Raw genomic sequence first — 86,560 nt, forward strand, 5'->3', positions numbered from 1 at the left:
GATGACCCCGGCCGAGCGCCAGGACCCGACCATCATCAACGGCTCCCGCCGCGCCCGTATCGCCAAGGGTTCCGGCGTCGAGGTCAGCGCGGTCAAGGGCCTGGTCGAGCGGTTCTTCGAGGCCCGCAAGATGATGTCCCGCATGGCGCAGGGCGGCGGCATGCCGGGGATGCCGGGCATCCCGGGCATGGGCGGCGGCCCCGGCCGGCAGAAGAAGCAGGCCAAGCAGGCCAAGGGGAAGCGCAAGAGCGGCAACCCGATGAAGCGGAAGGCCGAGGAGCAGGCCGCGGCCGAGCGCCGCGAGCAGGCGCAGGCGGGCGGCGCGTTCGGTCTCCCGGCGGCGGGGCAGACCCCCAAGGACTTCGAGCTCCCGGAGGAGTTCAAGAAGTTCATGGGCTGATCGGTCCGACATGAGGGGCCCGGGGCGGTGTGAAACCGCCCCGGGCCCCTTTTCATCCCTCCGGACTGCTCGCGGTGCCCGCTTCGTCCCGCTCTTCGATACTGGGACCACTGCCTCCCCGAGGAGGGCCACGTGGCCAACCCCGTACCCCCGCGCGACCGGACCGATCAGCCCTGGCGCTCGGAAGGGGCCCCGCCGCCCCCGTCGCCGAAGAAGAGGATGCCGGGAGGCTGGGGCGGCCTCATCCTCACCGCCCTCGTCGTGTACCTGATCGCCAACCTCGTGCTGTCGTTCTTCAACGAGGGCGACGGGCCGACGATCTCGTACACCGAGTTCGACAAGCAGGTCGCGGCGGGGAACGTCACCAAGATCTACTCCAAGGGCGACGCGATCCAGGGGCAGCTGAAGAACAAGCAGCCCGTCCCCGACGGCGAGGGCGACTACACCAAGTTCCAGACCCAGCGGCCGGCCTTCGCCGACGACGACCTCTGGGCGCAGCTGACCAAACAGAACGTCGTCGTCACCGCCCGGCCCGTCGTCCAGGAGCGCAGCTTCCTCGCCAACCTCCTGATCTCGCTGGCTCCGATGCTGCTGCTCGTCGTGCTGTGGGTGTTCATCGCCCGCCGGATGAGCGCGGGCATGGGCGGCGCGGGCGGCATGCTCGGCCGCAAGCAGCCGCCGAAACCGGTCGAGCTGGAGGGCGGCAAGCGCACCACCTTCGAGGACGTCGCCGGCATCGACGAGGTCGAGGGCGAGCTCAACGACGTCGTCGACTTCCTGAAGAACCCGCAGGCCTACCGCGAGATGGGCGCCAAGATGCCCCGCGGCGTGCTCCTCGCGGGGCCTCCCGGCACCGGCAAGACCCTGCTGGCCAGGGCCGTCGCGGGCGAGGCCGGAGTGCCGTTCTTCTCGGCCTCCGCCTCCGAGTTCATCGAGATGATCGTGGGCGTCGGCGCCTCCCGCGTCCGCGAGCTGTTCGCCGAGGCCCGCAAGGTCGCCCCCGCGATCATCTTCATCGACGAGATCGACACCATCGGCCGGGCCCGGGGCGGCGGCTCCGGGATGGGCGGGCACGACGAGCGCGAGCAGACCCTCAACCAGATCCTCACCGAGATGGACGGCTTCACCGGCTCCGAGGGGGTCATCGTCCTCGCCGCCACCAACCGCGCCGACGTCCTCGACCCGGCCCTCACCCGGCCGGGCCGCTTCGACCGGATCGTCCACGTCAACCCGCCCGACCGGGGAGGCCGCGAGGCCATCCTGAGGATCCACACGCGGGAGATCCCGCTCGCCCAGAACGTCGACCTGGAGCACGTCGCCCGGACCACCCCCGGCATGACCGGCGCCGAGCTCGCCAACCTCGCCAACGAGGCCGCCCTCCTCGCGGTCAAGCGCGACCAGAAGGCCGTCACCCAGTCCGATCTGTCCGACGCCCTGGAGAAGGTCCAGCTCGGCGCCGAACGTCCCCTCGTGATGCCCCTGGAGGAGCGGCGCCGGACCGCGTACCACGAGAGCGGGCACGCCCTGCTCGGCATGCTCCAGCCCGGCGCCGACCCGGTCCGCAAGATCACCATCGTGCCGCGCGGCCGGGCCCTCGGCGTCACCCTGTCGACCCCCGACGCCGACAAGTACGCCTACACCGAGGACTACCTGCGCGGCCGGATCATCGGCGCCCTCGGCGGGATGGCGGCCGAGCAGGTCGTCTTCGGCGTCGTCACCACCGGCGCCGAGAGCGACCTCGAACAGGTCACCAACATCGCCCGGGGCATGGCGGGCCGCTGGGGCATGAGCGAACGCGTCGGCCGCCTCACCGCCATCCCGAGCGACGCCCAGCAGGCCTACGGACTCTCCGCCGCCCCCACCACCCTCGACACCGTCGACGAGGAGATGCGCCGCATCGTCGACGAGTGCTACGAGAGCGCGGTGCGGCAGCTCCGCGAGCACCGCGACCAGCTGGAGGCCCTGGCCGAGGCCCTCCTCGCCAACGAGACCCTGGAGGAGGACGCGGCCTACCGCGCGGCGGGCATCGTGCGCCGGAGGGCGGGGGAGGGGGAGGGGGAGGACTGAGGGAGGGGCCGGATCCCGGATCCCGGATCCCGGATCCCGAATTCCGGAGCCGGCGTCCCGGCTCCGGACCTGACGGACTACGGCACCCTGGTGACCACGTACCGGAAGACGTTCGGCATCCACACCGTCCCGTCCGGGCGGACGTACGGGGCGAGCGCCTCCTCGATCTCCTTCTCCACCTGCGAGGGCTCCGTCGCGCGGACGGCCTCGTCGAAGGCGCCCGTCGACAGCAGCCCGCGCACCGCGCTGGCCCCGTCCGCGTACCCGAAGGGGCAGGCCACCCGGCCCGATCCGACCGGCCGCAGTCCCGCCCCGACCACCAGGGCGCCCAGGTCGGTCCCCGGGGCGGGCCCGCGGTCCGCGAGCCTGGCCGCGACCCGCAGCACCGGCTCCGTGGCGCACCGCTCCGGCGGCCCCCAGTCGGCGAGGACGACGGCGGTGCCCGATTGGGCCGTACGGGTGAGTGCCCGGAGCTCGGGGAGGATCCCGTCCGTCGCGTGGAAGGCCGTGATCACGTCGTACGGCAGGTCCTCCGGGGGCTCCTCCGTGACCGCGACGCCCTCCGGCAGCCGCTCCCGCGCCAGCTCCACGCGCGCGTGGTCCCGGTCCACGCCGGCGACCCGCGCTCCCCGCGCCGCGGCCATCAGGAGGGCCAGGCCGGAGCCGCAGCCCAGGCCGAGCAGCCGGGAACCCGCGCCCACGTCGAGGCGGTCGTACACCGCCTCGTAGAGCGGGACCAGCATCCGTTCCTGGATCTCGGCCCAGTCGCGCGCGGGGTGGTGCGGGACGAGCGTAGGTGTCATGGAAAGCGCCCCAATCCGTACGTGGACGACAGCCCCCCGTAGTCAGGGAACTGCGCATCCCGGGCCGCGTCCAGTGGTCGCGCCGGACCATTCGCCCGGAGGAGGGCGGTGCGCCGCCTTGCGTGTGGACCCGGTAGTGTGCTCGCCACGGTTTCCCGGGCCGATCCCGCCCCTTCGGGGGCGCGCGCACCGCGGCCACGCGCCGGGGCGTATGCGCCACTAAGCACCGGCTTGACGTGCCCTGCGGCACTCCTCCGCAGATCGGGGCACTGGCCCCGCGTCGGGACACATCAAGGGCAACTGACGGGTACGTGCAAAATATTTGGGATGCCCCGGAATGGAACCCGGGGGCACTTCGGCTCGTTGTACGCGACGTGAGCACGACACCACCTGTTCTCGCCGCAGAGCTGGCACAGGCGTGGGCCGACATTCAGCGGCACCACCCCGAGCTGCCCGATCTTGCCGCGCCCGAGTCCCTGATCGGAGAGTCCTCGTCCGCCTGCGGCGCCGAACTCTCCTTCGAAAGACTGCTCCACGAGGCAGTCCACGGCATCGCCGCCGCCCGAGGTGTCCGCGACACCTCCCGCGCCGGCCGCTACCACAACCGCAGATTCCTCGCGATCGCCGAGGAGATGGGCCTCGACCATCCCGAGGAGCCGCACGCCAGCAGCGGCTTCTCCCTGGTCACGCTCAATCCCGAGGCCAGGCGCCGCTACCGGCCCACCATCGAACGGCTCCAGCGCGCCCTCAAGGCGCACACGGTCGCCACGGCCGCCGACACCAAGCGCTCCTTCCGCGGACCGGCCGCCCGGCACGGCTCCTCGGGCGGCGGCGTGCGCGTCAAGGCCGTCTGCGACTGCGGGCGGAACGTGCGCGTGGTGCCGTCGGTGCTCGCCCAGGCCCCGATCGTCTGCGGCGGTTGCGGCAAGCCCTTCCGCATCCCCGAGACAGTGGGCGCCGCCAACTGAGTCGGCGGCGTGTGGCACAATGGCTAGCTGTACTCGACAGTCGCATAGGACCCCTCTCTCCTCCGGCTGACGCGTCCATCGGGCATCCGAGTACCGCAACCCCACGTGGCATCTCAAGTGCCCAACCACGTCAAGACCAGGAGACACCACTCCAGTGGCAGTCAAGATCAAGCTCAAGCGCCTCGGTAAGATCCGCCAGCCGCACTACCGCATCGTCGTCGCCGACTCGCGCACCCGTCGTGACGGTCGCGCGATCGAGGAGATCGGCCTCTACCACCCGACGTACAACCCGTCGCGTATCGAGGTCGACTCCGAGCGTGCGCAGTACTGGCTGTCCGTCGGCGCCCAGCCGACCGAGCCGGTTCTCGCCATCCTGAAGCTCACCGGCGACTGGCAGAAGCACAAGGGTCTGCCGGCCCCCGAGAAGGCTCTGCTCGTCCCCGCCACGAAGGAGGCGAAGCGCGCCTCGTTCGACGAGTTCGCGAAGACCCTCGAGGGCGGCGACGACAAGGGTGAGGCCATCACCCCGAAGGCCAAGAAGGCCGACAAGAAGGCGGACGAGGCCGAGGCCGCGTCCACCGAGTCGACCGAGGCCTGATCATGCTCGAGGAGGCTCTCGAGCACCTCGTGAAGGGCATCGTCGACAACCCCGACGAGGTGCAGGTCGCCTCGCGCAACCTGCGCCGGGGCCGCGTGCTGGAGGTCCGGGTCCACCCCGACGACCTCGGCAAGGTGATCGGCCGCAACGGCCGCACCGCGCGTGCGCTGCGCACCGTCGTGGGTGCCATCGGCGGCCGGGGGATCCGCGTCGACCTCGTCGACGTGGACCAGGTCCGCTGAGCAGGTCGGCAGCATCACCTTAGTTGTGCCGGCACGGGCCGGGGAGGGCTGAAGAGCCCGCCCCGGCCCGTTGTCGTACGTACGAGCTGTGTGACAGGAGAGTGTGGAGCAGTGCAGTTGGTAGTCGCGCGGGTCGGCCGCGCCCACGGCATCAAGGGCGAGGTCACCGTCGAGGTGCGGACGGACGAGCCCGAGCTCAGGCTCGGCCCCGGCGCCGTCCTGCTCACCGACCCGGCCTCCGCCGGGCCGCTGACCATCGAGACCGGGCGCGTCCACAGCGGCCGGCTGTTGCTGCGCTTCGAGGGCGTCCGCGACCGCACCGGCGCCGAGGCCCTGCGCAACATCCTCCTCATCGCCGAGGTCGACCCCACCGAGCTGCCGGAGGAGGAGGACGAGTACTACGACCACCAGCTGATCGACCTGGACGTCGTCCTCGCCGACGGCACCGAGATCGGCCGGATCACCGAGATCTCCCACCTGCCCTCGCAGGACCTCTTCATCGTCGAGCGCCCCGACGGCACCGAGCTGATGATCCCCTTCGTCGGGGAGATCGTCACCGAGATCGACCTGGAGGAGCAGCGGGCCGTGATCGACCCGCCGCCCGGCCTGATCGACGACCGCGCCGAGATCGTCTCCTCCCGGGACGACGGCGACGCCTCCGAGGGCGAGGGCGAGGAGACGGCATGAGGCTCGACGTCGTCACGATCTTCCCCGAGTACCTGGAACCGCTGAACGTCTCCCTCGTCGGCAAGGCACGCGCGCGTGGACAGCTCGACGTCCATGTGCACCACCTGCGCGACTGGACGTACGACCGGCACAACACGGTGGACGACACCCCCTACGGCGGCGGTCCCGGCATGGTCATGAAGACCGAGCCCTGGGGCGACGCGCTCGACCAGACGCTCGCCGACGGCTACGAGGCCGGCGCGCACGGCCCGGTCCTCGTCGTCCCGACCCCCAGCGGCCGCCCCTTCACCCAGGAACTCGCCGTCGAGCTCTCCGAGCGGCCCTGGCTGATCTTCACGCCGGCCCGCTACGAGGGCATCGACCGCCGGGTCATGGACGAGTACGCGACCCGGATGCCGGTCTACGAGGTCTCCATCGGCGACTACGTCCTCGCCGGCGGCGAGGCGGCCGTCCTCGTCGTCACCGAGGCCGTCGCGCGCCTGCTGCCCGGCGTCCTCGGCAACGCCGAGTCCCACCGGGACGACTCCTTCGCCCCCGGCGCCATGGCCAACCTCCTGGAGGGCCCCGTCTACACCAAGCCCCCCGAGTGGCGCGGCCGGGCCATCCCCGACGTCCTCCTCAGCGGGCACCACGGCAAGATCGCCCGCTGGCGGCGCGACGAGGCCTTCCGGCGCACCGCGGCCAACCGGCCCGACCTCATCGAACGCTGCGACCCCGCCGCCTTCGACAAGAAGGACCGCGAGGTCCTCTCGATGATGGGGTGGGCGCCCGAGCCCGGCGGCCGATTTTGGCGCAAGGTCGAGGGCGTGGAAGAATAGGCCGCTGTCGTCCGTCCGGCGCGCGCCCCTGCCACAGGGGGAACGACGCCGCCGGAGACGTACGACGCCCCGAATCATTCGAACGTACCGCTGATGACCTGTGGCATCAGCGAGGAAAGAGACCTCCATGGCCTCCCTGCTCGACCAGGTCAACGCGGGTTCGCTCCGCTCCGACCTCCCCGCCTTCCGTCCCGGCGACACCGTGAACGTCCACGTGCGCGTCATCGAGGGCAACCGCTCCCGCATCCAGCAGTTCAAGGGTGTCGTCATCCGCCGTCAGGGCTCGGGCGTCTCCGAGACCTTCACGGTCCGCAAGGTCTCGTTCTCCGTCGGCGTCGAGCGCACCTTCCCGGTGAACTCCCCGATCTTCGAGAAGATCGAGCTCGTGACCCGCGGTGACGTCCGTCGCGCCAAGCTCTACTACCTGCGCGAGCTGCGCGGCAAGGCTGCCAAGATCAAGGAGAAGCGCGACCGCTGAGCCCCGGCTCCCGGCACGCCCCACGCTTTCGATTCCCCGCACGGACAGGCCGGATAGGCTTTGCCGGCGATGGACACCGAAGCACAGCACACGGAGCGCGATCCCTCTTCCGACACGGAGGAGGGGTCGCGCTCCGCGCGCGTTCCCGACGACTCCGGGCGCGAAGGGCCCGCGGGGCCCGCGGCGGCCGAAGGGCCCCTGGAGTCCGCGGCGGCCGAGGAACCCCTGGAGTCCGCGGCGGCCGAAGAGCGGCGCCCCGGCCCCTCCTGGCGGCGCACCGCCCTCGTGGGCGGCGCCTGCGTGGCCTTCCTGCTGCTCCTGAGCCACTTCGTCATCCAGCCGTTCCTGATCCCCAGCGGCTCCATGGAGCCGACGCTCCAGGTCGGCGACCGGATCCTCGTGAACAAGCTGGCGTACCGTTTCGGCAACGAGCCCGCCCGGGGCGACGTCGTCGTCTTCGACGGCACCGGGTCCTTCGTGGACGAGCAGCCCCGTGACAATCCGGTCACCGGACTCCTGCACGACGGGGCGGCCGCCCTCGGCCTCGCCGAGCCGGACGAGACCGACTTCGTGAAGCGGGTCGTCGGCACCGGCGGCGACCGGGTCGTCTGCTGCGACAAGGACGGCCGGATCACCGTCAACGGCGTCCCCGTCGAGGAGCGGTACGTGATGCTCGGCGACCGCCCCTCCAGCGTGCCCTTCGACATCGTCGTCCCGCCGGGCAGGCTCTGGGTGATGGGCGACCACCGCAGCCAGTCCAGCGACTCCCGCGACCACCTCGGCAGCGCCGGCGGCGGCATGGTCCCCGTCGACAGGGTCGTCGGCCGCGCCGACTGGATCGCCTGGCCCTTCGGCCGCTGGTCCACCGTGCCCGGCACCGACGCCTTCGCCGCCGTACCGGCCCCGCCGGCCGGCGGACACGGAGCGGGGCCCCATGGGTAGCCGGGGCCGTCCGCCCGGCGGGCCCGCCGCCGGGCAGGGCGCGGCCCTGCCCGGACGGGCCGAGCGCCGCAGACTCGCCCGGAAGGTCAAGCGGCGCCGGCAGCGCTCCGCGATCCGGGAGATCCCGGTCCTGATCACGGTGGCCGTGCTCATCGCGCTCGTCCTCAAGACCTTCCTGGTCCAGGCGTTCGTCATCCCCTCCGGCTCCATGGAGCAGACGATCCGGATCGACGACCGGGTCCTCGTCGACAAGCTCACGCCCTGGTTCGGCTCGCACCCGCAGCGCGGCGACGTCGTCGTCTTCAAGGACCCCGGCAACTGGCTCCAGCAGGAGGCCGCGCCGGCCGCCGACGACCCGATCGGCGTCAAGCAGTTCAAGCAGGCCCTGACCTTCATCGGCCTGCTGCCCTCGGCCGACGACCGCGACCTCATCAAACGGGTGGTCGCCGTCGGCGGCGACACCGTCCGCTGCTGCGGCGAGGACGGGCGGATCAGCGTCAACGGCGTGCCGCTCGACGAGCCGTACCTGCATCCCGGGAACCCGCCGTCGAAGATCCCCTTCGAGGTGAAGGTCTCGCAGGGCCGCGTCTTCGTCATGGGCGACCACCGCTCCGACTCGGCCGACTCGCGCTTCCACCTCGACGAGAAGGACCACGGCACCGTCTCCGAGGAGCAGGTCGTCGGGCGTGCGGTGGTGATCGCCTGGCCCTTCGGGCACTGGCGCACACTGGAACAGCGGGAGACGTTCTCCGCCGTGCCGGACGGCGGAGCCGGTGCCGGGACCGCGTCAGGTCCGTCGCATAGTGTGTCCTCGCGCAATCTGAACGGATTGCCCGGGCTCCCGACCCCTGCGGAACTTCTGCTCGTTATGGGAGTGGTGGGCCTGTCCCTGACCCGGGGCCGGCGTTCGCACGGACTGAGGAGTGGATGTGGGGGATTTGGCCGTCGGCGCACGATCCGGACACGATGAGCCGGAGAAGAGGGCCGGCGGGGCCTTCGGCGAGGACACGACGGGTGGCGACGTGAAGGGTGACGAGCAGGCGCGGCCGCCGGGCGACGGGACGCCGGGCGACGGCGACGACGAAGCGGTCCGCGGGCCCGGCAGGCCCCCGAAGAAGCAGCGTTCCTTCTGGAAGGAGCTGCCCCTCCTCGTCGGCGTCGCCCTGGTGCTCGCCCTGCTGATCAAGACCTTCCTGGTGCAGGCGTTCTCGATCCCCTCGGAATCGATGATGAACACCCTCCAGAAGGGCGACCGGGTGCTCGTCGACAAGCTGACCCCCTGGTTCGGCTCCGAGCCCGAGCGCGGCGAGGTCGTCGTCTTCCACGACCCGGGCGGCTGGCTGGAGGGCCAGGAGGCGCCCCGGCCGAACGTGGTGCAGAAGTTCCTCAGCTTCATCGGCCTCATGCCCTCCGCCGAGGAGAAGGACCTCATCAAGCGCGTCATCGCGGTCGGCGGCGACACCGTCTCCTGCAAGGAGGGCGGCAAGGTCGTCCTCAACGGCGTGGCGCTGGACGAGAGCGCGTACCTCGCCCCCGGCGCGGTGCCCTGTCAGGACTCCTTCGGCCCGATCAAGGTCCCCGAGGGCCGGATCTGGGTCATGGGCGACAACCGGCAGAACTCGCTGGACTCCCGCTTCCACCAGCAGCTCCCCGGCGGCGGCACCGTCTCGAACGACGAGGTCGTGGGCCGTGCCGTCGTGATCGCCTGGCCGGTCACCCGCTGGGCCACGCTCCCCGTGCCCGACGTCTTCGACCAGCCCGCGCTCAACAAGGCCATGGCCGCCGTCCCCGCCGGAGCGGCCGGTCTCGCCGGAGCGCTCCCGCTGGTGCTGTGGCGCCGGAAGAAGCAGGCCGCACGGCATACCGCCGAGTAGCGACCCGCGGGTAGGGTGCCGTCCCGGACCGTCGACAGACCCGCGGTCCGCCGACAGACCTGCGGGGTGCGCACATGAGCGGAACCATACGGACCAAGGGCGGCCGCGGCCGCCTCGGCAGCGTGCTGTCGGGGCTGGCCGTGGCCGTCGGCTGTGTGCTCTTCCTCGGCGGGTTCGTCTGGGGGGCCGTGCTCTACCAGCCGTACACCGTCCCCACCGACTCCATGACCCCGACGCTCGACGTCGGGTCCAAGATCCTCGCCCAGCGGATCGACGGCGACGAGGTGCGGCGCGGTGACGTCGTCGTCTTCACGGACCCCCTCTGGGGCTCCTCGCCCATGGTCAAGCGGGTCGCCGCCGTCGGCGGCGACACCGTCGCCTGCTGCGACCGGGACGGGCGGCTCACCGTGAACGGCGAGCCCGTCGACGAGCCGTACCTGCGGCCCGGACCCGGCGGCCGCACGGTCGCCTCGGGCCAGGAGTTCTCCGTGACCGTCCCCCGGGGCAACCTCTTCCTGCTCGGCGACGACCGGCACACCTCGCTCGACTCCCGTACGCACATGGAGGAGGCCGGCCAGGGTTCCGTGCCCCGTTCCACGGTCGTCGGCAGGGTCGACGCCGTCGTCTGGCCCGCGAAGGGGCTCCTGGAGCCGCCCACGGGCTTCGCCGGCCTCCCGGGCGGCATCTCGCGGCCGGGCCCCTTCAAGGCACTCCTCACGGCCGTCGCGACCGGCACCGCCCTGATCCTCGTGGGGGCGGCGTACGGACCGGTGGCGGGCCGCCTGACCCGCCGGTCCGCCGGGCCGCGGCCCGGCGCGCGCGAGAAGGTGGGGGCATGACGGACGCGGAGACCTCGGGGCCGGGGCCCTCGGCGGACCGGGGCCCCGTACCGGAAGCGGACTCCGGACGGCGGCGGGTCGCGCGCGTCGTCCTGCTCGACCCGGACGACCGCATCCTGCTCCTGCACGGCCACGAACCCGACGACCCGGACGACGCCTGGTGGTTCACCCCCGGCGGCGGCGTGGAGGGCGACGAGACCCGGGAGGAGGCGGCGCTGCGCGAACTCGCGGAGGAGACCGGCATCACCGAGGTCGACCTCGGCCCCGTGCTCTGGAAGCGGTACTGCTCCTTCCCCTTCGACGGGCGCCGCTGGGACCAGGACGAGTGGTACTACCTGGCCCGCGTCCGGGGGACGGAGGCCGTACTCCGGCCGCAGGCCCTCACGGAGCTCGAGACCCGGAGCCTCGCGGGGCTGAGATGGTGGACCTCCGCCGAACTGTCGGCGGCCCGTGAGACGGTGTACCCGACCAGACTCGCCGAGTTGCTGCGCACGCTGCTCGACGAGGGACCTCCGGGTGCGCCGGTGGTTCTCGCCCCGGAAATCGTTTAGGGGCGCGTACGACTGGCGCACAATAGGGGGACGCACGGCTGAAGGGGAACATGCCATGAGCGCCGAGGACCTCGAGAAGTACGAGACCGAGATGGAGCTGAAGCTCTACCGGGAGTACCGCGACGTCGTCGGGCTGTTCAAATACGTGATCGAGACCGAGCGACGCTTCTACCTCACCAACGACTACGAGATGCAGGTGCACTCGGTGCAGGGCGAAGTGTTCTTCGAGGTCAGCATGGCCGACGCCTGGGTCTGGGACATGTACAGGCCCGCCAGGTTCGTCAAGCAGGTCCGCGTCCTGACCTTCAAGGACGTGAACATCGAGGAGCTCAACAAGAGCGACCTCGAACTCCCCGGCAGCTGAGGCCGCCCCCCCGCCCCACCCGCAGAAACCACCCTCAGGGGTGACCGGGTTCTCCACAGCCCCCGGCCCGTCCACAGCGCCGCACGCGGTCCACCGGGCTCCGTCACATTCGGTGACGGAGGTGGTACCCCATGAACAGGACCCAAGCCCTCGGACGGTACGGGGAGGAGCTGGCGACCCGCCGGCTCACCGCGACCGGCATGCACGTCCTCGCCCGCAACTGGCGCTGCGGCCGGACCGGCGAGATCGACATCGTCGCCCGCGACGGCGACACCCTCGTCATCTGCGAGGTCAAGACCCGACGCGACGGCCCCTACGAGCACCCGATGGCCGCCGTCACGCCCCGCAAGGCCGAGCGGCTCCGCCGCCTCGCCGCCTGCTGGCTCGACCGCAACGACACCCCGGCCCCCGCCGGCGGCGTCCGCATCGACCTCGTCGGCATCGTCCTGCCGCGCAAGGGCGCCCCCGTCCTCACCCACGCCCAGGGGGTGGCCTGATGGGATTCGCCCGCACCTGCTCCGTCGCCCTCGTCGGCGTCGAGGGCGTCGTCGTCGAGGTCCAGGCCGACCTCGAACCGGGCGTCGCCGCCTTCACCCTCGTCGGCCTCCCCGACAAGAGCCTCAGCGAGAGCCGCGACCGGGTCCGCGCCGCCGTGGTCAACTCCGGCGCCGAATGGCCCCAGAAGAAGCTGACCGTCGGCCTCAGCCCGGCCTCCGTCCCCAAGGGCGGCAGCGGATTCGACCTGGCCGTCGCCGCCGCCGTGCTCGGTGCCGCCGAGCGGATCGACCCGCGGGCCATCGCCGACCTCGTCCTCATCGGCGAACTCGGCCTCGACGGACGCGTCCGGCCCGTCCGGGGCATCCTGCCCGCCGTCCTCGCCGCCGCCGAAGCCGGATACGGCCAGGTCGTCGTCCCCGAACAGACCGCCGGCGAGGCCTCGCTCGTCCCCGGCGTCTCCGTCCTCGGCGTCCGCACCCTCCGCCAGCTGATCGCCGTCCTCACCGACGAACCCGTCCCCGACGAGGAAGCCGACGAGAAAGGCCGGCCCGACGCCATGCTCGCCGGCCTCCTCGTCCCCGGCGCCGGCATCGGCACCGGACTCGCCGCCGCACCCGCCGAAGGGCCCGACCTCGCCGACGTCGCCGGCCAGCACCGGGCCCGCCTCGCCCTGGAGGTCGCCGCGGCGGGCGGCCACCACCTGCTCCTCTCCGGCCCGCCGGGCGCGGGGAAGACCATGCTGGCCGAGCGCCTCCCCGGCATCCTCCCGCCCCTCACCCGACAGGAGTCCCTGGAAGTCAGCGCCGTCCACTCCGTCGCCGGCATCCTCCCGCCCGGCGAGCCCCTCGTCCGCCGCGCCCCCTACTGCGCACCCCACCACTCCGCGACCATGCAGTCCCTCGTGGGCGGCGGGAACGGCCTCCCCAGGCCCGGCGCGGTGTCCCTGGCCCATCGTGGCGTCCTGTTCCTGGACGAAGCCCCGGAGTTCTCCGGCAAGGCCCTCGACGCGCTCCGCCAGCCCCTCGAATCCGGGCACGTCGTCATCGCCCGAGCCGCCGGCGTCGTCCGCCTCCCCGCCCGCTTCCTCCTCGCCCTCGCCGCCAACCCCTGCCCCTGCGGCCGGCACACGCTGTACGGCGCCGGATGCGAATGCCCCGCCTCCCTCGTCCGCCGCTACCAGGCACGGCTCTCCGGACCCCTGCTCGACCGCGTCGACCTCCGCGTGGAAGTCGAACCCGTCACCCGCGCCGACCTCCTCGGACAGGGCGGCCGGGGCGAGACCACCGCCGTCGTCGCCGCCCGGGTCCACGAGGCCCGGACCAGGGCCGCCGCCCGCCTCGCCGGCACCCCCTGGAGGGTGAACAGCGAGATCCCCGGACACGAGCTCCGCACCCGCCACCTCGCCGCCCCCGGAGCCCTCGCCACCGCCGAGCGCGACGTCGAGCGCGGACTGCTCACCGCCCGCGGCCTCGACCGGGTCCTCCGCGTCGCCTGGACCGTCGCCGACCTCGCCGGACACGACCGGCCCGACAGCCAGGACGTCGCCCTCGCCCTCGAACTGCGCACCGGCGTCGCCCGCGGCGTGCCCGTCGGAGCGGGGGAGCGCGCATGACCACCGAGCCCACTCCCACGACCCCGGCCGCCCCGACCAGCCCCACCGTCCCGGCCGCCCCGAGCGCTCCCGCCGCCCCGACCACTCCCACCGCCCCGAGCGCCCCCACCGAGGAGCACCTGGCCCGCGCCACCCTCAGCCGCGCCGTCGAGCCCGGCGACGAACACGCCGGCCGGTGGCTCCGCCGGTACGGCGCCACCGGCTTCCTCGACCGCCTGCTCCGCGCCGGGGACGACACCTCCCCCTTCCCCGGCACCGGAGCCGAGCGCGTCGCCTCCTGGCGACGACGCGCCACCGCCGCCCGCCCCGCCCACGACCTCGACACCGTCCACGGCCTCGGCGGCCGCTTCCTCGTCCCCGGCGACCCCGAATGGCCACGTCAACTCGACGACCTCGGAGACGCCCGCCCCCTCGGCCTCTGGGTCCGCGGCCCGGCCGACCTGCGCACCTGGGCCCTGCGCTCCGTCGCCCTCGTCGGCGCCCGCGCCTGCACCCCGTACGGCGCCCACACCGCCGCCGACCTCGCCGCCGGTCTCAGCCGAAAGGGCTGGGTCGTCGTCTCCGGAGCCGCCTACGGCATCGACGGCGCCGCCCACCGGGGCGCCCTCGCCGCCGACGGCGCCACCGTCGCTGTCCTCGCCTGCGGCGTCGACACCCCCTACCCCCGCGGCCACGACCGGCTCATCCGGCGCATCGCGGAACAGGGCCTCGTCGTCGGCGAGTTGCCGCCCGACAGCCACCCCACGCCCAGCCGCTTCATCCTCCGCAACCGCGTCATCGCCGCCCTCACCCGGGGCACGGTCGTCGTCGAGGCCCGGCACCGCAGCGGCTCCCTCGTCACCGCACGCGCCGCCGGGCGCCTCGGCCGCCACACCATGGGCGTCCCCGGCCCCGTCACCAGCGCACTCTCCGCCGGCGTCCACGAGCTCCTGCGCGGCGACGCCACCCTCGTCACCGACGCCGACGAGATCGTCGAACTCGTGGGCGACATCGGCCAGCTCGCCCCCGCGCGCCGGGGCCCCGTCCTGCCCCGCGACCTGCTCGCCCCCGCCGCCGCGCACGTCCTCGAAGCGCTCCCCGCCCGCGGCCCCACACCCACCACCGTCATCGCCCGCCGCGCCGGAACCACCCCCGACGACACCCTCGCCAAGCTGTACGAACTCCACTCGCTCGGCTTCGTCGAGCGGTACGGGGAGGGATGGAGGTTGACGAACACCGCCACAGAAGCGTCGAACGCGCGGCGAGGCGGTCCTTGACCTGGAGCATTCGGGTGAAAGGGTGATGGAGATGAACAACCGAGTTCTCTCGGCCGCGTCCGGGGGGCCGACACGCGCCACGGCCCCGGTTCGAAGACGTGGTCGACGGCGTCCACCCGGAGCGGCGCGATCCGCCGGTGTTCGCACACCGCGACAGTCCACTCACGCTACGCTCACCAGGATTCCCTCCAGGACACCCGCACCGACACACCCGACAGCAGAACGGCTCAAGGCAACGCATGCCCCAGCACACCTCCGGGTCTGACCGCGCTGCGGTGCCCCCAGCAGCCCGGGGCACCGTGCGGCCGTCCGCACCGACCTCACTCGACGAGCTGTGGCGCTCGTACAAGGACACCGGCGACGAGCGGCTGCGGGAGCAGCTGATCCTGCACTACTCGCCGCTCGTCAAATACGTCGCCGGACGGGTCAGCGTGGGGCTGCCGTCCAACGTGGAGCAGGCCGACTTCGTCTCCTCCGGGGTCTTCGGCCTCATCGACGCCATCGAGAAGTTCGACGTCGAGCGCGCGATCAAGTTCGAGACGTACGCCATCACCCGCATCCGCGGCGCCATGATCGACGAACTCCGCGCCCTGGACTGGATCCCGCGCTCGGTCCGCCAGAAGGCCCGCAACGTCGAGCGCGCCTACGCCACCCTCGAGGCCCAGCTCCGGCGCACCCCCTCCGAGAGCGAGGTCGCCGCGGAGATGGACATCACGCTGGAGGAACTGCACGCCGTCTTCAGCCAGTTGTCCCTGGCGAACGTGGTCGCCCTGGAGGAGCTGCTGCACGTCGGAGGCGAGGGCGGCGACCGCCTCTCCCTCATGGACACCCTGGAGGACACGGCCGCCGACAACCCCGTCGAGGTCGCCGAGGACCGAGAGCTGCGCCGACTGCTCGCCCGCGCCATCAACACGCTCCCCGAACGGGAGAAGACCGTCGTCACGCTCTACTACTACGAGGGCCTGACCCTCGCCGAGATCGGCCACGTCCTCGGCGTCACCGAGAGCCGCGTCAGCCAGATCCACACCAAGTCCGTCCTGCAGCTCCGCGCGAAGCTGGCCGACGTCGGCCGCTGACCTTGCGCCCGGTCGTACAGTGGAGCCGTGCCCAGGATTCGAGCGGCCTCGGTGGCCGAGCACCGGACGATGCAGCGCGGCGCCCTCCTGGACGCCGCGCGTTCCCTGCTGTCCGAGGGGGGTACGGAGGCGCTGACCTTCCCCGCCCTCGCCGAGCGCACGGGCCTGGCCCGCTCGTCGGTCTACGAGTACTTCCGGTCCCGCGCCGCCGTCGTGGAAGAGCTCTGCGCCGTCGACTTCCCCGTCTGGGCCGCCGAGGTCGAGGCCGCCATGGCCGGCGCCGAGACGCCGCGCGGCAAGGTCGAGGCGTACGTCCGCACCCAGCTCGGCCTCGTCGGGGACCGGCGCCACCGGGCCGTCGTCGCCATCTCGGCGAGCGAACTGGACGACGGCGCCCGCGAGAAGATCCGCGCGGCCCACGGCGGCCTCGTCGCCATGATCGTCGAGGCCCTCGCCGCCCTGGGCCAGCCCCAGCCCCGCCTGGGCGCCATGCTCCTCCAGGGCGTCGTCGACGCCGCCGTCCGCCGCATCGAGCTCGGCGCGGCCGAAGACCCCGCGGACATCGCCGAGGCGGCGGTCACGATGGCCCTCCACGGCGTCGCCGGCCCCCGGGCCTGATCGACGGGGCGCCCCCCGGCCGATCGGCCGGGTGCCCCTCGACCGGCAGGGCGTCCCTCAGCCGGCGGGGAGCGGAAGCAGGCGCGACGGGGCCCTTCTCGTCAAGAGGAGGGGGTTCAGGTACTCCTCGCCCCTGAGGAGACCCCAGTGGAGGCAGGACACGGGGCAGTGGGCGCCCTCCGCGACCCGGGCGATCGGCGTGCCCGGCGACACCCGGGTCCCGGGCCGCACCAGCGGGGCCACCGGGCCGAAGGTCGTGCGCAGCGGGGGAGCGCCCGTGCCCGACAGGGTGAGGGTGACGACGCCGCGGCCGCCCACCGGGCCCGCGAAGGTGACCGTGCCCGCGGCCGGGGCGAGCACCGGGGCGCCCGGGGGCGCGGCGAGGTCGACACCGCGGTGACCGGCGGCGTACGGGCCGGCCGGGGGGAGCCAGCCGCGGAGGATCTCCGGCGGGGGCGGGCCCACCGGCCACAGGAGGGCCAGGGCGAGGAACAGGGTCGTCAGAGGCATGGGGGAAGGCTCCCCCGGCCGCCCGGGGCCCGAGAGGCACGGCCGGCATCTGTGGATCGTTCGCCCGTTGTGGACAGCGCCGTCACCCAGTGCTCCCGGGGTCCCGTACACTTCCTATGGCGACTCGGGTCACCGGGTCGACTTCGCACGCCCCGCCACCTGTCTCTCAGGCGGGTGGCAGCGCCTTTCGGTCCCTCTGGGGCATGGCGCGCCGGGGCGTCAGGAACACAAAACCGAGAAAACCAAGGAGATGGCCATGGCCGTCGTCACGATGCGGGAGCTGCTGGAGAGCGGCGTCCACTTCGGTCACCAGACCCGTCGCTGGAACCCGAAGATGAAGCGCTTCATCTTCACCGAGCGCAACGGCATCTACATCATCGACCTGCTCCAGTCGCTGTCGTACATCGACCGCGCCTACGAGTTCGTCAAGGAGACCGTCGCGCACGGCGGCTCCATCATGTTCGTCGGTACGAAGAAGCAGGCCCAGGAGGCCATCGCCGAGCAGGCGACGCGTGTCGGCATGCCGTACGTCAACCAGCGTTGGCTCGGTGGCATGCTCACCAACTTCTCCACCGTCTACAAGCGTCTGCAGCGCCTCAAGGAGCTCGAGCAGATCGACTTCGAGGACGTCGCCGCCTCGGGTCTCACCAAGAAGGAGCTCCTGGTCCTCTCCCGCGAGAAGGCCAAGCTGGAGAAGACCCTCGGTGGTATCCGCGAGATGCAGAAGGTGCCCAGCGCCGTCTGGATCGTCGACACCAAGAAGGAGCACATCGCCGTCGGTGAGGCGCGCAAGCTCCACATCCCGGTCGTCGCGATCCTCGACACCAACTGCGACCCCGACGAGGTCGACTACAAGATCCCGGGCAACGACGACGCGATCCGCTCCGTCACCCTGCTCACCCGCGTGATCGCCGACGCCGTCGCCGAGGGCCTCATCGCCCGCTCCGGCGCCGCGACCGGCGACTCGAAGCCGGGCGAGAAGGCCCAGGGCGAGCCGCTCGCCGAGTGGGAGCGCGACCTGCTCGAGGGCGAGAAGAAGGCCGACGAGGCCGCCGAGGCCCCCGCCGCCGAGGCCGCCCCGGCCGAGGCCGCCGCCGAGGCTCCGGCCGCGGACGCCGAGCAGGCCTGACCCTCCAGGACCTTCGGGTGACGACGGCGGGGGCCCACGAAGCCCCCGCCGTCCACCCGTGGACCCGCCCGATCTTTCAGACTTCGAGAGAGAAACAGACTCATGGCGAACTACACCGCCGCTGACGTCAAGAAGCTCCGCGAGCTCACCGGCGCCGGCATGATGGACTGCAAGAAGGCCCTGGACGAGGCCGACGGCAACGTCGACAAGGCCGTCGAGGCGCTCCGTATCAAGGGTCAGAAGGGCGTCGCCAAGCGCGAGGGCCGCTCTGCCGAGAACGGCGCCGTGGTCTCCCTCATCGCCGACGACAACACCTCCGGCGTCCTCGTCGAGCTGAAGTGCGAGACGGACTTCGTCGCCAAGGGTGACAAGTTCCAGGCCGTCGCCGCCGAGCTGGCCAAGCACGTCGCCGCCACCGCTCCGGCCGACATCGAGGCCCTGCTCGCCTCCGAGATCGAGGCCGGCAAGACCGTCCAGGCGTTCGTCGACGAGGCCAACGCCAACCTCGGCGAGAAGATCGTCCTCGACCGCTTCGCGCAGTACGCCGACGGCTTCGTCTACGCGTACATGCACCGCACGATGCCGGACCTCCCGCCGCAGATCGGTGTCCTCGTCGAGTTCGACAAGGCCGACGCCGACGTCGCCAAGGGTGTCGCCCAGCACATCGCCGCCTTCGCGCCGAAGTACCTCACCAAGGAGGACATCCCGGCCGAGGTCGTCGAGTCCGAGCGTCGCATCGCCGAGGAGACCACCCGCGCCGAGGGCAAGCCCGAGGCCGCGATCGCCAAGATCGTCGAGGGTCGCGTCAACGGCTTCTTCAAGGACGCCACGCTGCTCGGCCAGCCGTACGCCCTGGACAACAAGAAGTCCGTCCAGAAGGTCCTGGACGAGGCCGGTGTCACCCTGAAGCGCTTCACCCGCATCAAGGTCGGCATCTGAGTCCGTACGCGAACAGCGACGGACACCGGACCCCGGTAGGGTCTGAAGCAGTCGGCCGCGCACGCGCAGGACGACCGCAGATCTGACGAGGAGGCCATTGCCGTACGGGATACCGAGAGGACCCAAGGCAATGGCCTCCTTCGTATGTGCACGAGGAGATCTCCATGAACCAGGGCGCCGTACAGGGCGACGACAACAACGGCAAGAAGGTCGGCCGCTACATGCTGAAGCTGTCCGGAGAAGCCTTCTCCGGCGGCACCGGCCTGGGCGTCGACCCCGACGTCGTGCACGCCATCGCGCGTGAGATCGCGGCCGTCGTCCGCGACGGCGCGGAGATCGCGATCGTGATCGGCGGAGGCAACTTCTTCCGCGGTGCCGAGCTCCAGCAGCGCGGCATGGACCGGGCCCGTTCCGACTACATGGGCATGCTCGGCACGGTGATGAACTGCCTCGCCCTCCAGGACTTCCTGGAGAAGGAGGGCATCGACTCCCGCGTCCAGACCGCCATCACCATGGGCCAGGTCGCCGAGCCGTACATCCCGCTGCGCGCCGTGCGCCACCTGGAGAAGGGCCGCGTGGTCATCTTCGGTGCGGGCATGGGCATGCCGTACTTCTCCACGGACACCACCGCCGCCCAGCGCGCCCTGGAGATCGACGCCGAGGCCCTGCTCATGGGCAAGAACGGCGTGGACGGCGTCTACGACTCCGACCCGAAGGCCAACCCCGACGCGGTCAAGTTCGACGCCCTCGAATACGGCGAGGTGATCTCCCGCGACCTCAAGGTCGCCGACGCCACCGCCATCACCCTGTGCCGGGACAACAACCTCCCGATCCTCGTCTTCGAACTGCTCACCGAGGGCAATATCGCTCGCGCGGTGAAGGGTGAGAAGATCGGCACGCTCGTGAGCGACCAGGGCACCCGGGCCTGACCCGAACCGGGGAACCGCCCCGCAAGGGGATGGACAGAGCCCTGCCGGTCGTACACCGTGCAGGACACAACGCGACGACACGCAGGAGCAAGTGGTGATCGAAGAGACCCTCCTCGAGGCCGAGGAGAAGATGGAGAAGGCCGTCGTGGTCGCCAAGGAGGACTTCGCCGCGATCCGCACCGGCCGTGCGCACCCGGCGATGTTCAACAAGATCGTGGCCGACTACTACGGTGCCATCACCCCCATCAACCAGCTGGCGTCCTTCTCCGTCCCGGAGCCGCGCATGGCCGTGGTGACGCCGTTCGACAAGAGCGCCCTGCGCAACATCGAGCAGGCCATCCGGGACTCGGACCTCGGGGTCAACCCGAGCAACGACGGCAACATCATCCGGGTGGTGTTCCCCGAGCTGACCGAGGAGCGCCGCCGGGAGTACATCAAGGTCGCCAAGGGCAAGGCCGAGGACTCGAAGATCTCGATCCGCTCGGTGCGCCGCAAGGCCAAGGAGACCATCGACAAGCTCGTCAAGGACGGCGAGGTCGGCGAGGACGAGGGCCGCCGCGCCGAGAAGGAGCTCGACGACACCACCGCGAAGTACGTCGCGCAGGTGGACGAGCTGCTCAAGCACAAGGAAGCCGAGCTGCTCGAGGTCTGATGAACGACTCTTCCTGGGGGGCCCCGGCCGGTTCCGGCCGTGGGGGACCCGACCAGGGGCCCGCCCCGGCGGGTCCCGCATACGATCGGCATCAGGCGGCGCAGACTCGGCCCATGCCCATCGTGCCCGACGTTCCCGCCGGCGGATTCCAGGACGGTCACGACCGGGGGGCCGCTCACCCGAGCGGTCCCCTGTTCCGTGACGAGACGCCGCACGAGCACCCGCAGGAGCCCATGTCCAGCCCCACCCCGCCTCCGCCGCCGGAGCCACGGCAGAAGAAGAGCGCGGGCCGCGACCTGGGCGCGGCCATAGGGGTCGGGGTCGGTCTCGGTGCCGTCATCATCGCGTCGCTGTTCATCTGGAAGCCGGCGTTCGTCGGGGTGATAGCGGTCGCCGTGGTCGTCGGCCTGTGGGAGCTCGTCTCCCGCCTCCAGGAACGCAAGGCGATCAAGGCTCCGCTGGTCCCGCTCGCGGTCGGCGGCGCGGCGATGGTCGTCGCCGGCTACGTCCGGGGCCCCGAGGGCGCCTGGGTGGCGATGGCCCTGACGGCGCTCGCGGTGCTCGTCTGGCGGATGACGGAGCCGCCCGAGGGCTATCTGAAGGACGTCACGGCGGGGGTCTTCGCCGCGTTCTACGTGCCGTTCCTTGCGACCTTCGTGGCGCTGCTGCTGACCGCGGACGACGGGGCGCAGCGGGTGCTGACCTTCCTGATCCTGACCGTGGTCAGCGACACCGGGGCGTACGCGATCGGCTGGCGCTTCGGCAAGCACAAGCTGGCCCCGCGGATCAGCCCCGGCAAGACCCGGGAGGGTCTGGTCGGCGCGGTGACGTTCGCGATGGCGGCGGGCGCGCTGTGCATGGAGTTCATGATCGACGAGGGCGCCTGGTGGCAGGGTCTGATCCTCGGCCTGGCGGTGGCGGCGAGCGCGACGCTCGGCGACCTCGGCGAGTCCATGATCAAGCGCGACCTGGGCATCAAGGACATGGGCACGCTGCTGCCGGGCCACGGCGGCATCATGGACCGGCTGGACTCGCTGCTGCCGACGGCGCCGGTGGTGTGGCTGCTGCTGGCACTGTTCGTCGGAACGGCCTGATCGGCGATTTCACGGGGAAGGGCCCGCCGTCCGGTCGACGGCGGGCCCTTCCCCGTACGTCTGCGACACTGGTACCACCATGCCCAAGCCCGGAGAACTCACTTTCGTCGCCCCCCGCGGAGCCAAGAAGCCGCCGCGGCACCTGGCCGACCTCTCGCCCGCCGAGCGGAAGGAGGCCGTCGCCGCGATCGGCGAGAAGCCCTTCCGCGCCAAGCAGCTGTCCACGCACTACTTCGCGCGGTACGCGCACGACCCCGCCGAGTGGACCGACATCCCGGCCGCCTCGCGGGAGAAGCTGGCCGGGGAGCTGCTGCCCGACCTGATGTCCGTGGTGCGGCACATCTCGTGCGACGACGACACCACCCGCAAGACCCTGTGGCGGCTGCACGACGGCACGCTCGTGGAGTCGGTGCTCATGCGCTACCCGGACCGGGTGACCATGTGCATCTCCTCGCAGGCCGGCTGCGGCATGAACTGCCCGTTCTGCGCGACCGGGCAGGCGGGGCTCGACCGGAACCTGTCGACCGCCGAGATCGTGCACCAGATCGTGGACGGCATGCGGTCCCTGCGGGACGGGGAGGTGCCCGGGGGACCGGCGCGGCTCTCCAACATCGTCTTCATGGGCATGGGCGAGCCGCTCGCCAACTACAAGCGCGTGGTCGGGGCGATCCGCAGGCTGACGGACCCCGAGCCGGACGGCCTCGGGCTCTCGCAGCGCGGCATCACCGTCTCCACCGTCGGCCTCGTGCCCGCGATGCTGCGCTTCGCCGACGAGGGCTTCAAGTGCCGTCTCGCGGTCTCGCTGCACGCCCCGGACGACGAGCTGCGCGACACCCTGGTGCCGGTCAACACCCGCTGGAAGGTCCGCGAGGTCCTCGACGCGGCCTGGGAGTACGCGGAGAAGTCCGGGCGCCGGATCTCCATCGAGTACGCCCTCATCCGGGACATCAACGACCAGGCCTGGCGCGGCGACCTGCTCGGCAGGCTGCTCAAGGGCAAGCGGGTCCACGTCAACCTGATCCCGCTGAACCCGACGCCCGGTTCGAAGTGGACGGCGTCCCGCCCGGAGGACGAGAAGGCCTTCGTCGAGGCGATCGCCCGCCACGGCGTGCCGGTGACCGTGCGGGACACCCGCGGCCAGGAGATCGACGGCGCCTGTGGACAGCTCGCGGCCGCCGAGCGCTGACCTTGTAGTCTGAGCTCGAACACATCTCCATATTCCGACAGGGGAGCGCCACAGCGCTGAGAGTGCGGTAACCGTAGACCGCAGACCCTCTGAACCTCGCCCAGGTCATTCTGGGTAGGAAGTTCGGTCGTAACTCAAGCTGTTGCGCCCTGCCCGCGTCCGCCGGACGTGGGCAGGGCCGCGTCTCTTCCTGGTCACACCCAGGAGGAAAACCAGTGAGCATCAAGAAGGCCGCTGCCGCCGCGATCGTCGCGGCGCTCGGCGTCACCGGCCTGGCCGCGTGCGGCACCGACGACGTGCGGGGCGCGGCCGGCAAGACCGACCAGCCCGCGCCGAAGACGGTGACGCTGGTGAGCCACGACTCCTTCAACGCCTCCAAGGAGGTGCTGGCGGACTTCACCCGGCAGACCGGCTTCACCGTCAAGGTGCTGAAGAGCGGCGACGCGGGCGAGGCCGTCAACAAGGAGATCCTGACCAAGGGCTCCCCGCAGGGCGACGTCTTCTTCGGCGTCGACAACACGCTGCTGTCCCGCGCCCTCGACAACGGGATCTTCGTCCCGTACGAGGCGAAGGGCCTGGACCGGGTCCCGGCCGCGTACCGGCTCGACAAGGAGCACCGGGTCACCCCGATCGACTCCGGCGACATCTGCGTCAACTACGACAAGAAGTACTTCGCGGACAAGAAGCTGGCGCCGCCGGTCACCTTCGACGACCTCGCGAAGCCGGCGTACAAGGACCTGCTGGTGGTGGAGAACCCCGAGCGGTCCTCCCCGGGCCTGGGCTTCCTCCTCGGCACGGCCGCGAAGTACGGCGACGAGGGCTGGCAGGACTACTGGAAGAAGCTCAAGGCCAACGGCGTGAAGACCGTCGACAGCTGGGAGCTCGCCTACAACCAGGAGTTCTCCGGCTCGGCCGGCGGCAAGCAGGCCAAGGGCGACCGGCCGCTGGTCGTGTCGTACGCCTCCAGCCCCCCGGTCGAGGTGCTGTACGGCGAGCCGCAGCCGAAGGTGGCGCCCACCGGCGTCTCCACCGGCACCTGCTTCCGGCAGACCGAGTTCGCCGGCCTGCTGAACGGCGCGAAGAACCCCGAGGGCGGCAAGGCGCTGATCGACTTCCTGATCTCCAAGAAGTTCCAGGAGGACATGCCGCTCCAGATGTTCGTCAACCCGGTGGCGAAGGACGCGGCCCTGCCGGAGCTGTTCACCAAGCACGGCGTGGTGATCGAGAAGCCGGAGACCATGGCGCCCGAGAAGATCGCCGAGAAGCGTGACCCGTGGATCCAGCAGTGGTCGTCGCTCGTCCTGAAGTGACCCGCGACCTCCGGGGGAGCGCGACGAGGCTGGGGCTGATGGCCCTGCCCGTCGCGTTCTTCGGGGTCTTCTTCGCCTGGCCCGTCGTGTCCATCGTGGACCGGGGACTCCGCCCCGACGGCGCCTGGCGGTTCGGCCGGATCGGCGAGACGCTGAGCCGGCCGGACATCCTCGACGTGCTCGGCTTCACCGTCTGGCAGGCGCTCGCCTCCACCGGGCTCACCCTCCTGGTGGCGCTGCCCGGGGCGTACGTCTTCGCCCGCTTCGACTTCCCCGGCAAGAGCGTGCTGCGGGCCGTCGTCACGGTGCCGTTCGTGCTGCCGACCGTCCTCGTCGGCACGGCGTTCCTGGCGCTCGTCGGCCGGGGCGGGCTCACCGACGAGCTGTGGGGGCTGCGGCTCGACACCAGCGTGTGGGCGATCCTCCTCGCGCACGTCTTCTTCAACTACGCGGTCGTCGTCCGGACCGTCGGCGGCCTCTGGTCGCAGCTCGACCCGCGCCAGGAGGAGGCCGCCCGGGTCCTCGGCGCCTCCCGCTGGACGGCCTGGCGGACGGTGACGCTGCCCGCGCTCGTGCCGGCGGTGGCGGCGGCCGCCCTGATGGTCTTCCTCTTCACCTTCACCTCCTTCGGCGTCGTGCAGATCCTCGGCGGGGACGCGTACTCCACGCTGGAGGCCGAGATCTACCGGCAGACCGCCCGGCTGCTCGACCTGCCGACGGCGGCCGTGCTCACGCTCGTCCAGTTCGCGGCGGTCGGCGCGATCCTGGGCGTCCACGCCTGGACGGTGCGGCGGCGGGAGACCGCCCTGCGGCTCGTGGCGCCGGAGCGGACCGCGCGCCGGCCGCGCGGCGCCGGGCAGTGGGCGCTGCTCGGCGGCGTCCTCCTCTCGGTGGCGCTGCTGATCCTCCTGCCGCTGGGCGTCCTCGTGGAGCGCTCCTTCGCCGGACCGCACGGGTACGGGCTCGGCTACTACCGGGCGCTCGGCTCGCTCGACGAGTCCGGGACCTTCCTCGTCCCGCCGCTGGAGGCGATCGGGAACTCGCTGCGGTACGCGGTGGCCGCCACCGCCATCGCGGTGCTGATCGGCGGGCTCGCGGCGGCGGCCCTCACCCGGCGGGCCGGGCGCCTCACCCGGGGCTTCGACGCGCTGCTGATGCTGCCGCTCGGGGTCTCCGCCGTCACCGTCGGCTTCGGCTTCCTCATCACCCTCGACGAGCCGCCGCTCGACCTGCGGGCCGTCTGGATCCTCGTACCGCTCGCCCAGGCCCTGGTCGGCGTCCCCTTCGTCGTACGGACGATGCTGCCGGTCCTGCGCGCCGTGGACGAGCGGCTGCGGGAGGCGGCGGCCGTGCTCGGCGCCTCGCCGTGGCGGGCCTGGCGGGAGGTGGACCTGCCGCTGGTGCGGCGGGCGCTGCTCATCGCGGCCGGGTTCGCCTTCGCGGTGTCGCTCGGAGAGTTCGGGGCGACCGTCTTCATCGCCCGGCCCGACAGCCCGACGCTCCCGGTGGCGGTGGCCCGGCTGCTCGGTCGGCCCGGCGAGCTCAACTACGGCCAGGCGATGGCCCTCTCGACGATTCTGATGGTGGTGTGCGCGGTGTCCCTGCTGCTGCTCGAACGGCTCCGCACCGACCGGACCTCCGGGGAGTTCTGATGCTGTCGATCGAGGACGCGACCGTACGGTTCGGGGAGCGGGCCGTGCTCGACGCCGTGGACCTGGACGTCGCCGAGCACGAGATCGTGTGCGTGCTCGGCCCGAGCGGCAGCGGCAAGTCCACGCTGCTGCGGGCCGTCGCGGGGCTCCAGTCGCTCGACGGCGGCCGGGTGCTGCTCGGCGGCGCCGACCAGGCCGGGGTGCCGGTGCACCGGCGGGGCGTCGGCCTGATGTTCCAGGACCACCAGCTCTTCCCGCAGCGGGACGTCGGCGGCAACGTCTCCTTCGGCCTGCGCATGCGGGGCGCCGGGAAGGCCGAACGGGCCGAGCGCGTGCGGGAGCTGCTCGACCTCGTCGGCCTCCCCGGCGCCGAGCGGCGGTCCGTCGCCGCGCTGTCCGGCGGCGAGCAGCAGCGGGTGGCGCTCGCCCGCGCGCTCGCGCCCCGGCCCCGGCTGCTGATGCTCGACGAACCGCTCGGCCAGCTCGACCGGGGTCTGCGGGAGCGGCTCGTGGTGGAGCTGCGGCAGCTCTTCGGGCGGCTCGGGACGACGGTCCTCGCCGTCACCCACGACCAGGGCGAGGCCTTCGCCCTCGCCGACCGGCTCGTGGTCATGCGGGACGGGCGGATCGCCCAGTCGGGCGCGCCGGCCGAGGTGTGGCGGCGGCCCGCCTCGGAGTTCGTGGCGCGGTTCCTGGGCTTCGACAACGTGGTGGCGGCGCGGGTGACCGGCACGGTCGCGCAGACGGTGTGGGGGAAGGTGCCGGTCCCGGACGGCTCGCCGGAGGGGGAGCGGCGGCTCCTCGTCCGTCCGGGCGGGGTGCGGCTCGTGGAGGACGGCCCCGCCTGGACGGTGGAGTCCAGGACCTTCCGGGGCAGCCAGGTCGTCGTACGGCTCCGCCCGCCCGAGGGGCCGGCGCTGGAGGCCGAGCTTCCGCTCCGGGAGGCGCCTGAGGAGGGCGCCGGGGTGGGCGTGGAGTTCCGGGCGGAGGACGTGGTGGTGCTGGGGGACGAGGTTCCGTAGCGCGGGGCGATGAGTTTTCCGGGTCGGGGGAGTCTCCTGTGCGTACGGCGTCTCACTGTCGACCACGCGGGAGGAACAGCCATGGGCCAGTTGCTCAGGGTGCAGAACTTCATGGTCTCGTCCGACGGATTCGGTACGGGGGAGGGCCAGAGCCTTGAACGGCCGTTCGGGCACGCGGATCCCGCGGCGATGTTCTCGTGGGCGGGGGCCACGGCGAGCTGGCCGAACCGCACCGATCCCGGGGGCAGCCGGGGCCTCGACGACTATCTGACCCGGGACTTCCACCGGAACATCGGGGCCGAGATCATGGGCCGCAACAAGTTCGGGCCCCAGCGCGGGCCCTGGGAGAACGAGGAGTGGAAGGGCTGGTGGGGCGACGAGCCGCCGTTCCACACGCCGGTGTTCGTGCTGACCCACCACCCGCGTCCGTCGTTCACGCTCTCCGACACCACGTTCCACTTCGTCGACGCGGACCCGGCGACGGCGCTCGCGCGGGCGAAGGAGGCGGCGCAGGGGAAGGACGTCCGCCTCGGTGGCGGGGCCACCACCATCCGGGAGTTCCTCGACGCGGACCTCGTCGACACCCTGCACGTCGCGGTGTCGCCGGTGAAGCTCGGGGCGGGGGTGAAGCTCTGGGACTCGCCCGACGAGCTGCTCGACCGCTTCCACCGCGATGTCGTGCCCAGCCCGAGCGGGAAGGTCACGCACCACCTGTACTGGCGGAAGTGACCGGCCGGCAGTGCTCGCAGACGGTACGGGTGGCCCGCTGGTACACGCGGGTGGCCCGGGCGAGCGCGAGCCCGTAGCCGCAGAAGCCGCCGTAGGCGACGGCGACCGCCCAGGGGGCGTGGTCCGCCGCGCCGACGCCGATCGCGCCCGTCCAGGCCAGGACGCCCAGGGCCACCAGGAACGCGCCGAGCGGGGCGAGCGCGCCCGCCCCGGTCCAGCCGAGCGCGAGCAGCGGCAGCCGGGGCAGCCGCCGTCCCCACGGGAGGGTCAGCGCCAGCGCGAGGGCCATGCCGAGGAGGGCCAGGACGGCGGTGACGTCGACCCCGTGGTCGTACAGCCAGAGGCCCAGGTCGCTGGTGTACTCGGGGTCGGCGCCGGGGCGGCCGGTGCCCGTGTGGCCGGGGGTGACGCCCAGTGCCCAGGCCGTCTTGAGGACCGTGTACGGGACCAGGGCGGCGACGGCGACGAGACCGGCGCGGGTGGCGGGCGCGCTCTCCGCGCCCGTGGCGCCGTGGCCGCGCCCGCCGCAGTACGGGCACGTCCCGAGCCTCCGGCGCCGGTGCGCCAGGGCCGCGCGGCTCCACAGCACCGCGCCCAGGACGGCCACGTGGCCAGGAGCGTCTTCGGTGTCATGGCCCGAGCCTCCCGCCGACGGCCTTCGCCCGCGTCGGCCCAGGGGCGTGCTCGGCTCCGCCGCGCGGCGGAGACCCGCTACGCCCCGAGTCGCTCCAGCGCCCCCGGGGCCTCGTCGATCGAGTCCACCAGGGCGATCCGGGCCGCCATCGGGCGGCCGGCGGCGAGGGCCTCCAGGAGGGGCCAGGCCGGGAGGCGGGTGGTCCAGTGGGCGCGGTTCACCAGGACCATCGGGGTCGGCGCGCCCCGGGACCCGTAGTAGTTCGGGGTCGCGTCGTCGAAGATCTCCTGGACCGTGCCCGCCGCGCCCGGCAGGAAGACGATGCCCGCCGTCGAGCGGGCCAGGAGGCCGTCCTCACGGGTGGCGTTGGCGAAGTACTTGGCGATGTGCCCGGCGAAGGGGTTCGGCGGCTCGTGGCCGTAGAACCAGGTGGGGATGCCGACCGAGTCCCCGCCGCCCGGCCACCGGGCCCGGACCGCGAAGGCGGCGCGGGCCCAGTCCGTCACCGACGGGGTGAAGGACGGGGCCCGGGCGAGCAGGTCGAGCGACGAGGCGAAGGCCGCGTCGTCGAAGGGGGCGAGGTAGGCGCCGAGGTTCGCGGCCTCCATCGCGCCCGGTCCGCCGCCGGTCGCCACGGTCAGCCCGGCGCGGGCCAGGGTCCTGCCGAGCCGGGCCGCGCCCGCGTACGCCTCCGTGCCCCGGCCCATCGCGTGCCCGCCCATGACGCCGACGACCCGGGCCCCGTCGAGGTGTTCGTCGAGGGCGTCGGAGACGGCGTCGTCGTGCAGGGAGCGGAGCATCGAGGAGAGGATGTCCCCGTCGGCCCTGGTCCGGCCGAACCAGGCGTACGCGCGCGCGTCCGGCGTCCCCTCGTACCCGGCGTCGGCGATCCCCTCGAAGAGTTCCTCGGGCGTGTAGAGCCGGGCCCGGTAGGGGTCGAAGGGCAGCTCGGGGACGGGCGGGAAGACGAGGGCCCCGTCGGCGCGGACCTTGACGGCGGCCTCCGGCTCCATCGGGCAGCCGAGGAAGACGGCGTCGGCGGTGACGGCGGTGAGCAGGGCGAAGGTCCGGCCGGTGAGGTCGACCGACTGGATCCGGTGTCCGGCGAGCGAGCCGGGGCGGGCGAGCGCCGCGTCGAACTCGGCGAGGGTGTGGATCTCGCGTCCGTGCCCGCGCGGTCCGGGCGGGCGGTGTGCCGGGGGGAGCGTCGCCATGGGCCCACGATAGGGGCCGCCACGGAGGGCGGCCCCTCGCGCGGCCGCCTCAGCCCGTCAGCGGCAGGGCCGCCAGCTCCGCGATCGTCCAGGTCAGGGGGAGGAAGACGGCGAGCAGGGCGCCGGCGCGCAGCAGGGCCGCCGTGCGCAGGACGGTGGGCGGGGCGCCGATGCGCAGGAGTGCCTCGGTGGTGTGGGCGCGGCCCTGCCGGGATTCCAGGGCGGCGGTCAGGAGGGTGGCGGTGGTGCAGGCCAGGATCAGGGCCGCGCCGAGGCCGGTGAGCGGGCCGAATGCCTCGGAGCCGCCGTCCGACCCGTACAGCCGGGACGCCGCGAGGAGGCCGGAGAGCACCGCGCTGACCACTCCGAGCGGCCGGCCGATGCGGCGGGACTCGTCCATCAGGACGCGGCCCGCGAGCAGCCGGGTGGCGCCCGGCCGGACGGCCTGGAGGAGCCGGCCGCAGCCGTACGCGAGGCCCGGTCCGGCCATGGCGAGGCCCACGGCGGTGAGGACCCAGCCGGCGAGGACGCCCGCCGGGTTGCCGTCGAAGCCGCCCGGCAGCGGGAGGCCGCTCCCGGAGCCGCTCCGGCTCGCGTACGTCTCGGTCGCGAGGCCGACCGCGACCAGGGCGACCCCCCAGGGCAGCCCGGAGGGCATCGCCTTCTCGACGCCCTCCGGCGCGGCGGGCGCGGTGCGGGGCCGCAGCGCCAGGCCGGCCGCCGTGGCGGCGACGACCGGGAGGACGGCGAGCAGGGTGAGGGCGGCCGCGAGGGGGACCGGCTGGTCGGCGGCGAGGAGCCCGGCTGCCGCCCCGTCGAAGGGGAGGCCCGTGATGTCGCCGCGCAGGTGCAGGTAGAACAGGAGCGCGATCGTCGAGCCGAGCGTGCAGGCGAGGGCCGTCGAGGCGGCGGCGATCGCGGTGAGCCGGGCGGGGCCGAGACCGATGGCGGAGAGCCCGGGGCGCGGCCGGGTGCTGGGGTCGGTGCGGGCCACCGCGACGGCGAACTGGACGGTCGCGGCGAGCGGCAGGGCGCACCAGAGCAGCCGCAGCACGGACGCCGAGGACCGGTCGGGGTGTCCGACGGCGTATCCGAGGGTGCAGAGCAGGAGGAAGCCCACCCCCGCGGCCGCGGCGGCGACGAGGAGCCGCCGGGTCAGGACGAGGGGGTGGGTCCCGCGGGCTAGACGGAGAGCGAGCACGCGGCGACGCCCTCCGCCCCTGTCGCCGGGGGTACGGCGGCGACCCTGCGTCCGTCGAGGAGGGTGACGGTCCGGTCGGCCAGCGCCGCGACCTCGCCGTCGTGGGTGGCGAGGAGCACGGTGATGTCGTGCGAGCGGGCCGCGGCCGTGAGGGTGCGCAGGACCTGCGCGCCGTCGGCCCGGTGCAGGGTGGCGGTCGGTTCGTCGGCGAAGAGGACCGACGGGGTGGTGACCAGGGCGCGGGCGATCGCGATGCGCTGGCGCTGGGACTGGGTGAGGGCGTGCGGCCGCTTGCGGGCGCAGCCCCCGATGTCGAGCCGCTCCAGCCACTCCAGGGCGGCGGTCTTCGCGGCCCGGTGGGAGGTCCCGCGGAGCAGCAGCGGCAGGGCGGTGTTCTCCCAGCCGGTGAGCTCGGGGACGAGGCCGGGCTCGGGGTCGATCCAGCCGAAGCGGTCGCGCCGGAGCCGTTCGCGCTGGGCGGGGCCCAGGGTGTGCACGGGGCCGCTGTTGAACCAGACCTCGCCCTGCTGGGGGACGAGCTGGCCGGAGAGGCAGCGCAGGAGGGTGGTCTTGCCGCTGCCACGGGGTCCGACGACGGCGAGGATCTCGCCTTCGCGGACGCCGAGGGAGACGCCGCTGAGCGCGTCCGAACCGCCCAGGGCACAGTGCAGGGAACGCGCCCAGAGCACGTCGTTGTCCGGTGGGGCCATCGCGTACACCTCGATGTCGGATCCGATATCGCCTACCCCCGTCCGGGGGAACGAAGGGACGGGCCTGTCGGTCACTCGGCACCGTAAGGATCCATATCCGGTTGTACGGACAGCACACGGCCCGGGCCGCCGCCATCCACTCGGATGGCGGCATGCCCGGGCCGTGGGGGTCACGCCGTGAGGGCGGCGTGATGCTGGGGAGGACCGCCGTGGTTCGGTCCTCGCAGCCCCGTGCTTACAGCTTGGTCCACGCCTCGGTGAGCACCGAGCGCAGGATGCCTTCGATCTCGTCGAAGGTGCCCTGGTCGGCGATCAGCGGCGGGGCCAGCTGGATGACCGGGTCGCCGCGGTCGTCGGCACGGCAGTACAGGCCGTTGTCGAAGAGCGCCTTGGAGAGGAAGCCGTAGAGCACGCGCTCGGTCTCCTCGTCCGTGAAGGACTCCTTGGTGGCCTTGTCCTTGACGAGCTCGATGCCGTAGAAGAAGCCGTTGCCGCGGACGTCGCCGACGATCGGCAGGTCGTGCAGCTTCTGCAGCGTCGAGAAGAAGTTGCCCTCCTGGTCCAGCACGTGCTGGTTCAGGCCCTCCTTGTCGAAGATGTCGAGGTTCGCCAGGGCCACGGCCGAGGAGACCGGGTGGCCGCCGAAGGTGTAGCCGTGCAGGAAGGTGTTGTCGCCCTTGTAGAACGGCTCCGCGATGCGGTCCGAGACGATGCAGGCGCCGATCGGGGAGTAGCCCGAGGTCATGCCCTTGGCGCAGGTGATCATGTCCGGCACGTAGCCGAACTTGTCACAGGCGAACATCGTGCCGAGGCGGCCGAAGGCGCAGATCGTCTCGTCGGAGACGAGCAGCACGTCGTACTGGTCGCAGATCTCGCGGACGCGCTGGAAGTAGCCGGGCGGCGGCGGGAAGCAGCCGCCGGCGTTCTGCACCGGCTCCAGGAAGACGGCCGCGACGGTGTCGGGGCCCTCGAAGAGGATCTGCTGCTCGATCTGGTCGGCGGCCCAGCGGCCGAAGGCCTCGGGGTCGTCGCCGTGGATCGGGGCGCGGTAGATGTTGGTGTTGGGGACCTTGTGCGCGCCGGGGACCAGCGGCTCGAAGGGGGCCTTGAGGGCCGGGAGGCCCGTGATGGACAGGGCGCCCTGCGGGGTGCCGTGGTAGGCGACCGCACGCGAGATGACCTTGTACTTGGTGTGCTTGCCCTGCAGCTTGAAGTACTGCTTGGCGAGCTTCCAGGCGGTCTCGACGGCCTCGCCGCCACCGGTGGTGAAGAAGACCTTGTTGAGGTCGCCCGGGGCGTAGCCGGCCAGGCGCTCGGCGAGCTCGACGGCCTTGGGGTGCGCGTACGACCACACGGGGAAGAACGCGAGCTCCTGGGCCTGCTTGTACGCGACCTCGGCCAGCTCCTGGCGGCCGTGTCCGGCGTTGACCACGAAGAGACCCGCGAGACCGTCGAGGTAGCGCTTGCCCTTGTCGTCGAAGATGTAGGTGCCCTCACCACGCACGATGGTGGGGACGGGGTTGTTCTCGTAGGACGACATGCGGGTGAAGTGCATCCACAGGTGGTCGTACGCGGTCTTGGACAGGTCCTGGGTCACGGTTATCGAGTTCCCCACATGTAGGTCTGCTTCTTGAGCTTGAGGTAGACGAAGCTCTCGGTGGAGCGAACGCCGGGGAGGGTGCGGATGCGCTTGTTGATCACATCCAGCAGGTGATCGTCGTCCTCACAGACGATCTCCACCATGAGGTCGAAGGAGCCCGCGGTCATCACCACGTACTCGCACTCGGCCATGGCCGTCAGTGCCTCCGCGACCGGATCCAGGTCACCCTCGACGTTGATGCCGACCATCGCCTGCCGTCGGAAACCCACGGTGAGGGGGTCGGTGACGGCGACGATCTGCATGACGCCCTGGTCGAGCAGCTTCTGGACGCGCTGTCTCACGGCCGCTTCGGAGAGGCCGACGGCCTTTCCGATGGCGGCGTAGGGACGGCGACCGTCCTCCTGGAGCTGCTTGATGATCGCCAGGGAGACGGCGTCGATCGTCGGGGACGAACCGGTTCCGGTTCTGGGGTCTGTGCTTCGACTGGCCACGACTTCACTGTGCACCGAGATTGTCAGTCGTGCAAGCCCAGACTGATGAAATTCGTTGTGAAGCGCTCTTGATCTCACCGAATCCGAAGTTGAGGGGGGTCGGGGCTGTTGAAAGCGTCAGTGAACCGATTAGGCTGGGGTGTCTCGCCCATCGGGACACCGCACGAAGGTGTGCGAAGACAGAACGTGACAGGAGGGGTGGCAAGTGACCACCGAGCTGCGCCGGCTGCGTAACTACATCAACGGGGAGTTCCGCGACGCGGCCGACGGCCGCACCATCGACGTGGTCAACCCGGCCACCGGTGAGGTGTACGCCACCTCCCCGCTTTCGGGACAGGCCGACGTCGACGCCGCCATGGAGGCCGCCGCGGCCGCCTTCCCCGCCTGGCGTGACAGCACGCCGTCCGAGCGCCAGAAGGTGCTCCTCAAGATCGCGGACGCCTTCGAGGAGCGCGCCGAGGAGCTCATCGCCGCCGAGGTCGAGAACACCGGCAAGCCGGTCGCCCTCACCGCCAGCGAAGAGATCCCGCCGATGGTGGACCAGATCCGCTTCTTCGCCGGTGCCGCCCGGCTGCTCGAGGGCCGCTCGGCCGGCGAGTACATGGAGGGCATGACCTCCATCGTCCGCCGCGAGCCGGTCGGCGTCTGCGCGCAGGTCGCGCCGTGGAACTACCCGATGATGATGGCCGTGTGGAAGTTCGCCCCGGCGCTCGCCGCGGGCAACACCGTCGTCCTCAAGCCCTCGGACACGACCCCCGCGTCGACCGTCCTGATGGCCGAGATCATCGGCCAGATCGTCCCCAAGGGCGTCTTCAACGTCGTCTGCGGCGACCGCGAGACGGGCAAGGCCATGGTCGAGCACCCGACCCCGGCGATGGCCTCCATCACCGGCTCGGTCCGCGCCGGCATGCAGGTCGCCGAGTCGGCGGCCAAGGACGTCAAGCGCGTCCACCTGGAGCTGGGCGGCAAGGCCCCGGTCGTCGTCTTCGAGGACACCGACATCGAGAAGGCCGTCGAGGACATCTCGGTCGCCGGCTTCTTCAACGCCGGCCAGGACTGTACGGCCGCGACCCGCGTCCTCGTGCACGAGTCCATCCACGACGAGTTCGTCGCCGCCCTCGCCAAGGCCGCCGCCGAGACGAAGACGGGTCAGCCGGACGACGAGGACGTGCTGTACGGCCCGCTCAACAACGCCAACCAGCTGAAGCAGGTCACCGGCTTCATCGACCGCCTCCCGGCCCACGCCAAGGTCGAGGCCGGCGGCCACCGCGTAGGCGACAAGGGCTACTTCTACGCCCCGACCGTCGTCTCCGGCCTCAAGCAGGACGACGAGATCGTGCAGAACGAGGTCTTCGGCCCGGTCATCACCGTCCAGTCCTTCACGGACGAGGCCCAGGCCCTGGAGTTCGCGAACGGCGTCGAGTACGCCCTCGCCTCCTCCGTCTGGACCAAGGACCACGCGCGCGCGATGCGCATGTCGAAGTCGCTCGACTTCGGCTGCGTGTGGATCAACACCCACATCCCGCTCGTCGCCGAGATGCCGCACGGCGGCTACAAGAAGTCCGGCTACGGAAAGGACCTCTCCGCCTACGGCTTCGAGGACTACACGCGCATCAAGCACGTCATGACCTCCCTGGGCTGATCCCGCCCCGGACCCCCGCGCGGCCCCGACACCTTGATCGACAGGGTGTCGGGGCCGCGCGCCGTCGCTCGACGGACCGTCCATTGCCGCAGGTCGCGGGGGACCGGGATGCTGCTCGGGTGAGAGCGACAGCCAGGAAACACATGTCCCGCCGGTCCCTGCTGCGCGGCATCGGCGGTGCCGGGGCCGGGGCCCTGCTCGCCGGGTGCGGGGTCCCCGCCGCCTTCGTCGAGGAGGGCGACCGGGCCGGCCGGGACCTCTCCGCGCGCGACCGGACCCTCGACTTCGCCAACTGGCCGCTGTACATCGACACCGACGACGACGACACGTCGAAGCGGCCGACCCTCGACGCCTTCCGGAAGCGGACCGGGATCTCCGTGCGGTACACCGAGGAGATCAACGACAACGACGAGTTCTTCGGCAAGATCAGCCCGTCCCTGATGAACCACCAGGAGACCGGGCGCGACCTGATCGTCGTCAGCGACTGGATGGCCGCCCGCTTCGTCCGCCTCGGCTGGGTCCAGGAGATGGACCGCGCCGCCCAGCCGAACGTCACGCGCCACCTCGACCCGCAGCTGGACTCGCCCGCCTTCGACCCCGGCCGGCTGCACAGCGTGCCCTGGCAGTCCGGGATCACCGGCATCGCGTACAACCGGAAGAAGCTCGGCCGGGAGCTGCGCTCCACCAAGGAGCTGTGGGCCGACGACCTGCGCGGCAAGGTCACCCTGCTGTCCGGGCTCGACGAGTCCTTCGCCCTGCTCATGCTGGGCAGGGGCGTCGACGTGACCAAGTGGACCGGCGACGACTTCCACGCCCTGTGCGAGCAGATCGAGGGGCTCGTCCGGAAGAAGCACATCCGGCGCTTCACCGGCAACGACTACATCAAGGACCTGTCCACCGGCGACGTCCTCGCCTGCCAGGCGTACTCCGGCGACGTCATCCAGCTCCAGGCCGACAACCCGGACATCGAGTTCGTCGTCCCCGAGGAGGGCGCCGAACTGTGGGCCGAGTCCCTCATGATCCCCAACCTCGCCCAGCACAAGACCAACGCCGAGAAGCTCGTCGACTACTACTACGAGCCCGAGGTCGCCGCCGAACTCGCCGCCTGGGTCAACTACGTCTGCCCGGTGCCGGCCGCCCAGAAGGTCCTCGCGGACTCCGGCGACGAGGAGCTCGTGGCGCTCGCCGAGGACCCGCTGATCTTCCCGGACGCCGACATGCGCGGCCGGCTCGCCATCGCCCGGGACATCACCGCCGAGGAGCGCCAGGAGTTCGCCAAGCGGTGGAACTCGATCGTCGGGCTGTGAGTTGAGCGGGGCATGACCTCATCGGATCCGAACCCCCTCGTCACCTACGGCCTGTTCCTCGCCTGGGCCGCGCACGACGCCGAGGAGCTGGCGCGCGGGCCGCGCCGGCTCCGGGAGAACCTGCCGGAGCTGCGCGAGCGCTTCCCCGGGGTGCCGGAGCGGGTGTGGAAGGCCGTCGAGTCCGTCGACGAGCGCGAATTCGCCACTGCCGTCGGGGTGATGGCGCTGATCGTCGGCGCGGCCGCCGTGGCCGGCGCGCGCTCCGGCGGCCGGTCCGCCTTCTACCAGGGCGCGGTGAACGGCTTCGGGCTGCACGGGCTCGTCCATCTCGCCCAGGCCGCCGCCGTGCGGGACGTGACCCCCGGCGCGGCCACCTCGCCGCTCGTCGTCATCCCCTTCTCCCTGTGGGCCCGCGGTCGGCTGCGGCGGGCGGGGGTGCTGCGGCCGTTCAGGCTCGGGGGAGTGGTGACGGGCCTCGCGGTGGCGGCGGGGGCGACGGTGGTGTCGCACGCCGTGGGACGGCGGGTCGCCGCCCTGTTCTGAACGCGCTCAAAAAACGCGACCCCAACTTCTGAACGCGTTCAAGACGGGCGTACGCTGGCCCCATGAGCGACACGAACGGGCCGAGAGCCCTTCTCACGCACATCCGCGCCTGGCTGGTCGTCTTCGTCGTCTGTCTGGTCCTGAGCGGGGCCACCGCCTTCCCGCTCGTCACCGAACTCCGGTTCCTCGACTCCGCCCTGGCCGGCTGGGCCTCGCCCGTGGCCGACCTGTTCCCCGCTCTCGCCGAGTGGATCCACCGGGTGCGGGAGGGGGTCGCCGCCGCCGACGAGCAGGCCCCCTACCTGCTCTACGGCACCGACTGGCTCGCCTTCGCCCACCTCGTCATCGCGGTCGCCTTCATCGGCCCGTACCGCGATCCGGTCCGCAACATCTGGGTCGTCGAGTTCGGCATGATCGCCTGCGTCGGCATTGTCCCACTGGCTCTGATCTGCGGACCGATCCGGGACATCCCCTTCTGGTGGTCGGTCATCGACATGTCCTTCGGCGTCATCGGCATCCTGCCGCTGCTTCACGTGCGCCGGACGATCAAGCGCCTGGAGGCCGCTCACTCCGGCAGGCCGTAGGCCGCGACCATCAGGCCGAGCGCCGTCCTGTTCATGTCCTGCCCCTTGGCGTCGGTCGAGTTGACGCTGTAGACGAGGGTCCGCTCCCCGTGGCGGGTCGACGCGATGGCCGCGTTGTAGCCCCAGCGGCCGCCGGTCTTCCCCCACACCTCACGTCCGCCGAGCCTCTTCATCGACAGACCGACGGAGTACGCGGCCGGGTCGCCGGACCTGAGGTCGGGGACCTTCGGGAGCGTGAACATCTCCTCCAGGAGCGGACCGGGCACCACGCCCCCCTTGAACAGCACCCGCGTGAAGCGCTCCAGGTCGGCGGTGGTCGAGATCAGGTCCCCGGCCGCCCAGCCGTCCGTCGTCCCCCACACCGAGACGTCCCGAAGCCCGGTCGAGCCGTCGTCGAGCCGCATCGTCTGGTAGCCGTGGTTGTACGGGCCGCGGATCTCCGGGTCCGTGCCCGGGAAGTACGTGTCCCGCAGCCCGAGCGGCCGCAGGATCCGCCGCTCCACCTGGTGCTCGTACGAGTCGCCCGTGACCCGCTCCACGATCAGGCCCGCGATCGTGTACCCGATGTTCAGGTAGTGCTGCCTCGTGCCCGGCCGGAACTCGCGCGGCCGCGCCGTCGCCGAGCGGACCAGCTCCTCCGGCGTGTGGACCACGAAACGGTTCGCGTACCACTCCTCGACCGTCTCGCCCGGCATGTCGGCGGCCGGGATGCCGTGGGTGTGGTCGAGGAGCTGCCGCACGGTGACCGTGGCGTAGCGGCCGGGGATCAGGTCCGGGAGGTACGAGCGGGCCGTCCGGTCCAGATCGATCCGGCCCTCGGCGGCCAGCTGGAGGACGGTCGCCGCCGTGAACACCTTCGTCACCGAACCGGCCCGGAAGCGGGCCGCCGGGTCCGCCGGGGCGTTCGTCTCCAGGTCGTGGACGCCCGCGCCGCCCTGCCAGGAGCCCTCGGTGCCGCCGACCCGGACCAGCGCGGCCGTCGCGTCGGCCCGGGGGAGTCCCGCGATCACCGCGCTCAGGTCGGGGCTCGACGCCCGGGACGCGGCCGCCGCCGGGGTCGAGGCCGCGAAGGCCGGGGTGAGCGCCGGGCCGGCCGCGACGCCCAGGACCAGGGCGGCGGCGAGCAGGGCGCGGGTGGACTTCCTCATGGTCAACTCCGGTGGTGTGAGCCGTTGTTCCCTACGGCTCCATCCTGCTGACCCGCGGCGATCCACGGATCGCCCGCACCGGCGGTCTTCGCCGGGTCAGTTCCTCCCCGGCGCGGGGGAGGGACCGGCACCGCCGCCTCCCCCGGGCGGGGGAGAGCCCGCCGCGACCAGACCCGTCTCGTACGCGCAGATCACCGCCTGGATGCGGTCGCGCAGCCCCAGCTTGGCCAGCACGTTGCCCACGTGCGTCTTCACCGTGTGGTCGCTGACCACCAGCTCCGCCGCGATCTCCGCGTTCGACAGGCCCCGGGCGAGCAGCAGCAGCGTCTCGCGCTCCCGGCCCGTGAGGACGTCGAGCCGCGGATCGGCCCTGCGCGGCCCGCCCGCCGTGTACTGCTCCACGAGCCGCCGCGCCACGGACGGCGCGAGCAGCGAGTCGCCCGCCGCCACCACCCGCACCGCGTGCACGAGGTCGTCCCGCCGCACGTCCTTGAGGAGGAAACCGCTCGCGCCCGCGTGCAGCGCCTCGTACACGTACGCGTCGGTGTCGAAGGTCGTCAGCATCACCGTCCGGCAGCCGGACTCCGCGCCGATCACCCGGCAGGCCTCGATGCCGTCCGTCCGGGGCATCCGGATGTCGAGCAGCGCCACGTCCGGCGCGAGCCGGCGCACCGCCTCGACGGCCTCCGCCCCGTCCCCGGCCTCCGCCACCACCTCGATGTCCGGCTGCGCGTCCAGGATCATCGCGAAGCCGCTGCGCACCAGCTCCTGGTCGTCCGCGACCACCACCCGGATCGTCATCTCTTCTCCTCCCCCACGGGCAGCAGGGCCCGCACCTCGAACCCCCGGCCGCCCGGCCCCGGGCCCGCCTCCGCCGTCCCGCCGTGCGCGGCGGCCCGCTCCCGGATGCCCACCAGACCGTGCCCGCCGGGACCGCCCTGCGGGCCGCGCCCGTCGTCGGTCACCGTGACCCGCAGCACGCCGTCGGCGTGGGCGAGCCGGACGTGGACCGTGCGGGCCCGCGCGTGCTTCACCACGTTCGTCAGCGCCTCCTGCACGATCCGGTAGACGCTCGCCTCGGTCGCCGCGGGCAGCGCCCGCACCCCGCCCTCCGTCGCGTACCCGACGGCCAGACCGCCCGCCCGCACCCGCTCCAGGAGGCCGGGGAGGTCCGCCAGGTCCGGCTGCGGCTCCCGCGGAGCCACCGTCTCGCCGCCCTCGCGCAGCAGTCCCAGCATCTGCCGCAGCTGGACCATCGCCTCCCGGCCCGTCTCCGAGATCGCCTCGAACGCGGCCTCCGCGCGCTCCGGCGCGGCCCGCACCGCGACCGGCCCCGCCTCGGCCTGCACCACCATCAGGCTCACCGCGTGCGACAGGACGTCGTGCATCTCCCGCGCGATCCTGGCCCGTTCCCGCGCGGCCGCCCGCTCGGCCTCCACCCGCTGCGCCCGCTGCCGGGCGTCCGTGAGCCGCCCGAAGACATAGGCGGCGCCGAACACGAAGAGGGAGAAGGTGAGTTCGCGCGCCGACTGGGTGTTGAGCCACACCGAGACCGGCACCGCGACCACCATGAGCCCCGCCGTCGCGAGCCGCTTCCACCCCGGCGACAGCGCGGCGATCGTGTAGACGCCGACGAGCCCGGTGTACGGCAGCGGCTGCCCGGGGCCCTCCAGGGCCAGCTTGTACAGCGCGCTCGCCGCCAGGATCGCGAGCAGCACGGCGAGCGGCGCGCGCCGCCGCCAGACCAGCGGCACCACGGTCAGCGTCGTCAGCCCGTACGCCGGCCAGGTCGCCGGTTCGAGCTCGGGCCCGCGCGGCACCACGAACGGCATGGTCATCGCCGCCTGCACCAGCAGCGCGATCCCGGTGTCCACCGCCCACGGGTTCGCCGCGCCCCAGGTCCGCGCCCGCTCCCAGCCGCCCCGCACGTCCCCCCGTATGCCCATTACGGCTTGCGGCCCACCGCGCCGAACTGCGCGACCACGTGCGCCTCCTCGGAGGAGGGCCGCCAGCGCGAGCAGGAGACGATGCCCGGCTCCAGGAGGTCGAGGCCGTCGAAGAAGGAGGCGAACTCCTGCCGGGAGCGGGCGGTGATCGGCGGGGTCGCGTTCTCGTTCCAGAAGGCCATCGCGGCCTTGTTGCCCTCGCCGCCGAGCTCCGGCTCCAGCGTCGGATGGGTCATCACCAGGTGGCTCCCGGAGGGCACGGCGGCCATCAGGGTCCGCACGATCGACCGGGCCTCCTCGGTGTCCAGGACGAAGTTGAGGATGCCGAGCATCATCACCGCGACCGGGCGGGACAGGTCCAGGGGCCCGGCGGCGGCCGCGACGATCCGCTCCGGGTCGTGGGCGTCCGCGTCCACGTACTCGGTGACGCCCTCCGGCGCGCCGGTCAGGAGCGCGCGGGCGTGCGTCAGGACGATCGGGTCGTTGTCGACGTAGACGATCCGGGCGTCGGGGGCGATCCGCTGCGCCACCTCGTGGGTGTTGTCCGCGGTCGGCAGGCCCGTACCGATGTCCAGGAACTGGCGGATGCCCGCCTCGGCGGCCAGATGGGTCACCGCCCGGCCGAGGAACGCCCGGTCCGCGCGCGCCACTTCGCCGATGCTCGGGTAGAAGCCGGTGACGGTGTCGCCGACCGCGCGGTCCACCGGGTAGTTGTCCTTGCCGCCCAGCCAGTAGTTCCACACGCGGGCGTTGTGGGCGATGTCGGTCCTGATCCGGTCGTTCACGCGCGAGCCTTTCGCAGCAGGGCGGCGAGGGTGTCGACCCGATTCGTGGTGATCGCGTCGACCCCGGTCAAGATCAGCTTACGCATGGTGCGCGCGGTGTCCGCCGTCCAGGTCGAGACGAGCAGCCCGTCCCGGTGGACCCGTTCGGTCAGCTCCCGACTCACCAGCCCGAAGCGGTAGTTGAGCCATCGCGGTCGCACGGCGTCGAGCAGCACCGGCCGGGGCGGGGCGAGCGTGGTCCAGGTCAGGGCGATCTCGGCGGTCGGGTCGGCGGCCCGCACCTGGAGCATGGCGACCGCGCCCGCGCAGTAGTAGACGCGCTCCCCGGCCCCGCACTCGCGGACCGTGTCCACGATCCGGCGGACCGAGTCCTCGTTCCCGCCCGGCAGGTCCAGCATCAGCCGGCGGTCCCCGGCGACGAGCAGCGCGTCGCGGAGGGTCGGCACCTCGCCGCGCGTCAGCTCGCGCAGCCGTTCGTGGGTGAGGCCGGCGAGCGGCCGGTCGTGGCCCCACAGGCGCTTCAGGGTGTCGTCGTGGAGCAGGACGGGCACCCCGTCCTTCGTCAGCCGGACGTCGACCTCGACGGCGTCCGCCCCCCGCTCGATCGCCGAGGCGATCGAGGGGAGCGTGTTCTCACGGACGCGGTACGGGTCGCCGCGATGACCTACGACAGTGACGGAGCGCATGGCCCCATTCTGGTCGCCGTCAGCGTGCCAGCCAGTCGTTCGTGTACGTGTCGATCTCGGCGGCGATCCGGGCCTTGCCGTCCGCGTCGAGGAAGGACGCCTCCACCGCGTTCTTGGCGAGGGCGGCGACACCGCGCTCGTCGAGGCCGAGGAGACGGGCGGCGACGGCGTACTCGTTGTTGAGGTCCGTGCCGAACATCGGCGGGTCGTCGCTGTTGATCGTGACGAGGACGCCGGCGTCGACCATCTGCCTGATCGGGTGCTCCTCCAGGGTGGCGACGGCCCGGGTCGCGATGTTCGACGTCGGGCAGACCTCCAGGGCGATGCGGTGCTCGGCGAGGTGTGCGAGCAGCCCGGCGTCCCGGACGGAGCTGGTGCCGTGGCCGATGCGCTCGGCGCCCAGGTCGCGGATCGCGTCCCAGACGGTCTCCGGGCCGGTCGTCTCGCCCGCGTGCGGGACGGAGTGCAGGCCGGCCGCGCGGGCCAGGTCGAAGTACGGCTTGAACTGCGGACGCGGCACGCCGATCTCCGGGCCGCCGAGACCGAAGGAGACCAGGCCCTCCGGGCGCAGCCCGTCGGTGGTGGCGAGCCGCGCGGTCTCCTCGGCGGAGACGAGGCCGGCCTCGCCGGGGATGTCGAAGCACCAGCGCAGGATCGTGCCGAACTCGGCCTCGGCGGCCTTGCGGGCGTCCTCGATCGCCGCCATGAAGGCGCGCTCGTCGATGCCGCGGCGGGTGGAGGAGTAGGGGGTGATGGTCAGCTCGGCGTAGCGGATGTTCTGCCGGGCCATGTCACGGGCGATCTCGAAGGTCAGCAGCCGGACGTCCTCGGGCGTGCGGACCAGGTCGACGACCGACAGGTAGACGTCGATGAAGTGCGCGAAGTCCGTGAAGACGAAGTAGTCGGTGAGGGCCTCCGGGTCAGTGGGGACCTTGGAGTCCGGGTGCCGGGCCGCGAGCTCGGCGACGATCCGGGGGGAGGCGGAGCCGACGTGGTGGACGTGCAGCTCGGCTTTGGGGAGTCCCGCGATGAAAGGGTGGAGATCGGTCATCCGGTCATCGTAGGCCGGGCGGTTCCCCCGCAGGGGTGAGGCCGTAGCATGACGTGACCACGATGGGGGAGGCCCATGTCTGACAACCGAGACCCGTCACGGGACGGGTACGACCCGACGGACCCGTGGGCTCCGCCGAACCGCGACGGGGTGGAACTGAGCAAGCCGGCGACGCCGTCGCCCTCGCCGGTGCACGACCAGCCGACCATGACGTCCTTCCCGGCCGCGCCGGGCGGGGACGTCCCGCCGCCCCCGGTCGCCCCCGGCGGCCCGGCGGCCACGCCGGGGTACGGCTACCCGGCGGCCGCGCCGCCGTCCGGTGGGTACGGCTACCCGACGGCGGCCACGCCCCCGCCGTCCCCGGCCGCGACGGGGTACGGATACCCCGGCTACGGCTCGGGGCACGGCCAGCCCGGGCAGCCCGGCTGGGCACAGTCCCCGTCCAACGGCATGGGCACGACCGCGATGGTGCTCGGCATCATCGCCGTCGCGGGCTTCTGCATGTACGGCCTCGGGGTGATCCTCGGCGTCCTGGCGCTGATCTTCGGCATCATCGGCATGAAGAAGGCGGCCCGGGGCGAGGCGACCAACCGGGGCATGGCGCTGGCCGGCGTCGTCCTCGGCTCGATCGGCATCCTGGTCAGCGCCGTCTTCCTGGGCTTCATCATCTGGGCGATCGCCCAGGACGCCTCGTCCTCCGACAGCTCGTACGACGAGGACCCGTTCGGGTCGAGCCTGGTGGTCGAGAGCGGCCGCTGACGCCCGTAGGCGCCCGCGAGGGCCCCGGCCACCCCGAAGAAGGGGTGGCCGGGGCCCTCGTGCGCGGTCAGGCGGCGCGCAGCCGCTCCCGCGCCTCCATCAGGGCGAAGCCCAGCAGGTTGAGGCCGCGCCAGCGGGCCGGGTCGTGGGCGCGGGGGTCGTCGGCGGCGAGCCCGATGCCCCAGACGCGGTCCAGCGGGCTGGCCTCCACCAGGACGCGCCCGCCGGTGCCCAGGAGGTACGCGCGCAGCGCCTCGTCCGAGGAGAACTTGTGGACGCTGCCCTCCACGACGATCCCGAAGCGCTCCCGCTCCCAGACGGCCTCGTCGAAGCCGCGCACCAGCCGGCCCGCCTTCTTGGCCTCCGCCGGGGTGCGGGCGGTCAGCGCGGCCCGCTCGGCGTCCGCGTCCCGGAAGAGGCGGGCCTTGGCGGCCATCATCCAGTGCTCGGCGGTCGCGTAGGCCACGCCGTCGACCACGAAGGGTGCAGGCCACCACTGGCTCAGGCAGCTCGCCGAGAGCCGCCCGTCGGGGTGCGGACGGTGTCCCCAGAAGTGCAGCCACTTCACTCGGTCACCCCTCGTGACCTGCTGCGTCAGCTCTTCGATCTTGCTCATACATGCGAGTCTGGCATCCGCCACGGACACTCCGTACGGAGATTTTCCGGCCCTCTCGACACATGGTCGACCGATTCCGTCGCGTAACCAAAAGGCAACAACGGAATCACTTGTTGGACCACTGTCCCCATGCCAGGATCGGCACTCAATTCGAGCTGGGACAACGGAGAGCGTCATGACCAACCGCTTCCAGGTGACGGACCGCTTCGCGGACGGCGCGCAGTACATCGGCGGAAGGCTCCGCGCCGGAACCTCAGGTCGGGAACACAGCGTGATCGACCCGGCCACGGGCAAGAGCGTCTACACGTACGCGCTCGCCTCCACCGCCGACGTGGACGAGGCCGTCGCCGCCGCCAAGGCCGCCTTCCCGGGCTGGGCGGGAGCCACCCCGGGCGAGCGCTCCGACGCGCTGCACCGCCTCGCCGGCGTCCTCGCCGAGTGGGCGGAGGACATCGCCCGGGTCGAGTCCCTCCAGTGCGGCAAGCCGCTCAAGCTCACCACCGAGTTCGACGTGCCGGGCACGATCGACAACACCGCCTTCTTCGCGGGGGCCGCCCGTCACCTCCAGGGCCAGTCGGCCGCCGAGTACACCGGCGACCACACCTCGTACATCCGGCGCGAGCCGATCGGCGTCGTCGGCTCCATCGCCCCCTGGAACTATCCGCTCCAGATGGCCGCCTGGAAGATCCTCCCGGCGATCGCCGCCGGCAACACGATCGTCCTGAAGCCCGCCGAGCTCACCCCGCTGACCTCGCTGATGTTCGCGCAGGCGGCGAAGGAGGCCGGCATCCCCGACGGCGTGATCAACATCGTCAGCGGCTCCGGGCGGGTCGTCGGCGAGCACCTCGTCGGCCACCCCGACGTGGTCATGACCTCCTTCACCGGCTCCACCCCGGTCGGCAAGCGGGTCGCCGAGGTCGCCACCGCCACCGTGAAGCGGCTCCACCTCGAACTCGGCGGCAAGGCACCGTTCCTCGTCTTCGACGATGCCGACCTGGAGGCCGCCGCCCAGGGCGCCGTCGCCGCCTCCCTCATCAACAGCGGCCAGGACTGCACCGCCGCCACGCGCGCGTACGTCCAGCGTCCGCTCTTCGACGCCTTCGTCGCCCGGGTCGCCGAGCTCATGGAGACCGTCCGCGTCGGCGACCCCTTCGCGCCGGACACCGACCTCGGTCCGCTCGTCAGCCACCGCCACCGCGACAGCGTCGCCGGCTTCGTCGAGCGCGCCCGCGGCTACGCCACGGTCGTCACCGGCGGCGAAGCCCCTGGTGGAGAGCTCGAGAACGGCGCATACTACCGTCCCACCCTGATCGCCGGCGCCGCGCAGGACAGCGAGGTCGTGCAGTCGGAGATCTTCGGTCCGGTCCTGGTGGCCCTGCCCTTCGACGGCGACGACGAGGGCATCCGGCTCGCCAACGACACCCCCTACGGCCTCGCCGCCTCCGCGTGGAGCCGTGACGTCTACCGGGCCAACCGGGCCACGCGGGAGATCAAGGCGGGATGTGTGTGGGTCAACGACCACATCCCGATCATCAGCGAGATGCCCCACGGCGGCACCAAGGCCTCCGGATACGGAAAGGACATGTCGGCGTACTCCTTCGAGGAGTACACGCAGGTCAAGCACGTGATGTTCGACAACACCGCGGTGGCGGCGAAGGACTGGCACCGCACGATCTTCGGGGACCGATAGCAGACCGCCGCCCGACCAGCGGCCCACCCATCCCGAAAGGGCACAGCGCATGGAGCAGTACGAGCCCGACAGCCTGTCCGCCGCGCAGCTGGCGGCGATACGGCGCAGCATGACGAACGGCCGGGGCGCCCTCAGCCGCCGTTCGATGCTGCGCGCGGGCGGCGTCGGAGCGCTCACGGTCGGCGGCCTCGCCGGCCTGAGCGCCTGTGGCATCCCGCCGGCCAAGCGGGAGGGCAACGGCCCCGCGTCCATCGACGTCTCGGCCAAGGAGAAGACCGTCGCCTTCTCCAACTGGACCGAGTACATGGACGTCAGCGAGGACGAGAAGTCCCGCCCGACCCTGGAGGCGTTCACGAAGCGCACCGGGATCAAGGTCAAGTACACCGAGGACATCAACGACAACGTCGAGTTCTTCGGCAAGATCAAGCCGCAGCTCGCGGCCGGCCAGGACACCGGCCGCGACCTGATCTGCGTCACCGACTGGCTCGCCGCCCGCATCATCCGGCTCGGCTGGGCGCAGAAGCTCGACCCGGCCAACCTGCCCCACGCGTACGCGAACCTGTCCGCCCAGTTCCGCCGCCCGGACTGGGACCCGGGCCGCTCCTACTCGTACCCGTGGACGGGCATCTCGACCGTCATCGCGTACAACTCCAAGGCGACCGGCGGCAAGAAGGTCGACTCCGTCACCCAGCTCCTCGACGACCCCTCGCTCAAGGGCCGGGTCGGCTTCCTCACCGAGATGCGCGACTCCGTCGGCATGACCCTGCTCGACATGGGCAAGGACCCGGGGAACTTCACGGACGCCGACTACGACGCGGCGATCGGACGCCTCCAGAAGGGCGTCGACAAGAAGCAGATCCGCCGCTTCACCGGCAACGACTACACCTCCGACCTGGACAAGGGCGACATCGCGGCCTGCCTCGCCTGGGCCGGCGACATCATCCAGCTCCAGGCGGACAACCCGGACATCAAGTACTCCATCCCGTCCGCCGGCTACATCACCTCCAGCGACAACCTGCTCGTCCCCGCGCAGGCCCGGCACAAGACGAACGCCGAGAAACTCATCGACTACTACTACGAGCTTCCCGCCGCCGCCCAGCTCGCCGCGTACATCAACTACGTCTGCCCCGTCGACGGGGTGAAGGACGAGCTCGCCAAGATCGACCCCGAGCTCGCGAACAACACGCTGATCCTCCCGGACAAGGCCATGGCCAAGAAGTCCCACGCCTTCCGCTCGCTCAGCAGCGCGGAGGAGACGGCGTACGAGGAGAAGTTCGCCAAGCTCATCGGCGCCTGAGTCCGGCCTCGTCCACCTCTCTCACTCCCTGGGACCGCAACCCATGACTGACAAGACTGCTCACACCGGAAAGAACACTGGCGGCGGCGACGTCCGTCTCACCGGGATCAGCAAGTCGTACGGCTCGTTCACCGCCGTCCACCCGCTCGACCTGACCATCCCGCAGGGCTCCTTCTTCGCCCTGCTCGGGGCCTCCGGCTGCGGCAAGACCACCACCCTGCGCATGATCGCCGGCCTGGAGGACCCCACGACGGGCACCGTCTTCCTCGGCGACCAGGACGTCACCGACCTCCCGCCCTACAAGCGGCCGGTCAACACCGTCTTCCAGTCCTACGCGCTCTTCCCGCACATGGACATCTCCGAGAACATCGCCTTCGGCCTGCGCCGCCGCGGCATCAAGTCCGTGAAGAAGCAGGTCGACGACATGCTGGAGCTCGTCCAGCTCGGCGACAAGGCCCGGCACAAGCCGCACCAGCTCTCCGGCGGCCAGCAGCAGCGCGTCGCCGTGGCCCGCGCGCTCATCAACCACCCGCAGGTCCTCCTCCTCGACGAGCCGCTCGGCGCCCTCGACCTCAAGCTGCGCCGCCAGATGCAGCTGGAGCTGAAGCGGATCCAGACCGAGGTCGGCATCACCTTCGTGCACGTCACCCACGACCAGGAGGAGGCCATGACGATGGCCGACCAGGTCGCGGTGATGAACGGAGGCCGGGTCGAGCAGCTCGGCGCCCCCGCCGACCTGTACGAGAACCCGAGGACCACCTTCGTCGCCAACTTCCTCGGCACCTCGAACCTGATCGAGGCCGAGGTCCTGGAGACCGGCTCCGAGGTGCTCGTCACGGCGGGCGGCGGCAAGCTCCGTCTCCCCGGCGACCGCTGTACCTCCGCCGTCCGCCAGGGCGGCAAGGTGCTCGTGGGCGTCCGCCCCGAGAAGATCTCGCTCGCGCACGCCGACGACGCGGGCTCGATCGCCGACGGCCGCAACCGGGTGACCGGCCGGATCGTCGACTCCTCCTTCATCGGCGTCTCCACCCAGTACGTGGTGAACTCGCCGGCGGGCGCGGAGCTCCAGGTGTACGAGCAGAACATCGAGCGCGACACGCGGCTCGTCCCGGGGGCGGAGGTCGTCCTGCACTGGAACCCGGCCCACACCTTCGGCCTCGACGCGGCCCAGGACATCGACGCCGGCGTGGAGACGGTGGAGGACGCCTCGTGACCGCCACCCTCGCGAAGGAGGTTCCGGCACCGGTCGAAGAACCGGTTCTGCGCAAGCCCTCCGCCCGCAAGCGGCTCGTCCCGTACTGGCTGCTGCTGCCCGGCATCATCTGGCTGCTCGTCTTCTTCGCGCTGCCGATGGTCTACCAGGCCTCGACCTCGGTGCAGACCGGCTCCCTGGAGAAGGGCTTCGAGGTCACCTGGCACTTCCAGACCTACTGGGACGCCTTCCAGGAGTACTGGCCGCAGTTCGTCCGCTCCCTGCTGTACGCCGGGACCGCGACCCTGCTCTGCCTGCTGCTCGGCTACCCGCTCGCGTACCTCATCGCCTTCAAGGCCGGCCGCTGGCGGAACCTGCTCCTCGTCCTCGTCATCGCGCCGTTCTTCACCAGCTTCCTCATCCGCACGCTCGCGTGGAAGACGATCCTGGCCGACGACAGCGTCGTGGTCGACGCGCTCAACGCCCTGCACTTCCTGGACGTGACCGACTGGCTCGGCTGGACCGAGGGCGACCGCGTCCTCGCCACCCCGATGGCGGTGGTCACCGGTCTCACGTACAACTTCCTGCCCTTCATGATCCTGCCCCTCTACACCTCCCTGGAGCGGATCGACGGCCGGCTGCACGAGGCCGCGCAGGACCTGTACGCCTCCCCGGCGACCACCTTCCGCAAGGTGACCTTCCCGCTGTCGATGCCCGGCGTCGTCTCCGGCACCCTGCTCACCTTCATCCCGGCGAGCGGCGACTACGTCAACGCCGAACTGCTCGGCTCGACCGACACCAAGATGGTCGGAAACGTCATCCAGTCGCAGTTCCTCCGGGTGCTCGACTACCCGACGGCCGCCGCGCTCTCCTTCATCCTCATGGCGATCGTGCTCGGCATGGTCACCGTGTACATCCGCCGTGCCGGAACGGAGGACCTGGTCTGATGCGCTGGATCCGCAAGAACCTGGTCGTCATCGCGGGCCTGCTGACGCTCGCGTACATGATCCTGCCGAACCTCGTCGTGATGGCGTTCTCCTTCAACAGGCCGAAGGGGCGCTTCAACTACTCCTGGCAGGAGTTCTCGCTCGACGCCTGGAAGGACCCCTGCGGCGTCGCCGACATGTGCGAGTCGCTCTCGCTCTCGCTCCAGCTCGCCGCCTGGGCGACGCTCGGAGCGGTCCTCCTCGGCACGATGATCGCCTTCGCGCTGGTCCGCTACCGCTTCCGGGCGCGCGGCGCGATCAACTCGCTGATCTTCCTGCCGATGGCGATGCCCGAGGTCGTCATGGCCGCCTCCCTGCTCACGCTCTTCCTCAACATGGGCATCGAGCTGGGCTTCTGGACGGTCCTGATCGCCCACATCATGTTCTGTCTGTCGTTCGTCGTGACGGCGGTCAAGGCCCGGGTCATGTCCATGGACCCGCGCCTGGAGGAGGCCGCGCGCGACCTCTACGCGGGACCGACGCAGACCTTCCTGCGCGTGACCCTGCCGATCGCCGCCCCCGGCATCGCCGCCGGCGCGCTGCTCGCCTTCGCGCTCTCGTTCGACGACTTCATCATCACCAACTTCAACGCGGGCTCCACCGTCACCTTCCCCATGTTCGTCTGGGGCTCGGCACAGCGAGGAACCCCCGTTCAGATCAACGTCATCGGCACCGCGATGTTCGTCCTCGCGGTACTGATGGTCGCGGCCGGGCAGCTCATCACGAACCGGCGCAAGAAAACAGCAACAGCCTGAGCAACCGCCTGGGCGAAGGACGCCTCAGGCACCGAAGGAGTTGGAAACCATGGCCCCAGTCGCCATGCGTCTCGCTGCACAATCTCTCTCCGACGCCCAGCCCGTCCCCTTCTGGCTGGAAGACCCCGGCAAGCCCGGAGCCCTGCCCGCCCTCACCGGCACCGAGAAGTGCGATCTCCTCGTGGTCGGCGGCGGATACAGCGGACTGTGGACCGCGCTCCTGGCCAAGGAGCGCGACCCCTCCCGGGATGTCGTACTGATCGAAGGCCGCGAGGTGGGCTGGGCCGCCTCGGGCCGCAACGGAGGCTTCTGCGCGGCCTCCCTCACCCACGGCTTCGGCAACGGGCTCGCCCGCTGGCCGGGCGAGCTGTCGAAGCTGGAGCGGCTCGGCGAGCGGAACCTCGACGCCATCGAGGAGACCGTCGCCCGCTACGGGATCGACTGCGAGTTCGAGCGCACCGGCGAGATCGACGTCGCCACCGAGCCGTACCAGGTCGAGGAGCTGGCCGAGGTGTACGCGGAGCTCGACCGGCTCGGGCTCGCGGACGGCGTCGAACTCCTCGACCGGGACGCCGTACGGGCCGAGGTCGACTCGCCCACGTTCCTCGGCGGCATGTGGGACAAGCGCGGCGTCGCCATGCTCCACCCGGCGAAGCTGGCCTGGGGCCTGAAGCGGGCCTGCCTCGACCTGGGCGTCCGGATCTTCGAGAACACCCCCGGCCTCCAGCTGGTGTCGCTCGGCGCCGGGATGGGCGTCCGCACCCCGTACGGCAAGGTCGTCGCCGGCCGGGTCGCGCTCGGCACCAACGTCTTCCCGTCGCTGGTCAAGCGCGTCCGCGCGTACACGGTCCCGGTCTACGACTACGCCCTGACGACCGAGCCGCTCAGCCCCGAGCAGCTCGCCTCGATCGGCTGGAAGAACCGGCAGGGCCTCGGCGACTCCGCGAACCAGTTCCACTACTTCCGGATCACCGCCGACAACCGGATCCTGTGGGGCGGCTACGACGCGATCTATCCGTTCGGCGGCAAGGTCACCGCCGAGATGGACCACCGCCCGGAGACGTACCTCAAGCTCGCCGAGCACTTCTTCCGCTGCTTCCCGCAGCTGGAGGGGCTCCGCTTCAGCCACGCCTGGGGCGGCGCGATCGACACCTGCTCGCGCTTCTCGGCCTTCTTCGGCACGGCGCACCAGGGGAAGGTGGCGTACGCGGCCGGGTTCACCGGCCTCGGCGTCGGCGCCACCCGCTTCGGCGGGGACGTGATGCTCGACCTGCTCGCGGGGGAGCGCACCGAGCGCACCGACCTGGAGATGGTCCGCTCCAAGCCGCTGCCGTTCCCGCCCGAGCCGGTCGCCTGGGCCGGCATCGGCATCACCAAGTGGTCGCTCGCCCGCGCCGACGAGAACGGCGGGCGGCGCAACCTCTGGCTGAAGGCCATGGACCGGCTCGGCCTGGGCTTCGACAGCTGAAATCGGATGTGACGCAGGTCACTTCCGCCCGTGGGTGAAGCCGCGTAAGAGAAGCCCCCGTACCCGCTCTCTCCGTGTGGACACCGTGTCCACACGGAAGGAGATCGTCGCGATGACTGGTACGGGGGCTTCTGGCGTCAAGGCCGCGGTGGAGTGGCTGGCCTCGGTCGCGCCGGATCCCGACGCCTGCCGCTGGGAGTGGGAGCGCAACCCCCACGGGGTCGCGCTGCTGCCCGCCGGGAGGCGCTGGGACGTGCTGATCCTGCCGGGAGGGCTCGGCCGTCCCGCGCTCGGCGTGCTGACCCGGCTCGTGGACCGGCCCGGACCGGTCCTCGCCGACTTCGGCGAGGCCCGGCTGGGCTTCTTCGTCCCGCCCGGAACCGCCGCCCGCTGGCTCGGCACCGGCGTGCGCGGCGTCGGCTCCGGCACCTGGATCGTCGCCCCGTACCCCGGACGGGTCGCCGGGCGGGTGCGCTGGCTGGTGGCGCCGGACGGACTGGGCACCCTCACCGACGCCTCCCTCCTGGAGCTGGCGATGCACGAGGCGGCGGCCCGACTGGCGGGGGAGGGGGCCTGAGTCCCGCTTCCGGCCGCGGACCCCGTCGTCCAGAGGTCTTGACCACTTGATTGGTCTGGACCATGCTGTGGCGCGCTCCACCTCGATTCCCCCACATCCGGAGGCAGTTGTGGACCGCACCAGACCCCTCACCCTGCTCATCGCGGGCTCCCTCGCCGCCGGCGGGCTCCTCGCACTCACTCCGGCGGCCCAGGCCGCCGACGCCGAACTCGCCCGCAACGGCGGCTTCGAGGCGGGCCTCGACGGCTGGACCTGCACGGCGGGCAGCGGCGCCGTCGTCCCGTCACCCGTGCACGGCGGGACGAAGGCGCTCCAGGCCACCCCGGCCGGCAGCGACAACGCCAAGTGCTCCCAGACCGTGACGGTCAAGCCCAACTCCACCTACACCCTCGGCGGCTGGGTCCGCGGCAGCTACGTCTACCTCGGCGCCACCGGCACCGGCACCACCGACGTCTCCACCTGGACCGGCTCCGCCCCCGACTGGCAGAAGCTCACCACCTCGTTCACCACGGGCGCCTCGACCACCGCGGTCACGATCTACACCCACGGCTGGTACGGCACCCCCGCCTACCAGGCCGACGACCTCTCCCTGTACGGCCCCGGCGGCGACCCCGTCCAGCTCCCGGCCGCCCCCACCGGCCTCACCGCCGGCTCCCCGACCTCCACCTCCGTGCCCCTGAGCTGGACCGCGGTCCCCGGCGCCACCTCGTACCACGTCTACCAGGGCGCCACGAGGATCCAGACGGTCACCGGCACCACGGCCACCGCGACCGGACTCACGGCCTCCACCCCGTACACCTTCCAGGTCACCGCCGTGAACAGCGCCGGCGAGTCCCCGAAGTCGGCCGCCGTGACCGCCACCACGACCTCCGGCGGCGGAGGCGGGGGCGGCGGACTGCCCGCGCACGCCCTCGTCGGCTACCTCCACGCGAGCTTCGCCAACGGCTCCGGCTACACCCGCATGGCCGACGTCCCCGACTCCTGGGACGTCATCGACCTCGCCTTCGGCGAACCGACCTCGGTGACCTCCGGCGACATCCGCTTCAGCCTCTGCCCGGTCACCGAATGCCCCGGCGTCGAGTCGCCCGCCGAGTTCAAGGCGGCGATCAAGGCCAAGCAGGCCGCCGGCAAGAAGGTCCTCATCTCCATCGGCGGCCAGAACGGCCAGGTGCAGCTCGCCACCACCGCGGCCCGCGACACCTTCGTCTCCTCCGTCTCGAAGATCATCGACGAGTACGGACTCGACGGCCTCGACATCGACTTCGAGGGCCACTCGCTCTCGCTCCAGACCGGCGACACCGACTTCAGGAACCCGACCAGCCCCGTCATCGTCAACCTGATCCAGGCGGTGAAGACCCTCAAGGCCAAGTACGGCGCGAAGTTCGTCCTGACCATGGCCCCGGAGACCTTCTTCGTCCAGCTCGGCCACCAGTACTACGGCTCGGGCCCCTGGGGCGGCCAGGACCCGCGCGCCGGCGCCTACCTGCCGGTCATCCACGCCCTGCGCGACGACCTGACCCTGCTCCACGTCCAGGACTACAACTCGGGCTCGATCATGGGCCTCGACGGCCAGTACCACTCGATGGGCGGCGCCGACTTCCACATCGCCATGACCGACATGCTGCTCACCGGCTTCCCGGTCGCCGGCAACACCGACCGCTTCTTCCCGCCCCTGCGCCCCGAGCAGATCGCCATCGGCCTCCCCGCCTCCACCCAGGCGGGCAACGGCCACACCGCCCCGGCCGAGGTGAACAAGGCCCTGGACTGCCTCACGAAGAAGACGAACTGCGGCACCTACCAGACCCACGGCGCCTGGCCGTCCCTGCGCGGCCTGATGACCTGGTCGATCAACTGGGACCGGTACAACCAGTGGGCGTTCTCGAAGAACTTCGACGCGTACGACTGGAACTGACGGCCAGTACGAGCAACGAGAGGCAGAGGCTGGCGAAGACGTCCAGCGTCCAGTGGAAGCCCCGCAGGATCAGGCCGGTCCCCGTCACCGCCGTCAACACGGCGGCGACGGGGATCAGGCGGTTCGAGACGAGGAAGGCCGCGCCGAAGTAGGCGACCGCCGCCGTGGCCGTGTGGCCCGAGGGGTAGTAGCCCTGCGCCCAGGGCTCCAGCGGGCCGGGGCGGGCCGTCCACTCCTTCAGGGGGACCACCAGGAGGGGTACGGCGGCCATGGCGAGGCCCGCGTACAGGGCGGCGGCGCGGCGGCCCCGCCACACCGCGTACGCCATGGCGCAGGCGAGGACCGGAAGGGCGACCGTCATGTTGCCGAGATCGGAGGCGAGTTCGCTCAGGGGGCGGGGGACCGTGTCCACCAGGGACCGGGACACCCGCTCGTCGAGCCTGGCCAAGGGGCCGTGGACGAGCACCTGCCAGGTCACGACGGCGAGGGCGACGAGCGCCGAGAGGAGAGCCGGCCGCCCTGGAACAGGGGGGGTGGTTCCAGGGCGGCCGAGGGGATCGGGCTGCCGCGCGCCCCGGGGGGTGTGGGGCGGGCGGCCATCCGATCGGTGAGGAGTCCCGGAGCACGAGGCGCCGGCGGTGTGCTCGAAGGCACGGTGCGGGCGGGGCTGGGGAGGCTCCGCCCGGGGTGTTTCTCTCATCTGCAGAAACCGTACGTCACGGAACGGGGGGCCGACAGCGGGAAACGCGTCCCGCCATCGGCCCCCCACAGAGTCTTCACACCGTGTGCCGGATCGGCCCTCAGATCGCCGCGAGCGCGGCCTCGATGACGTCCAGACCCTCGTTCAGCAGGTCCTCGCCGATGACCAGCGGCGGCAGGAAGCGCAGCACGTTGCCGTAGGTGCCACAGGTCAGGACGAGCACGCCCTCGTTGTGGCAGTACTTGGCGAGCGCGGCGGCGGCCTCGGCGTGCGGCTCCTTCGTCGCCGGGTCCTTCACCAGCTCGATGGCGATCATGGCGCCGCGGCCGCGGATGTCGCCGATGACCGGGAACTTCTCCTGCATGGCGGTGAGGCGGGCCTTCATGACCTCCTCGATGCGCTTGGCCTTGCCGTTGAGGTCGAGCTCCTTCATCGTCTCGATGGCGCCGAGCGCACCGGCGCAGGCCACCGGGTTGCCGCCGTAGGTGCCGCCCAGACCGCCGCCGTGGACGGAGTCCATGATCTCGGCGCGGCCGGTGACGGCGGCGAGCGGCAGACCGCCCGCGATGCCCTTGGCGGTGGTGATGAGGTCCGGGACGATGCCCTCGTCCTCGCAGGCGAACCACTGGCCGGTGCGGCAGAAGCCGGCCTGGATCTCGTCCGCGACGAAGACGATGCCGTTGTCGTTGGCGAACTTCACGATCGCCGGCAGGAAGCCCTTGGCCGGCTCGATGAAGCCGCCCTCGCCGAGGACCGGCTCGATGACGATCGCGGCGACGTTCTCGGCGCCGATCTGCTTGGTGATGTTGTCGATCGCCTGGGCGGCGGCCTCGGGGCCGCAGTTCTCGGCACCCGTGGGCCAGCGGTAGCCGTAGGCGACCGGCACGCGGTAGACCTCGGGCGCGAACGGGCCGAAGCCCTGCTTGTACGGCATGTTCTTCGCCGTCATGCCCATGGTGAGGTTGGTGCGGCCGTGGTAGCCGTGGTCGAAGACGACGACGGCCTGGCGCTTGGTGTACGAGCGGGCGATCTTCACCGCGTTCTCGACGGCCTCGGCGCCCGAGTTGAACAGCGCGGACTTCTTGGCGTGGTCGCCCGGGGTCAGCTCGGCCAGCGCCTCGCAGACCTCCACGTAACCCTCGTACGGCGTCACCATGAAACAGGTGTGGGTGAAGTCCTGGAGCTGCGCGGAGGCGCGGCGCACGACGGCCTCGGCGGAGGCGCCGACCGACGTCACGGCGATGCCGGAACCGAAGTCGATCAGGCGGTTGCCGTCGACGTCCTCGATGATGCCGCCGCCGGCCCGCTTGGTGAAGACGGGCAGCGTCGAGCCGACGCCACCGGCGACCGTGCCGAGACGGCGGGCCTGAAGCTCCTGCGACTTCGGACCGGGGATGGCGGTGACGACGCGCCGCTCCTGCGGGACAGCGTTCATGCGGGGCTCCTGGGGGTGGTTCTGGACGCACTTGCGGGTTTCCTCCGCAGGCTAGGCGCGGGGGAGGGGGTCGGGCATGCGCCGATCGGGAGTGGTGGCGGGTGTGTCGTTGTCCGGGATGGACATGACGGCTCCGGTTCCGCCCGGAGGCACGCCCCCGCGCGAGTCGGCCGGTCCTCGGCCGTACGGGTGGTCGAATCCCCTCCGGGGGCCGCCGGGCCCACTAGATTGACGGGGGCACAGACGCGGCGACCTGGCTGGTCAGGGGGCAGGGGTTCATGGAGACCGACGGCACGTACGAGTCACGCGACACCAAGGGGGGCGCGGTCCCGCGCCCGGCGGCGCCGCCGACCGACGGCCGGGCCGCCGCTCCCGACGGCGGGGCCGTCCACTCGGACGGCCGGGGTGCCCGTCCCGACGGGCGGGCCGCCCGCCCCGACGGGCGAGCTGCGGCCTCCGGCGGCGGGACCGCGCGCCCCGACGCCCCTGCGCAGGTGCCGGCTCCGCCGCATGCGCCGGCTTCGCCGACCGATGGCCGGGGCGGCCACGTCGACGGCCGGGGTGCCCACGCTGACGGCCGGGCCGCGCGTCCCGATGCTCACGCGCACGTACCGGCTCCGCCGCACGCGCCGCCGCGGCCGACGGTGGCACCGGGGGCGGCTGAGGCCGCCGGGGCGTCCGGCGCCGGAGGGACCGCCTTCGGGAGCCCCGCCGCCCAGGGGCCCGCCTCCGGCGCCCCGGCCGTCCCGGGAGCGCCCGCCGCCCCGGGGCCCGTCTCCGGCCTCCCGGCCGTCCCGGGAGCGCCCGTCCCGCCGGGGTCCGCCCCCGAGGTCCCCCGCGGTGCGAGGCCCGCTCCCGGTGGAGTCCCCGTGCCGCCCGTCGTCGCCTGGCTGGACGCCCCGCGCCCCGAGGCCGCGCCCGGGATCTGGCGGTTTCGGCACGTGCCACCGCCGCCGCCCCGGGAGGCGCGGAAGCTCGCGCCCGTCACGGTGGCCGGGCTGCTGATCCCGCTCGTCGTCGGGCTGCTGCTCTGGTCGGCCTGGCGGCGCGGCGTCGTCCCCTACGAGTGGATCCCGCTCGCCACCTTCACCCCCGCCGACTGGTGGTACGCCGGAGGCACCTCGCCCCGCGACTGGCACGGCGCCGAGGCCCACGTCGTCTACGACGGCGTCTTCTTCGCCGTCCTCCTCTACGCGATGGCCCGTCTCGGAGCCTGGGCCGAACTCGCCCGCCACCTCCTCGCCGACCGCCGCCCGCCCGCCCGCGCCGCGCTCACCGCCGGCGCCGCCCTGATCGCCCTGACGTTCGTCTGGCCGGACGCCTTCCCCGGCGTCGGCTGGGACCCGCTGCCGGTCGTCGCGCCCCTGCTCTCCCTCGTCGTGCTCGTCGGCGGCGGCTACGACGTCCTCGCCTCGCCCGTCCTCGTCTACACCCTGTACGCCCTGATCACGGCCGCCGTCCTCTGGCCCTTCGCGCGTCTCGGCGACTGGCCCGGTCTGGTCCGCGCCCGGCTGAGGGCCCGCGCCGCCGCCACGGAGGGCGGCACTCCGGCACCCCTCGACCCGGCGGCCCCCGCGCCCCTCTCTCAGTGGCCCGAACTGCGGGCCGCCGGGGAGCGGCAGGCGGCGGACCTGCTCGCCGCCGAGCTGCTCGCCGGACGCATGAACGACGTGGACTGCGCCCGGGTCCGCCGGAGCCTGGAGCGGGGACGGACGCACGCGGGCGGCCTCGCCTCCTTCGTCGACACCGTCCTCCGGCAGGGAGCCGCGGCCGGGGCGCACCCCTCGGGCGCCCGCGACCTGCCGAGCCGCGCCGCCACCCACGACCTCCTCCTCGGGCAGGTCCGCATCGGCCGCTGCGCGGCCGAGGAGCGGAACCCGGCCGCCTACCGGGGCGTGGGCCTCGCCCTCGAACCGGCCGCGCTCGCCACCTCCCTGCTGGTCGTGGGCCCCTCCGGCGCCGGGAAGACCACCCGCCTGACCGGCCCGGTCGTCGAGTCCCTCACCCTGCAGGCCCTCACCGGCACCTGCGCGGTCGTCGCCGTGGGCACGGCGGACGCGCCGCTCGGCCCGGACGCCGCCTACGACGTCGTGGTCCGCCCGGGCGACCCGGCCTCGCCGTACGACCTCGACCTCTACGCCGGCCTCACCGACCCCGACGAGGCGGCGGCGCTGCTCGCGGAGGGCCTGGTGGGCGACGTCGAGAACCTCGACGCCCGGCGGGCCGCCACCGTCCTCGCCCAGCTCATCGGCCCCTACCGGGCGGCGCACGGCCGCTTCCCGTCCGTACCGGTGCTGCGCGGACTCCTCGAAGCCGGCCCGGAGGCCCTGACGGCGCTCCTCGACCGGCTCCCCGCCGACGCGGCGGCCATGCGCCGCGAGCTGGAGGCCCGCATCCGGCAGGCCGGCACCGCCGCCGACGCCGGGCCGCTCCTCGCGGACCGCCTGTCGCTGCTCGACCGGCCGGCCTTCGCCGGGTTCTTCGGCGCCGACGGGAGCGACGTACGGCCCTTCTCGCTGAAGTCCGTCGTCCACCACCCGCTGCGGGTCCGGATCGCGCTGCCGGAGCGCGGCCACGAGGAGGCCTCGCGGCTCCTCGCCCGGCTGGTCCTCGCCCAGTTCCTGGCGGCGGCCCGGACCGGCACCAAGCGCCCGCACTTCGCCGCCCTCGTCCTCGACGACGCCACCGGGGCGCTCACCACGGGCACCGTCCGCTCCCTCCAGCGGCTGCGCCCGCACCACGCGGGCGTCGTCCTCGGGCTCCGCACCCTCGGCGAGGTGCCCGAGGCGCTGCACGGTCCGCTGCTCGGCGCCGTCGGCTGCCGGGTGGCGCTCTCCGGCATCACCACCTGGGACGGCCGGGGCTTCGCCGAGTCCTGGGGCAAGGAGTGGGTGGAGACCACCGAGGTGGCGCACCACACGGTCTTCGCCGACCAGCCGATGACCCGCTTCATCCACGCCCTGCGCAAGAAGGTCACCGGCAAGGCCGTCACCACCGACGCGGTCACGACCCGGAAGGTCGAGCGCGAGCGGTGGTCCGCCTCCGAGCTCGCGCACTCCGTGCCGCCCGGCCACGCCGTCGTGTCCCTGACCACGGCCCAGGGCGCGCACACCCCGCCGGTCCTGGTCGACCTGCGCGGCTGAGCGGGGCCGGCCCGCCCCGCGCCACGCCCCCACCCGCGGGGCCGGCCCGTCTCACCCCTCGCGCGCCCGAGCGGGCCGTCGGCGGCCCTGGCACAATCGGGGGCGCCGCTCAGCTGAGCGGCGCCTCCCCGCTTCCGTGCACGGCTCCCCCCGCGCGCGGTCCTCGCTCAAAGGTCCGACGGTCTCCCCATGCCGCCCACCCTCGCCTCGCTCGTGCAGCACTCCTCCCTCAAGCTCATCGTCCGCGCGGGTGAGGACCGCCTCGACACCCCCGTCCGCTGGGCCCACGTCAGCGAGCTCGCCGACCCCGTCCCGTACATGGAGGGCGGTGAACTCCTCCTCACGACCGCCCTCACGCTCGACGCGGAGGACCTGGGGGCGATGCGCCGCTATGTGCGGCGGCTGCTCGGCGCCGGGGTGGTCGGGCTCGGCTTCGCGGTGGGCGTCAACTACGAGGAGATCCCGCCGGCCCTGCTCGACGCGGCGCGCGAGGAGCACCTGCCGCTCCTGGAGGTGCCGCGCAGGACCCCGTTCCTGGCCATCAGCAAGGCCGTGTCGGCGGCCATCTCCGCCGACCAGTACCGGGCGGTCACGGCCGGTTTCGAGGCCCAGCGCGAGCTGACCCGCGCCGCGCTCGCCGAGGGCCCGGAGGCCGTCGTCGCCCGGCTCGCCGCGCACGTCGACGGCTGGGCCGCGCTGTACGACGCCTCCGGCGCCGTCGTCGCCGTCTCGCCCGAGTGGGCGGCGCGCCGCGCCGCCCGGCTCACCCCGGACGTGGAGCGGCTGCGCGAGCGGCCCGCGCCCGCCAGCGCGGTCGTCGGCGGTACGGACGACCGCGTCGAGCTCCAGTCGCTCGGCACCGGGCGCCGGGTCCGCGGCGCCCTCGCCGTCGGCACGGGCGCGCCCCTCGGCACGGCCGAGCGGTACGCGGTGCACTCCGCGATCGCCCTGCTCACCCTCACGACGGAACGTTCCCGCTCGCTCCAGGCGGCGGAGCAGCGGCTCGGCGCGGCGGTGCTGCGCCTGATGCTCGCGGGCCAGCCGGAGCCCGCCCGCGCGGTGGCCGGGGACCTGTACGGAGGGCTGCTCGACGCCCCCTACCGGCTGCTCGTCGCCGAGGCCGCCGGGGGAGAGCAGGCAGGGGAGCCGCCGCTGCCGGTGCTCGCCGAGGCCCTGGAGGCCGCCGCGGCCCGCGCGGGCGAGGCGGTGCTCACCGTCGCCGAGAGCGGGCAGCGGCTCGTCGTCCTCGCCGGGGACGGCGGGGCGGTCGTCGCCGCCTGCGAGGGGTACGCGGAGCGGGAGGCGGAGGACGCGGGCGTCGTCGTCGGCCTGTCGGCCCCGGGGGGCCCGAGCGCCGCGGCGGCCGCGTACAAGCAGGCCGAGCAGGCCCTCTCGGTCGCCCGCCGGCGGGGGAAGGCGCTCGTCGAGCACGAGGACCTGGCGGCGGGCTCGGTGCTCCCGCTCCTCGCCGACGACGCCGTCCGCGCCTTCGCCGACGGGATGCTGCGCGCGCTGCGGGAGCACGACGCGACCGGCCGCGGCGACCTGGTGGCCTCGCTGCGCGCCTGGCTCTCCCGGCACGGCCAGTGGGACGCGGCGGCGGCGGACCTGGGCGTCCACCGGCACACGCTGCGCTACCGGATGCGCCGGGTGGAGGAGATCCTCGGCCGCTCGTTGGACGATCCGGACGTCCGGATGGAGCTGTGGCTGGCCCTGAAGGCGACGGGCGAGGACGGGCGGTAGCGGGGGAGCTTCCCGGGCGGTGGCGGGGAGCTTCCTAGTCCGAGCCGAGGGCGCTCCCGTCGTCGCCCCCGCCGCGCTTCCCGCTCCGGCGCCGTCCGGCGCGGACCGCCTCGCCGCCCAGCAGGGTCACGGCGGCGATCGCGCGGACCCAGCGGGGGCCGCCGCGTGCCGCCCAGACCACGGAGGCGCAGCCCGCGACGGTGAGGACCAGGACGCCGATCAGTACGTAAAGGATCATGCTTACCCCCCTGAGGTCATGCGGTCCCGCACATCCTCCCACCCCTCCGCAACACCCTCGGGAGGCTCTCCGCCGTCCGAATTCCGCTGACCCTGCCCGAATCCGGGCAGTTTTCTTGGCTGCCGGGCCCCTCGCTCCCTACTCTCCTGCTCATGACAAGCCCCGCCGTCGACCCGGCCCCCGAGACCCGCCCGGCCGCCCCCGGACCCCGCACCCCGGCGGCTCCCGCCCCCGTCCGCCGGATCACCGGCGCCGTCTGGGCCGCGCTCGGCATCGTGTACGTCGTCTGGGGATCCACGTACCTCGGGATCCGGATCGTCGTCGAGACCCTCCCGCCGTTCCTCTCCGGCGGCGCCCGCTTCGTCACCGCCGGCCTGCTCCTCGCCGCGATCGTCGCCTGGCGGCAGGGCCCCGCCGCCCTCAGGGTCACCCGCCGGGAGCTCGGCTCCGCCGTCCTCGTCGGCCTGCTCCTGATCCTCGGCGGCAACGGCCTCGTCGTCCTCGCCGAGACCTCCATCCCCTCCGGCCTCGCCGCCCTCCTCGTCGCCGCCGTCCCCGTCTGGGTCGTCCTGCTCCGCACGGTCTTCGGCGACCGCCCCGGCCCCGGCGCCTACGGGGGCGTCCTGCTCGGCTTCGCCGGCCTCGGCGTCCTCACCGTCCCCGGCCTCAGCGGCGAGGTGAAGATCGGCGGCGTCCTGCTCGTCCTCGTCGCGGCCCTGCTGTGGTCCGTCGGCTCCGTCTCCTCCGCCCGGCTGCCCATGCCCGCCAACCCCTTCACGGCGAGCGCGTACGAGATGCTGGCCGGCGGCCTCGCCGCGCTCACCCTCGGCCTCGTGCGCGGCGAGCACCACGGCCTCGACCTGGGCGCCGTCTCCGGCCGTTCCTGGGCCGCCCTCGCGTACCTGATCGTCTTCGGCTCGCTCGTCGCCTTCACCGCGTACGCCTGGCTCCTCCAGACCGCGCCGGTCTCCCTCGCCGCCACCTACGCCTACGTGAACCCGGTCGTCGCCGTCCTGCTCGGCGCCCTCGTCCTCGACGAGGCCCTGACCTGGCCGATCCTCCTCGGCGGCGCCGTCGTCGTCGGCGGGGTCTGTCTCATCGTCTCGACCGAGCGGCGCGGATGATCTTCCCTCCCCTCCCCTGACCGGGATTCGACCGTTCCGAGCCGGTGGCGACCGGCGTTCCGCTCGCCCTCGTCGGAGGCCTCTCCCGCGACGAGGACGACGGCAACGCCGAGCTCACGGGCCTGTTCCGGTACGAGGACCTGCTCATCGCCGCCCGCCGGGGCACCCGAACGAGGCGGCCCCTCTCGGCGCCCAGGGGCTGGTGACCCCGCCCCGCCCCCGCCCGCTTCGGCCGAAGCGGACAGAGCCGCCACCCCCACTACTCCATACCGGACAAGCCCGCGCCCGGCGCCCCGGCCCTAACGTGTCACCAGAGCAACCGCTCGCACCCCGAAACGGAAAGGGCCGGGACGCAATGACGACCACCCACGCCTTCTGGCTCGCCGGCCGCGAGGCCACCGGCGACGCCACCTTCGACGTCACGAACTCGTACGACGGACGTCTGGTCGGCAAGGTCAGCGTGCCCACCGAGGCCCAGGTCGAGGAGGCCGTCGCCGCCGCGCACGCCGTCGTCGACGAGTTCGCCGCGACCCCGGCGCACGTCCGCGCCGCCGCCCTCGACCACGTGTCGAAGCGGCTCGCCGAGCGCACCGAGGAGATCGCCCAGCTGATCTCCGCCGAGAACGGCAAGCCCATCAAGTGGGCCCGCGGCGAGGTCGGCCGCGCCGTGTCCGTCTTCCGTTTCGCCGCCGAGGAGGCCCGCCGCTGGAACGCCGGCGAGGCCCAGCGCCTGGACACCGAGGCCGGCGGCGCGGGCCGCCTCGCCCTGACCCGCCGCATCCCCAAGGGCGTCGTCCTCGGCATCGCGCCGTTCAACTTCCCGCTGAACCTCAGCGCCCACAAGGTCGCCCCGGCCATCGCCGTCGGCGCCCCCATCATCCTCAAGCCGGCCCCGTCGACGCCGATCTCCTCCCTGATCCTGGGCGAGATCCTGGCCGAGACCGACCTGCCGGCCGGCTCCTGGTCGATCCTGACCGTGCCGAACGACCGCATGCCCGCCCTCGTCCAGGACGAGCGCCTCCCGGTCATCTCCTTCACCGGCTCCGACAAGGTCGGCTACGCCATCCAGCAGTCGGTGCCGCACAAGCACTGCACCCTGGAGCTCGGCGGCAACGCCGCGGCCGTCGTCCTGCCCGACTGGTCCTCCGAGGCCGACCTGGACTGGGCCGCGAGCCGCATCGCGACCTTCTCCAACTACCAGGGCGGCCAGTCCTGCATCTCCGTCCAGCGCGTGATCGCCGACGCCTCGGTCTACGACCGCCTGGTGCCGAAGATCGTCGCCGCCGTCGAGGCGCAGGTCACCGGCGACCCGGCGGACGACGCCACCGACGTCGGCCCGCTCGTCGACGAGGCCGCCGCCCAGCGCGTCGAGTCCTGGGTCGACGAGGCCGTCGCGGCCGGCGCCAAGCTCCTCGCCGGCGGCAAGCGCGAGGGCGCGACCTACGCCCCGACCGTCCTCACCGACCTCCCGGCCGACGTCACCCTGGCCCGCGCCGAGGTCTTCGGCCCGGTCCTGACCATCGCCAAGGTCGACGGAGAGGCCGAGGCCTTCGCCGCGGTCAACGACTCGGACTTCGGCCTCCAGGCCGGTGTCTTCACCCACGACCTGCAGACCGCCTTCCGCGCCCACCGCGCGCTGGAGGTCGGCGGCGTGATCGTCGGCGACGTCCCCTCGTACCGCGCCGACCAGATGCCGTACGGCGGCGCCAAGCGCTCCGGCGTCGGCCGCGAGGGCGTCAAGTACGCGATGGACGACTACACCTACGAGCGCGTGCTCGTCCTGACGGGCCTCGCCCTCTAAGGGGTACGCCCCATCCGAACCAGGCGGTCCGAGCCCACTGTGCGGGGGCTCGGGCCGCCTTTCCTCATGAGACGGGGGCGTCCACGAGACGGACGACCTCCGCGGGCCCCGCGCGGAACGCCTTGTTCGCGGCGCCGGCCGCGACCATGTGCGGGGCGACGTCGTGGGCGGCGAGGGCCTCGGCCGAGGCCCAGCGCTCGATCAGGACGAAGCGGTCGGGGTCGTCGGCCACCCGGTGGAGGTCGTACTGCAGGCAGCCGTTTTCCGCACGCACCAGGGGCGCGAGCGCCTCGAAGGCGGCGACTTGTTCCGCGCCCCGGCCGGGCAGCGCGGCGACGAGGACGATGAGCTTGATCGGCTGAGACATGCCGCGGACCCTACGCGCGGCCGTTCCGTACGGACGGGGCGTCTCACCAGGAGGACATACCCGGAGGGATCGCCTCCTCTTTCGGGACCCGCCGGTATCGGGTACGACGGACAGGAGCCCAAGGAGGTGTCCATGTCCGCACCCACGCAGCGGCCCAAGGTCACCGAGCGCGAGGCCCGGCAGGTCGCCGAGGCCGCGCGCGAGCGGGACTGGCACAGGCCCAGCTTCGCGAAGGAGCTGTTCCTCGGCCGGTTCCGCCTCGACCTCGTCCACCCGCACCCCCTCCCCGCCGCCGAGGACGTCCGGCGCGGCGAGGCCTTCCTCGCCGTCCTCCGCACCTTCTGCGAGACCCGGATCGACGGCGCCCGCATCGAACGGGAGGCCCGCATCCCCGACGAGACGATCACCGGCCTCAAGGAGATCGGCGCCCTCGGGATGAAGATCGAACCGAAGTACGGCGGCCTCGGCCTCACCCAGCTGTACTACAACCGAGCCCTCGCCCTCGTCGGCTCCGCCAGCCCCGCCGTCGGCGCCCTGCTCTCCGCGCATCAGTCGATCGGCGTACCGCAGCCGCTGAAACTCTTCGGCACCCAGGAGCAGAAGGACGCCTTCCTGCCCCGGCTCGCCCGCACCGACCTCTCCGCCTTCCTGCTCACCGAGCCCGACGTCGGCTCCGACCCGGCGCGCCTCGCCACCACCGCCGTGCCCGACGGGGACGAATACGTCCTCGACGGCGTGAAGCTCTGGACCACCAACGGCGTCGTCGCCGACCTCCTCGTCGTCATGGCCCGCGTCCCCGCCTCCGCGGGACACCCCGGCGGCATCACCGCCTTCGTCGTCGAGGCCGACGCGCCCGGCATCACCGTCGAGCACCGCAACGCCTTCATGGGCCTGCGCGGCCTGGAGAACGGCGTCACCCGCTTCCACCGCGTCCGCGTCCCCGCCGGCAACCGCATCGGCCCCGAGGGCGCCGGCCTCAAGATCGCCCTCACCACCCTCAACACCGGCCGGCTCTCCCTCCCCGCCGCCTGCGCGGGCGCCGCCAAATGGTGTCTGAAGATCGCCCGCGAATGGTCCGGCGTCCGCGAGCAGTGGGGCAGGCCCGTCGGCCGCCACGAGGCCGTCGGCACCAAGATCTCCTTCATCGCGGCCACCGCCTTCGCCCTGGAGGCCGTCGTCGACCTCGCCTCCCAGATGGCCGACGAGGACCGCAACGACATCCGCATCGAGGCCGCCCTCGCCAAGCTGTACGGCTCCGAGAAGGCCTGGCTCATCGCCGACGAACTCGTCCAGATCCGGGGCGGCCGCGGCTACGAGACCGCCGACTCCCTCGCCGCCCGCGGCGAACGGGCGGTCCCCGCCGAGCAGTTGCTCCGCGACCTGCGAATCAACCGCATCTTCGAGGGCTCCACCGAGATCATGCACCTGCTGATCGCCCGCGAGGCCGTCGACGCGCACCTCTCGGTGGCGGGCGACCTCATCGACCCCGAGAAGTCCCTGGGGGACAAGGCGAGGGCGGGCGCCCGGGCCGGCGGCTTCTACGCCCGCTGGCTGCCGGGGCTCGTCACCGGTGCAGGGCAACTCCCGGGCTCTTACGCGGAGTTCGGTGCCCTGGCGACCCACCTCCGGTACGTCGAGCGGACCTCCCGCAGGCTCGCCCGCTCCACCTTCTACGCGATGTCCCGCTGGCAGGGGCGCATGGAGCTCAAGCAGGCCTTCCTCGGGCGGATCGTCGACATCGGCGCGGAACTCTTCGCGATGAGCGCGGCGTGCGTACGGGCCGAGCTCCTCCGCACCACGACCGACCACGGCCGTGAGGCCCGCCAACTCGCCGACGCCTTCTGCCGGCAGGCCCGCCTCCGCACCGAGGAACTCTTCACCCGCCTCTGGTCCAACACGGACGACCTCGACCGGCGGATCGTCGACGCGGTCCTCGACGGGGCCTACACCTGGCTGGAGGAGGGCGTCATCGACCCGAGCGGCCCGGGCCCCTGGATCGCGGACACGCCCTCGGGCCCGTCCCCGGAACCGAACGTCCACCGAAAACTCCCGTAAGACCCGGCGAACGGTGCCCACCCCTCGCGCCTCCCTGTTGTGGGCAGGCGTTCCGCTGGGGCGAGGGGGGTCCCCCCTGCTCGAGCGAAGCCGAGAGCTTGGGGGAGGGTGGGCACAACGGAACGGCGCCCTTGCCGGCGCCAGAGGCTTCCGTGCCTGGACCCGCACCGGCAGGTACGGCGCACTCGTGGTGCGGGTCCAGGCGCGGACCGCGGAGGCGCCGCTGAAGGGCGCCGTCCCGTGTGCCCACCCGTCCCGCCCAGCGGGACGACTGCCCACACGGGCGGGTGGCGGAAGAGCACCGCCCAGGCGGGCGCGGGCCCACAACGGGGGTCCACGTGGCGGACCGGCCCGACGGAAGGGCGGGGCCCGCGGCAGGATGGCCCCGTGACCGTCATCGACATCCCCGGCTCCAAGTCCGTCACCGCCCGCGCGCTCTTCCTCGCCGCCGCCGCGGAGGGCACCACCACCCTCCTGCGCCCGCTCGTCTCCGACGACACCGAGGGCTTCGCCGAGGGCCTCACCGCCCTCGGCTACGGCGTCCGCCGCGAGCCCGACGCCTGGCACATCGAGGGCCGCCCCGCCGGTCCGGGCGCGGAAGAGGCCGACGTGTACTGCCGGGACGGCGCCACGACCGCCCGTTTCCTGCCGACCCTCGCGGCCGCGGGCCACGGCACGTACCGCTTCGACGCCTCCGAGCAGATGCGCCGCCGCCCCCTCGGCCCGCTCAGCACCGCCCTGCGCGACCTCGGCGTCGACCTCCGGCACGGCGAGAAGGACGGCCACCATCCGCTCGACGTCCACGCCGCCGGGGTCAAGGGCGGGGCGCTCACCCTGGACGCCGGGCAGTCCTCCCAGTACCTGACCGCCCTGCTCATGCTGGGGCCGCTCACGGCCGAGGGCCTCGACATCACCGTCACGGACCTCGTCTCGGAGCCGTACGTCGAGATCACCCTGGAGATGATGCGGGCCTTCGGCGCGGAGGTCCGCCGGGAGGGGCGGACGTACCGCGTCGCCCCCACCGGCTACCGCGCACGGACGTACGGCATCGAGCCCGACGCCTCCACCGCCGGCTACTTCTTCGCCGCGGCCGCCCTCCAGCCGGGCCGCTCCGTCACCGTCCCCGGTCTCGGGACCGGTGCCCTCCAGGGCGACCTGGCCTTCGTCGACGTGCTGCGCCGGATGGGCGCCGACGTCGAGGTCACCGACACCGCCACCACCGTCCGCTCCACCGGCACCCTGCGCGGCCTCACCGTCAACATGCGGGACATCTCGGACACGATGCCGACCCTCGCCGCGATCGCGCCGTTCGCCGACGGGCCCGTCCGCATCGAGGACGTCGCCAACACCCGGGTCAAGGAGTGCGACCGGCTCGACGCCTGCGCGGAGAACCTCCGCCGCCTCGGCGTCACCGTCGCCACCGGCCCCGACTGGATCGAGATCCGGCCCGGGACCCCCGCCGGGCCCGTCGAGATCGCCACCCACGGCGACCACCGGATCGTCATGTCCTTCGCGGTCACGGCCCTCCGCACCCCCGGGATCACCTTCGACGACCCCGGCTGCGTGAAGAAGACCTTCCCCGACTTCCACCGGGCCTTCGGGGCATTCGTACGCACCCCGTGAAGGCCGCACAGTCTTTGCGGCAAGAATGGGGGGCATGAGCGACCGCCCCTCTCCTCTCGCCGACCCGCACATCGCCTTCGACGTCTCCGAAGGACGCCGGGACATCGTCGTCCTCGGCTCGACCGGGTCCATCGGCACGCAGGCCATCGACCTGGTGCTGCGCAACCCCGACCGTTTCCGGGTCACCGCCCTGGCCGCCTCCGGCGGCCGGATCGGGCTGCTCGCCGAGCAGGCGCACCGGCTCCGGGTCGCCGCGGTCGCCGTGGCACGCGAGGAGGCGCTGCCCGAGCTGCGGGAGGCGCTGAAGGCGCTGTACGGCTCCGAGCCCCTGCCCGAGCTCCTGGCGGGGCCGGACGCCGCCACGCAGCTGGCCGCGTCGCCGTGCCACACCGTCCTCAACGGCATCACCGGCTCCATCGGCCTCGCGCCGACCCTCGCCGCCCTCGAAGCGGGCCGCACCCTCGCCCTCGCCAACAAGGAGTCGCTGATCGTCGGCGGCCCCCTGGTGAAGGCGCTCGCCAAGCCGGGCCAGATCATCCCGGTCGACTCCGAGCACGCCGCCCTCTTCCAGGCCCTCGCCGCCGGCACCCGCGCCGACGTCCGCAAGCTGGTCGTCACGGCCTCCGGCGGCCCCTTCCGCGGTCGTACGCGCGAGCAGCTGGCCCACGTCACCCGCGAGGACGCGCTCGCCCACCCGACCTGGGCCATGGGCCCGGTGATCACGGTCAACAGCGCGACCCTGGTGAACAAGGGCCTGGAGGTCATCGAGGCCCACCTGCTCTACGACATCCCGTTCGACCGCATCGAGGTCGTCGTCCACCCGCAGTCGTACGTCCACTCCATGGTCGAGTTCACGGACGGCTCCACGCTCGCCCAGGCCACTCCGCCGGACATGCGCGGCCCGATCGCCATCGGCATCGGCTGGCCCGAGCGGGTCCCGGACGCGGCCCCCGCCTTCGACTGGTCCAAGGCCTCCACCTGGGAGTTCTTCCCGCTCGACACCGAGGCCTTCCCGTCCGTCGGCCTGGCCCGGCACGTGGGCGAGCTGGGCGGCACCGCCCCCGCCGTCTTCAACGCCGCGAACGAGGAGTGCGTCGAGGCGTTTCTCGTCGGACGGCTGCCGTTCAACGGAATCATGGATACGGTCACTGCGGTCGTCACGGAGCACGGCACCCCCGCCCGGGGAACCTCGCTGACCGTGTCGGACGTCCTCGAAGCGGAGACCTGGGCCCGGGCCCGGGCCCGAGAGCTCGCAGCGAAGGCAACAGCGGAGGCCCGCGCATGACCGAAATGCTCCTGTACGCCCTGGGCATCGTGCTGTTCGCCCTCGGCCTCCTCGTCTCCATCGCGTGGCACGAGCTCGGCCACCTCTCCACGGCCAAGCTCTTCGGCATCCGCGTGCCGCAGTACATGGTCGGCTTCGGCCCCACGATCTGGTCGAGGAAGCGCGGCGAGACCGAGTACGGCATCAAGGCCATCCCGGCCGGCGGCTACATCCGCATGATCGGCATGTTCCCGCCGGGCAAGGACGGCAGGATCGAGGCCCGCTCCACCTCGCCCTGGCGCTCGATGATCGAGGACGCCCGCGAGGCCTCCTACGAGGAGCTCCAGGCAGGCGACGAGACGCGGCTGTTCTACACGCGCAAGCCGTGGAAGCGCGTGATCGTGATGTTCGCCGGACCGTTCATGAACCTGGTCCTGGCGGTGGTGCTGTTCTTCGGCTCGATGATGACGCTCGGCATCGAGGGCCCGACGACGAAGGTCGCCGGCGTCCAGAAGTGCGTCATCAAGCTCAGCGAGAAGCGCGAGAAGTGCGCGGCGGGGGACCCCGTCTCCCCGGCGTTCGCGGCCGGCCTCAGGAACGGGGACAAGATCCTCGCCCTGAACGGGAAGGCGATGAGCGACTGGGACGCCCTCTCCGACGGCATCCGCTCCGCCCCCATCGGCCCGGCCACCCTCACCGTCGAGCGGGACGGGCGGCGCGTCGACCTCCACCCGACCCTGGTCACCAACAAGGTCGAGAAGAAGGACTCCCACGGCAACGTCGTCCGGCCGGTCGAGTACGTCGACGCCGGCTACCTCGGCTTCCAGCCCAAGTCCGAGGTCGCGCCGCTCAGCTTCGGCGAGACCACCGAGCGCATGACCGACCTCATGGAGAACGGCATCCACTCGGTCATCGCCCTGCCCGGCAAGATCCCCGGCCTCTGGGACGCCACCTTCGGCGACGGCAAGCGCGCCGAGGACTCGCCCGTCGGCGTCCTCGGCGCAGCCCGCCTCACCGGCGAGCTCATGACCGTCGAGGCCCCGCCGGAGCGGATCCTGGTGTGGTTCATGAACATCCTGGTGATGTTCAACGTCTCGCTGTTCCTGTTCAACATGCTCCCGCTGCTGCCGCTCGACGGCGGCCACATCGCGGGCGCCCTGTGGGAGTCCGTCCGCCGCCACACGGCCCGGATCTTCAAGCGCCCCGACCCGGGCCCGTTCGACGTGGCCAAGCTGATGCCCGCCGCCTACGTGGTGGCCGGCGTCTTCGTCTGCTTCACGCTGCTCGTCCTCGCCGCCGACATCGTCAACCCGGTGAAACTGACGTAGTTCCCAGGGGGGCCGCACCCGGTGGTGTCCGGCCCCCCGTCCCCGGGGCGGTAACCTCGGAACCCTGAGCCCGCCGACGCACAACCTTGAGGTTGCACTTCAGATGACCGCGATTTCTCTCGGTATCCCGACCGTTCCGACCCGGCTCGCCGAGCGGCGCAAGAGCCGCCAGATCCAGGTCGGCAGCGTGGCCGTCGGCGGTGACGCTCCCGTCTCCGTCCAGTCGATGACGACGACCCGCACCTCCGACATCGGCGCCACGCTCCAGCAGATCGCCGAGCTGACCGCCTCCGGCTGCCAGATCGTCCGCGTGGCCTGCCCGACCCAGGACGACGCCGACGCGCTCGCCGTGATCGCCCGGAAGTCCTCCATCCCGGTCATCGCCGACATCCACTTCCAGCCGAAGTACGTCTTCGCCGCGATCGACGCGGGCTGCGCCGCCGTCCGCGTCAACCCGGGCAACATCAAGCAGTTCGACGACAAGGTCAAGGAGATCGCCAGGGCCGCGAAGGACGCGGGCACCCCGATCCGCATCGGCGTCAACGCCGGCTCGCTCGACGCCCGCCTCCTGAAGAAGTACGGCAAGGCCACCCCCGAGGCGCTCGTCGAGTCCGCCCTCTGGGAGGCCTCCCTCTTTGAGGAGCACGACTTCCGCGACATCAAGATCTCGGTCAAGCACAACGACCCGGTCGTCATGGTCGAGGCCTACCGCCAGCTCGCCGCCCAGTGCGACTACCCGCTGCACCTCGGCGTCACCGAGGCGGGCCCGGCCTTCCAGGGCACCATCAAGTCGGCCGTCGCCTTCGGCGCCCTGCTCTCCCAGGGCATCGGCGACACCATCCGCGTCTCGCTCTCCGCGCCGCCGGCCGAGGAGATCAAGGTCGGCATCCAGATCCTGGAGTCGCTCAACCTGCGCCAGCGCCGCCTGGAGATCGTCTCCTGCCCGTCCTGCGGCCGCGCCCAGGTCGACGTCTACAAGCTCGCCGAAGAGGTCACCGCCGGCCTCGACGGCATGACCGTCCCGCTGCGCGTCGCCGTCATGGGCTGCGTCGTCAACGGCCCCGGCGAGGCCCGCGAGGCCGACCTCGGCGTCGCCTCCGGCAACGGCAAGGGCCAGATCTTCGTCAAGGGCGAGGTCATCAAGACCGTCCCCGAGTCGAAGATCGTCGAGACCCTCATCGAAGAGGCCCTCAAGATCGCCGAGCAGATGGAGAAGGACGGCGTCGCCAGCGGCGAGCCGACGGTCGCCATCGCCGGCTGACCCCCGGCCCTTCCCGGCACCACCGGTGAAGCCCCTCCACCCCAGCCGGTGGAGGGGCTTCACGTCGGTGACGGGACCCGCCCCAGGGCACGGGGGTACAGTGCGGAGACCAGCAGATCCGTCCCGTGAGGCCCCCTCGTGCTGACAGAGACCACCACTCGGGTCCTCGAACCCGCCGACCTCGGCGCCGCCCTCGCCGTCCTGGAGAGCGCCCCCGTCGAGAACGCCTTCGTGACCGCCCGCGTCCAGGTCGCCGGACTCGATCCCTGGCGCCTCGGCGGCGAGATGTGGGGCTGGTACACCGAGGGCAGACTCCGCTCGCTCTGCTACTCCGGCGCCAACCTGGTCCCCATCTGCGCCACCCCCCAGGCCGTCCGCGCCTTCGCCGACCGGGCCCGCAGGATCGGCCGCCGCTGCTCCTCGATCGTCGGCCCGGCCGAGGCCACCGGCGAACTGTGGCGGCTCCTGGAGCCCAGCTGGGGCCCCGCCAGGGACGTCAGGGCCCACCAGCCGCTGATGATCGCCGAGGAGCCCTCCGCCACGGTCGTGCCCGATCCGCTGGTCCGCCGCGTCCGCAAGGACGAGATGGAGGTGATCATGCCCGCCTGCGTGGCCATGTTCACCGAGGAGGTCGGCGTCTCCCCGCTCGCCAACGACGGCGGACTGCTCTACCAGGCCCGCGTCGCCGAACTCGTCGGGTCCGGCCGCTCCTTCGCCCGCATCGAGGACGGCAAGGTCGTCTTCAAGGCCGAGATCGGCGCCGCCACCCGCCAGGCCTGCCAGATCCAGGGCGTCTGGGTCGCCCCCGAACACCGCGGCAAGGGCCTCTCCGAGACGGGCATGGCCGCCGTCCTCCGGTACGCCCTCGCCGACGTCGCCCCCGTCGTCAGCCTGTACGTCAACGACTACAACACCCCGGCGAGGGCCGCGTACCGCCGCGTCGGCTTCCGCGAGACCGGCGCCTTCATGAGCGTCCTGTTCTGACGCGCTGTCCCGAGACGGGCGGGCGCTTGTAGGGTGCGCCGCATGGATGACGCAGAGATCGAGATCGGTCCGGTCAATCTCGCCGCCCGGGTGGACGAGGCCCTCGCCGTGCAGGCCGTCGCCTTCGGCCTGGACGCGGGCGAGGTCGCCGTGCGCCGCCACATCGTGCTGCGCCACCTCCTCTGCCCCGGCGCCCGCGCCTACGGGGCCACCACCCCCGACGGACGGCTCGTCGGCTTCGTGTACGGGATGCCCAACGACCGCGCCCACTGGTGGTCCACCGTCGTCGAGACGTACCTGCGGGCCACCGGCACCGCCGACTGGCTCGACGACTCCTTCGTCATCACCGAACTCCACGTCCACCCCGACTTCCAGGGCCGGGGCGTCGGCCGCGAGCTGATCACCACCATCACCGACGGCGCCGCCGAGCCCCGCTCCATCCTCTCCGCGATCGACACCGACAGCCCCGCCCGCGGCCTCTACCGGGCCCTCGGCTACGTCGACCTCGCCCGCCAGGTCCACTTCCCGAGCGCCCCCCGCCCGTACGCCGTCATGGGCGCGCCCCTGCCGCTCAAGCGCCGGAACTGATTTCACCTGCCAGGGGCGGCACGGCTAACCTCGGGGCCATCACCGTCCGTCCCTTCAGGAGTACGAGAACCATGGCCAACGCACCGGTCCAGCGCATGTCCCAGTTGATGGCGAAGACGCTGCGCGACGACCCGGCGGACGCCGAGGTCCTCAGCCACAAGCTCCTCGTCCGCGCCGGCTACGTCCGCCGCACCGCCGCCGGCATCTGGAGCTGGCTGCCCCTGGGCAAGAAGGTCCTCTCCAACGTCGAGCGCATCGTCCGCGAGGAGATGGACGCCATCGGCGCCCAGGAGGTCTCCCTGCCCGCGCTGCTGCCCCGCGAGCCCTACGAGGCCACCGGCCGCTGGGACGAGTACGGCGCCGAGCTCTTCCGCCTCCAGGACCGCAAGGGCGGCGACTACCTCCTCGGCCCCACCCACGAGGAGATCTTCACCCTCCTGGTCAAGGACCAGTGCTCGTCCTACAAGGACCTGCCGGTCATCCTGTACCAGATCCAGACCAAGTTCCGCGACGAGGCCCGCCCCCGCGCCGGCATCCTGCGCGGCCGTGAGTTCCTCATGAAGGACTCGTACTCCTTCGACACCGAGGACGAGGGCCTCACGCAGTCCTACGCCCTGCACCGCCAGGCCTACCAGCGCGTCTTCGAGCGCCTCGGCCTCGACTACCGCATCGTCGCCGCCACCGCCGGCGCCATGGGCGGCTCGAAGTCCGAGGAGTTCCTCGCCCCCGCCGAGGCCGGCGAGGACACCTTCGCCGACTGCCCGAACTGCGACTTCGCGGCCAACACCGAGGCCGTCTCCTACGAGCTGCAGCCCGTCGACGGCTCCGCCGTCCCGGCCGCCGAGGAGATCGCCACCCCCGACACCCCCACCATCGAGAGCCTCGCCGCCTTCCTCGGCGTCCCGGCCTCCGCCACCCTCAAGAACCTCCTCGTGAAGGTCGACGGCGAGATCGTCGCCGTGGGCGTGCCCGGCGACCGCGAGGTCGACCTCGGCAAGGTCGAGGAGCACTTCGCCCCCGCCGTGGTCGAGATGGTGACGGAGACGGACTTCGCGGAGCGCGCGGACCTCGTACGGGGCTACGTCGGCCCGCAGGGCCTCGACAAGGTCACGTACGTCGCCGACCCCCGCGTCGCCCCCGGCACCTCCTGGATCACCGGCGCCAACAAGGAGGGCACGCACGCGAAGAACGTCGTCGCGGGCCGTGACTTCGAGGTCTCCGAGTACGTCGACGTCGTCGTCGTCGAGGAGGGCGACCCGTGCCCCAAGTGCGGCACCGGCCTCAAGCTGGACCGCGCCATCGAGATCGGCCACATCTTCCAGCTGGGCCGCAAGTACGCCGACGCCCTCAAGCTCGACGTCCTCGGCCAGAACGGCAAGCCGGTCCGCGTGACCATGGGCTCGTACGGCATCGGCGTCTCCCGCGCGGTCGCGGCCCTCGCCGAGCAGACCGCCGACGAGAAGGGCCTGTGCTGGCCGTCCGAGGTCGCCCCCGCCGACGTCCACGTCGTCGCCGCCGGCAAGGCGCTCCAGACCGAGCTGGCCCTGGAGGTCTCCGACAAGCTGGCCGCCGCCGGTCTGCGCGTCCTCGTCGACGACCGCGCGGGCGTCTCCCCGGGCGTCAAGTTCACCGACGCGGAGCTCATGGGCGTCCCGAAGATCCTGGTGGCCGGCCGTCGCTCGGGCGAGGGCGTGGTGGAGCTCAAGGACCGCCGCACGGGGGAGCGCGAGGAACTGACGGTCGCCGAGGCCCTCACCCGCCTCACCTCCTGACCCCACCGGGGCGGCGCCCCTCCGACCGACCGCCCCTGTCCGTGACCCGCCCCCGGCCCACCCGCCGGGGCGGTGCCCTTCCGCCACCCGCCGTGTGGGCAATCGTCCCGCTGGGCGAGGGGGTCCCCCCTGCTCGAGCGAAGCCGAGAGCTTGGGGGAGGGTGGGCACACGGGACGGCGCCCTTCGCGGCGCCTCCGCGTTCCGCGCCTGGACCCGCACCGACAGCGGCGGCGCGCAACGGGGTGCGGGTTCAGGCGCGGGAGCCTCTGGCGCCGGCAGGGGCGCCGTTCCGTTGTGCCCACCCGTTCCGCCCCTTGCGGAACGCCTGCCCACAACGGGGGCGCGGGGGGCGTCAGGCGTCGGGTTCTCTGTGGGTGGGCTCCACCGAGGAGCCCGTCAGGTCCTCGACCGCCTCCTCCGCAGCCGCCCGCCCCCTCAGATACGCCTCGCTCAGCGGCGGCCCCGGCGGCGGCATCGGCGGCAGCGACGGCGGTACCGGCGCCGATGGCGACGGCGCCTGCGCCTGCGCCGGCTCCGCCTCCGAGGCCGCGTCCGGCGTCGCCCGCTCCAGGAACCGCAGCAGTTCCACCGGGATCGGCAGGACCAGCGTCGAGTTCTTCTCCGCGGACACCGCCATCACCGTCTGCAGCAGCCGCAGCTGCAGCGCCGCCGGCTGGTCGGACATGACGCCCGCCGCCTCGGCCAGCTTCTTCGAGGCCTGGAGTTCCGCGTCCGCGTTGATCACGCGAGCCCGCCGTTCCCGGTCGGCCTCCGCCTGCCGGGCCATGGAGCGTTTCATCGTCTCGGGCAGGGAGACGTCCTTGATCTCGACGCGGTCGATGGCCACGCCCCAGCCCATCGCCGGGCTGTCGAGCATGAGTTCGAGCCCCTGGTTGAGCTTCTCCCGGTTGGACAGCAGGTCGTCGAGGTCGCTCTTGCCGATGATGGACCGGAGCGAGGTCTGCGCCATCTGGGAGACCGCGAACTTGTAGTCCTCGACGCGGACCAGCGCGTCGGCCGCGTCGACGACCTTGAAGTAGACGACCGCGTCGACCCGTACCGTCACGTTGTCGCGGGTGATGCCCTCCTGCGCGGGCACGGGCATGGTGACGATCTGCATGTTCACCTTGTGCAGGCGGTCCACGAGCGGAACGATCATCGTGAAGCCGGGGGAGCGGATGTCGTCGCGCAGCCGGCCGAAGCGGAAGACGACGCCGCGCTCGTACTGCTTGACCACGCGCGCCGCCGCGCCCGCGTACACCGCGGCCGCCGCGGCCGCGCCGGCCGCCGCCATCACCAGCTCTTGCATCATCACGGCCCCCTGGATCGAGCCGAACAGTACAAAAAGGGTATTCCCCTACAGCCAGCTCGCGAACTCGAGGAGCAGCTCGGCGTCCTGCCGCCGCCCCGCCGTCAGCGCCCGCGTCCCCGACTCGACCGCGCGGAACAGGCTCCAGCCGCGCAGCCGCTCCCGGTCCAGGTCCAGGGAGTCCGCGAGCTTGTTGACCCGCCGCCGGGCCGCCGAGGCCCCCGAGGAGGCGGCCACCAGGTCCTCGACCCGGTCCCGCACGAGCCGGGCGAGGTCGTAGGCCCGCTCGCCGACCAGCGGCTCGGGGCCGACGGCCAGCCAGGGCGCCCGGTCGCCGGCGAGCACCTTGCCCTGCCGGAAGTTCCCGTGCAGCAGCACCGTCTCCGTGTCGCCCCCGACCAGCTCCTCGCGGGCCGCGAGCGCCGCCGCGGCCAGCTCCGCGGTGGCCGGGTCCGCGCGGTACGGCTCCATCGCCCCCGCCTGCCGGGCCGTCCGCTCCGTCACCGTCTCGAAGCCGTGCCCGGCCGGCGGCTCGACCCAGAGCCTGCGCACGGTGCCCGCCGCCTCCAGGAGCGCCTTCGCCTCCGGCAGGGAGCGCAGCGAGACCTCGGGGTGGAGCCGTTCGAGGACGAGCGCGCCCTCCCCGGCCTCGTCGAGGAGCTGGGCCGCGCCCCAGCCGTTCCAGTGCGCCAGCGCGTCCCGCTCCAGGTCCGGCCGGGTGAACGGCGGCGCGATCTTGAGCGCGGCGGGGGAGCCGTCGGAGCGCCGGACGAGCACGACCAGGCTGCTCCGTCCGCCGGGGGCCATCACCCGCTCGGTGTCCAGGGACGCCCGGTCGAGCGCCCGGCCGGCGAGCTCCGGCAGCTCCCCGAGCCACTCGGCCGCCGCGGCGTCCCCGTACGTCTCACCGAGCGTCCTGGCCAGTCGCTGCGGCGGTTCGAAACCCATGCGTGCGTTGTTCCTTCGGTCGGGGCGGGACTCGGTCGGGGCGGGACTACACCCGCTCGGCGAGCCCAGGAAAGGTTACGCCGCTGCCGCGCCAGCGGACCGCGCGTACCGCCGCCTCGCGGAGCGCGGCGGCCGCCTCCGCGCGCGCCCGTCCCCCGGTGGCCCGCACGAGGTCGGAGTACACGCCGGCCACCCGGTCCTCCAGGACCGCCGCGAGCCGCACCGCGTCGGCCGGGCCCCCGACCCGGAACGGCAGCCCGTACGCGGCCTCCGCCGCCACCGGCGTCCCGCCGAGGTCCCGCACGGCCCGGCGCAGCGCGTCCCGCCGAGCCCGGTGCGCCTCGTACGCGGCGGTGGCCTCGGCCCGCCGCTCGGTGCCGATCCGGCCGCCGACGACCCCGTACCCGTACACCGCGGCGTGCTCGGCGGCCAGCGCGGCCTGGGTCGCGTCGAGGGCGCTCATGCCGGTGCTCCTTCGGTCAGCAGGTAGGCGTGGGCGGCGCAGGCCGCCGCGACGGAGGCGAGCAGCCGGGCGTACTCGGGCGGGGCGGTGAGCAGTGCGGCCGCGTGGCCGTCGGAGGCACCGCGCTCGGCGGCGGCGAGTTCCCGGAGGGCGGCCCGGGGGTCGGCCGCCACCCGGACGGGTGCGGCGGGGACCGTGGACCTTCCCGAGGCCGAGGGAGAGGCGGAGGCCGAAGCCGGGGCGGACGGGGAGGCGTCCGCGGAGGCCGTCGCCGCGACGGGTTCCACCGTCGTGCCGCCCTCGCCGAGGGCCTTCGCGTGGGCCGCCACCGCGCGGCGCAGCGGGGTCAGCCGGGGGGCCAGGGAGGGATGGGCGGCGAGCGTCGCGTCGTAACGTTCCAGCAGGCCGCGCGCGGCGGTCACCGACCGCAGCCGCAGGGCCGCCTCGGCGCGCGCCACCCGTTCGGCCTCCAGCTCGGCGGCGCTCGGCCGCCGGGTCCGCCCGCCGGGGGAGGAGGTGCAGCCCGCGAGGGCGGTCACGCCCGCCGCCGCACCCGCCACGAGGAGTGCGCGCCTGCCCGTCGTCGTCACGCCTTCTCCCTCGGCTGCCGTCCGTCGTCGAAGATCGTCGAGATCACCGCAGGCGAGCGTACCCGCGGGCCCCGGGGCGATGGACGGCAACACCCTCCCGGACCGGATACCCTTTGGTCTGACACGCGACGAACCCACAACAGCACACGCGGCCGAGGAGTCACCCGGATGAGCACCACCCAGAGCGACAGGCTGCGCGGACTCGTGGAGCCGCTCGTCGCCGCGAAGGACCTGGATCTGGAAGAGATCGAGGTGTCCCGGGCCGGCCGCCGCGGGCTGCTGCGGATCGTCGTCGACTCGGACGAGGGCGTGGAGCTGGACCTCTGCGCCGAGCTGAGCCGCGAGATCTCCGAGAAGCTCGACGAGACCGACGCGATGGGCGACGGCGAGTACGTCCTCGAGGTCAGTTCCCCCGGCGCCGAGCGCCCCCTCACCGAGCACCGCCACTACGTGCGCGCCACCGGCCGCCTGGTGAAGCTGCAGCTCGCCGAGGGCGAGGACCTGGTCGCCCGCATCCTGGCCGTGGACGAGGACGGCCTCGACATGGAGGTGCCGGGCGTGAAGGGGCGCAAGCCCACCGCCCGCCGGGTCGCTTTCGCCGACATCGCCAAGGCGCGTGTCGAGATCGAGTTCAACCGCAAGGACAAGAAGGAAGAGGAGGCGTAGCCGTGGACATCGACGTGAAGCTCCTGAAGGGCTTGGCACAGGAGAAGGAAATCTCCTTCGAGATGCTGGTCGAGGCGATCGAGTCGGCCCTCCTCATCGCGTACCACCGCACCCCCGACGCCCGCCGCCACGCGCGCGTGGAGCTGAACCGGGCCACCGGCCACGTGACGGTGTGGGCGAAGGAGGACCCCTCCGACCTGGAGGAGGGCCAGGAGCCCAAGGACTTCGACGACACCCCGTCGGACTTCGGCCGGATCGCGGCGAGCACCGCCCGCCAGGTCATCCAGCAGCGGCTGCGGGACGCCGAGAACGACGTGACCTTCGGCGAGTACGCCCGCCGCGAGGGCGACGTCGTCGCCGGTGTGGTGCAGCAGGGCAAGGACCCGAAGAACGTCCTCGTCAAGCTGGACGACAAGCTGGAGGCCATCCTTCCGGTGCAGGAGCAGGTGCCGGGCGAGGAGTACACGCACGGCCTGCGGCTGCGCACGTACGTCGTCCGGGTGGCGAAGGGCGTCCGCGGTCCGTCCGTCACCCTCTCGCGCACGCACCCCAATCTGGTGAAGAAGCTCTTCGCCCTGGAGGTCCCGGAGATCGCCGACGGCTCGGTCGAGATCGCGGCCATCGCCCGTGAGGCCGGTCACCGCACCAAGATCGCCGTCCGTTCCACCCGTTCGGGCCTGAACCCCAAGGGCGCCTGCATCGGCCCGATGGGCAGCCGCGTCCGCAACGTGATGGCGGAGCTGCTCGGCGAGAAGATCGACATCGTCGACTGGTCGGACGACCCGGCCGAGATGGTGGCGAACGCGCTCTCCCCGGCGCGGGTCTCCAAGGTCGAGGTCGTCGACCTCGCCGCCCGCTCCGCCCGGGTGACGGTGCCGGACTACCAGCTGTCGCTGGCCATCGGCAAGGAGGGCCAGAACGCCCGCCTCGCCGCGCGGCTCACCGGCTGGCGGATCGACATCCGTCCGGACACGGAGCCGGCCGAGCCTCAGGGCTGAGACCGTTTTTGGACAACGACTGTTCGATTCTTGCCCCGAACGGGTGGGGTCGGTGCGGGGAGGTAGACTTAATAGTGTCTGGCCGGACGCATGCCCGCGCGTGCCCTGAGCGAACCTGTGTGGGATGCCGGGAGCGAGCGGCCAAGAGCGATCTGCTGCGGATCGTGGTGAACAAGGACGAGTGCGTTCCTGATCATCGCGGTACGCTGCCCGGCCGGGGTGCGTACCTGCACCCCGCCGTGGTCTGTCTCGACCTGGCGGTCCGCCGCCGAGCTTTCCCGAGGGCCCTCAAGGTCCAGGGACCGCTCGACACCGCGGCGCTCCGCCACCATGTCGAGCAGGCGGCACCGCAGTGAACAAGAAGTACGGCACGGAACACCGTGCGGTCAGGTACCTCGCGAGTTGGAAGTAGGTCGAGATTGCGATGAGCACTCGATGAGTACGCGATGAGTACGCCCATGAAGTAGCGACGGTCCGGCGGTAACCGGACCTAAAAGGAGCGAAGTGGCTAAGGTCCGGGTATACGAACTCGCCAAGGAGTTCGGTGTGGAGAGCAAGGTCGTCATGGCCAAGCTCCAAGAACTCGGTGAATTCGTCCGTTCGGCGTCCTCGACGATCGAGGCGCCGGTCGTGCGCAAGTTGACTGACGCTTTGCAGGGTCCCGGCGGCAACGCCGGCAAGACCGCTGCCAAGCCCGGCGCGCCCCGCAAGGCGGCGCCCTCCCCCGCGGCGCCGTCTCCGGCCGCCGCGGCACGTCCCGCTGCTCCGAAGCCCGGCGCCCCGGCCCCCAAGCCGGCCCCCGCCGCGCCCGCGGCGCCGGCGCCGGTCACTCCGGCCGCGCCCGCGAGCAGCACCCCCTCTCCGGCTCCGGCCGCCTCGGGCCCCCGCCCGGGCCCGAAGCCCGCGCCCAAGCCGGTCACGCCGGCTCCGGCCGCCCCGGAGTTCACCGCGCCTCCGTCGGCTCCCGCCGCCGGTCCGCGCCCCGGTGGCGCCACCCCGGGTCCCCGTCCCACCGGCGAGCGTCCCGCCCGCCCGGGTCAGGGCTCCCCCCGTCCGCAGGGCCAGGGCGCTCCGCGCCCCGGCGGCCAGCAGGCCCCCCGTCCGGGCGGTGCCCGTCCGGCCGGTCCCCGTCCGGGCAACAACCCCTTCACCTCGGGTGGCTCCACCGGAATGGCGCGCCCGCAGGCGCCCCGTCCGGGTGGCGGCGCTCCCCGTCCCGGCGGCCCCGGTGCCGTTCCGGGCGCCCCGCGTCCGCAGGGCGGCCCCGGCGGCGCTCCGCGTCCGCAGGGTCAGGGCGGTGCCCGTCCCACCCCCGGTGGCATGCCTCGTCCGCAGGCTCCCCGTCCGGGCGGCGCGCCCGGCGGTAACCGTCCCAACCCGGGCATGATGCCGCAGCGTCCCGCTGCCGGCCCGCGTCCCGGCCCCGGCGGTCGTGGCCCCGGTGGCCCCGGCGGTCGTCCGGGCGGTCCCGGCGGCGGCGGCGGTCGTCCCGGCTTCGCCGGTCGTCCGGCCGGTCCCGGCGGTGGCGGCGGCGGCTTCGCCGGTCGTCCCGGCGGTCCCGGTGGCGGCGGCGGTCGTCCGGGTGGTCCCGGCGGCGGTGGCGGCGGCTTCGGCGGTCGTCCCGGCGGCTTCGGCGGCCGTCCCGGCGGTCCGGGTGGCCGTGGTGGCACGCAGGGCGCCTTCGGTCGTCCCGGCGGTCCCGCGCGTCGTGGTCGCAAGTCGAAGCGTCAGAGGCGCCAGGAGTACGAGGCCATGCAGGCCCCGTCCGTGGGCGGCGTGATGCTGCCTCGCGGCAACGGCGAAGCCATTCGCCTGTCGCGCGGTGCGTCCCTCACCGACTTCGCGGAGAAGATCGGCGCCAACCCGGCGTCGCTCGTCGCGGTCATGATGAACCTCGGCGAGATGGTCACGGCCACGCAGTCGGTCTCCGACGAGACGCTGCAGCTCCTCGGCGACGAGATGAACTACCAGGTTCAGATCGTCTCGCCGGAGGAGGAGGACCGTGAGCTGCTCGAGTCCTTCGACATCGAGTTCGGCGAGGACGAGGGCGGCGAAGAGGCCCTGGTCTCCCGTCCGCCGGTCGTGACCGTCATGGGTCACGTCGACCACGGCAAGACCCGACTCCTCGACGCGATCCGCAAGACCAACGTGGTCGCGGGCGAGGCCGGTGGCATCACCCAGCACATCGGTGCCTACCAGGTCTCCACCCAGGTCAACGACGAAGAGCGTCGCATCACCTTCATCGACACCCCGGGTCACGAGGCGTTCACCGCCATGCGTGCCCGTGGTGCGAAGTCGACCGACATCGCGATCCTCGTGGTCGCGGCCAACGACGGCGTCATGCCGCAGACGATCGAGGCGCTCAACCACGCCAAGGCCGCCGGCGTCCCGATCGTCGTCGCGGTCAACAAGATCGACGTCGAGGGTGCCGACCCGACCAAGGTCCGCGGTCAGCTGACCGAGTTCGGTCTGGTGGCCGAGGAGTACGGCGGCGACACGATGTTCGTCGACATCTCCGCCAAGCAGGGTCTGCACATCGACTCCCTGCTGGAGGCCGTGGTCCTCACCGCGGACGCCTCGCTCGACCTTCGGGCCAACCCGAACCAGGACGCGCAGGGCATCGCGATCGAGTCCCACCTCGACCGCGGCCGCGGTGCCGTCTCGACCGTCCTCGTCCAGCGCGGAACGCTGCGCATCGGCGACACGATGGTCGTCGGCGACGCGTACGGCCGCGTCCGGGCGATGCTCGACGACAAGGGCAACAACGTCGAGGAGGCGACCCCGTCGACTCCCGTCCTCGTCCTGGGTCTCACCAACGTCCCGGGTGCGGGCGACAACTTCCTCGTCGTCGACGAGGACCGCACCGCCCGTCAGATCGCCGAGAAGCGCGCCGCGCGTGAGCGCAACGCCGCCTTCGCCAAGCGCGTCCGCCGGGTGTCCCTCGAGGACCTCGACAAGGTGCTCAAGGCCGGTCTCGTCCAGGAACTCAACCTCATCATCAAGGGCGACGCGTCCGGTGCGGTCGAGGCCCTCGAGTCCTCGCTGCTCCAGCTCGACGTCGGCGAAGAGGTCGACATCCGCGTCCTGCACCGCGGTGTGGGTGCGGTCACGGAGTCGGACATCGACCTGGCCATGGGCTCCGACGCCATCGTCATCGGCTACAACGTCCGTGCGGCCGGCCGTGCCGCGCAGATGGCGGAGCGCGAGGGCGTCGACGTCCGGTACTACTCGGTCATCTACCAGGCGATCGAGGAGATCGAGGCGGCGCTCAAGGGCCTCCTCAAGCCGGAGTACGAAGAGGTCGAGCTCGGTACGGCGGAGATCCGCGAGGTCTTCCGCTCGTCCAAGCTGGGCAACATCGCCGGTGTCCTCATCCGCTCGGGCGAGGTCAAGCGCAACACCAAGGCGCGCCTCATCCGCGACGGCAAGGTCATCGCGGAGAACCTCAACATCGAGGGCCTGCGCCGCTTCAAGGACGACGTCACCGAGATCCGCGAGGGCTTCGAGGGTGGTATCAACCTCGGAAACTTCAACGACATCAAGATCGACGACGTCATCGCGACGTACGAGATGCGCGAGAAGCCGCGCGCGTAACGCGTAGGGCTGCGTCCGGGGCCGGTCGGCGGAAGATATTTCCGTCGATCGGCCCCGGCCGTTGCGTGTACGGTTCTGGTGTCCCTGCCGAGCGACGGCCCGGCAGGCCACCGAACCCGAACCGGCGGGACATCCGGCACCGCATGTACGTGGGGACTCTGTCCTTCGACCTGCTCCTCGGCGACGTTCATTCGTTGAAGGAGAAACGCTCCGTCGTCCGGCCCATCGTCGCCGAGCTCCAACGCAAGTTCTCCGTGAGCGCGGCCGAGGTGGGCGACCAGGACCTCCACCGCAGGGCCCGGCTGGGCGTCGCACTGGTGTCCGGGGACCCGGGGTTCGTATCGGACGTGCTCGACCGCTGTGAGCGGCTCGTCGCCGCACGGCCGGAGGTGGAACTCCTTTCGGTGCGCCGAAGGCTCCACACTGATGAAGACTGATCTGAGCAAGGCAAAGAAGGAGAAGGACCAGTGGCCGACAACGCGCGGGCGAAGAAGCTGGCGGACCTCATCCGGGAGGTGGTCGCCGAGAAGCTGCAGCGCGGCATCAAGGACCCCCGCCTGGGCACGCACGTGACCATCACGGACACCCGCGTCACCGGCGATCTGCGGGAGGCCACGGTCTTCTACACGGTCTACGGCGACGACGAGGACCGCGCGAGCGCCGCGGCCGGCCTGGAGAGCGCCAAGGGCATCCTCCGCTCGGCCGTGGGCCGGGCGGCGGGGACCAAGTTCACCCCGACCCTGACCTTCGTGGCCGACGCCCTCCCGGAGAACGCGCGGACGATCGAGGACCTCCTCGACAAGGCGCGGGCCTCGGACGCCCAGGTGCGGGAGGCCTCCTCGGGCGCCTCCTTCGCGGGCGACGCCGACCCCTACAAGAAGCCGGGCGAGGACGAAGCCGCCGAATGAGCACCTCGGGAAAGACGCCCGACGGGCTTGTCATCGTCGACAAGCCGTCGGGCTTCACTTCGCACGACGTCGTGGCCAAGATGCGCGGGATCGCCAAGACCCGTCGCGTCGGCCACGCCGGCACGCTCGACCCCATGGCCACGGGCGTCCTCGTCCTCGGCGTGGAGCGGGCGACCAAGCTGCTCGGTCACCTCGCGCTGACCGAGAAGGAGTACCTGGGCACCATCCGCCTGGGCCAGACGACGATCACCGATGACGCCGAGGGCGAGATCACGGCGTCGATCGACGCTTCGAAGGTCACCCGCGAGCAGATCGACGCGGGCGTCGCCGAGCTGACCGGCGCCATCATGCAGGTGCCGTCGAAGGTCTCCGCGATCAAGATCGACGGCAAGCGGTCGTACGCGCGCGTGCGCGGCGGCGAGGAGTTCGAGATCCCGGCCCGCCCGGTCACCGTCTCCTCCTTCCGGGTGTACGACGTCCGCGACGACACCGCCGAGGACGGCACGCCCGTCATCGACCTGGTCGTCTCGGTGGTCTGCTCCTCCGGTACGTACATCCGGGCGCTCGCCCGGGACCTCGGCGCCGGACTCGGCGTCGGCGGCCACCTGACCGCGCTGCGGCGCACCCGGGTCGGCCCGTACAAGCTGGACTCGGCCCGGACCCTGGACCAGCTCCAGGAGGAGCTGACGGTCATGCCGGTCGCCGACGCGGCCGCGGCGGCGTTCCCGCGCTGGGAGGTCGACGAGAAGCGCGCCAGGCTGCTGCTCAACGGCGTCCGCCTGGAGATGCCGGAATACCCGAAGGGGCCCGTCGCGGTCTTCGGGCCCGAGGGGAAGCTGCTCGCGCTCGTCGAGGAGCAGCGGGGCAAGGCCAAGAGCCTCGCCGTCTTCGGCTGAGCCGATCGACTCCGTCGTGGGGGGGGGGGGGGCGGGGGGGCCCCCCCCCCCCCCCCCCCCCCCCCCCCCCCCCCCCCGCCGGCGGGCGCCCCCCCCCCCCCGCCCCCCCCCCCGCGCCCGCGCG

85 protein-coding genes and 1 riboswitch (1 of these 86 only partly in view) are annotated in these 86,560 nt (G+C 72.5%); of the genes, 62 read left to right on the plus strand and 23 right to left on the minus strand.

The features are described 5' to 3' along the window. Positions 1-400 carry the 3' end of a signal recognition particle protein gene (gene ffh / locus ACFYUZ_RS24440; RefSeq protein WP_389312525.1) on the plus strand. 1,154 nt of this gene lie to the left of the window's left edge, so the window shows 400 of its 1,554 coding nt (coding positions 1,155-1,554); its start codon lies beyond the left edge, outside the window; the stop codon is at positions 398-400. Between the two features lie 132 nt (positions 401-532). After that, positions 533-2,467: an ATP-dependent zinc metalloprotease FtsH gene (gene ftsH / locus ACFYUZ_RS24445; protein WP_389312527.1), complete on the plus strand. Its 1,935-nt coding sequence runs from the start codon at positions 533-535 to the stop codon at positions 2,465-2,467. 77 nt (positions 2,468-2,544) lie between these two features. On the opposite strand, the gene ACFYUZ_RS24450 is transcribed toward ftsH, so the two are convergent. Continuing rightward, positions 2,545-3,270: a methyltransferase domain-containing protein gene (locus tag ACFYUZ_RS24450; RefSeq protein WP_389312529.1), complete on the minus strand. Its 726-nt coding sequence runs from the start codon at positions 3,268-3,270 to the stop codon at positions 2,545-2,547. Positions 3,271-3,644: 374 nt separating this feature from the next. Here ACFYUZ_RS24450 and ACFYUZ_RS24455 point away from each other — a divergent pair, with 374 nt between their 5' ends. The 17 genes from ACFYUZ_RS24455 to ACFYUZ_RS24535 all read left to right on the plus strand — a co-directional run bounded on the left by ACFYUZ_RS24455 (position 3,645) and on the right by ACFYUZ_RS24535 (position 16,691). Next, positions 3,645-4,238, plus strand: coding sequence for a hypothetical protein (locus ACFYUZ_RS24455; protein ID WP_030690647.1), 594 nt, complete (start codon positions 3,645-3,647; stop codon positions 4,236-4,238). Between the two features lie 154 nt (positions 4,239-4,392). Next, on the plus strand, positions 4,393-4,836 hold the full coding sequence (rpsP, locus tag ACFYUZ_RS24460; RefSeq protein WP_015036470.1) for a 30S ribosomal protein S16: 444 nt from the start codon (positions 4,393-4,395) through the stop codon (positions 4,834-4,836). 2 nt (positions 4,837-4,838) lie between these two features. Continuing rightward, positions 4,839-5,078, plus strand: a complete 240-nt coding sequence (locus ACFYUZ_RS24465; RefSeq protein ID WP_020868149.1) for an RNA-binding protein — start codon at positions 4,839-4,841, stop codon at positions 5,076-5,078. A gap of 111 nt (positions 5,079-5,189) precedes the next feature. Then, on the plus strand, positions 5,190-5,765 hold the full coding sequence (gene rimM / locus ACFYUZ_RS24470; RefSeq protein ID WP_389312531.1) for a ribosome maturation factor RimM: 576 nt from the start codon (positions 5,190-5,192) through the stop codon (positions 5,763-5,765). Next, the gene (trmD, locus tag ACFYUZ_RS24475) at positions 5,762-6,583 is read left to right on the plus strand and encodes a tRNA (guanosine(37)-N1)-methyltransferase TrmD (RefSeq protein ID WP_030690643.1); all 822 of its coding nucleotides are present in this window, start codon (positions 5,762-5,764) and stop codon (positions 6,581-6,583) included. The genes rimM and trmD overlap by 4 nt, the downstream gene beginning before the upstream one ends. Positions 6,584-6,710: 127 nt before the next feature. Further along, entirely contained in the window at positions 6,711-7,061 is a 351-nt protein-coding gene (gene rplS / locus ACFYUZ_RS24480; RefSeq protein ID WP_015036473.1) for a 50S ribosomal protein L19, read from the plus strand. 69 nt (positions 7,062-7,130) lie between these two features. Beyond that, positions 7,131-8,003: a signal peptidase I gene (gene lepB / locus ACFYUZ_RS24485; protein ID WP_389312533.1), complete on the plus strand. Its 873-nt coding sequence runs from the start codon at positions 7,131-7,133 to the stop codon at positions 8,001-8,003. Beyond that, on the plus strand, positions 7,996-8,973 hold the full coding sequence (lepB, locus tag ACFYUZ_RS24490; protein ID WP_389312535.1) for a signal peptidase I: 978 nt from the start codon (positions 7,996-7,998) through the stop codon (positions 8,971-8,973). Before lepB (ACFYUZ_RS24485) ends, lepB (ACFYUZ_RS24490) begins: the two co-directional genes overlap by 8 nt. After that, complete coding sequence (lepB, locus tag ACFYUZ_RS24495) at positions 8,942-9,877, plus strand: signal peptidase I (protein WP_389312657.1); 936 nt, start codon at positions 8,942-8,944, stop codon at positions 9,875-9,877. The genes lepB (ACFYUZ_RS24490) and lepB (ACFYUZ_RS24495) overlap by 32 nt, the downstream gene beginning before the upstream one ends. Positions 9,878-9,951: 74 nt before the next feature. Beyond that, positions 9,952-10,716 (plus strand): signal peptidase I, encoded by a 765-nt coding sequence (gene lepB, locus ACFYUZ_RS24500; protein ID WP_389312537.1) that lies wholly within the window; start codon positions 9,952-9,954, stop codon positions 10,714-10,716. After that, complete coding sequence (locus ACFYUZ_RS24505) at positions 10,713-11,267, plus strand: NUDIX hydrolase (RefSeq protein ID WP_389312539.1); 555 nt, start codon at positions 10,713-10,715, stop codon at positions 11,265-11,267. The genes lepB (ACFYUZ_RS24500) and ACFYUZ_RS24505 overlap by 4 nt, the downstream gene beginning before the upstream one ends. A gap of 55 nt (positions 11,268-11,322) precedes the next feature. Further along, positions 11,323-11,631, plus strand: coding sequence for a DUF2469 domain-containing protein (locus ACFYUZ_RS24510; RefSeq protein ID WP_005311352.1), 309 nt, complete (start codon positions 11,323-11,325; stop codon positions 11,629-11,631). 131 nt (positions 11,632-11,762) lie between these two features. After that, positions 11,763-12,128, plus strand: coding sequence for a YraN family protein (locus ACFYUZ_RS24515; RefSeq protein WP_389312541.1), 366 nt, complete (start codon positions 11,763-11,765; stop codon positions 12,126-12,128). Then, the gene (locus ACFYUZ_RS24520) at positions 12,128-13,741 is read left to right on the plus strand and encodes a YifB family Mg chelatase-like AAA ATPase (protein WP_389312543.1); all 1,614 of its coding nucleotides are present in this window, start codon (positions 12,128-12,130) and stop codon (positions 13,739-13,741) included. The genes ACFYUZ_RS24515 and ACFYUZ_RS24520 overlap by 1 nt, the downstream gene beginning before the upstream one ends. Then, a complete protein-coding gene (gene dprA / locus ACFYUZ_RS24525; protein ID WP_389312545.1) occupies positions 13,738-14,997 on the plus strand; it encodes a DNA-processing protein DprA in 1,260 nt (419 codons plus the stop codon). Before ACFYUZ_RS24520 ends, dprA begins: the two co-directional genes overlap by 4 nt. A 239-nt stretch (positions 14,998-15,236) precedes the next feature. Continuing rightward, the gene (whiG, locus tag ACFYUZ_RS24530) at positions 15,237-16,073 is read left to right on the plus strand and encodes an RNA polymerase sigma factor WhiG (protein WP_190159812.1); all 837 of its coding nucleotides are present in this window, start codon (positions 15,237-15,239) and stop codon (positions 16,071-16,073) included. A gap of 51 nt (positions 16,074-16,124) precedes the next feature. Continuing rightward, on the plus strand, positions 16,125-16,691 hold the full coding sequence (locus ACFYUZ_RS24535) for a TetR/AcrR family transcriptional regulator (protein WP_389312659.1): 567 nt from the start codon (positions 16,125-16,127) through the stop codon (positions 16,689-16,691). Positions 16,692-16,748: 57 nt separating this feature from the next. Here the strand turns inward: ACFYUZ_RS24535 and ACFYUZ_RS24540 are convergent, their stop codons facing one another. After that, positions 16,749-17,201, minus strand: coding sequence for a M23 family metallopeptidase (locus ACFYUZ_RS24540; RefSeq protein WP_389312547.1), 453 nt, complete (start codon positions 17,199-17,201; stop codon positions 16,749-16,751). Positions 17,202-17,457: 256 nt separating this feature from the next. Here ACFYUZ_RS24540 and rpsB point away from each other — a divergent pair, with 256 nt between their 5' ends. The 10 genes from rpsB to ACFYUZ_RS24590 all read left to right on the plus strand — a co-directional run bounded on the left by rpsB (position 17,458) and on the right by ACFYUZ_RS24590 (position 27,843). After that, on the plus strand, positions 17,458-18,330 hold the full coding sequence (gene rpsB, locus ACFYUZ_RS24545; RefSeq protein WP_369146779.1) for a 30S ribosomal protein S2: 873 nt from the start codon (positions 17,458-17,460) through the stop codon (positions 18,328-18,330). 102 nt (positions 18,331-18,432) lie between these two features. Beyond that, complete coding sequence (tsf, locus tag ACFYUZ_RS24550; protein ID WP_389312549.1) at positions 18,433-19,269, plus strand: translation elongation factor Ts; 837 nt, start codon at positions 18,433-18,435, stop codon at positions 19,267-19,269. A 164-nt stretch (positions 19,270-19,433) separates the two neighbouring features. After that, positions 19,434-20,198, plus strand: a complete 765-nt coding sequence (pyrH, locus tag ACFYUZ_RS24555) for a UMP kinase (protein WP_389312550.1) — start codon at positions 19,434-19,436, stop codon at positions 20,196-20,198. 94 nt (positions 20,199-20,292) lie between these two features. Further along, positions 20,293-20,850: a ribosome recycling factor gene (gene frr / locus ACFYUZ_RS24560; protein WP_026057589.1), complete on the plus strand. Its 558-nt coding sequence runs from the start codon at positions 20,293-20,295 to the stop codon at positions 20,848-20,850. Continuing rightward, complete coding sequence (locus ACFYUZ_RS24565) at positions 20,850-21,944, plus strand: phosphatidate cytidylyltransferase (RefSeq protein WP_389312552.1); 1,095 nt, start codon at positions 20,850-20,852, stop codon at positions 21,942-21,944. Before frr ends, ACFYUZ_RS24565 begins: the two co-directional genes overlap by 1 nt. Positions 21,945-22,023: 79 nt before the next feature. Further along, the gene (gene rlmN / locus ACFYUZ_RS24570) at positions 22,024-23,130 is read left to right on the plus strand and encodes a 23S rRNA (adenine(2503)-C(2))-methyltransferase RlmN (protein WP_033204794.1); all 1,107 of its coding nucleotides are present in this window, start codon (positions 22,024-22,026) and stop codon (positions 23,128-23,130) included. A gap of 29 nt (positions 23,131-23,159) precedes the next feature. Beyond that, positions 23,160-23,269, plus strand: a riboswitch (TPP riboswitch). Positions 23,270-23,345: 76 nt separating this feature from the next. After that, a complete protein-coding gene (locus ACFYUZ_RS24575; RefSeq protein ID WP_389312554.1) occupies positions 23,346-24,440 on the plus strand; it encodes a thiamine ABC transporter substrate binding subunit in 1,095 nt (364 codons plus the stop codon). 38 nt (positions 24,441-24,478) lie between these two features. Then, on the plus strand, positions 24,479-26,092 hold the full coding sequence (locus tag ACFYUZ_RS24580) for an ABC transporter permease (RefSeq protein WP_389312556.1): 1,614 nt from the start codon (positions 24,479-24,481) through the stop codon (positions 26,090-26,092). Further along, positions 26,092-27,114: an ABC transporter ATP-binding protein gene (locus ACFYUZ_RS24585; protein WP_389312558.1), complete on the plus strand. Its 1,023-nt coding sequence runs from the start codon at positions 26,092-26,094 to the stop codon at positions 27,112-27,114. Before ACFYUZ_RS24580 ends, ACFYUZ_RS24585 begins: the two co-directional genes overlap by 1 nt. An 81-nt stretch (positions 27,115-27,195) precedes the next feature. Further along, entirely contained in the window at positions 27,196-27,843 is a 648-nt protein-coding gene (locus ACFYUZ_RS24590) for a dihydrofolate reductase family protein (RefSeq protein ID WP_123455627.1), read from the plus strand. On the opposite strand, the gene ACFYUZ_RS24595 is transcribed toward ACFYUZ_RS24590, so the two are convergent. The 6 genes from ACFYUZ_RS24595 to ACFYUZ_RS24620 all read right to left on the minus strand — a co-directional run bounded on the left by ACFYUZ_RS24595 (position 27,815) and on the right by ACFYUZ_RS24620 (position 33,693). After that, entirely contained in the window at positions 27,815-28,450 is a 636-nt protein-coding gene (locus ACFYUZ_RS24595; RefSeq protein ID WP_389312560.1) for a hypothetical protein, read from the minus strand. The genes ACFYUZ_RS24590 and ACFYUZ_RS24595 overlap by 29 nt on opposite strands. Positions 28,451-28,554: 104 nt before the next feature. Continuing rightward, positions 28,555-29,691 carry an LOG family protein gene (locus ACFYUZ_RS24600; RefSeq protein ID WP_389312562.1) on the minus strand — a complete coding sequence of 379 codons (1,137 nt, stop codon included), beginning with the start codon at positions 29,689-29,691 and terminating at the stop codon, positions 28,555-28,557. Positions 29,692-29,740: 49 nt separating this feature from the next. Continuing rightward, complete coding sequence (locus tag ACFYUZ_RS24605; RefSeq protein ID WP_389312564.1) at positions 29,741-30,892, minus strand: hypothetical protein; 1,152 nt, start codon at positions 30,890-30,892, stop codon at positions 29,741-29,743. Beyond that, positions 30,874-31,602: an ABC transporter ATP-binding protein gene (locus tag ACFYUZ_RS24610; protein WP_389312566.1), complete on the minus strand. Its 729-nt coding sequence runs from the start codon at positions 31,600-31,602 to the stop codon at positions 30,874-30,876. Before ACFYUZ_RS24610 ends, ACFYUZ_RS24605 begins: the two co-directional genes overlap by 19 nt. Before the next feature lie 235 nt (positions 31,603-31,837). Next, positions 31,838-33,217 carry an aspartate aminotransferase family protein gene (locus ACFYUZ_RS24615; protein ID WP_389312568.1) on the minus strand — a complete coding sequence of 460 codons (1,380 nt, stop codon included), beginning with the start codon at positions 33,215-33,217 and terminating at the stop codon, positions 31,838-31,840. Further along, positions 33,202-33,693, minus strand: a complete 492-nt coding sequence (locus tag ACFYUZ_RS24620; RefSeq protein ID WP_030690618.1) for an Lrp/AsnC family transcriptional regulator — start codon at positions 33,691-33,693, stop codon at positions 33,202-33,204. Before ACFYUZ_RS24620 ends, ACFYUZ_RS24615 begins: the two co-directional genes overlap by 16 nt. Before the next feature lie 205 nt (positions 33,694-33,898). Between ACFYUZ_RS24620 and ACFYUZ_RS24625 the strand changes: the two genes are divergently transcribed. The 4 genes from ACFYUZ_RS24625 to ACFYUZ_RS24640 all read left to right on the plus strand — a co-directional run bounded on the left by ACFYUZ_RS24625 (position 33,899) and on the right by ACFYUZ_RS24640 (position 37,769). Further along, positions 33,899-35,335, plus strand: coding sequence for a gamma-aminobutyraldehyde dehydrogenase (locus tag ACFYUZ_RS24625; RefSeq protein WP_093873854.1), 1,437 nt, complete (start codon positions 33,899-33,901; stop codon positions 35,333-35,335). A 143-nt stretch (positions 35,336-35,478) separates the two neighbouring features. Further along, a complete protein-coding gene (locus ACFYUZ_RS24630; protein WP_389312571.1) occupies positions 35,479-36,642 on the plus strand; it encodes a spermidine/putrescine ABC transporter substrate-binding protein in 1,164 nt (387 codons plus the stop codon). 12 nt (positions 36,643-36,654) lie between these two features. After that, a complete protein-coding gene (locus ACFYUZ_RS24635) occupies positions 36,655-37,185 on the plus strand; it encodes an HXXEE domain-containing protein (protein ID WP_389312573.1) in 531 nt (176 codons plus the stop codon). A 62-nt stretch (positions 37,186-37,247) separates the two neighbouring features. Then, positions 37,248-37,769 carry a hypothetical protein gene (locus ACFYUZ_RS24640; RefSeq protein ID WP_389312574.1) on the plus strand — a complete coding sequence of 174 codons (522 nt, stop codon included), beginning with the start codon at positions 37,248-37,250 and terminating at the stop codon, positions 37,767-37,769. On the opposite strand, the gene ACFYUZ_RS24645 is transcribed toward ACFYUZ_RS24640, so the two are convergent. The 6 genes from ACFYUZ_RS24645 to ACFYUZ_RS24670 form a co-directional block, all read right to left on the minus strand. Continuing rightward, positions 37,751-38,917, minus strand: a complete 1,167-nt coding sequence (locus ACFYUZ_RS24645) for a serine hydrolase domain-containing protein (RefSeq protein WP_389312576.1) — start codon at positions 38,915-38,917, stop codon at positions 37,751-37,753. The genes ACFYUZ_RS24640 and ACFYUZ_RS24645 overlap by 19 nt on opposite strands. A gap of 96 nt (positions 38,918-39,013) precedes the next feature. Beyond that, a complete protein-coding gene (locus tag ACFYUZ_RS24650) occupies positions 39,014-39,718 on the minus strand; it encodes a response regulator (protein WP_389312578.1) in 705 nt (234 codons plus the stop codon). After that, positions 39,715-40,863 (minus strand): sensor histidine kinase, encoded by a 1,149-nt coding sequence (locus ACFYUZ_RS24655; RefSeq protein ID WP_389312580.1) that lies wholly within the window; start codon positions 40,861-40,863, stop codon positions 39,715-39,717. The genes ACFYUZ_RS24650 and ACFYUZ_RS24655 overlap by 4 nt, the downstream gene beginning before the upstream one ends. Further along, a complete protein-coding gene (locus ACFYUZ_RS24660) occupies positions 40,863-41,648 on the minus strand; it encodes an SAM-dependent methyltransferase (protein WP_389312582.1) in 786 nt (261 codons plus the stop codon). The genes ACFYUZ_RS24655 and ACFYUZ_RS24660 overlap by 1 nt, the downstream gene beginning before the upstream one ends. Further along, entirely contained in the window at positions 41,645-42,334 is a 690-nt protein-coding gene (locus ACFYUZ_RS24665) for a glycerophosphodiester phosphodiesterase (RefSeq protein WP_389312584.1), read from the minus strand. The genes ACFYUZ_RS24660 and ACFYUZ_RS24665 overlap by 4 nt, the downstream gene beginning before the upstream one ends. 19 nt (positions 42,335-42,353) lie before the next feature. After that, the gene (locus ACFYUZ_RS24670; RefSeq protein WP_389312586.1) at positions 42,354-43,385 is read right to left on the minus strand and encodes an adenosine deaminase; all 1,032 of its coding nucleotides are present in this window, start codon (positions 43,383-43,385) and stop codon (positions 42,354-42,356) included. A 75-nt stretch (positions 43,386-43,460) separates the two neighbouring features. Here ACFYUZ_RS24670 and ACFYUZ_RS24675 point away from each other — a divergent pair, with 75 nt between their 5' ends. Then, the gene (locus ACFYUZ_RS24675) at positions 43,461-44,144 is read left to right on the plus strand and encodes a DUF4190 domain-containing protein (protein ID WP_389312588.1); all 684 of its coding nucleotides are present in this window, start codon (positions 43,461-43,463) and stop codon (positions 44,142-44,144) included. Between the two features lie 67 nt (positions 44,145-44,211). Here ACFYUZ_RS24675 and ACFYUZ_RS24680 read toward each other — a convergent pair whose 3' ends face one another. Then, entirely contained in the window at positions 44,212-44,760 is a 549-nt protein-coding gene (locus tag ACFYUZ_RS24680) for an NADAR family protein (RefSeq protein WP_389312590.1), read from the minus strand. 175 nt (positions 44,761-44,935) lie between these two features. On the opposite strand from ACFYUZ_RS24680, the gene ACFYUZ_RS24685 reads away from it, so the two are divergent. The 8 genes from ACFYUZ_RS24685 to ACFYUZ_RS24720 all read left to right on the plus strand — a co-directional run bounded on the left by ACFYUZ_RS24685 (position 44,936) and on the right by ACFYUZ_RS24720 (position 54,637). After that, on the plus strand, positions 44,936-46,450 hold the full coding sequence (locus tag ACFYUZ_RS24685; protein ID WP_389312592.1) for a gamma-aminobutyraldehyde dehydrogenase: 1,515 nt from the start codon (positions 44,936-44,938) through the stop codon (positions 46,448-46,450). A 49-nt stretch (positions 46,451-46,499) separates the two neighbouring features. Beyond that, positions 46,500-47,747: a PotD/PotF family extracellular solute-binding protein gene (locus tag ACFYUZ_RS24690; protein ID WP_389312594.1), complete on the plus strand. Its 1,248-nt coding sequence runs from the start codon at positions 46,500-46,502 to the stop codon at positions 47,745-47,747. A 43-nt stretch (positions 47,748-47,790) separates the two neighbouring features. Then, complete coding sequence (locus tag ACFYUZ_RS24695; RefSeq protein ID WP_389312595.1) at positions 47,791-48,960, plus strand: ABC transporter ATP-binding protein; 1,170 nt, start codon at positions 47,791-47,793, stop codon at positions 48,958-48,960. Then, the gene (locus ACFYUZ_RS24700; protein WP_389312596.1) at positions 48,957-49,886 is read left to right on the plus strand and encodes an ABC transporter permease; all 930 of its coding nucleotides are present in this window, start codon (positions 48,957-48,959) and stop codon (positions 49,884-49,886) included. Before ACFYUZ_RS24695 ends, ACFYUZ_RS24700 begins: the two co-directional genes overlap by 4 nt. Further along, positions 49,886-50,680, plus strand: a complete 795-nt coding sequence (locus ACFYUZ_RS24705) for an ABC transporter permease (protein ID WP_389312597.1) — start codon at positions 49,886-49,888, stop codon at positions 50,678-50,680. The genes ACFYUZ_RS24700 and ACFYUZ_RS24705 overlap by 1 nt, the downstream gene beginning before the upstream one ends. Before the next feature lie 49 nt (positions 50,681-50,729). Continuing rightward, positions 50,730-52,148, plus strand: a complete 1,419-nt coding sequence (locus ACFYUZ_RS24710) for an NAD(P)/FAD-dependent oxidoreductase (RefSeq protein ID WP_389312598.1) — start codon at positions 50,730-50,732, stop codon at positions 52,146-52,148. A gap of 112 nt (positions 52,149-52,260) precedes the next feature. Then, complete coding sequence (locus ACFYUZ_RS24715; RefSeq protein WP_389312599.1) at positions 52,261-52,725, plus strand: hypothetical protein; 465 nt, start codon at positions 52,261-52,263, stop codon at positions 52,723-52,725. A gap of 109 nt (positions 52,726-52,834) precedes the next feature. Then, the gene (locus ACFYUZ_RS24720; RefSeq protein ID WP_389312600.1) at positions 52,835-54,637 is read left to right on the plus strand and encodes a chitinase; all 1,803 of its coding nucleotides are present in this window, start codon (positions 52,835-52,837) and stop codon (positions 54,635-54,637) included. Here the strand turns inward: ACFYUZ_RS24720 and ACFYUZ_RS24725 are convergent. Then, positions 54,573-55,337, minus strand: coding sequence for a phosphatase PAP2 family protein (locus tag ACFYUZ_RS24725; RefSeq protein WP_389312601.1), 765 nt, complete (start codon positions 55,335-55,337; stop codon positions 54,573-54,575). The genes ACFYUZ_RS24720 and ACFYUZ_RS24725 overlap by 65 nt on opposite strands. A 100-nt stretch (positions 55,338-55,437) precedes the next feature. Then, positions 55,438-56,772, minus strand: a complete 1,335-nt coding sequence (gene gabT / locus ACFYUZ_RS24730; protein WP_389312602.1) for a 4-aminobutyrate--2-oxoglutarate transaminase — start codon at positions 56,770-56,772, stop codon at positions 55,438-55,440. A gap of 869 nt (positions 56,773-57,641) precedes the next feature. Between gabT and ACFYUZ_RS24735 the strand changes: the two genes are divergently transcribed. Then, positions 57,642-59,915: an ATP/GTP-binding protein gene (locus ACFYUZ_RS24735; protein WP_389312603.1), complete on the plus strand. Its 2,274-nt coding sequence runs from the start codon at positions 57,642-57,644 to the stop codon at positions 59,913-59,915. 189 nt (positions 59,916-60,104) lie between these two features. After that, on the plus strand, positions 60,105-61,658 hold the full coding sequence (locus tag ACFYUZ_RS24740; RefSeq protein WP_389312604.1) for a PucR family transcriptional regulator: 1,554 nt from the start codon (positions 60,105-60,107) through the stop codon (positions 61,656-61,658). Between the two features lie 34 nt (positions 61,659-61,692). Here ACFYUZ_RS24740 and ACFYUZ_RS24745 read toward each other — a convergent pair whose 3' ends face one another. After that, positions 61,693-61,896 carry a hypothetical protein gene (locus ACFYUZ_RS24745; RefSeq protein ID WP_389312606.1) on the minus strand — a complete coding sequence of 68 codons (204 nt, stop codon included), beginning with the start codon at positions 61,894-61,896 and terminating at the stop codon, positions 61,693-61,695. Positions 61,897-62,048: 152 nt separating this feature from the next. Here ACFYUZ_RS24745 and ACFYUZ_RS24750 point away from each other — a divergent pair, with 152 nt between their 5' ends. From ACFYUZ_RS24750 to ACFYUZ_RS24760, 3 genes are all read left to right on the plus strand, one after another. Then, complete coding sequence (locus tag ACFYUZ_RS24750) at positions 62,049-63,020, plus strand: EamA family transporter (RefSeq protein WP_389312608.1); 972 nt, start codon at positions 62,049-62,051, stop codon at positions 63,018-63,020. A 44-nt stretch (positions 63,021-63,064) separates the two neighbouring features. Further along, the gene (locus ACFYUZ_RS24755) at positions 63,065-63,226 is read left to right on the plus strand and encodes a hypothetical protein (RefSeq protein ID WP_389312610.1); all 162 of its coding nucleotides are present in this window, start codon (positions 63,065-63,067) and stop codon (positions 63,224-63,226) included. A gap of 149 nt (positions 63,227-63,375) precedes the next feature. Then, positions 63,376-64,821, plus strand: a complete 1,446-nt coding sequence (locus tag ACFYUZ_RS24760) for an aldehyde dehydrogenase family protein (protein ID WP_356903166.1) — start codon at positions 63,376-63,378, stop codon at positions 64,819-64,821. 64 nt (positions 64,822-64,885) lie between these two features. Here the strand turns inward: ACFYUZ_RS24760 and ACFYUZ_RS24765 are convergent, their stop codons facing one another. Then, on the minus strand, positions 64,886-65,188 hold the full coding sequence (locus ACFYUZ_RS24765; RefSeq protein WP_389312612.1) for a putative quinol monooxygenase: 303 nt from the start codon (positions 65,186-65,188) through the stop codon (positions 64,886-64,888). Between the two features lie 132 nt (positions 65,189-65,320). Between ACFYUZ_RS24765 and ACFYUZ_RS24770 the strand changes: the two genes are divergently transcribed. The 8 genes from ACFYUZ_RS24770 to ACFYUZ_RS24805 all read left to right on the plus strand — a co-directional run bounded on the left by ACFYUZ_RS24770 (position 65,321) and on the right by ACFYUZ_RS24805 (position 76,063). Further along, a complete protein-coding gene (locus tag ACFYUZ_RS24770) occupies positions 65,321-67,243 on the plus strand; it encodes an acyl-CoA dehydrogenase family protein (RefSeq protein WP_389312614.1) in 1,923 nt (640 codons plus the stop codon). Positions 67,244-67,630: 387 nt separating this feature from the next. Further along, the gene (gene aroA, locus ACFYUZ_RS24775; protein WP_389312616.1) at positions 67,631-68,866 is read left to right on the plus strand and encodes a 3-phosphoshikimate 1-carboxyvinyltransferase; all 1,236 of its coding nucleotides are present in this window, start codon (positions 67,631-67,633) and stop codon (positions 68,864-68,866) included. A 34-nt stretch (positions 68,867-68,900) separates the two neighbouring features. Next, on the plus strand, positions 68,901-70,151 hold the full coding sequence (dxr, locus tag ACFYUZ_RS24780; RefSeq protein ID WP_389312618.1) for a 1-deoxy-D-xylulose-5-phosphate reductoisomerase: 1,251 nt from the start codon (positions 68,901-68,903) through the stop codon (positions 70,149-70,151). Beyond that, the gene (locus ACFYUZ_RS24785) at positions 70,148-71,458 is read left to right on the plus strand and encodes a M50 family metallopeptidase (protein ID WP_389312620.1); all 1,311 of its coding nucleotides are present in this window, start codon (positions 70,148-70,150) and stop codon (positions 71,456-71,458) included. Before dxr ends, ACFYUZ_RS24785 begins: the two co-directional genes overlap by 4 nt. A gap of 103 nt (positions 71,459-71,561) precedes the next feature. Further along, entirely contained in the window at positions 71,562-72,719 is a 1,158-nt protein-coding gene (ispG, locus tag ACFYUZ_RS24790) for a flavodoxin-dependent (E)-4-hydroxy-3-methylbut-2-enyl-diphosphate synthase (RefSeq protein ID WP_123455666.1), read from the plus strand. Positions 72,720-72,857: 138 nt separating this feature from the next. Next, entirely contained in the window at positions 72,858-73,703 is an 846-nt protein-coding gene (locus tag ACFYUZ_RS24795) for a GNAT family N-acetyltransferase (RefSeq protein WP_389312622.1), read from the plus strand. A 42-nt stretch (positions 73,704-73,745) separates the two neighbouring features. Beyond that, complete coding sequence (locus tag ACFYUZ_RS24800) at positions 73,746-74,291, plus strand: GNAT family N-acetyltransferase (RefSeq protein ID WP_389312624.1); 546 nt, start codon at positions 73,746-73,748, stop codon at positions 74,289-74,291. A gap of 71 nt (positions 74,292-74,362) precedes the next feature. Then, entirely contained in the window at positions 74,363-76,063 is a 1,701-nt protein-coding gene (locus ACFYUZ_RS24805) for a proline--tRNA ligase (RefSeq protein WP_389312626.1), read from the plus strand. A gap of 353 nt (positions 76,064-76,416) precedes the next feature. On the opposite strand, the gene ACFYUZ_RS24810 is transcribed toward ACFYUZ_RS24805, so the two are convergent. Genes ACFYUZ_RS24810 through ACFYUZ_RS24825 form a run of 4 tightly spaced genes read right to left on the minus strand, consistent with a single transcriptional unit; the run spans position 76,417 to position 79,374 of the window. Beyond that, entirely contained in the window at positions 76,417-77,376 is a 960-nt protein-coding gene (locus tag ACFYUZ_RS24810; RefSeq protein WP_389312628.1) for a slipin family protein, read from the minus strand. Between the two features lie 45 nt (positions 77,377-77,421). Beyond that, positions 77,422-78,321: an aminoglycoside phosphotransferase family protein gene (locus ACFYUZ_RS24815; protein WP_389312630.1), complete on the minus strand. Its 900-nt coding sequence runs from the start codon at positions 78,319-78,321 to the stop codon at positions 77,422-77,424. Between the two features lie 46 nt (positions 78,322-78,367). Next, the gene (locus tag ACFYUZ_RS24820) at positions 78,368-78,784 is read right to left on the minus strand and encodes a DUF4439 domain-containing protein (RefSeq protein ID WP_389312631.1); all 417 of its coding nucleotides are present in this window, start codon (positions 78,782-78,784) and stop codon (positions 78,368-78,370) included. Continuing rightward, complete coding sequence (locus ACFYUZ_RS24825) at positions 78,781-79,374, minus strand: hypothetical protein (protein ID WP_389312632.1); 594 nt, start codon at positions 79,372-79,374, stop codon at positions 78,781-78,783. Before ACFYUZ_RS24825 ends, ACFYUZ_RS24820 begins: the two co-directional genes overlap by 4 nt. A 168-nt stretch (positions 79,375-79,542) precedes the next feature. Here ACFYUZ_RS24825 and rimP point away from each other — a divergent pair, with 168 nt between their 5' ends. From rimP to truB, 7 genes are all read left to right on the plus strand, one after another. Then, entirely contained in the window at positions 79,543-80,040 is a 498-nt protein-coding gene (gene rimP, locus ACFYUZ_RS24830; protein WP_389312634.1) for a ribosome maturation factor RimP, read from the plus strand. Positions 80,041-80,042: 2 nt separating this feature from the next. Then, entirely contained in the window at positions 80,043-81,038 is a 996-nt protein-coding gene (gene nusA, locus ACFYUZ_RS24835; RefSeq protein ID WP_123455674.1) for a transcription termination factor NusA, read from the plus strand. 74 nt (positions 81,039-81,112) lie between these two features. Beyond that, positions 81,113-81,394 carry a YlxR family protein gene (locus ACFYUZ_RS24840; protein WP_389312636.1) on the plus strand — a complete coding sequence of 94 codons (282 nt, stop codon included), beginning with the start codon at positions 81,113-81,115 and terminating at the stop codon, positions 81,392-81,394. Positions 81,395-81,542: 148 nt separating this feature from the next. Next, complete coding sequence (infB, locus tag ACFYUZ_RS24845; protein ID WP_389312638.1) at positions 81,543-84,632, plus strand: translation initiation factor IF-2; 3,090 nt, start codon at positions 81,543-81,545, stop codon at positions 84,630-84,632. A gap of 143 nt (positions 84,633-84,775) precedes the next feature. Further along, positions 84,776-85,069, plus strand: coding sequence for a DUF503 domain-containing protein (locus tag ACFYUZ_RS24850; protein ID WP_019889861.1), 294 nt, complete (start codon positions 84,776-84,778; stop codon positions 85,067-85,069). Between the two features lie 30 nt (positions 85,070-85,099). Continuing rightward, the gene (gene rbfA, locus ACFYUZ_RS24855; protein ID WP_225800079.1) at positions 85,100-85,540 is read left to right on the plus strand and encodes a 30S ribosome-binding factor RbfA; all 441 of its coding nucleotides are present in this window, start codon (positions 85,100-85,102) and stop codon (positions 85,538-85,540) included. Then, on the plus strand, positions 85,537-86,436 hold the full coding sequence (gene truB, locus ACFYUZ_RS24860; protein ID WP_389312640.1) for a tRNA pseudouridine(55) synthase TruB: 900 nt from the start codon (positions 85,537-85,539) through the stop codon (positions 86,434-86,436). The genes rbfA and truB overlap by 4 nt, the downstream gene beginning before the upstream one ends. The last annotated feature ends 124 nt before the right edge of the window (positions 86,437-86,560 follow it).

Source organism: Streptomyces sp. NPDC004266, from assembly GCF_042874095.1.
Lineage (GTDB): Bacteria > Actinomycetota > Actinomycetes > Streptomycetales > Streptomycetaceae > Streptomyces.

Excerpts from the sequence above, each read along its gene's own strand:
- ACFYUZ_RS24610 (WP_389312566.1), bottom strand. The coding sequence starts at position 31,602 with ATGGCCCCACCGGACAACGACGTGCTCTGGGCGCGTTCCCTGCACTGT.
- ACFYUZ_RS24590 (WP_123455627.1), top strand. The coding sequence starts at position 27,196 with ATGGGCCAGTTGCTCAGGGTGCAGAACTTCATGGTCTCGTCCGACGGA.
- ACFYUZ_RS24580 (WP_389312556.1), top strand. The coding sequence starts at position 24,479 with ATGGCCCTGCCCGTCGCGTTCTTCGGGGTCTTCTTCGCCTGGCCCGTC.
- ACFYUZ_RS24745 (WP_389312606.1), bottom strand. The coding sequence starts at position 61,896 with ATGATCCTTTACGTACTGATCGGCGTCCTGGTCCTCACCGTCGCGGGC.
- ACFYUZ_RS24770 (WP_389312614.1), top strand. The coding sequence starts at position 65,321 with ATGTCCGCACCCACGCAGCGGCCCAAGGTCACCGAGCGCGAGGCCCGG.
- ACFYUZ_RS24630 (WP_389312571.1), top strand. The coding sequence starts at position 35,479 with ATGTCCCGCCGGTCCCTGCTGCGCGGCATCGGCGGTGCCGGGGCCGGG.
- ACFYUZ_RS24810 (WP_389312628.1), bottom strand. The coding sequence starts at position 77,376 with ATGATGCAAGAGCTGGTGATGGCGGCGGCCGGCGCGGCCGCGGCGGCC.
- ACFYUZ_RS24750 (WP_389312608.1), top strand. The coding sequence starts at position 62,049 with ATGACAAGCCCCGCCGTCGACCCGGCCCCCGAGACCCGCCCGGCCGCC.
- ACFYUZ_RS24670 (WP_389312586.1), bottom strand. The coding sequence starts at position 43,385 with ATGACCGATCTCCACCCTTTCATCGCGGGACTCCCCAAAGCCGAGCTG.
- ACFYUZ_RS24800 (WP_389312624.1), top strand. The coding sequence starts at position 73,746 with ATGGATGACGCAGAGATCGAGATCGGTCCGGTCAATCTCGCCGCCCGG.
- ACFYUZ_RS24665 (WP_389312584.1), bottom strand. The coding sequence starts at position 42,334 with ATGCGCTCCGTCACTGTCGTAGGTCATCGCGGCGACCCGTACCGCGTC.
- lepB (WP_389312537.1), top strand. The coding sequence starts at position 9,952 with ATGAGCGGAACCATACGGACCAAGGGCGGCCGCGGCCGCCTCGGCAGC.
- ACFYUZ_RS24695 (WP_389312595.1), top strand. The coding sequence starts at position 47,791 with ATGACTGACAAGACTGCTCACACCGGAAAGAACACTGGCGGCGGCGAC.
- rpsB (WP_369146779.1), top strand. The coding sequence starts at position 17,458 with ATGGCCGTCGTCACGATGCGGGAGCTGCTGGAGAGCGGCGTCCACTTC.
- ACFYUZ_RS24520 (WP_389312543.1), top strand. The coding sequence starts at position 12,128 with ATGGGATTCGCCCGCACCTGCTCCGTCGCCCTCGTCGGCGTCGAGGGC.
- ACFYUZ_RS24645 (WP_389312576.1), bottom strand. The coding sequence starts at position 38,917 with ATGAGGAAGTCCACCCGCGCCCTGCTCGCCGCCGCCCTGGTCCTGGGC.
- gabT (WP_389312602.1), bottom strand. The coding sequence starts at position 56,772 with ATGAACGCTGTCCCGCAGGAGCGGCGCGTCGTCACCGCCATCCCCGGT.
- ACFYUZ_RS24515 (WP_389312541.1), top strand. The coding sequence starts at position 11,763 with ATGAACAGGACCCAAGCCCTCGGACGGTACGGGGAGGAGCTGGCGACC.
- trmD (WP_030690643.1), top strand. The coding sequence starts at position 5,762 with ATGAGGCTCGACGTCGTCACGATCTTCCCCGAGTACCTGGAACCGCTG.
- whiG (WP_190159812.1), top strand. The coding sequence starts at position 15,237 with ATGCCCCAGCACACCTCCGGGTCTGACCGCGCTGCGGTGCCCCCAGCA.
- ACFYUZ_RS24510 (WP_005311352.1), top strand. The coding sequence starts at position 11,323 with ATGAGCGCCGAGGACCTCGAGAAGTACGAGACCGAGATGGAGCTGAAG.
- ACFYUZ_RS24785 (WP_389312620.1), top strand. The coding sequence starts at position 70,148 with ATGACCGAAATGCTCCTGTACGCCCTGGGCATCGTGCTGTTCGCCCTC.
- rlmN (WP_033204794.1), top strand. The coding sequence starts at position 22,024 with ATGCCCAAGCCCGGAGAACTCACTTTCGTCGCCCCCCGCGGAGCCAAG.
- ACFYUZ_RS24675 (WP_389312588.1), top strand. The coding sequence starts at position 43,461 with ATGTCTGACAACCGAGACCCGTCACGGGACGGGTACGACCCGACGGAC.
- ACFYUZ_RS24765 (WP_389312612.1), bottom strand. The coding sequence starts at position 65,188 with ATGTCTCAGCCGATCAAGCTCATCGTCCTCGTCGCCGCGCTGCCCGGC.
- dxr (WP_389312618.1), top strand. The coding sequence starts at position 68,901 with ATGAGCGACCGCCCCTCTCCTCTCGCCGACCCGCACATCGCCTTCGAC.
- dprA (WP_389312545.1), top strand. The coding sequence starts at position 13,738 with ATGACCACCGAGCCCACTCCCACGACCCCGGCCGCCCCGACCAGCCCC.
- ACFYUZ_RS24850 (WP_019889861.1), top strand. The coding sequence starts at position 84,776 with ATGTACGTGGGGACTCTGTCCTTCGACCTGCTCCTCGGCGACGTTCAT.
- ACFYUZ_RS24650 (WP_389312578.1), bottom strand. The coding sequence starts at position 39,718 with ATGACGATCCGGGTGGTGGTCGCGGACGACCAGGAGCTGGTGCGCAGC.
- rimP (WP_389312634.1), top strand. The coding sequence starts at position 79,543 with ATGAGCACCACCCAGAGCGACAGGCTGCGCGGACTCGTGGAGCCGCTC.
- ACFYUZ_RS24640 (WP_389312574.1), top strand. The coding sequence starts at position 37,248 with ATGAGCGACACGAACGGGCCGAGAGCCCTTCTCACGCACATCCGCGCC.
- ACFYUZ_RS24740 (WP_389312604.1), top strand. The coding sequence starts at position 60,105 with ATGCCGCCCACCCTCGCCTCGCTCGTGCAGCACTCCTCCCTCAAGCTC.
- ACFYUZ_RS24635 (WP_389312573.1), top strand. The coding sequence starts at position 36,655 with ATGACCTCATCGGATCCGAACCCCCTCGTCACCTACGGCCTGTTCCTC.
- lepB (WP_389312533.1), top strand. The coding sequence starts at position 7,131 with ATGGACACCGAAGCACAGCACACGGAGCGCGATCCCTCTTCCGACACG.
- ispG (WP_123455666.1), top strand. The coding sequence starts at position 71,562 with ATGACCGCGATTTCTCTCGGTATCCCGACCGTTCCGACCCGGCTCGCC.
- ACFYUZ_RS24505 (WP_389312539.1), top strand. The coding sequence starts at position 10,713 with ATGACGGACGCGGAGACCTCGGGGCCGGGGCCCTCGGCGGACCGGGGC.
- ACFYUZ_RS24540 (WP_389312547.1), bottom strand. The coding sequence starts at position 17,201 with ATGCCTCTGACGACCCTGTTCCTCGCCCTGGCCCTCCTGTGGCCGGTG.
- ACFYUZ_RS24705 (WP_389312597.1), top strand. The coding sequence starts at position 49,886 with ATGCGCTGGATCCGCAAGAACCTGGTCGTCATCGCGGGCCTGCTGACG.
- ACFYUZ_RS24820 (WP_389312631.1), bottom strand. The coding sequence starts at position 78,784 with ATGAGCGCCCTCGACGCGACCCAGGCCGCGCTGGCCGCCGAGCACGCC.
- ACFYUZ_RS24725 (WP_389312601.1), bottom strand. The coding sequence starts at position 55,337 with ATGAGAGAAACACCCCGGGCGGAGCCTCCCCAGCCCCGCCCGCACCGT.
- ACFYUZ_RS24760 (WP_356903166.1), top strand. The coding sequence starts at position 63,376 with ATGACGACCACCCACGCCTTCTGGCTCGCCGGCCGCGAGGCCACCGGC.
- pyrH (WP_389312550.1), top strand. The coding sequence starts at position 19,434 with ATGAACCAGGGCGCCGTACAGGGCGACGACAACAACGGCAAGAAGGTC.
- ACFYUZ_RS24805 (WP_389312626.1), top strand. The coding sequence starts at position 74,363 with ATGGCCAACGCACCGGTCCAGCGCATGTCCCAGTTGATGGCGAAGACG.
- ACFYUZ_RS24450 (WP_389312529.1), bottom strand. The coding sequence starts at position 3,270 with ATGACACCTACGCTCGTCCCGCACCACCCCGCGCGCGACTGGGCCGAG.
- ACFYUZ_RS24655 (WP_389312580.1), bottom strand. The coding sequence starts at position 40,863 with ATGGGCATACGGGGGGACGTGCGGGGCGGCTGGGAGCGGGCGCGGACC.
- ACFYUZ_RS24710 (WP_389312598.1), top strand. The coding sequence starts at position 50,730 with ATGGCCCCAGTCGCCATGCGTCTCGCTGCACAATCTCTCTCCGACGCC.
- ACFYUZ_RS24685 (WP_389312592.1), top strand. The coding sequence starts at position 44,936 with ATGACCAACCGCTTCCAGGTGACGGACCGCTTCGCGGACGGCGCGCAG.
- ACFYUZ_RS24465 (WP_020868149.1), top strand. The coding sequence starts at position 4,839 with ATGCTCGAGGAGGCTCTCGAGCACCTCGTGAAGGGCATCGTCGACAAC.
- ACFYUZ_RS24585 (WP_389312558.1), top strand. The coding sequence starts at position 26,092 with ATGCTGTCGATCGAGGACGCGACCGTACGGTTCGGGGAGCGGGCCGTG.
- tsf (WP_389312549.1), top strand. The coding sequence starts at position 18,433 with ATGGCGAACTACACCGCCGCTGACGTCAAGAAGCTCCGCGAGCTCACC.
- lepB (WP_389312535.1), top strand. The coding sequence starts at position 7,996 with ATGGGTAGCCGGGGCCGTCCGCCCGGCGGGCCCGCCGCCGGGCAGGGC.
- ACFYUZ_RS24815 (WP_389312630.1), bottom strand. The coding sequence starts at position 78,321 with ATGGGTTTCGAACCGCCGCAGCGACTGGCCAGGACGCTCGGTGAGACG.
- ACFYUZ_RS24600 (WP_389312562.1), bottom strand. The coding sequence starts at position 29,691 with ATGGCGACGCTCCCCCCGGCACACCGCCCGCCCGGACCGCGCGGGCAC.
- ACFYUZ_RS24690 (WP_389312594.1), top strand. The coding sequence starts at position 46,500 with ATGGAGCAGTACGAGCCCGACAGCCTGTCCGCCGCGCAGCTGGCGGCG.
- ACFYUZ_RS24715 (WP_389312599.1), top strand. The coding sequence starts at position 52,261 with ATGACTGGTACGGGGGCTTCTGGCGTCAAGGCCGCGGTGGAGTGGCTG.
- rplS (WP_015036473.1), top strand. The coding sequence starts at position 6,711 with ATGGCCTCCCTGCTCGACCAGGTCAACGCGGGTTCGCTCCGCTCCGAC.
- ACFYUZ_RS24565 (WP_389312552.1), top strand. The coding sequence starts at position 20,850 with ATGAACGACTCTTCCTGGGGGGCCCCGGCCGGTTCCGGCCGTGGGGGA.
- ACFYUZ_RS24680 (WP_389312590.1), bottom strand. The coding sequence starts at position 44,760 with ATGAGCAAGATCGAAGAGCTGACGCAGCAGGTCACGAGGGGTGACCGA.
- truB (WP_389312640.1), top strand. The coding sequence starts at position 85,537 with ATGAGCACCTCGGGAAAGACGCCCGACGGGCTTGTCATCGTCGACAAG.